Origin of the sequence: Actinomadura sp. NBRC 104425 (genome assembly GCF_030269545.1) — a bacterium.
Taxonomy (GTDB): Bacteria; Actinomycetota; Actinomycetes; order Streptosporangiales; family Streptosporangiaceae; genus Spirillospora; species Spirillospora keratinilytica.
Window position 1 is genome coordinate 110763 of record NZ_BSTN01000004.1, and the last position, 115063, is coordinate 225825.

Below are 115063 nucleotides of genomic sequence, written 5' to 3' on the forward strand. Positions count from 1 at the left end.
ACGATGAAGTGCCGCTTCTGCGACGGGTCGGCCGCGATCCGGTCCCGGTAGAAGGCCGCGATGGCCGCGCGGCCGGTCATCGTCCGGCCCGGCCGCCCGGCCGGCCGGGTGTGCAGCGCGCCGTCCTCGGTGAACAGGGCCGCGACCGCCTCCGGGTCGGGATCGTCGAGCGCCTCGGCGTAGCGGTGCAGATGGTTGCGCGCGGTCTCGCTCTCCTCCAGGCGGCGCACCCGCCGCAGCAGGTCGGCGATCTGGCTCCGGCTCGTCATGGTCGCTCCTCGGTCAGGCCGTGGGGGCGGGTGCGCGCGATCGCTCCGCACCCAGATGATCATGGTTCGCGCAGGTCCGCGGGGTCGGGCCCTTGACCTTCCGTTGACCGACCCTTATGTTCATTATCACAGATTTGGTGATCGGGCGGGATCGGAGCGCAGATGGCGGCGGTGCGGAGCGGGCCACTGGGGCTGTTCGTCGGGGGGCGCCGGGTTCCGGCGCGGGACGGTGGCGCGGTGCAGGTGCGCAATCCCGCCACCGGCGAGCACCTGGGCGCCGCGGCGCTGGCCTCGCCCGCCGACATCGACGACGCGGTCGCCGCCGCGCGCAAGGCGTTCGACGCGGGCGTGTGGGCGGGCACCGACCCGGCCCGGCGCGCCCAGGTGCTGCGCACCGCCGCCGACCTGCTGGAGCGGCGCGCCCCCGAGCTGGCCGCCGGCATCACCGCCGAGCTGGGCTGCCCGATCTGGTTCAGCGAACGCGCGCACGTGCCCAACCCCATCCGGCACCTGCGCTACTACGCCGACCTGGCCGAGACCTTCCGCTACGACGAGCGGCGCACCGACGGCGCCAACGCCAGCATCGTCACCCAGGAGCCGGTCGGGGTGGTCGCCGCGATCACCCCGTGGAACGGTCCGCTCAGCGCTCCGGCCCTCAAGGTCGCCCCGGCGCTGGCGGCCGGCTGCTCGGTGGTGCTCAAGCCGCCGCCCGAGACGCCGCTGACCGTGCACGCCATGGCCGACGCGCTGGCCGAGGCGGGGCTGCCCGAGGGAGTGCTCAGCATCGTGCCCGGCGACCGGGCCGCCGGGGAGCGGCTGGTCGCCCATCCCGGGATCGACAAGATCGCTTTCACCGGCAGCAGCGCCGCCGGCAAGAAGATCATGGCGGTGGCGGCCGAGCGGATCGCCCGCGTCACGCTGGAGCTGGGCGGCAAGTCGGCCGCGATCATCTGCGACGACGCCGACCTGGACGCCGTCGTCCCGGCGCTGCTGCCGATGGCGCTGCTGGTCAACGGCCAGGCGTGCATCGCCCAGACCCGGGTGCTGGTGCCGCGCCGCCGCCGGGACGAGATCGTCGCGGCGCTGGCCGAGGCGCTGCGCGCGCAGCGCCTCGGCGACCCCGCAGATCCCTCCACCACCGTCGGGCCGCTGATCAGCAAGGTGCAGCGCGACCGCGTCGCCGGCTACATCGCGACCGGCCGGGCCGAGGGCGCCCGCGTCGTCGTCGGCGGCGAGCGCGCCGAGCTGCCCGGCGAGCTGGCGCGCGGCTGGTTCGTCCCGCCCACGCTGCTGGACGGCGTCGACAACGGCATGCGCGTCGCCCAGGAGGAGATCTTCGGGCCGGTCCTGGCGGTGATCGAGTACGACGGCGACGACGAGGCCGTGGCGATCGCCAACGACTCGCGCTACGGGCTGTCCGGCTCGGTGTGGACACCGGACGAGGACCGCGCGCTGGCGATCGCCCGGCGCATCCGCACCGGCATGGTCAGCCTCAACGGGCGTCCCCAGGCGTTCGGCACCCCGTTCGGCGGCTACAAGGAGTCGGGCCTGGGCCGGGAGATGGGCCCGGAGGGGTTCCGGTCGTACCTGGAGACCAAGTCCATCGCCGTCGCCCCCTGACCGGGCCTGGACGCCCGCTTTTTCCGCACACCCCTGTGCGACCTCCGCGCGTGACACCCCCGCGCGCGGCAGACCGACCGAGGAGGGTCAATGTCAGGACGGCTGGCCGGGAAGGTCGCGGTCATCACCGGCGGCGCGAGCGGGATCGGCGAGGGCACCGCCCGCCTGTTCCACGCCGAGGGCGCCCGCGTCGTCATCGCCGACGTGCAGGAGGGGCCCGGCGAGGCGCTGGCCGCCGCCCTGGGGGAGGGCGCGGTGTTCGTGCGCACCGACGTCTCCCGCGAGGACGACGTGGCCGCCCTGGTCGACACCGCCGTCGAACGGTTCGGCCGTCTGGACGTGATGTTCAACAACGCCGGGGTGATGGGCGCCCTCGGCCCGATCGACCGCACCCGGATGCCGGACGCCGACCTGACCATCGCCGTCAACCTGCGCGGCGCGCTGTGCGGGATGAAGCACGCCGCGCGGGTGATGAAGCCGCGGCGCAGCGGGGTGATCCTGTCCACCTCCAGCCCCGCCGGGGTGCTCGGCGGCGTCGGCCCGCACGTCTACAGCGCGGTCAAGGCCGGGATCATCGGGCTGTCCAACTCGGTCGCCGCCGAGCTGCGCCGGTTCGGCGTGCGGTGCAACGTGATCGTGCCCGGCGCCGTCGTGTCGGCCATGACCGCCGGTCTGGTGGCCGGGGGCGCCGACGACCTGGGCGGGGCCGAGCGCGCGCTCGGCGAGACGGCGTACATGGACCGGCCGCTGCGTCCCGCCGACGTCGCCGCCGGGGCGCTCTATCTGGCGAGCGACGAGGCGTCCCACGTCACCGGCATCGTGCTGCCGGTCGACGCGGGTATGACCGGCGCCGGAGGCCACTCGCCCTTCGCCGGCGGCCGCTACGAGGAGCCGACCGCGCTGTTCGAAGCCGGCCGACGCGTGCCCGCCGGCGACTGACCGCGGCCGCGGCGGGCGGGGGATGCCGGTCGGTCGCCGGGCGCGGCGCGCACACCTTCCAACAGCAGAACGGAGACCGACATGCTCACGGACAAGCGTGTGCTCGTGACCGGCGCGGGCGCCGGCATGGGACGGGAGATCGCCGTGGAGGCCGCCCGGCAGGGCGCCGCGTTCGTGGCCGTGGCCGACATCGACCTCGCCGCCGCCGAGGAGACCGCCGCCGCCGTCGGCGAGGCCGGCGCGCGGGGCCTGCCGATCCGGGTGGACCTGGCGGACGCGGCGCAGGTCGCGGACATGGTCGAGACGGCCGCCGCGGCGGCGGGCGGCCTGGACACCCTGGTCAACAACGCCGGGGTGATGGACGGCGCGGTCGCCCCCGGCGCCACGTTCGAGACGCTGCCCGAGGACGCCTGGGACAGGGTGTACGCGGTCAACGTCAAGGCCGTGTGGGTGGCGACCAAGGCGGCGGCCCCGCACCTGCGGGCGTCGGGGCGCGGTCCCTCGGTGGTGAACGCCGCGTCCGTCGCGGGGATGACGGGCTACCCGGCCGCGGCCTACACCTCCAGCAAGGGCGCCGTCATCCAGCTCACCCGGGCCGCCGCGATCGCGCTGGCGCCCGAGGTGCGCTGCAACGCCTACTGCCCGGGCTCCATCGAGACGCCGATGAGCCGCGCGCACCTGGCGGCCGCGCCGGACCGGGAGGCCAGGCTGCGGGAGATGACGGGCGCGCACCTGATCCCCCGGTTCGGGCGGCCGGCGGAGGTGGCCAAGGTCGTCTGCTTCCTGGCCTGTGACGACGCCTCGTTCCTCACCGGTGGGATCTTCCCGGTGGACGGCGGCACCACCGCCTGGCGCGGCCTGCGCACCTAGCGTGCGCACGTTCCTCACCTGGCCATATTTCCTTCGATTCATGCGCATAGAACTCTTGACCTGGACGTAATACAGGCGAATCATATTCATCATCTTTTCCCGAGCGACGGAGTGGAACATGGTCGCTAACAGCGGTGGCCGGGGCGTGCGCGCAGTCGCCCTCGCCCTGGGCGCATGCAGCGTCCTCGCACTGTCGGCGTGCGCCGACACCCAAGGCGGCGGGGCCGGTGGCGGTGGAGGCAAGGGCGTTCCCGCGGGGGCCACCATCGAGCAGTACAAGGCGGCCTTCGCCGACGTCGAACCGATCAAGCTGACCACCCAGTCCCCGTCCCCCAAGGGCTCGGTCACCGGCAAGAACGTCGAGGACTACCTCAAGGCCGTCACCGAGTGGTCCGGCGGCAAGATCACCTTCGAGGTGACCTACTCCAACGGCGTCGCCCCGCCCGCCGAGGTGGACGACGCCCTGGTGGACGGCCGGCTGGACATCGGCCAGGTGCTGCCGATCTACGAGCCCTCGGAGTACCCGGCCAACGCGGCGCTGATCCAGGCGAGCTTCGTGTCCAACCAGACGCCGATCGCCGGGACGCTGCAGTCCAACGCCTGGCCCAACGAGGTGGCCTTCAAGACGCCCGAGATCACCGAGGAGTTCGAGAAGAAGGGCATCAAGCTGATGGTGCCCTACTACGACTCGGGCGCCAACGTGATGTTCTGCCGCAAGCCCCGCCGCGACCTGGCCTCGCTCAAGGGCGTGCAGACCGCCTCCGGCGGCCAGGCGCAGAACACCGAGCTGACCGCGCTGGGCGCCGCGCCCGCGTCGGTGCCCTACACCGAGCAGTTCGAGAGCCTGCAGCGCGGCGTGGTCGACTGCACCGTCTCCAGCTTCACCGTCGGGGTGCTCGGCGGGTTCGTCAAGGTCGCGCCGAACGTGACCATCGACCCCGCCGCCGGGTTCGCGCTGGCCCCCGGCGGCATGGCGATCAACCAGCAGACCTGGGACGGGCTGCCGCTGGTCGCCCGCCAGCTGCTGTGGGACCGGCTGGACGTCTTCCTGAGCTCCAACATCGAGGGCAAGATCTGGCCGAACATCGCGCAGGCCGTCTCCGAGGCCAAGGCGGCGGGCGGCTCGGTCGGCCCGTTCTCCGACGACGCCCGCAAGGCCATGACCGCGGCCAACACCCGCATGCTGAACGACCTGCGGACCAAGGCCAAGGTGGACGACCCCGGCGCGTTCGTGACGAACATCCAGTCGGCCGCCGACCGGTGGCTGAAGGAGGCGCAGGCCGTCGGGCCGAAGGAGACCGTGGCCCACGCCGACTTCGATAAGTGGTACAAGTCCGGCAAAGTGGACGTGGATCGCTACATCCAGCAGGTCTACCAGCAGATCTTCCTGCCGCACCGCCCGTCCTGACCGCCCGTTCTGACCGCCCGTTCTGACCGCACGTCTTGGCCGCCGCGCCCCGCCGCGGCGGCCCAACCCACCCCACCTTCGCCATGGAGCCGCCATGAGCGCACCATCCCACCCCGCTGCCGACGGCCGGCCCGAGCACGCGCCGGACGCCGCGTCCCGCAGGTTCCGGCTGGACGTGGCCGTGATCGAGGTGGCGGCCGTGGCCGTGACCTTCGTGATGATGCTGCACATCACGGTCAACGCCCTGCTGCGGTCGTTCGCCGACCGGCCGGTGCCCAACACGCTGGAGATCGTGCAGTACTGGTACCTGCCGGTCGTCGCCTTCCTCGGCTTCGTCGCCGCCCAGCACCGCGGCCAGCACATCGCGGCCGACCTGCTGTTCGAGCGGCTGCCCCAGGCGGGGCGGCGCCCGGTGCTGGCGGTGGTGCTGGCCGCCTGCTGCGCGCTGGCCGCGGGCTTCGCCTGGTACGGCTGGCAGGAGGCCCTGCACGCCTACGAGATCAAGAAGACGGCGGGGGTGAGCGAGGTCCCCGCCTGGCCGACGTACTTTCTGGTCCCGCTCGCCTTCGCCGGGCTGACCGCGCAGTTCGCCGCGGCCGCCGTGCGGGCCGCGCTGCGCCCGGTCACCGGCCCCGCCACCACCGACCCCGACGAGGCGGCCGTCCTGCAGGAGCTGTCGGCCGCCGAGAACAAGGAGGCCCGGTCATGACCGAACCGGCCACGCGCACCGTCGGCGCCCCGGCCGGCGCCGAGGACCCCGGCGGCGACGGCCGGGAAGGCGCCTCGGAGATGCGGTCCTGGATCGTCCTCGTCCTGACCGCGGCGGCCGTGGTGGGCTCCACCGTCGCGCTGTTCCTGCCGCTGGTGCCCGAGGCGATCGGCGCGCTGGCCTGTGCGCTGATGCTCGTGCTGATCTTCCTGCGGATGCCGGTGGCGATCGCGATGACGATCCCGGCGCTGCTCGGCGTGCACGCGCTGCGCGGATGGCCGCTGGTGGAGAGCACCCTGACGACGCTGCCCTACCAGCAGGTGGCGAACTGGACGCTGAGCGTCGTGCCCATGTTCATCCTCATGGGCCTGCTGCTGTGGCGGGCCGGGCTCACCGAGAGCCTGTACTCGGTCGGCCGGATGTGGCTGGGCTGGCTGCCGGGCGGGCTGGCCGTCGGCACCAACCTGGCGGGCGCGGGCCTGGCGTCGGTGAGCGGCTCCTCGGTCGGGACGACCTACGCCCTGGCCCGCATCGGCATCCCCGAGATGCTCAAGGCCGGGTACGACAGGCGGCTGGCGATCGGGTCGGTCGTGGTCGCGGGGCTGCCGGGCCAGCTCATCCCGCCGAGCATCATGCTGGTCATCTACGCCGGGATCGCCGAGGTGCCCATCGGGCCGCAGCTGCTGGCCGGCATCGGCCCGGGCCTGCTGGTCGCGGCCCTGTTCACCGTCATGATCGTGCTGTTCGCGCGGCGCTGGGCGGGGACGGGGGCGGCGGCCGAAGCGGCGGCCCGGGCGGCCTCCGGCGCGGCCTTGGGTGCGGCCTCTGCACCCGCGGCGACCTGGCGGGACAGGTTCGTCGGGCTGGTGAGCATCTGGCCCGTCCCGCTGCTGATCGTGCTGATCGTGGTGGGCATGTTCTCCGGCGTGTTCACCGCCACCGAGGCGGGGGCCGTCGCCGCGCTGGTGTCGCTGCTGGTCACGCTGGTGTGGCGGCGCGGCTCGGGCGCCTGGCGGGCGGTGGCCGACGCCGCGACCGGCACCGTGGCCAGCGTCGGCGCGATCTTCTTCATGCTGATCGGCGTCGAGGCGCTGTCGCGGATGCTGACCCTGACCGGGATCAGCAACGGGTTCGCCGAGCTGGTGGAGGGGCTGAACCTCAACCGGGTGAGCTTCCTGCTGCTGATGACGGTGGTCTACGTCGTGCTCGGCACCTTCATGGAGCCGCTGCCGATGATGGTGCTGACCATCCCCATCCTCATGCCGACGCTCAAGGCGCTGGACATCTCCCTGCTCTGGTACGGGGTGTTCGCGGTGTTCATGGGAGAGCTGGCCGTGGTGACGCCGCCGGTCGGCATCCTGGCCTTCATCATCTACAGCATCACCAAGGACCCGCAGGTCAACCAGGGTCAGAGCATCAGCATGAACGACGTGTTCCGGGCGGTGTGGTGGTTCATGCCGATGGCGATCATCGTCACGCTGGTCCTGATCTTCTTCCCGCAGATCGCGACGTTCATCCCCGGCCTGGCGTCGGGCGAGTGACGAGTTCTCGTCCCGCGGGACCCGAGCGACAACCGAACGACGAAGGAATCCCCCGATGAGCGAGACCAGGCAGCGGACCGGGCCGGACGACGCGCCCGGGGTCCGGACGATGCGCGGCTGCCCCGTCAGCCACACCGAGTACGGCGAGGACTCGGAGCTGTACGGGCACTACGCCCTGCTGGACGCCGAACGCGAGGCCGCCCGGTTCCACTTCAACGACACCCGGCCGCGCGGTTTTTGGATGCTGCAGCGCTATGACGACGTGCTGGAGGGCTTCCAGAACCACGCGGTGTGGACGACACGCGTGCGCAGCGCGCTGAACCCCGAGCCGGGCATCGCGCTGCTGCCGCAGGACCTCAACGGCAAGGAGCACGCCAAGCTGCGGCGCGTCCTCAACCCGTTCTTCTCCCCGGCGGCGGTGCGGCGGATGGAGCCGCTGGCGCACAGCCGCTGCGTCGAACTGGTGGAGGAGGTCCGGCCCAAGGGCGGCTGCGACTTCGTCGCCGAGTTCGCCATCCGCTACCCGACCGACCTGTTCCTGTCCCTGCTGGGCCTTCCGGTCGCCGACGGCGAGTTCTTCCTGCCCTGGTCGGAGACGCTGTTCGCGGGCTTCTTCGGCGGCGACCCCAAGGCGGCCGCCGAGGCCCGCCGCAACATCCTGGAGTACTTCGACCAGGCGGTGAACGAGCGCCGCGCCGCACCCCGCGACCCGGCCGAGGACATGGTGACGCGGCTGGTGCAGGCGCGGATCGACGGCGAGCCGCTGTCCCAGGAGGACATCCTCACCATCTGCATGACGCTGATGCTGGCGGGGCTGGACACCACCCGCAGCGCGCTCGGCTTCATCTTCACCCACCTGGCCCGGCACGAGGAGGACCGGCGGCGGATCATCGCCGAACCCGAGCTGGCGCCCGCCGCGGTCGAGGAGTTCCTGCGCATGTACCCGCTGGTCATCCAGGCGGGCCGCGAGGTGCAGGAGCCGCAGGACTTCCACGGCCTGCCGCTGGAGAAGGGCGACGTCGTCTGGCTGGGCATCGCCTCGGCCAACCGCGACCCCCGCAAGTTCCCCGACCCCGACCGGTTCGTGCTGGGCCGCGAGGGCGTCAACCAGAACCTGGCGTTCGGCGCCGGCCCGCACCGCTGCCTGGGCATGCACCTGGCCCGCCTCGAGCTGGCGGTGGTGCTGCGCGAGTGGCACGCCCGCATCCCCGACTACCGGATCCGGCCGGGCGTGACGCTGACCGAGCGGGGCGGCCAGCTCACCATGCCGACGCTGCCCCTGGAATGGGAGGTCTGAAGGAATGTTCCTGTCGATCGACGCGGACCGGTGCATGGGGCACGGCCGCTGCTACTCGGTGGCCGAGGGGCTGCTGTCCGACGACGACGAGGGCTTCGTCGCCCAGCGCGGGCAGACCATCGAGGTCCCGGACGGGCTGCTGCCGGACGCGCGGGAGGCGGCCAGCGCCTGCCCCGAGCGGGCGATCTCCCTGCGCGAGGCCTCCCGTCCGCTGGGCGGCGCCGGTGCCGATGCTTGAGCACCTGCGCGTCCTGGACCTGACCGACGAGCGCGGCCTGATGTGCGGGCGGCTGCTCGCCGACCTGGGCGCGGACGTGGTGCAGGTCGAACCGCCGGGCGGGTCGCCCGCCCGGCAGGCCCCGCCGGTCGCCGGCGGGCCGGGCCCGTCGCTGTTCTGGGAGGCCTACGCGGCCGGGCGGCGCGGCGTCGTCGCCGACCTGGACACCGAGGAGGGCCGCGCGCTGGTGCACCGCCTGGCGGACGCGGCGGACGTCGTCGTCACCTCGGCCCCGGCGGCGTGGCTGCGGGAGCGGGGCCTGGACCCGCAGACGCTGCGCACCGGCCGGCCCCGGCTGATCGTCACGGCGATCACGGCGTTCGGGCTGTCCGGGCCCAAGGCCGGCTACGCCGACGGCGACCTGGTCGTCTGGGCGGCGGGCGGCCCCCTCGACCCGCACCGCGACGAGGGCCGGCCGCCGCTGCGCATCAGCGCCCCGCAGGCGTTCCTGCAGGCCGGGGCGGACGCCGCGGCGGGCACGCTGCTGGCGGTGCTGGCGCGGGAGGCCACCGGCGAGGGGCAGGTCGTGGACGTCTCGGCGCAGGCGTGCCTGGGCGTGGCGACGCTCGCGCGCGTCCTGGCGCACGCGGTCGGCGACGGCGACCCCGAGTGGCACCGCGAGCCCGCACCGCCCTCCGACCAGAGCGGCAGCGGCGCCGCCACGCCCAACGCCATGAAGAAGTGGCAGGTCAAGGACGGCATGGTCGAGCTGCACCTGTCGATGGGCCCGGCGGCCGGAGCGTTCACCAACAACCTGTTCGCCTGGCTGCGCGACGAGGGCGCGGTGGACGAGCGCATCGCGTCCTGGGACTGGCGCACCCTGCCGCGCCTGCTCGCCGACGGCACGCTCACCCCCGCCGACCTGGACGAGGCCCGCGCCGCCGTCCGCGCCTTCCTCAAGGACCGCACCAAGGCCGAGGTGCTGGACGCGGCGCTGCGCCGCCGCCTGCTCTGCGTGCCGATCTTCGACATGGCCGACGTGGCGAACGCGCCCCACCTGGCGGCCCGCGGCTTCTGGTCCGAGGTGGAGATCGAGGGCCGCAAGGTGCGCATCCCCGGCCGCTTCGCGCAGGTCACCGGCGGCGACGGGCCGCGGGTGCGGCGCCGCGCCCCGCGCGTCGGCGAGCACACCGGCGAGGTGCTGCGCGAATGGCTCCCCGGCGACCGCGCCGACCCTGCCGACCATGCCGACCGCGCCGTCTGCGCCGACCGTGCCGTCTGTACCGACCGTGCCGTCCCGGCGGCCCGCCCGCGGGGCGCACGGGCCCTGGACGGCCTGAAGGTGCTGGACCTGGCGTGGGTGGTCGCCGGGCCGCTCATCGGCCGGGCCCTCGCCGACTTCGGCGCCTGCGTCGTGCGGGCCGAGTCCGGCACGCGCATCGAGACGGCGCGGCTCATGCAGCCGTTCTACGGCGGCGCGCCCGGCCCGGAGAACTCGGCGCTGTTCGGCAACTGCAACGCCGGCAAGCTCGGCCTGACCGTCGACCTCAACAGCGAGGACGGGCGCGCGGTCGTCCGCGACCTGGCGCGCTGGGCCGACGTGGTGGTCGAGTCGTTCTCGCCCGGCCGGATGGCCGCCTGGGGGCTGGACTACGCCGCGCTCGCGGCGGACAACCCGTCCCTGATCATGCTGAGCACCAGCATCGCCGGGCAGAGCGGCCCGCTGGCCAGGCTCGCCGGGTACGGCAACGTCGGCTCGTCGCTGAGCGGGCTGCAGGGCCTGGTCGGCTGGGAGGACCGGCTGCCGCTCGGCCCGTTCGGCCCCTACACCGACTACCTCGGCCCCCGGCTGGCGCTGGCGGCGCTGCTGGCGGCGGTGGAGGACCGCCGCCGCACCGGGCGCGGCCGCCACATCGACGTGGCGCAGATCGAGGCGGGCGTGTTCTTCCTGTCGCCGCAGGTGGCGCGGTACGGGTTCGACGGGACGATCGCGCGGCGCCGGGGCAACCGCGACGAGGTGCTCGTCCCGCACGGCGTCTACCCGTGCCGGCCCGAGGACGGCCGCGACCGGTTCGTGGCGATCGCCGTGCGCACCGACGCCGAGTGGCTCCGCCTGGCCGCCGTCCTCGACCGCCCCGACCTGGCCGGACGCGAGGACCTGGCCACGGCGCCGGGCCGCCGCGAGCACGAGGACATGCTCGACGAGGCGATCGCCGAGTGGACGTCCCGGCACCGCGCCCGGGACGTGGAGCGGCTGCTGCAGGCCGAGGGCGTCCCGGCCCACACGTCCCAGGCGAGCGCGGACTTCGTCGCCGACCCGCAGCTGGCCGCGCGGGGCCACATCGTGGCGCTGCCGCACCGCCTGCACGGCACGGCGTACGTCGAAGGGCCGCGCTACCTGCTGTCGGCGACGCCGGGCGCCGTGCGACGTCCCGCCCCGACGCTGGGGCAGGACAACGAGACCGTCCTGCGGGAGATCCTCGGCTACCCCGAGGCGCGGGTGCGTGAACTGCTGGAGGGAGGCGCGCTCCGTTGAGCGCACAGGCGAGCACGAAGAACAAGGCGGCCGCCGGGCCGGACGACTGGAAGGCCGAGTGGCAGCCCGTCGTCGACGCGGTCGGCCGCGACTTCTCCGACGGGGAGACCGTCTGGGGCGCGGACGCCGTCGAACGCGGCGCGATCCGCCGATATCTGGAGCCGCTGGAGTTCGACTGCGCGCTGCACACCGATCCACAGGTGGCGCGCCGGGCCGGGTTCGCGGACGTCACCATGCCCTACACCGGGCTGATGTCGTGGACGCTCCCGCCGATGTGGCGGCCCGGCGAGACGCTGTTCGACAGCGACGACCGCGACGCCCAGCCGGTGCGCAGCGCCATCAACAACCAGGACATGCCGATCGGCCCGAAGACCACCGGCTTCTTCGGCACCGACATCGAGGTGGACTTCCTGCGCCCGGTGGTGGCGGGCGAGCGCATCGGACGGCGCGGGCGGCGGCTGGTGTCGTGCGTGCCGAAGGAGACCTCGGTGGGGCGGGGCGCCTTCATGACCTGGGAGAGCGAGATCGTCACCACGTTCGGCGAGGTGGTGGCGCGCATCCGCATCGGCACCTACGCCTATGTCCCCAAGAACGACGTTCCCGACAACGACGACCGAAAGGGGTGAGCCGGTGGACACGACGGCCCTGGAAGGGCGCAGGTTCGAGGACGTGACGGTCGGGGAGGAGCTGCCCGGCGCCGACTACCCCCTGACCGTCTACCGGCTGGTGATGGCGGCGGGCGCCAACCGTGACTTCAACTCCATCCACCACAACACCGAGTACGCCCGCAAAACGGGCGCGCCCGAGATGTACGCCAACACCCAGTTCCTGCTGGGCGCGTGGGAACGCTGCGTCCGCGACTGGATGGGCCTGGCCGGGCAGATCCGCGCCATCCGCGGCTTCCGGATGCGGTCGTTCAACGTCGTCGGCGACACCATGCGGGTCCGCGGCGAGGTCAAGGACGCGCGCATCGACGAGGAAGGCCGGGGCGTGGTGGAGATCGCGATCCGCTGCGAGAACTCCGGCGGCGTGACGGTCGGGCCGGGCGTCGTCGAGGTCGTGCTGCCGCGCCGTGGTGAGGAGGACGCATGCGAGGAGGGCGCATGAGCGGGGGACGCACCGCGGTCATCGCGGGCCTCGGGCTGACCGAGTTCGGCCGGATCTACGGGCGCACGCCCGCCGACTTCGCCGTCGAGGCGATCGCGCGCGCCGCCGAGGACGCGGGCCTGGCGCTGGGCGACATCGACGGCCTGCTGGTCAACCCCGGCGTCGGCGGCGACATCGACCTGCGCCTGCAGTCCACGCTGCAGATGCGCAACACCCGACTTCTGGCGACCATCCAGGGGTTCGGGTCGTCGGCCGGGCAGATGGTGCAGTACGCCTCGATGGCCATCGCCGCCGGCATGGCCGACGTGGTGGCCTGCGTCTACGCGGACGCGCCGCTGAAGGAGGGCAAGGGCGCCGGCGCCTCGTACGCCGGGCAGCGGCGGGCGATGCGCGGCGTCGGCGCGCTGCCGGCCGCCGCCGGGCTCAAGGCGGCGCCCGAACGGTACGCGATCGCGGCCCGCCGCCACATGGAGACCTACGGGACGACCAGCGAGCAGTTCGGCGCCGTCGCGGTCGCCGCCCGGCAGTGGGCGTCGATGAACCCGCGCGCGCAGATGCGCGAGCCGATCACGCTGGCCGACCACCAGGCCTCCCGCATGATCGCCGACCCGCTGCGGCTGCTGGACTGCTGCCTGGTCAGCAACGGCGGCGTCGCGGTGATCCTCACCACCGCCGAGCGGGCCGCGGGGCTGCGCAGGCCGCCGGTGCACATCTGGGGCTGGGGGCAGGCGCACCCCGGCTACGTCAACCGGCGCGGCAGCGAGTTCGGCCTGGTCACGGGTGCGGCGCGGTCGGGCGCCGAGGCGCTGAAGATGGCCGGGATCGGCGTCGGCGACATCGACATGTGCCAGATCTACGACTGCTTCACCTACACCACGCTGGTCACGCTGGAGGACTACGGGTTCTGCGCCAAGGGCGAGGGCGGCGCGTTCGTCGCGAGCGGCGCGATCGCGCCCGGCGGGAGCCTGCCGGTCAACACCGGCGGCGGCGAGCTGTCGTCCTTCTACATGTGGGGGATGACGCCGCTGTCGGAGGCGGTCATCCAGGCGCGGGGCGAGGGCGGCGACCGCCAGGTGCCCGCGCACGACCTGATCATGGTGAGCGGCAACGGGGGAGTGCTCGACTTCCACTCGACCCTCATCCTCAGCCCGCACCCCAGGACGTGACGCGATGCCGGACGAGAAGGACGCACTGATGAGCCTGATCCCTGTGGAGCGGGACGAGCACTCGGCCCCGTTCTTCGACGCCGCCGCCGAGGGCACGCTGCTGCTGCGCTACTCGCCCAGCAGCGGCGAATGGTCCGAGCCGGCCGCGGTGGTGTGCTCGGTGACGCAGGCGCGGGACCTGCAGTGGCGGCCCGCCGCGGGCACCGGCGAGCTGGTGTCCTGGACGGTCAAGCCGGGCCGCCGGGGCCCCGACGGCGTCCGCGGGCCCGACCAGGTCATCGGGCTGGTGGAGCTGACCGAGGGGCCGTGGCTGACGCTGCGGCTGGTGGACGCCGAGGGCCTGAAGCTGCGCGCGGGCCTGCCGGTGCGCGTCGAGTTCGTCCGCCCAGAGGGCGGCGAGCCCCTGCCGGTCGGCCGCGTCCACGACTAGAATCTATGAGTATGAATCGTATGAATAGTGGGTCGGTGGGCGTGCACGTGGAGCGCCGCGGGCCGGTCGCCTGGATCCGGATCGACCGGTCCGAGCGGCGCAACGCCTACGACCTGGCCATGGCCCGCACCATGATCGGGGCGTTCGAGGACGCCGCCGACGCCGACGCGGTGGTGCTCACCGGCACCGGCGGGGCGTTCTGCGCGGGCGGGGCGCTCGACCAGCTCGACGACCCCGACCCGGGCCGGCTGCGGGCGCTGTTCACCGCCTCGCTGCGGCTGGTCGACGCCATCCGCGCCTGCCCCCGCCCGGTGATCGCCGCGGTCGACGGGCCCGCCGCCGGAGGCGGCAACGAGCTCGTCGTCGCCTGCGACTTCGCCATCGCCACCCGCCGCTCCACGTTCGGGCAGACCGGGCCCCGGGTGGGCTCGGCCGGGGTGCTGGGCGCCACGAACATGCTCACCGTCCAGATCGGCGAGAAGCGCGCCAAGGAGATGGCGATGCTGTGCCGCCGCTACACCGCCGAGCAGGCCCTCGCCATGGGCCTGATCAACGAGGTCGTCGACGACGACGGGCTGGAGGAGGCGGTGGCGCGCTGGATCGCCGAGATCCGCGCGCTCAGCCCCCGCTACCTGGAGATCGCCAAGATCAGCTCCAACCAGTGGTGGCACCAGTCCGCCGACAACATGAACACGGGCCTGGGCATGCTCGTCCAGGCCATCGGCAGCGAGGACATGCGCGAGGGCGCCCGGGCCTTCCTGGAGCGGCGCGCCCCCGACTTCCGCGGCGCCCGCGCCGCGACCGACGCCGCACGTGAAGGGGGCCGTCCGTGACCTTCCGCTACTACCGCGACATCCACCCCGCCTTCCCGAACCGCGAGGACTGGGCGCTGCCCACCGTCCTGCGGCACCACGCCGAACGGCGGCCCGACGCCGTCTGGCTGGACGCCCCCGAGGAGAACGCCGCCTGGACCTACGCGCAGGTGCTCGCCGAGGCCGAGGCGATCGGCGCGGCGATGCTGGCGAACGGGGCGCAGCCCGGCGACCGGGTCGTGATCTACGCGGCGAACTCCTCCCGGTTCGTGCGCACCTGGCTCGGCACCGCCGTCGCCGGGCTGGCGGAGGTGCCCATCAACACCGCCTACGAGCACGACTTCCTCGCCCACCAGGTGCGCACCGTCCGGGCGCGGCTGGCCGTCGTCGAGGACGTGCACGCCGCACGGTTCACCGCCGTCGCCGAGGCCGCCGCCGACATCCGCAAGTTCTGGGTGATCGACACCGGGCGGCAGGCCGAGGCGATCGAGACGCTGCGCGCCGCGGGCTGGGAGGCCGCCCCCTGGGAGGAGCTGCTCGCCGGCGGCCCCGCCGAACTGCCCGCCGTGAGCCCCCGGGACCTGGCCGCCGTCTTCTTCACCTCCGGCACGACCGGCCCGTCCAAGGGCGTGGCCATGCCGCACACGCAGATGTACTTCTTCGCCCAGGAGTGCGTCGCGCTCACCCGGCTGACCGCGGACGACGCGTGGATGGCGGTCACCCCGCTGTTCCACGGCAACGCCCAGTTCATGGCCGCCTACCCGGCGATGGTCGCGGGCGGCCGCTTCGTGCTGCGCAGCCGGTTCAGCGCCAGCCGGTGGATCGATCAGATCCGCACCGGCGGTGTCACGGTCACCAACTTCATCGGCGTGATGATGGACTTCATCTGGAAGCAGCCGCGCCGCCCCGACGACGCCGACAACCCGCTGCGCTGCGTGTTCGCCGCGCCCACCGCCGCCTCGATCCTCGCCCCGATGAAGGAGCGCTTCGGCATCGAGGCGTTCGTGGAGGTGTTCGGCCTGACCGAGACGTCCGCGCCGATCCTGTCCCCCTACGGGGAGGACCGCCCGGCGGGCGCGGCGGGGCTGGCCGCCGACGAGTGGTTCGACGTGGCGCTGGTGGACCCGGAGACCGACGAGGAGGTCCCGGTCGGGCAGGTCGGCGAGCTGGTCGTCCGGCCGAAGGTGCCGTTCATCTCCAGCAACGGCTACTTCGGCATGCCCGACCGCACCGTCGAGGCGTGGCGCAACCTGTGGTTCCACACCGGCGATGCGCTGCGCCGCGACGAGGACGGCTGGTTCTACTTCGTCGACCGGTTCAAGGACGCGCTGCGCCGGCGCGGCGAGAACATCAGCTCCTACGAGGTCGAGACCGCCGTGCTCAGCCACCCGGCGGTGGCCGAGTGCGCGGTCATCGCGGTGCCCGCCGCGTCCGAGGCGGGCGAGGACGAGGTCATGGCCTACCTGGTCACCCGCGACGAGGTCACCCCCGAGGAGGTCTGGCGGTGGTGCGAGGGCCGCATCCCGGCCTTCGCCGTCCCCCGCTACCTGCGGTTCGTCGACGCGCTGCCCAAGACGCCGTCGCAGCGCGTCCAGAAGGCCAAGCTCCGCGCCGCCGGGATCACCCCCGACACCCACGACCGCACCCCCGACGCCGCCGGCCGGGCGGCGGGCCGCTGAAAGGCACGCGATGCACCCCTACCGATCGGTCCTGTTCGTCCCCGGACACAAACCCGCGTGGGCGCGCAAGGCGCTGGCGTCCGGGGCCGACGCCATCGTGCTCGACCTGGAGGACTCGGTACCGGACGACCTCAAGGCCGAAAGCCGCGACACCGTCCGCGCCGCGCTCGCCGAGCTGCGCGCCGCGGACCCGCGCATCGGGCTGTTCGTCCGGCCCAACGCGCTGGACACCCGGCTGGCCGGGGCCGACCTGGAACGCGTCGTGGGCCCGGAGCTGACCGGCCTGTTCACCCCCAAGATCCGCAACGCCGCCGACGTGCTGCGCTGGGAGGCCCTCATCGACTGGTTCGAGGCGCGCAACGGCGCGTCCGGCCTGGAGATGATCGTCCCGGTGGAGACGGTCGAGGCCATCGACGAGTGCGGCGCGATCGCGGCCGCCTCGCCGCGGGTCGGCGCGATGATCGGCCCGACCTCGCGGCACGCCGACATCGCTCGCGCGGTGGGTTTCCGGTGGTCGCCGGAGGGCAGCGAGTCGCTCTACCTGCGCAGCCGGGTCCTGCTGGCCTGCCGCCGGCACGGCCTGCACGCGCTGACCGGCCTGTGGGAGGACCTGGCCGACCTGGAAGGGCTGCGCGCGTTCGCCGACTACGGCCTGCAGCTGGGCTTCCGCGGGCAGGTCGTCATCCACCCCTCGCACGTGCCCGTCGTCAACGAGGTGTTCACGCCCACCGACGACGAGGTCGCCTACCACGAGGAGCTGGTGGCGGCGGTGGAGCGGGCGGCGAGGGACGGGCACGGCGCGGTCCGCTTCCGGGGCCAGCACATCGACCTGGCCCACGCCGAGAAGGCCCGCCGCTGGCTGGCCCACGCCCGCATGGTCCGCGGCGCCGGCACCTAGGGCGAGGGGTGGCGGGCGGCGGGGGGTGGCGCATAATCGTCCCCATGGGGACGATGCAAGTGACCACTTACTGCCGGATCTGCGAGCCGCTGTGCGGGCTGACCGCCACCGTCCGCGACGGCGAGCTGCTCCGGCTGCGCCCGGATCCCGACCATCCGCTCTCCCGCGGCTTCGCCTGCCCGAAGGGCATCGCGATGGCCGAGGTGCACAACGACCCCGACCGCGTCACCCGGCCGCTGCGGCGCCGCGCCGACGGCGGATTCGACGAGGTGAGCTGGGACGAGGCCCTGTCGGACATCGCCGCCCGGCTCACCCGGATCCGCCGCGAGCACGGCGGCGGCGCGATCGGCTGCTACTTCGGCAACCCGGCGACGTTCTCCTACAGCCACCCGCTGTGGCTCACCGGGTTCATGGGCGCGCTCGGGTCGCCGCACCTGTACTCGGCCGGATCGCAGGACGTCAACAACCGCTTCGCCGCCAGCGCGCTGCTGTACGGGGCGCCGACGCTGGTGCCCATCCCCGACCTCAAACGCACCGACCTGCTGCTGATGATCGGGGCGAACCCGCTGGTGTCGCACGGCAGCGTGCTCAGCGCGCCGCGCATCCGCGACGACCTGGCCGCGATCGTCCGCCGCGGCGGCCGCGTCATCGTCGCCGACCCGCGCCGCACCGAGACCGCCCGCGCCTTCGAGCACCTGCCCGTCCGCCCCGACGGCGACGCCTGGCTGCTGCTGTCGCTGCTGCACGTCATCTTCGCCGAACGCCTCGAGGACGCCGCCGCCTGCGCGCGCCAGGCCACCGGCCTGGCCGAGCTGCGCGCCCTGGCCGCCCGCTTCGCCCCCGAGCGCACCGCCGACCGCAGCGGCGTCCCCGCCGACCGGGTGCGGGCCCTGGCCCGCGACCTGGCCGCGGCCGAACGCGCCGTCGTCTACGGCCGCACCGGCTCCTGCCTGGGCCGGTACGGCACCCTCACCGCGTTCCTGATCGACGCGGTCACCGCCGTCACGGGCAACCTGGACCGCCCCGGCGGGGCGGTCTTCGGCGAGTCGCCCGTCCGCGTGGACGAGATCCTGCGACATTCCGGCCGCGCCTCCTACGGCCGGACCCGCTCGCGCGTCGGCGGCTACCCCGACATCCTCGGCACCTTCCCCGCCGGGGTGATGGCCGAGGAGATCACCGCACCCGGCCCGGGGCGGCTGCGGGCGCTGCTGGTGGCGGCCGGGAACCCGGTGCTGACGGTGCCGGGCAGCGCCGCGCTCGACGCCGCCCTCGACCGGCTCGACCTGCTGGTCTGCATCGACATGTACGTCAACGAGACCGCCCGCAAGGCCGACTACGTGCTGCCCGCCACCACATGGCTGGAACGCGAGGACATCCCGCTGCCGTTCCTGCAGCTGCACCTCACCCCGTACGTGACCTGGACCGAGCCGGTCGTGCCGCCGCGCGGCCAGGCCCGCCAGGAATGGCAGATCTTCGACGAGCTGGCCCGCCGCATGGGGCTCGGCGTGGGCGCCCTGCGGGCGCAGCGCATCGCGCACCGCCTCGGCGTGCGGCCCTCGCCCCGCTTCCTGGTGGACGCGCTGCTGCGCACCGGCCCGTACGGCGACTGGTACGGGCTGCGGCGCGGCGGCCTCAGCCTGAAGCGGCTGCGCGCCCACCCGCACGGCATCGTCCTGGCCGAGCACCACCGCACCGGCAGGCTGCGCCGCCGCATCTGGCACCGGGACAGGCGGGTCCACCTGGCCCCGCCGCAGATCGCCGCCGAGATCGACCGGCTCGCCGCCGACCCCGAGCCGCCGCCGGAATACCCGCTGCGCCTGATCGGCATCCGCGAGCAGCGGTCGCACAACTCCTGGATGCACAACGCGCCCGCGCTGATGCGCGCCAAGGGCGGCACGCGCGGGCAGGTCGCGCGCGTGCACCCCAAGGACGCGGCCGAGCACGGGCTCCAGGACGGCGACCGGTGCCGCATCTCCTCGCCGCACGGCTCGGTGGAGCTGCCGGTGAAGGTCACCGACGAGATGACGCCGGGCACCGTCGCCGTCCCGCACGGCTGGGGTCACCGCGGGGGCTGGCGGGTCGCCAACGCCGCCGGGGGCGTCAACGTCAACCTGCTCGCCTCGCCCGACCCCGCCGACCTGGAGCCCCTGGCGGGCATGGCCCACCTCAACGGCGTGCCGGTGCGGATCGCCCCGGCACGCTGACCGGTCGGCTGACCGGTCAGCTGAACGGCGCGCCCGCGGTCAGCCCTTCAGGGCGGCCGCGACCGCGTCGGCGAGCGCGGTGGTGGGGCGGCCGATGAGGGCGCGCAGGTGGCCGGAGCCGGTGGTCAGGTCGCCGCGGGCGATGCCGGTGTCGCTGTCGGCCAGGGTTTTGGCGTAGGGCTCGGGCACGCCCGCCGCGACCAGCGCCTTGGCGTACTCCTCCTCCGACATGTTGCGGTAGGCGATGTCCCTGCCGGTCTGCCGGGACAGTTCGGCGGCGAGCTCGGCCATGGTGAACGGGGTGTCGCCGCCCAGCTCGTAGGTCTTGCCCGCGTGCCCGTCCCCGGTCAGGACGGCGGCCGCGGCGGCGGCGTAGTCGGCCCGGGTGGCGGCGGCGATCCGGCCGTCCCCGGCGGCGCCGATGAGCGTGCCGCTCTCCAGGGCGGGCGCCAGGTTCTCGGTGTAGTTCTCCAAGTACCAGCCGTTGCGCAGGAACACGTGCGGCAGCCCCGACTCGCGGATGACCGCCTCGGTGGCCTTGTGCTCCTCGGCGAGGACCATCTTGCTGGTGTCGCAGTTGAGGATGCCGGTGTAGGCGATGAGCTCGACGTTCGCGGCGGCGGCGGCCTCCACCACGTTGCGGTGCTGGGGGACGCGCCGGCCGACCTCGCTGCCGGAGACGAGCAGCAGCCGGGTGGTCCCGGCGAGCGCGGCGGCGAGGGTCTTTGGCTCGTCGTAGTCGGCCCGGCGCACCTGGACGCCGCGTTCGGCCAGGTCGGCGGCCTTGTCGGGGGTGCGTACGGCGGCGACGATCCGGTCGGCGGGCACGCCGCGCTCCAGCAGCGCCTCGACGGTCAGCCGGCCGAGCCTGCCGGTGGCTCCGGTGATGGTGATCACAGCGGTTCCTCTCCACGGTGAGTGCGTACTGGCGATCGTGCACTAACTATTCCACAGCACTAACCAGAGGGGAGAGGCGGTGCGGTGCGGCGGCCGCCCGGGCGGTTACCGTTGACACATGACCAGCACGAGCCCGGACGTGACCCGTCCCGCCCCCCGCGCCGAGGCCGACGGCACCGCCGGCAGCACCGCCGGCGACATCACCGACGAGCTGGTCGCGGACGTGTTCGCCCGCGCCTGCCCGTCCCGCCGCACGCTCGAGAACGTCACCGGCAAGTGGGGCGCGCTCGCCCTGGCCGCGCTCGCCGAGGGCAGCCACCGCTTCAACGCGCTGCGCCGCCGCGTCGACGGGGTGAGCGAGAAGATGCTGGCGCAGACCCTGCACGTGCTGGAACGCGACGGCATGGTGGTGCGCGACGTGCGCGCCACCATCCCCCCGCACGTCGAGTACAGCCTGACGCCGCTGGGCGAACGCGTCGCCGCCCGGCTCTGCGACCTGATCCGCCTGGTGGAGGAGGAGATGCCGGCGGTGCTGGCCGCCCGCGCCCGCTACGACCGGGCCCGCGCCGCCGACCGCGCCGCCGACCGGGCCGCCGACCGCGCCGCCGACCGGGGCGCCGACCGCGCCGCCGACCGGGGCGCCGGCTGAGGCGCCGCCGGGCCCGGGCCGGGGCGCCGGCGGGGGCGCGGTGCCGGCCGGAAGGCTTACAGCTGGCATTCAGTTTTGCCCGGTAAGGTGACGGCCGGGTGAGCCGGAAAGCCTGGTCGGCATGGAGTCGGCGCTCGTCAGAAGGGTGTCGGCCCATGTCGGCGATCGTTCCCACCGGCTGCCGTCATGGCCCCCCACCATGCCGTTCCCGGGGCCGCCCATGTCGCATCCGCGCCGCGGGCCGGCCGTATTCCGCGCTCGCCCGACGAACCGGTCCGGACAGGTCAGGAGTGATGCATGCGGATTCTCGTCCTCGGCGGCGACGGGTACCTCGGGTGGCCCACGGCGCTGCACCTTTCGCGGTGCGGACATGACGTCGCGGTCGCCGACAACTTCGCGCGGCGCCAGTACGACTACGAGCTCGGCGTGGAGAGCCTGGTGCCGATCGAGACGCTGCAGACGCGCGTCGCGGCGTGGCGGGAGGTGACCGGTGCGTCCATCGAGGTGTTCATCGGCGACCTCACCGACGCCGACTTCACCTACGACATGCTGCGCACCTTCCGGCCGCACGCCGTGGTGCACTTCGCTGAGCAGCGCGCCGCGCCCTACTCGATGATCGACCGCAAGCACGCGGTCTACACCCAGGTCAACAATGTCGTGGGAACGCTCAACCTGCTGTACGCCATCGCCGAGGTGGACCGCGACATCCACCTGGTCAAGCTCGGCACCATGGGCGAGTACGGCACCCCCAACATCGACATCGAGGAGGGCTGGCTCGACCTGGAGTACAAGGGGCGCAAGGACCGGGTGCTGTACCCCAAGCGCCCCGGCTCCTTCTACCACCTGTCCAAGGTGCACGACAGCCACAACATCGAGTTCACCTGCCGGATCTGGGGCCTGCGCGCCACCGACCTCAACCAGGGCGTGGTGTACGGGCAGCAGACCCCCGAGACGGTGCTCGACGACCGGCTGGCCACCCGCTTCGACTACGACGCGGTGTTCGGCACCGTGCTCAACCGGTTCGTCATCCAGGCCGTGCTCGGGCACCCGCTGACCGTCTACGGCCGCGGCGGGCAGCGCCGCGGCATCATCGACATCCGCGACACCGTCCGCTGTATCGAGCTGGCCTGCGAGAACCCGGCCGAGCGCGGCGAGTTCCGGGTGTTCAACCAGATGACCGAGGCGATGAGCGTCCAGGAGATCGCCGAGACCGTGGTCCGCTGCTTCCCCGGCGACGCGCGCATCGAGCACCTGGACAACCCGCGGGTCGAGCACGAGGACCACTACTACAACGTCACCCACACCCGGCTCCTGGAGCTGGGCCTCACCCCCCATCTGCTGTCCGATACGCTGATCACCTCGCTGTTCGACGTGACCAAGCGGCACGCGCACCGGGTGCGGCCCGAGGCCCTGACGCCCAAGGTGGACTGGCGCCGCCACGCCAGCCCCGTGCAGGAGACATGACCGACCGGGAGCCGTCCATGACCTCACCCGAGGGCGCGTTCGCCCGCGCGACCGGCCGCACCGTGCCGGCCGAGGAGGGCGGCGCCGACAAGCCCCGCTACCGGCGCTACCAGTACGACCTCATCGCCCCGCACTGCGGCCGCAGCGTGCTGGAGGTGGGCGCCGGGCTCGGCGAGTTCGCCGCCCAGTTCACCGGGCTGGACCGGCTGGTCGTCACCGACGTCGACCCGGACGCGGTCACGCTGCTGAAGAACCGCTTCGCCGACCGGGCCGAGGTGGAGGCCCACCAGTTCGACCTGGCGGGGACGCAGGCGCTGGACCGGCCGGTCGACACGGCAGTGGCGATCAACGTGCTTGAGCACTTCGAAGACGACGCGCACGTGCTCGCCGTGCTGGCGCGTTCGGTCGTCCCCGGCGGCACGATCGTGCTCTGGGTGCCCGGCTACCAGAGCCTGTACAGCGAGTTCGACCGCCGCGTCGGGCACTTCCGCCGGTACACGCCCGCGACCCTGCGGGACGCGATCCGGCGGGCCGGGCTGGCGTGCGAGCTGTCGCGGCCGGTGAACCTGCTCGGCGGCGTCGCCTGGTGGGCGGCGATGCGGCTCGGCAGGGTGCAGGGGCCCAAGTCGGGGGCCGTGGGCGTGTACGACCGCGTGGTCGTCCCGGCCACCCGGGTGCTCGACCGGCTGCTGCCGATCCCGTTCGGCCAGTCGGTGCTGGCCGTCGCCCGCGTGCCGGACGCCGGCCCGCGGGCGGAGAAGGCGCGGTGAGGCGATGACCGCCACCGCGCCGGCCCGGCCCGCGGTCCCCGCGGCGCCGGCCCGCGGGCGGAGAAGGCGCGGTGAGGCGATGACCGCCACCGCGCCGGCCCGGCCCGCGGTCCCCGCGGCGCCGGGCCGCCGCCGCTCGTTCGCGCGCGTGTTCACCCGGTACACGATCGGTTCGGTGCTGGCCGCCGTGGCCAGCGAGGCGGTGCTGCTGCTCACCTACGGGCCGGGGCTGCTCGGCCCGCAGGCCGCCTCCGTCGCGGCCTGGGCGGCGGGCGCGGCGCTCAACTACGGGCTCAACCGGTGGTGGGCCTGGGGCCGCCGCGGCCGCGCCGACCCGCTCCGCGAGCTGCTGCCGTACTGGGTGATCGCGCTGACCACCATGGCCCTCAGCGCGTGGGCCACCGGCGCGGCCGACCGGCAGGTCGACCGGCTGGTGGAGGACGAGGCGCTGGGGGCCGCCCTGGTCGGCGGGGTGTTCCTCGCCGTCTACGGGGTGATGTTCGTGGTGAAGTTCGTCCTGTTCCACTACCTGGTGTTCGCCGACGGCGGGCGCCCCGGGCGCCGGCCGCGCGCGGCGCGCCGCTCGCGCCACCAGGTGCCGAACACGACGCGGGAGTAGCGGTACCCGTACACCAGGTTGCCGCCCTTCTTGGTGGTCCCGGCCGTGCGCAGCCGCATCGTCGCCGGGACCTCCTTCACCCGGTACCCCCGGGAGATCACGCCGATCAGCAGCTCGGACGCCTGGTACTGCGGCTGGTTCAGGGTGACGGCCCCGGTGACCTCGGCGCGCATGGCGCGCAGGCCGAAGGAGGTGTCGGTGACGCGCTGCCCGGTCAGCAGGCTCACCACCCAGGCGAACACGTACACGCCCGTGCGCCGCACCCGGTCGTAGGTCTCCTGGCGGCCCAGCCGCCGCGACCCGGTGACGAAGTCGGCCTCGCCGCTCAGCACCGGCGCCAGCACCCGCTCGATGTGCGCCGGGTCGTACTGGCCGTCGGCGTCGGTGGTGACGATGTACTCGGCGCCGCCCTCGCGGGCGATCCGGTACCCCAGGCGCAGCGCGGCGCCCTGCCCCCGGTTCACCGGCACGTCGCAGACCATCGCGCCGTGCTTGCGGGCGACCTGGGCGGTGTCGTCGGTCGAGCCGTCCACCACCACGATCGTCGCGGTCTCGTGCCCGCCCACCGTCGCCGGGATCGCCCCGACGACCTCACCGATGCCGTCCTGTTCGTTGTAGGCGGCGATGACGATGGCCACCGGAGGAAGCCGTGTGCCGTACTCGGCGCGGAACGCCGCCAGCGCCGCCTCGTCGACGTCCTCGACCTTTTCGTTCACCGCGGTCACGACGCCTCCCCCGCGGGGGCGAAGTCGGGCCACACGGTCGCCAGCCCGGAGCGCAGGTCGTGGCGCGGCTCGTAGCCCAGGGCGCGGGCGGCGGAGATGTCCAGCACGACGGCGGGCATCTCCCCGGCCTTGGCCAGCACGTGCTCGACGGGGATCGGCGCGCCGGTGACCTCCCGGGCCGCCTCGATCAGGTCGTTGACGCTCGTCGACCGGCCCGACCCGACCACCAGCGGCCCGGTCAGGCCCTTGCGCCAGGCCAGCAGCACCGCCTGGACGATGTCGTCGACGTGGACGTAGTCGCGCAGCTGGCGGCCGTCGCCGTACACCTGGACGCCCGTCCCGGCCGCGGCGGCGCGCATCAGGCGGGGCACGAAGCTGTCCTTGTGCAGCATCCCCGGGCCGTACACGTTGGCGAACCGCAGTGCGCACGCCCGCATGCCGTACACGCCCGAGTAGGCGCTGAGCAGCATCTCCGCGGCCGCCTTGGTCGCCCCGTAGGGGGTGAGCGGCCGCAGCGGCAGCCGCTCGCTGATCGGCGCGTCGCCCACGTCGCCGGTGACGGCGTTGGTCGAGGCGAACACCACCCGGCGCACCTTCTGCTCGCGTGCCAGTTCCAGCAGCCCGGCGGTGGCGTCGACGTTCAGCCGGTACACCCCGGCCGGGTCCTCGATCGACCGCAGCACCGACGTCGCGGCCGCCAGGTGGACGATGCCGTCCGGCGCGGTGCCGACCGCCCGCTTGCGCACATCGGGGTCGCACAGGTCGCCCACCACCGAGCGGACCGCGGGATCCGGATGGGGCCGCCGGTCGGCCACGATCACCTCCGCCCCGGCATCGAGCAGGGCCGCCACCACGCGGCTGCCGATGAACCCCGCGCCGCCGGTGACCAGCACCCGCGCGCCCTCAAGCTTCGCCTCGTCCGGCGACTCCAACCCCTCCACCGGCGACTTCTCCCTCACCTGCGTTCACTCGCGACGCTCGCGTGCTTGTCTTTGAAGCTCGACCCTAGCCGACCTTGGTCGCAGCTCTGGCCGCTCGACCGCATCGCGGCGTCCCCGGTTCGCCGGGCGGCGCCCCCCTTCGGCATGATGACCGGCGAAAGGAAGGACACCCGGTGACCCACGTGCTGGCGGCGGGCCTGCCGCTGACGATCGGACTGGTCCTGGCCGTGGCCGCCGCGCGCGCGGGGTGGCGGCCGCCGCTGACCGCGGCGCTTGCGGTCGGCGCGCTGCTGCGGCTGGTGCTGCTGGTGGTCGCCGTCCGGGACGGCTGGCAGCCCTACGACCTGGCCGAGGACTTCCGCTCCACCGCCGACACCGTGCTCGACGGCCGCGACCCGCTGGTGCACCTGCGGGAGGGAGGCTGGCACTTCCTGCCCTTCCTGGCCTACGTCCTGGCGGGGCAGCGGGCGCTCGGCGAGCTGCTGGGCGTGCCGTGGGGCGTCGTCGGCCGGGCGGTGCCGATCCTGTGCGACCTGGCGCTGATTCCGCTGGTGGGCAGGCTGGCCGCCGACCCTGGCAAGAGCGGGCTGCGCGCCTTCCAGTACGCCTGCGCCCCGGTGGGCGCGATGGTCAGCGCCATCCACGGCCAGTTCGCGCCGATCACCCTGCTGCTCGGGGTGGCGGCCCTGGTGGTGGCGCGGGACGGCGGCCGGGGGGCGGGCCGCGCGCACGCCGCCGGGATCCTCGTCGGGTTCGCGGTGACCTCGGCGAGCTGGGCGGCCCTGATGCTGCCCGGCGTGCTGCTCGCGCTGCCCGGGGTCCGCAACCGGGTCGTCGCGTTCGTGTGGACGGGCGTGGTGCCGCTGGTGTTCCTGCTGAGCGGCTGCGTGTTCCTGGGCACGCCGGTGGGCGACCTGCCCTCGACGCTCGCCAAGTCGCTGTCCACGCGGCCGGTGGTCGGCGACTGGGGCTGGACGGCGGTCGCGACGGGCGGGCAGCAGATCGTCGATCCGGCGTACGCCCGCCCCGGGCTGCTGATCCTCGCGGCCGGGGTGCTCGCCGCGGCGTGGTGGTGGCGCAGGGCCGACCCGGCCGTGCTCACGGCCGCGCTGCTGCTGGCCTTCCTGATCGCCACGCACCGGTTCGGCACCCAGTACCTGGCCTGGCCGATGCCGTACCTGATCGCCCTGGCCGGCCGCGGCACCTGGCCCGCCGTCGCCGTGTCCGGGCTCTGGGCCGGGTTCGGCTACCTGGTCACCACCCGCCTCGACGCGCCCGCCTGGCGGGACGCCCACGTGTGGTGGTCGCTGTCCTCGCTGGTCGTCATCGCCGTGCTCGTCCGCGCGCTGCCGCCCCGCGACCTCGGCACCCCCGGGAAGTCCGGGAGCAGCGAGCGGAGCGACCCGGCCCGCAGGGCGGCCGCCCAGACGCCCGCGCCGTAGGCCAGGTCGTCCAGCCGGCGGGCCAGCACGAAGCGCACCGGATCGAGGCCGGGGGAGACGCGCAGGTACTCGGCGACGCCGTCGGCGACGGCGGCGACCGCCACGGCGCGCCGGGCGCGGCGCGAGAACAGGCAGGCGGCGAGGCTGAGCGGCCACCAGTGCCGCAGCAGCAGGGCGCTGGTCTGCCCGGCGGTGCCGAGCAGCCCGAACCGGACGAGGTCGGCCGCCAGGCGGCGCGGACGGCCGCTGCCGGAGACGGTGCGCGACAGCCGCGCGAACGCGACGGCCGCCGCACCCGCCGCCACCGGCACCGACCAGCGCCGCTGGGCGAGGACCGCCGCCGCGGCGGCGGCGCTCCACGGGGTCAGCACGGCCGGGGCCACCAGCGCGCCGTGCCGCAGGGCCAGCGGGTGCGCCCCGGTGCCGTAGTAGGCCTTGCGGCGCAGCCAATCGGCCAGCCGGGTGCGGTGGTCGTGCCGGGCGGTGGCGGCGGGCTCGTAGCGCACCTGCCAGCCCCGGGCGGCCAGGCGCCACACCAGGTCGACGTCCTCGGCGACGCGCATGCCGTCGGTGAAGCCCCCGCCGAGGGCGTCGACCCGGGCCACCAGGCACGCGCTGGGCACCCAGCTGACCGCGGAGCGGGGGTGGACCAGCGCGGGCTCCGGGCCCAGGTCGAGGGACGACCGGGCGTCCTCGTAGCGGGAGATCCAGTTCTTTTCGCCCCGGCCGGGCAGCCCCAGGATCCGCGGAGCGGCGGCGGCGACGCGGGGATGGTGGAAATGCCGCAGCAGCGTGGCGAGCGCCTCAGGGGCGACGACCACGTCGGAGTCGACGAACGCCGCGAACGGGGTGCCGACCTTCGCCAGCCCGGCGTTGCGCGCCCCGGCGGGCCCCAGGTTGCGGTGCAGCGCGACCAGTTCGGCGCCGTGCCGGGCCGCCACCCGGGCGACGGCCCGCGGGTCGTCGGAGCAATCGTCCACGACGACGGCGCGGACGCGGCCCGCCAGGCCCGTCAGCAGCCGGTCCAGCGCGGCGGCGCGGTCGCGCACCGGCACGACGACCGTGACCCGCGACAGGTCCACCGGGGGCAGCTCGGCCACCACCGGGTCCGCCGCGCCGACGGCCAGCAGCCGCTCGGCGAGCCGCTGCGACAGCCGGTCGGTCACCTCGACGCGGCGGCCGTGCAGCAGCGCCGCCGCCCGCCGGTTCAGGCGCAGCAGCCGCACGGGCGCGCCGCCCACCAGGGTGCGGCCGCCGTCGTACACGCGGACGCGGCGGCCGAGTTCCACGACGAAGCCGTACGGCGGGCCGGGCGGGGCCGTGGCGCGGCTCATCCCCGGAAACCGCCCTCCGCGCCGATGACGGTGCCGGTCGCGACGCCGCCGGCCCGCGAGCAGCAGAACGCGATCACCTCGGCGATCTCGGCGGGCTCGATCAGCCGCCCGGTCAGCTGGGACGCCGCGAACGACTCCGCGCCGTCCAGCCCGTACAGGGCCGCCGTGGCCGACAGCATCGACGTGCGGGTCGAGCCGGGGGAGACGGCCACGGCGGTCGCACCGGTGCCCGCCAGGTCGGCGGCCAGCCCCCGGACGAGCCCGATCACGGCGTGCTTGGCCATGCCGTAGCCGGACAGGTGGTACAGCCCGCGCGTCCCGGCGGCCGAGGCGACCGCGACGAAGCGGCAGCCGCCGGGGTCGGGGCCGGCCAGCATGCGCGGCACGGTGACGGCGGCGGTGTTCCACACGCCCATGACGTCCACGTCCCACAGCGCCCGCACGTGCGATTCGGGCGTCTCCCACAGCGGCCGCCCCCCGGAGATCACGGCCGCGGCCGCCACGGCGGCGTCGATCCGGCCGAACCGCTCCACGGCCGTCGCCGCGGCGCGGTCCAGGGCGGTGCGGTCGCGGACGTCCGCGACCACCGCGACGACCTGGTCCGGATGCTCGTCGCGCAGGGCGTCCAGCTCGTCCTTGCCCGCGAGCGGGTAGGCCACCCCCGGCAGGTCGCCGGGGACGTCCCCGGCGCAGCAGTCCACGGCGACGACCCGGTAGCCGCGCCCGCACAGGGCCCGGACGGTGGCGGCGCCGATGCCCCGGGCGGCGCCGGTGACCAGCGCGACCCGCTCCTCCTCGGACGCGGGGCTCATCTGCGGCCCGCCCGGATGCGGCGCAGGCGGCCGTCGGCGCCGGGCGCACCGCCGTCGATCAGCGCGCACACCTCCTCGACCATCCGCCGCAGCACCCGCTCGCCCTCGGCGGCGGTGGCGGCGGTCGGGTCGCCGAGCACGCCCGACGGCGACACCGCGGCGACGCCCCCGGCGGCCATCGCGGGCAGCAGCTCGGCGACGGGCGCGGTGTTGCCGGGCGCGGCGCGCGCCATGTCCACCCGGTCGGGGGCCAGGTGCAGCATGAGCGAGGTCTCGGTGAACCCGGCGTGCGCGTCGGCGCCTTCGGCCCGGCACGGCGCCCACGCCACCCGGTGCCCCTCCCGCCGCATCCGCGCGACCGCGTCCGGCAGGCTCGGCAGGTTGCCGCCGTGCGCGTTGACGAACACGGTCCGCCCGCACCACGCCGACAGCGACCGCACCATCTCGACCAGCACCGACCGCAGCGCCTGGTGGCCGATGGAGACCGTCCCGGGGAACGACTGGTGCTCGCCGCTGGCCGCGTAGGCGACCGGCGGCGCGACCAGCACCGGCTCGTCCGGACGGCGCCGCGCCAGCTCGTCGGCCGCGCCCTCGGCCACCGCCGCCGCGATCACCGTGTCGGTGTCCAGCGGCAGATGCGGCCCGTGCTGCTCGAACGACCCCACCGGGACCAGGACGAGCGCCCTTTCGGGCACCTGCGGCCAGGACCGCCGCGCCAGCAGCGTCCGGCCGCTCATCGCCCGTCCGGCCCGGGCGCGGCGCCGAGCGTGCGGGTGAAGCCCTCGGGCACCAGCACGTCGTCGGGCGTCAGGTCGTGGATCGATGAGCGGCCCAGCCCGAGCAGCGCCGAGTCGATGCCGCCGCGCAGGATGTCCAGCACGTTCTCCACCCCGGCCTGACCGGCGGCGGCCAGCCCCCACAGGTACGCGCGGCCGATCATGACGGCGCGGGCGCCCAGCGCCAGCGCCTTCACCACGTCGCCGCCCCGCCGCACGCCGCCGTCCATCAGCACCTCCACCTGGTCGCCGACGGCGGCCGCGATGGACGGCAGCACCCGGATCGGCGCGGGCGTGCCGTCCAGGTTGTTGCCGCCGTGGTTGGACACCGAGATGGCGGTGACCCCGGCGTCGACGGCGCGGCGGGCGTCGTCAACCCGGCAGATGCCCTTGAGCATGAACGGCCCGTCCCACCGCCGTCGCATCCAGGCGATGTCGTCCCAGGTCGGCGGGGGAGTGCGCATCCATTCGCCGTACGCACCGAAGAACGTGGGCGCGGGCTGCCCCGGCTCGGCGAGGTTCGGCACCGTCAGCTCGGGCAGGCGGCGCGACCGGGCGTACCCGGCCAGCCAGGCGGGCCGCGCCAGCGCCTGCGGCGCCAGCCGCGCCATGGCCCTCAGGTCGAGCCGCTCGGGGATCCAGGGGCTGCCCCAGTCCCGGCCGTTGGAGAACGACCAGTCCAGCGTGACGATCAGGCCCGCCGCGCCGGCCTGCCGGGCGCGCTCCATCCGCCGGACCATCCAGTCCCTGGACCCCATCCAGTACATCTGGAAGAAGGTCTGCGAGTTGGCCGCGACGACCTCCTCGATCGGCTTGCTCGCGAACGAGCTGAGCCCCATCGCCGTGCCGCGCGCGGCGGCGGCCCGCGCCACCGCGACCTCGCCGTCGGGGTGCACCGCCTGCACCCCGGTCGGGGAGATGACCACGGGCAGCGAGACCGGCTGCCCCATGACGGTGGTCTGCTGGTCGCGCTTGGCCGACAGGTCCGCGACGTGCGGCGCGAACCCCAACTCGGCGAACGCGGCCATGTTGTCCCGGTACGACGTGCCCCGCTCGGACCCGGCCAGCAGCGCCGAGTACACCGACCGGGGAAGCCTGCGGCGGGCCCGCCGCTGGGCCTCGAGGACCGTCTCGAACCACGCGTCGCCCATGCGCTACCTCTCAGCTGTCTCAGGGGATGTCATCTCGGTGGCCGTGAAACCGGCCAGGGGGCTCTCCTGGCAGGGGGACGCCGGCGGCGCCGCCGGTTCGGGGCGCCTGCCGATCCGCACCGGCACGGGCCCGGGGGAGCGCCGCTTCCGGGGCGCGGTGCGGTGGGAGTGGTCCCGGCCGGGCGCGGGCACCGTCCGCCGCGGATCGGCCAGCGCCGGCTCGCCGTGGCCCTGGACGCACTCGGGGTCGGGCCCGTCCAGCGGCAGGCCCGTGAAGAACTTGGCCGCCATGCACCCGCCCCGGCACGCGTCGTAGAACCGGCAGGACGCGCAGGCACCGCCGTCCTGCGGCGCGCGGAGCCGCGCGAACAGCTCCGAGGTGCGCCACACCCGGGCGAAGCCCCCGTCGGTCAGGACGTTGCCCGCGCGGAAGGCGTCGTGGATGGCGAACGGGCAGGCGTACACGTCGCCGACCGGGTCGATCAGGCACACCACGCGCCCGGCCCCGCACATGTTCAGGCCCGGCAGCTTCCCGCCGAACCCGGCCAGATGGAAGAACGAGTCGCCGGTGAGGACGTTCTCGCCCGCCCGCACCAGCCAGTCGTACAGCTCGCGCTGCTGGGCCGGGGTGGGGTGCAGGTCGTCCCACACGTCGGCGCCCCGGCCGGACGGGCGCAGCCGCGTCAGCCGCAGCGTGGCGCCGTGCTCGTCGGCGATCCGCTTGAACTCGTCCAGCTGCGGCACGTTGTGCCGGGTGACGACGACCGACAGCTTGGCGTCCCGGAACCCGGCCGCGGCCAGGTTGTCCAGCGCGCGCATCGCGGTGTCGAACGACCCCGGCCCGCGCACCCGGTCGTTGACCTCGGCGGTGGCGCCGTCGAGCGACACCTGCACGTCCACGTAGTCAGTGGACGCCAGGTAGCGGGCGCGCGCGGGGTCGATGCGCACGCCGTTGGTGGAGAACTTCACGCCGACGTGGTGGTCGACGGCGTATTCCAGCAGGTGCCAGAAGTCCGGGCGGACGGTCGGCTCGCCGCCGCCGATGTTGACGTAGAACACCTGCATCGCCTGCAGTTCGTCGATGACCGCCTCGCACTTCTCGGTGGTCAGCTCGCGCGGGTCGCGCCTGCCGGACGACGACAGGCAGTGCACGCACGACAGGTTGCAGGCGTAGGTCAGTTCCCAGGTCAGGCAGATCGGCGCGTCCAGCCCGCGTTCGAACGTCTCGATCAGCGAGCCGGAGGCGGAGCCGACCGCGCCGTTCGCCTCGGCCGTCGTGTCGGTCATGGCGCCTCTCCCGTGGTGTCGCGTTGGCGGATCATGTCGGCGTCGGCGAGGCCGCGCAGCGCCCTGGCGTAGGCGCCCCACTGGGCGGCGGGCACGCCCGCCCGCTCCAGCGCGGTCCGGGCGTCGGGCGCGCCGCCCAGGCCCTGGACGACCTCCACGAGCTCCCTGCGCTTGAGGAAGGTCAACCGCCGGTTGCCGAAGTGGTAGGCCAGCGCCCCGAACGGTTCGGGGCGCAGCGCCACCGACGGTGACAGCTCCCATGCCTGGTCGAGGATGTCGGCCACGGTCGGCTCCCCGGTGCGGGCGTCAGTAGACGCCGCACATGCCGTCGATCGAGACCTCCTCGATCAGCGACTCCTCCTCCACCGCCTCGGCCGCCGCGTCGTCGACCTGCGGGGCGGTCTCCTCGACCGACATCATGGGCTCGGGCATGACGCCTCCTCGGCTCGGCTGGACTTGTCATGCACACTAATGGCACTGAGGGTCAAAAAGAAGGGGGCGCAGTGCGGTCAGCAACCCGGCGTCCGAAGGGGCGTCCGCCCGCCACCGATCATGCCGCGATCGAACGGGCGGCGTTCGCGCTCTTCACCGAGCGGGGCTTCGAGGCCACCACCCTGGACGCGATCGCCGAGGCGGCGGGCATCGGGCGGCGCACGCTGCTGCGCTACTACCCGTCCAAGAACGACATCCCGTGGGGGCAGTTCGACGAGAGCCTCGCCGACCTGCGCGCGTCGCTGGCGGCCATGCCGCACGACATCCCCGTCTACGAGGCGGTGCACCGCGCCGTGCTCGCCTTCAACCACGTGGACGAGGCGGCCGTGCCCCAGCACCGGCAGCGCATGACGCTGCTGCTGCGCACGCCCGCCCTGCAGGCCCACTCGGCGCTGAAGTACCGGCAGTGGCGCGAGGTCATCACCTGCTACGTCGCCGGCCGCCTGGGCCTGCCCCCCGACGCCCTGCTGCCGCGTGCCGTGGGGAACGTCACCCTCGCGCTGGCCCTGTCCGCCTACGAGGAGTGGCTGGCGCACGAGGACCGCACGATCGAGGAGTGCCTCGACGAGGCGCTGTCCGGCCTGCGCGCCTACTTCGCCGGCGCGGTCGGCCGGCCCCGCCACGCACGCGCGTGACCGGCGGCCGGACGGCCGCCGGTCACGGTAGAGCGCTGCGGGGGTCGTTGCGCGGTGTCAGTCCTCGTCCTCGAAGGCCTCGACGGCCTCTTCGTAGGCGTCCTCGTAAGCGTCCTCGTAGGCCTGCTCGTAGGCGGCCTGCTGGTAGGCGTCCTGGATCGCCTGCTGCTGCGCCTCGGCCATGGCCTCGGCGAGGGCGTCGCCGCCGTCGTCGCCGTCGCCGTCGTCGTCATCGTCGTCATCGAGCAGTTCGTTGACGACCGCGCCGGCCACGAAACCGGCGGCCGCGCCCGCCGCGACCCCGCCCCAGCCCGGGCCGCCGTGGCCGTGCGACCCGTGGTGGACGTCGTGGTGCACACCGTGATGGACGTCGTGGTGGACGGGGGCGAATCCGCCGTGGCCCCCGTGCAGGTGCCCGGCGACGGCGCGCAGCCAGTTCTCCAGCTCCTGCTCCCAGGCCATGTGCAGCGCCTCGTCGTGCGAGACGTGGAAGCGGCCGAACACGTCGTCGCCCTCGGCGAAGATGGTGCCGCGGCGGTCGGCCTCCAGCACCACCGCCAGCTCGTGCGGGCTCGCCACGAACGTCAGCTCGACCTCGTTGATCTGCCCGCCGTACTGCGGCGGCGCGTAGAACTCGATCTCCTGGTAGAAGGGCAGCTCCTGGTGCACCCCGGCGATGTGGCCCTGCTCGACGTCGGCGCTCTTGAACTGGAAGCCCAGCGCGCCGAACGCGTCGAGCACGCGCTGCTGCGACGGCAGCGGGCCGATCGAGACCGGGTCCAGGTCGCCGGCGTCCCTCGCCCCGGCGATCTCCAGCTCCGTGCGCACGCCCATGGCCATGCCGTGCAGGTGCTGTCCGTACACCTCGGTGAGCGGAAGCTCCCACGGCAGCGGCATCTGGAAGGGGATGGAGTGGTACTGCCCGGCCCCCAGGTGGAAACCGCCGGCGATCGCGCCCCGGTAGAACTCCACGCCCGCGGCGCCCTCGTGGTCGCCGTGCTCGAACTCGACGTTGGTGACCAGGCTCAGCACCACCTGCTGGACGTGCACGTCGTGGTCGCCGCCCTGGATGGTGACCTCCCCGGGCAGGTGCCCGCCCGGACGGCCGTGCGACTCGTGCAGCACCGTCTCCACCGAAGGCCCGCCCACCCCGAAGGCTCCGAGCAGCCGCTTGAAAACCATGGTTCCCCTCATCTGTCGTCGTTGACGGTCGCGGGCCCGCCGGCAACTATCTACGACACTTGTAGCACAAAGGTGGGGGACCAACCACCGATTCCCCGCGGGGGCGCCGCGCGGCCCGGCGCCGGGCCGCGCGGCACGGGCTGCTACCTTGGCTACTACAAAAGTAGTTCGTGGGTCGGCCGTGCCGCTCCGCCCGCTCCGGGGCGGGTTCGCCGTCCCCCCGCGGGGGAGCCGAACAGGTGGACAGTCAGCGCGTGCCCGGGGTGGACGACGCCCTCCCGAACGCCCTCCAAGCGGTGGCCGCGGACGCCTCCGGGCCGGCGCTCCACAGGCCGATGACCGACCTGCGCGCCGGACGCGGCACCGGGCTCCGCCGCGCGCGCCTGACGTTCGCGGCCGGCGACGTGGTCGTGGTCTCGGGCCTGCCCGGCAGCGGGAAGAGCACGCTCATCAGGCGGGTCGTGCCGGCCCGCGACGGGCGGGGCCGCCCGGTGCACACGATCGACGCGCAGGACGTCCGCGAGGCATGGGAGCGATGGCTGCCGTCCTGGCTGCCGTACGCGGTCTACCGTCCGGGCGTCCGCGCCGCGCACTACGCGCGGCTGGGGCGCGCACTGCGGTCCGGAGACAGCGTCGTGGTGCACGACTGCGGCGCCAACGGGTGGGTGCGCCGGTGGGCGGCGCGGTGCACGCGCCGCCGCGGGCGCCGCCTGCACCTGGTGCTGATGGACGTGCCGCCGCGGCAGGCCCTGCACTGGCAGGTGCTGCGCGGACGCACCGTGCCGCCCCGCGCGTTCGCCCGGCACCGCCGTGCGATCAGGCGGCTCGTCGCCGGGGCGGAGGCCGGACGGCTCCCCGGCGGCTGCGCCTCGGTCGTGCTGCTGGACCGCGCGGCCGCCGCCGCGCTGCGCACGATCGCGTTCGGTGGCGCGCAGTGAACGGCGGGCGGACGGCCGGTTACCCTTCCCGGTACGCATTCGACCTTGGAGGTGGACCCGTGGCGAGACGACCGCTGGGGCAGTTGGAGGCCGAGGTGCTGGCCGCTCTTGCCGCCGCCGGCGGTCCGGTCAGCACCGCCGACCTGCGGGCCCGCATCCCCGGGGAGCCGGCCTACACGACCGTCAACACCATCCTGTTCCGCCTGCACGCCAAGCACCTGGTCACCCGGGTGCGGCAGGGGCGGCACTACCTGTACCGGCTGGCGGTGGACGAGTCGCGCCTGGTGGCCGACCGGATGCGCGACCACCTGCGGCACGCCAGCGACCCGTCCAGCGTGCTGAGCCGCTTCGTGCAGAGCCTGACCGCCGAGGAGGCGGACGCGCTGCGCGCCGTCCTGCGGCGGTCCGGCGGCGAGCCCGAGGCCCCGGCGTGATCTGGCCGCTGACGTTCCTGCCCGCGGCGCTGGCGCTGGTGCTCGGCGTCGCGGTGAGCGTGGCGCCGCTGCCGCTGCATCCGGCCTGGTCGGCGCGGGTGCTGGCGGTGGTCGCCGGCGCCAGTGCGGTGGCCGTCGCCGGCACGCTGGTGTTCGTCGGCCTCAACTACGCCGCCACCCTGGCCCCGGGCCTGGCCGACCGGTACCTGCCCGAGTGGGCGCTGTTCGGCGACGACCAGCCGGTGCCCGCCGCCCTCGGCGTCCCGGCGCTGGCGCTCACGGCGCTGACCGCCGCCGTCGCCGTGCGGCTGGCGGTCCGCTGGGCCGCCGAGGTGCGGCACGCCCAGCGCGGCGCCGGCGAGGTGGTGCAGTCGGACGTTCCGCTCGCGCTGGCGGTCCCCGGCCGGGACGGCGGCGTGCTCGTCTCGCGCGGGCTGCTGCGCGTCCTCGACGGCATCGGGCTGCGGGTGGTGTTCGAGCACGAGGCCGCCCACCTGCGGCACCGCCACCACCGCTACCTGGCGGTCGGCGCGCTGGCCGCCGGCACGCTGCCGGTGCTGCGCCGGCTGAACGCCCGCCTGCGCTTCGCGCTGGAGCGCTGGGCCGACGAGGACGCCGCCGAGGCCGTCGGCGACCGTACGCTGGTCGCGCACACCATCGCCCGCGTCGCCCTGGCCCGGGCGGAGGCCGAGGCGTCCTCCTCGCCGCTGCCCGCGTTCACCGACTCGGGCGTCGTCCAGCGCGTGCAGGCGCTGCTGGCCGCCCCGCCCAGCAAGAACACCATCACCGGCCCGGTCCTGCTGACGGGCGTCGGCACCGCCACCGGGCTGCTGGCCTCGGCCGCCTGGCAGCTGGACCGCGCCTTCGGCCTGAGCATCCTGTGACCCGGTGACGCGCGCCGGGCGCGTCAGGGGCGCTGTTCGTCCACCAGCAGGGTCTGCAGGACCTGGCCGAACTCGCCGGAGGCGTCGGCCAGGGAGGCCTGGGCCAGGCCGCTGCCGCGCGGGCTTGCATGGACCCGGGCGTCCATGCAGATCCACTCGCCGACCGGGTCGCGGTGCAGCGCCACGGTGACGTCGGTGTTGATGACCTGCAGTTTGGCGAAGTCGTGCTGGGCGCCCACCCCCGAGGCGCTGTCGGCCAGCACGAGCGCGCGCACGAGCGGCGTGTCGTCCTCTCCGGCGACCAGGGGCACGCGCGCACGCGCCCACGTCCGGCCCGGGCCGCGCCCGGTGAACGAGCCCTCGGTGTAGCGCCACTCCATCGCCGACAGGTAGCCGCCCAGGTGCGCCCCGGGCCAGGCGGCCACGGCCTGGGGCGCGGCGGGCAGCGGGGGAGGGGCCGGCGCGTGGTCGGTCGGCTCGATGTGGTCGGGGGCGGCGACGATCCGCCAGCCGGTGGCGCGGGCGACCGGGCGCTCGTCGTGGAACAGCTCGCCTTCCAGCATGCTGACCCGCCGCCCCGGGCGCACCGTGCGGACGGCCACCCGCAGCGGCGCCACGGGCACCGGGGTGAGGATTTCCACCGTGACCCGCGCGACCCGCGTCCCCGGCACGGGGTCGTGCCGTTCGAAGGCCCGCCCCAGCAGCGCCGAGACCGGGCCGCCGTGCTGCAGGCCGGGCGACCACGGCCCGGCCGTGGCGGCGGTGCCGGCGAAGCGGTCCTCGTCGAGCGGCTCGTAGAACGTCTCGGCCGGCGGCGTGTCCACCTGATCTCCTTCCGATAGGTAGAACGCCATTCTAGCGACCATCCGCCAATTTGCTGCCGGCCGCGGCCGTCACGGGCCCGAGCGCATGCCCGTGCGGACGGCCTCGCGCTGGCCGTACACGCACAGCGCCCAGATCACGAAGACGTCCAGGGCGATCATCACAATCGACCACGTCGGGTAGTACGGCAGGAACAGAAAGTTCGCCACCGCGCTGACCACCGCCATGCCGATGCCGACGATACGGGCCAGCAGCCGGCCGGCCATGATCCCCCAGCCGATCAGCACCAGCAGGACCCCGATCACGATGTGGATCCACCCCCACGCGGTCACGTCCACCGAGAACGCGTAATCGGCGGTGACCACGAAGAACTCGCCCCGGGCGAGCGCGGCGATCCCGGCGATCAGCTGGAAGATCCCCACCGTGATCAGCAGGATGCCCGCGAACAGCACGACCCCGAGGGCCCACCCGAGCCGTCGCTCCGAGGTCGCGGTCGTGTCCGGTTTGTCGGCCATGGCGGCTCTCCTCGCATGTCGTGGAGCGGGGTGAGGCGGCGTCCGGCCGGGGTGTGCCCGGTCACATGAGCCGGACGGCTCTCTTCCCCCGTCGGGCAGCCGTTTCGGAGTCGTCTACCCCCGGTGCGGGGAGTTAGCCGGACGCACGGGCCCGCCGGCGTCGGGGCGGCGCGGCATGCGGTCGCGCGTCCGCCGTTCGAGGGCGATCGGCGTCTCGGTGCTGGTGACGCGCTGACTGCGGTGAATCTCATGATCGGAATCCAGCCGCGCCGCGACCGCGGTGCGGCATGCTAACGCAACGGATCCCAGTGCGGAACGCCGCTGAGGTTCCTATGCTTGCGTCTTTGGGCGCAAAGTCCGATGCGGTGTTGCGTGCGGCGATCGTCGTTTGCTGTTCTCTCACCGACGAGAGGAGTCCGGTCGTGGGCGCGTACACACTGGAAGACCGTTACCTGCGCGAGGACGGCGAGGTCTATCTCACCGGCATCCAGGCCCTGGTGCGGGTCCTGTTCGACCGGGTGCGGCACGACCGGCGCGCGAACGGGAGATCGACGTCGGTGTTCGTCTCCGGCTACGAGGGCTCCCCGCTGGGCGGCTACGACCTGGAACTGGCCAGGCGCGGCCGCCTGCTCGACGAGTACCGCGTGGTGCACCGGCCCGGACTGAACGAGGAACTGGCCGCCACCTCGGTGATGGGCAGCCAGCTCGCCGCCGGGCTCGGCCTGCGCACCGACGGCGTCGCCGGGTTCTGGTACGGCAAGGCGCCCGGACTGGACCGCGCCACCGACGCCCTGCGGCACGCCAACATGGCCGGGGCCGACCCGAACGGCGGCGCGGTGGCGCTGGTCGGCGACGACCCCAACGCCAAGTCCTCCACCATCCCCTCGGCCTCCGAACTCGCCCTGGCCGACCTGGCCATCCCGGTGCTGTTCCCCGCGGACCCGCAGGACATCCTGGACTTCGGCCGACATGCGGTGGAGCTGTCGCGGGCCAGCGGGCTGTGGTCGGCGCTGAAGGTCGTCTCCAACGTCGCCGACGCCGCCGCCACGGTCACGGTGAACGCCGAGTGGACGCCCCCCGCGATGCCCGACGGCGCCTACCGGCACAAGCCCAGCGGCCGCCTGCTCGGCCAGGAGCTCGCCGGCCTGGAACGCGGCCTGCACGAGGTGCGGCTGCCGCTGGCGCTGGAGTACATCCGGGCGAGCGGCCTCAACCGCATCGTCCACCGCGGCGACCGCGACCGGATCGGCATCGTCACGGCCGGGAAGGCCTACCTGGACGTCCGCCAGGCGCTGCGGATCCTCGGGCTGGACGACGCCGCCCTGGCCCGCTCCGGCATCCGCCTGCTCAAGCTCGGCGCGATCTACCCGCTGGAGCCGCAGACCATGCGCGAGTTCGCCGCCGGGCTCGAGGAGATCGTGGTCGTCGAGGAGAAGCGCGCGTTCCTCGAACCCGCGGTGAAGGAGGTGCTCTACGGCCTGCGCGACGCCCCCGAGATCCACGGCAAGGACCTCTTCAGCCCGCTCGGGGAACTGGACCCGGACCTGATCGCCAAGGGGCTGCGCGGGCGGCTGGCCCGCCACGCCGAACTCGCCCCGCCGCCGGCGCGCAGGCGCGAGCGCATCTCTCTTCCGCTGCTCGCCCGCACCCCGTACTTCTGCTCCGGCTGCCCGCACAACTCCTCCACCAGGACCCCGGAGGGGACCATCGTCGGAGCCGGCATCGGATGCCACACCATGGCGCTGTTCATGGACCCCGAGACCGTCGGCGACGTCGTGGGGCTGACCCAGATGGGCGGCGAGGGCACGCAGTGGATCGGCATGGCGCCGTTCGTCGACGCCCGGCACTTCGTGCAGAACATCGGCGACGGCACCTTCACCCACTCCGGCAGCCTCGCCGTCCGCGCGGCCGTCGCCGCCGGCGTGAACATCACCTACAAGCTGCTGTACAACTCGGCCGTCGCGATGACCGGCGGGCAGGACGCGGTCGGCGCGCTGCCCGTGCACAAGGTCGCCGAGCTGCTGCTGCTCGAAGGCGCCGCCAAGGTCGTCATCACCAGCGCCGAGCCGCGCCGGCTGCGGCGCGCCGCGCGCGTCAAGGGCGTCGAGGTGCGCCACCGCAGCGAACTGCGGCGCACCCAGGAGGAGCTCGCCGCCATCCCCGGGGTGACCGTCCTCATCCACGAGCAGGAGTGCGCGGCGGAGAAGCGCCGCAAGCGGCGCCGCGGCAAGGCGCCCACCCCCGCGCGCAGGGTGTTCGTCAACGAGCGCGTCTGCGAGGGCTGCGGCGATTGCGGCGGCAAGTCCAACTGCCTGTCGGTGCAGCCGGTCGCGACCGAGTTCGGCCGCAAGACCGCGATCCACCAGTCGTCGTGCAACCTCGACTACTCCTGCCTCGACGGGGACTGCCCGTCCTTCCTGACCGTGGAGCCGGGCGGACGGCGGCCGCGCCGCACCTTCGCCGAGCTGCCCGCGGACGCCGTGCCAGAACCCGACCGGCGCACCGGCGCAGGCGGCGGCTTCACCGTCCGCATCGCCGGCATCGGCGGCACCGGAGTCGTCACCGTCGCGCAGATCCTGGCCACCGCCGCGTTCCTGGACGGTCGGCACGTGCGCACGCTCGACCAGACCGGGCTCGCCCAGAAGGGCGGCGCCGTCGTGTCCGATGTCAAGGTCACCGCGGCCCCGGTGGAGCAGGCGGCCAAGCTCGCCGCGGGCGAATGCGACCTGTACCTGGCGTGCGACGCGCTGGTCGGCGCCGACCCGGCGCACCTGCGCGCCGCCGACCCGGCCCGGACCACCGCCGTGGTGTCCACCACCGAGGTCCCGACCGGACGCATGATCGCCGACCCGTCCGTGACGTTCCCGGACGCCTCGCGCATCCGCGCCACCCTGGACGCCGCGACCGCCCGCGCGTACTACCTGGACGCCCGCGGCCTGGCCGAGACGCTGTTCGACGACGACCAGTACGCCAACATCCTCCAGCTCGGCGCCGCCTACCAGACCGGCGCGCTCGGCGTCACCGCCGCGAGCATCGAACGGGCCATCGAGCTCAACGGCACCGCCGTCGCCGCCAACCTCCAGGCGTTCCGCCGCGGCCGCCAGGCCGTGGCCGACCCCGACGGCCTGCGCCGGGAACTGGCACCGCAGGAGGCACCGCGGCCGGAACCGGAGAGCGCGCCGAAGGTCCGCTCCCTGGTCGCCGCCGAACCCGGCACCGAACTGGCCCGGATCCTCGATGTGCGCGTCCCCGACCTCGTCGAGTACCAGAACGCCGACTACGCCGCCGAGTACGCCCGGTTCGTCGAGCGCGTGCGCGGCAGGGCCCCGCACGTCGCCGAGGCGGTGGCGCGCAACCTGTACAAGCTCATGGCGTACAAGGACGAGTACGAGGTCGCCCGGTTGAGCCTGGACCCGCGGCTGCGGGCCGAGATCGCCGACCGCTTCGGCGACCGGGCGCGGGTGGCCTACCGCCTGCACCCGCCGATCCTGCGCGCCCTCGGGTTCAAGCGCAAGATCGCTTTCGGTCCGTGGTTCAACGGCGTGTTCCGGGTGCTGCGGGCGATGCGCCGCCTGCGCGGCACCCCGTTCGACCCGTTCGGCCGCACCCGGGTGCGGCGCACCGAGCGCGCGCTCGTCGCCGAGTACCGCCGGGCGATCGAACGCGCCCTCGACGCCGCGCCCGACCACCCGCTGCTGGCCGAGCTCGCCGAGCTGCCGGACATGGTCCGCGGCTACGAGGAGATCAAGCTCGGCAACGTCGCCCGGTACCGGGCCCGGCAGGCCGAGCTGCTGGCCGCCATCGAGTCCGGCGACCGGAGCCCGGCGGGCGCCTCGTCGTCCTGATCCGCAGTCCGGCCCGCCGCGGGGCGCGGCGGGCCGCCGCGCCCCGCGGCGCGCATCAAAGCGGCTCGCCGCGCACCCCGGAACCGCCTTAACGGAAAGGAGACTGCAGCACGACCGAAAAAGCGCGCATAATCTGACCTATACGTGGCCAGGGGTAGGTGGAGTCCGGATGCTCCCCGACCGCGCAACCGGCACGCGACAGGCCGGCACCGGCATCCGCACCGATTCGCGCCGTTTTCTTCGTGCTCGGGGTGGCCGGAACGGTCGCGGATCGGTCTGCGCGGCGTCCGGCGGCGGTCGATACCGCCTTAACATCCGGAAATCGACGCACCCGGTGTGCCGACACGGCGACACATGTGGTACGTGTTCACCTGACCAGTGGCGGTCACTGGTCCATCCTTGTCACAGCGTGTCCGATCGGACGGGCACCGGTCACGCAGTGATCTTGCGTGGCAACATTGGAGCGAGTGCACAGTGGAAAGTGCACAGTCCTCGAAGGGATCCGAACACATGGCAACGCGACCGCACATGGCGAAGCTGGACGATGTCACCAAGTTCGCCGAAGGGCTGTCCAACGACTACCTGATGTGCCGCACCTGGGCGCACGCGTGGGACCCGCGCACCTCCGCGGTGCAGCGCGCCAACGGCCGCATCCACTGGACGGTGGAGTGCTCCACCTGCGGCACCATCCGCACCCGTGTCATGACACCCAGCGGCGGCATCGTCGGTAACCGCTACAGCTACCCCGAGGGCTACCAGTCCGGTGGCATCGGCCGGATCGGGCAGCGCGGCCTGGCCGCCATCCGCATGGAGTCGCTGAAGCGAATCGGTGGCGTCTGATGCAGGAAGTGTTGATCGTCACTTACTGCGACCGCTGCTACCAGGACGATCAGACCAAGAACGACGCCGCGCACACCGTCGAGGTGAGCATCGGCACCGACCAGGCCAGGCTCGACCTGTGCCCGCGCTGCGACGAGGAGCTGCTGGCGCCGCTGCGGGAACTGCTGCGCACCCGCGGCCCCGCGCAGCGGGCACTGGAGAAGGCCGCCGGCAACGGGGCCGAGCAGCGCCCCGCCCGGGTCCGTCCGGACGTCTCGGTGCGCTGCGGGGAGTGCGACACGCAGATCGCGCTGCGCAACCGCGGCAGCCACAGCCGCGCGAGCCACGGCTGCGACCCGCAGGAGATCCAGTGGTACTTCGGTGACGACGTCACCGAGGTGTGGGCCTGCTCCTGCGGCCTGGCGTTCCCCAACGAGCACGGCCGGACGACCCACGCGCACCGCGTCGGTCACCCGCTGCCCGAGGCCACCGGTCCCCAGGCACCGCCCCGCGCCGCCTGACCGCGCCGCTTGACGGGGCGGTGCCGCCGGGCCCCATGCCGACGACGCCGCGTGTCATCGACACCGCCGCGCGTGGCCGCTCACACGCGCGGCGGGACGGACGAACACCGCGGCTCGGCGCCGGGCGCCGGAGCGGACGCCGGTCTCCAGGAACGATGAGCGCAGGGAGCGGCCGCCGGCGGGCCCGCCGGCGGTCACCCGACCGGTGCCGAGGTGCGGGACGACCGCCCGGCGGCCGCTCCCGATGACCAGGCCGAGCGGCCGGAGGGCGCCGCGGCGGTCAGCCGCACCGCGCATCCCCTCCGGTGCCCGCGCCCGCCTCGGGCCGAAACGACGCCGGCCCGGTCGCCCCACCACGTGGTGGTCGGGACGACCGGGCCGGCGTCTGCGTGTCAGGGCCCCTGGGCGCGCGGATCAGTCGGTGCCGGACTCCATGGCGGCGTGGTCGAGCATCTCGTCGTCGGACGGGACCGCGGCCGAGACGTCACCGCGGGAGGCGATCGCCGCGGCGCCGCCCTCGGGCATCGCGCCGATCAGCCCGGTCGAGGCCGCCTGCGCGGCGCCGACCAGCGGCGGCTGCGCGCTGCCGACCATCCCCAGCGCGGCGTACTGCTCCAGCTTGGCGCGCGAGTCGGCGATGTCGAGGTTGCGCATGGTGAGCTGGCCGATGCGGTCGACCGGCCCGAAGGCCGAGTCCTCGGTGCGCTCCATGGACAGCTTGTCGGGGTGGTAGCTGAGCGCCGGCCCGGTGGTGTCGAGGATGGAGTAGTCCTCGCCGCGCCGCAGCCGCAGCGTCACCTCCCCGGTGACCGCCGCCGCCACCCAGCGCTGCAGCGACTCGCGCAGCATCAGCGCCTGCGGGTCCAGCCAGCGGCCCTCGTACAGCAGCCGGCCCAGCCGCCGCCCCTCGTTGTGGTAGATGGCGAGGGTGTCCTCGTTGTGGATCGCGTTGACCAGCCGCTCGTAGGCCGCGTGCAGCAGCGCCATGCCCGGCGCCTCGTAGATGCCGCGGCTCTTGGCCTCGATCACCCGGTTCTCGATCTGATCGGACATGCCCAGGCCGTGCCGGCCGCCGATGGCGTTGGCCTCCAGCACCAGGTCGACGGGGGAGGCGAACTCCTTGCCGTTGATGGTCACCGGCCGGCCCTGCTCGAAGCCGATGGTGACGTCCTCGGTGGGGATCTCCACGTCCGGGTCCCAGAACCGCACGCCCATGATCGGCTCGACGATCTCGATGCCGGCGTCGAGATGCTCCAGCCTCTTGGCCTCGTGGGTGGCGCCCCAGATGTTGGCGTCGGTGGAGTAGGCCTTCTCGGTGCTGTCGCGGTAGGGCAGGTCGTGGGCGAGCAGCCACTGCGACATCTCCGTGCGGCCGCCGAGCTCGCTGACGAAGTCGGCGTCCAGCCACGGCTTGTAGATGCGCAGGGACGGGTTGGCCAGCAGCCCGTACCGGTAGAACCGCTCGATGTCGTTGCCCTTGAAGGTGGAGCCGTCGCCCCAGATCTGCACGTCGTCCTCGAGCATGGCGCGCACCAGCAGGGTGCCCGTCACGGCCCGGCCGAGCGGCGTGGTGTTGAAGTAGGCGCGGCCGCCGGAGCGGATGTGGAACGCTCCGCAGGCCAGCGCCGCCAGGCCCTCCTCGACGAGGGCGGTCCGGCAGTCGACCAGCCGGGCGATCTCGGCGCCGTAGGTGGTGGCGCGCCCGGGCACCGAGGCGATGTCGGGCTCGTCGTACTGGCCGACGTCGGCGGTGTAGGCGCAGGGGATCGCGCCCTTCTCGCGCATCCACGCGACCGCGACCGAGGTGTCGAGGCCACCGGAGAAGGCGATCCCGACACGTTCACCGACAGGCAGGGAAGTGAGCACCTTGGACACGAGTACAAGTATGCATGCCAATGCATGATCATGCAACTCGATCGCATTGCGGAGCGGAGTGTCGGTGGGGGAGTCGGTAATCGGCGGCATGATCGATGAAAGGCGGCAGGACGACCTGCGGCAGTACGTCCGGCTCCTGCTCGCGTTGGGCGAGGAAGACTTCGACGGCATCGTGCAGAACGGCACCGAGTACCTGGACGACGCCCCCGGCGCCGAGGCGCCGGCCCGGCGGCTCGCCGAGGAGGAGTTCGCCGGATACCTGGCCGACCAGCGGACCTGGCCGGAGGTGCTCGAATCCGACCGGCTGCTGCGCGCGTTCCGCGACCTCGACCTCGCGGGGATCGTGGCCAGGGTCGACTTCACCTGCTGCCAGAGCTGCGGGGTCTGCGAGATCGGCGACGAGGTGCCCGACGACGAGCACCACGCCTACCGCGGCTACGTCTTCTGCCACCGGCAGGACATGCACGGCGCCGTGCACGGCGACGGGCTGTACCTCTCCTACGGCGTCTTCACCGACGCCCCCGTGCAGGTGCCCGGCGGCTCGGCCGCCATCGGTGAGGAGGTCGCCGCGGCGCTGCGCCGCCACGGCCTGCAGGTGGACTGGGGCGGGGACCCCGGCAAGCGGATCGGCGTGCCCCTCACCTGGCGTCGCCGCCGCTTCGGCCGGTTCGCCGTCTGGCCGGGCGGCCCCGCGCCCGCCGCCGCCCCCGGGCCCGGCGGCCTGTCCGTCAGCTACTGCGACCACCGGCGGGGCCACCACGAGGACCGGCCCGTGCCGGTGTCACTGGCGGAGGCGCGCACCGTCCTGCACGCCCTGACCCCCTGGGAGAACAACTTCGCCGTCTTCGAGGGCCGGTCGGGCGAGGTCGTGCAGATGCGCTGGAAGAAGGGGCGCCGGCTGTGGCTGGAGAGCCCCGACCCGGCCGCCCGCTGCTCACGCGGACGTCACGTCACCCCTGACGAGGCCGACGACCTGGTGACCGCCCTGGCCCGCGAGGACCGGGTGGCCCTCGACCGCCTGGGCGAGGTGGAGACCGTCCCCTGGGGCTGACCCGCGCCGGACCGCCGGGGGGCGGTGCTCGCTCGTTCCCCCCGGCGGGGTCCCGGTGCCGGTCAGTCGGTCTGGCCCCACAGGTCCGGGCCGAAGACCTCGTAGTGGATGCGCTCGTCGGAGACTCCCGCGGCGAGCAGCTCCCGGCGGATACCGCGCATGAACGCGATGGGGCCGCACATGTAGACGCGGGCCTTGGGCGGCAGGGACAGTCCGTCCAGGTCCATGAGACCGGTGCGGACCTCCTCGTCCGCCGATGAGGCGGCGCCGTCCGGCTCCTCATACCAGGTGATCCGCCGGACGCCGGGCATCGCGCGGGCGGCGCTGGTGATCTGGCCGCGCAGCGCGTGCGTGCCGGGGGAGCGGTCGGCGTGCAGCGCCAGCACGGGCCGGTCGGGGGCGGTGGCCGCCAGGTGGTCGATCATCGCCGCGACGGGGGTGACGCCGATGCCCGCGCTGATCAGCAGCAGCGGGTCGGAGTCGTCGTCCAGCACCAGGTCGCCGAACGGCGGGGACACCTCCAGCAGGTCGCCCTCGGCGACGTTGCGGTGCAGGAAGGTCGACACCGCCCCGTCGGGCGCGCCGTCCTCGCCGCGCACCCGGCGCACGGTGATCTGGATGGCGTCGCCGGTCGGCACCCGTGACAGCGAGTACTGGCGGGGCTGGCGCAGCCCGTCGGGCAGTGTCACGGCGACGCTGACGTACTGGCCGGGACGGTATCCGGGGACGCCCTGCCCGTCGGTGGGCTCCAGGACGAAGGAGAGCACGTCGTCGGTTTCCGGGCGCCGCTCCGCCACCCGCCACGGGCGGAACGCGTCCTCGGGCGTGCAGGACGCCTCGTGGTAGAGCCGCGCCTCCTCGGCGACCAGCAGGGTGGCGAACAGCCAGTACACCTCCGACCAGGCCGCGTGCACCTCGGGCGTCACCGCGGGGCCCAGCACCTCCGCCACCGCCTCCAGCAGGTGGCGGCCGACGATCGTGTACTGGTCGGGGCGCACGCCGAGGGAGGCGTGCTTGTGGGCGATGCGCGACAGCAGCAGCTGGATGGACGCCGGCCCGCCCTCACTGGTAAGCCGTTGCGCGAAGGCCGCCACCGCAAGCGCCAGCGCCTGCCGCTGCTCCCCGTTGGCCTGGTTGCCTTGGTTGAACAGGTGGCGCAGCTCGGGATGCGCGGCGAACATCGCATCGTAGAACGTCGCGGTGATCTGGGTGCCGTGGTCTATGACGGCGGGCAGGGTGGCCCGCACGGTGTCGGCGTGATCGGGCGACAGCATGGGTCTCCTCTCAGCGGTTCAACAGGTAGTCGACGGCGTCGGCGGCGGTGTAGTCGCCGCCGGGTCCGTCGAGCAGGTCGGGGAGGAAGCCGAGGTCCTGCCCGAGCGTCAAAAGCGGCGGCTCGGTGTAGCCGTCCGGGCGGTGCTGGGCCAGACCGATCCCGGCGACGAGCCCGTTGCACAGGCAGCGCCGCCCGGCGGTGTCCTCCGCCGCTCCGCCTTTACGGATGTAGTCGTCGACCGGTTCAGCGGGGCAGCGGAAGCCGACCGCGCCGTTGGCCCTGACGTACGGGGTACGCAGATAGCCCAGATCGCACAGGCGCGGGCGGTCGCGGTAGACCTCCGCTTCCGACAGCGTGCCGGGCAGCTCAGCGACCTTGAACGGGAACCCCGCCGGCGAGGCGTCCGGGTCGTTGCGCACCCGCAGGCCGCCTGTCAGGGCGGCCTGGAGGAGCCGCCGCCGCAGCCGGGGGTCGAGGCCCGACTCCCGGCACAGCGCGAAGATCGTCCCGGCCTGGATCCCGGCGGCGCCGGACGAGCGGGCCGCGGCGGCCGCACCGGGGGCGGCGTGCCCGCCGGCGAGCCAGAACGGCGCACCGAGCGCGGCGATCTTCGCCGGGTCGACGCGGTCCCGCGGCCCGTAGACCGGCTCGCCCGCCTCGTCCAGCCGCAGCCGCCCGCGCGGCGGGGCGCTGTGCCCGCCCGCCACCGGGGACTCCACGACGAACCCGTCGGGGCGGGTCTGCGGGGACCGGTGCAGGTACGCGGCCAGCACGGCGGAGGAGACGATGGCCAGGAACCGCGGCCGGGCCGGCGGCGCCGCCGCCCCGGTCAGCTCCGACGGGGTGAAGGCGATGGTGCGGCCGCGTTCGGCGCCGGCGACGGTGACGGTCAGCTCGCCGGTCCTGCCCGCGGCGAACGCGTCCAGCAGGGCGGGGATCTGCGTGGGGATCCCGGCGCCCATCAGCACGTAGTCCACCCCGGCGAGCATCGCGCCGTAGACCGCGGCCGGGGTGGCGAGCTGGATCTTCTCCAGGTAGTTGATCCCGACGGGACCGCCGTGCCCCTGCCTGGCCAGCCACACCTCGGAGAAGTTGGCCGCGGCGGTCAGCTCGTCGCGGGCCCGGGAGGGGCGCAGGCCGAGCCTCGGCACGGGCCGGAACGGCCGCCCGGGGGCGATGCCGCCGGGGACGAAGTAGCGCCGCAGGATCCGTTCGGCGACCTCGGGGACGGGGAAGGCGCCCAGCGCGCGGCGCAGGTGGCCGCCGGGGTCGCCGAGCTGGAGGCGGCGCGCCAGCAACACGTCCAGGGCCACCCCCGAGACGACCCCGAGCTGACCGGTCCGGGCGACGGCCCGCGCCAGCCGCCACCCGGAGACCCCGGCTCCCATGCCGCCCTGGATCAGGGCCGGGAGAAACGGCTCAGCCACGGCGCACCCGCGCCCGCGCGTCCCCGGAACGGCGGGTCCCGCCGGCGGCGGAGGGGGTCGCAATCGGCAGAGCGATGCCGACGGCGCCGCGCGGCGGCCGTCCGGGGCCGATGGGCATGAAGACTTCCTCCTCGGAGTGCGCCGGCTCCGGCGGCTGTGCACCCCGCCCCGGGCCGGCCTGTGTGCCGGTGCGCCGCCCGCCGGTCTCCGGCGGGCGGCCGAGTCACATCCTGGGTCACCGGCCCGGCGCGGCGGCCGGGACTTTGGTCCCGAAAAGGCAGACCTTTCGGCACACCGGGACGATATGGAACGTGACGTGCGGCACGCCGCGGGTCAGTCGTCGTCGCCGAGTGGCGCGCGCCATACCAGCGACGTTCCGCCGCCGGGACGCGGCCGCGTCCGGAAGGAGCCGCCCAGCCCCTCGGCGCGCTCGGCCATGTTGCGCAGCCCGCTGCGGCGGCCGCCCTCGGGGATGCCCACGCCGTTGTCCTCCACGCGCAGCACCACCTCCTCGTCGCGGACGTCGACCGCCAGGTGCGCCTCGGTGGCCCGGGCGTGCCGGGCGACGTTGGACAGCGCCTCCCGCGCGACGGCCACCAGGTGCTCGCCGATCTCGTCCGGGACGGCGGTGTCCAGCAGGCCGTCCAGCCGGACCGACGGGGCGAAGCCGAGGTTCTCGGTGGCCGCGTCGGCGACCTGGTGCAGGCGGTTGCGCAGGCCCTGGTCGTCGGGCGCGGTCTGCAGGGCGAAGATGGTGGAGCGGATCTGCCGGATGGTGTCGTCCAGGTCGTCCACCGCGCGCTGCACCCGGACCGCCACGTCCCGCCGCTGAGTGATCTTGCTCGCGCTCATCAGCGTCATGGCCGTGGCGAACAGCCGCTGGATCACGGTGTCGTGCAGGTCCCGGGCGATGCGGTCGCGGTCCTCCAGCAGGGCCAGGCGCTCGGCGTCGCGGCGCCGCCCGGCCAGCTCCAGCGCCACCGCCGTCTGGCCGGCGAACGCCTCCAGCAGCCGCTGGACGACGTCGCTGAACGCCGCCGTGCTCGGCGGGTTCACCAGGGCCAGCACGCCGCGCGCCGAGGCGCCCAAACCCAGCGGAACGACCAGCAGCGGACCGGGCTGCGATCCCGCGGCGAGCGCGGCGCCGTGCGGCACGGCCGTGCCGTCCACCACGCGCAGCGACGCGCCGGTGCGGTACACCTCGGCGGCGGCGCCCTCGTCGATCGGCACGCGCAGCCCCCGCGGCGGGTCGCCGTGGGCGCCGTCGGCGGCCTGCAGCACGAACTCGCCTGCGGACTGGTCGGCCAGCCACACCCCGGCCACCGCGGCGTCGGCGATCTGCCGGGCCCGCCGCGCCACCAGCGTCATGGCCTGGTGCGGCTCGGTGCCCGACAGCAGCGCGGTGGAGATCTCCGCCAGGGCCTCCAGCCAGCGCTCCCGGCGCCGCGTCTCGTCGTACAGCCGGGCGTTCTCGATCGCCACCCCGGCCGCGGTGGCCAGCGCGACCACCATGGCCTCGTCGTCCTCGTCGAACTGTGCGCCGCCGGCCTTCTCGGTCAGGTACAGGTTGCCGAAGACCTCGTCGCGGACCCGGATCGGCACGCCCAGGAACGTGCGCATGTGCGGATGGTCCGGCGGGAACCCGTAGGCCTCGGGGTGGGTGGTCAGGTCGGCCAGCCGCAGCGGTCGCGGCTCCTTGATCAGCAGGCCCAGGATGCCGCGCCCGTGCGGCCACTGCCCGATGGCCTCGATCTCCTCCTCGCTCACCCCGACGGCGACGAACCGGGCGAGCCGCTCGCCCTCCCCGCCGATCACGCCGAGTGCACCGTACCGGGCGTCCACCAGCGTGGTGGCGGCCTCGACGATGCGGCGCAGCACCGTCTCCAAATCCAGTTCGCTGCCGATCGACACGACGGCCTCCAGCAGCGCGTGCACCCGGTCGCGGGTGACGCGCGCCGCCTCCAGCCGCACGTGCAGCTCGGCGAGCAGATCGTCCAGCCGCAGCTGCGGCAGCATCAACCTGACGCGTTCGTCGTCGTCCTGAGCCACCGGCCAAGTCCTCACCGTGGGCGCGGGCGATATGAGGGTCCGAAAGAATCGTGGTGCGGCGCCCGTCCGCTGTTCTCCGGGCGTCACCACGAGGTTAAGGGATCCCCTCGGCGACCCCTCCTCGGGGCATGCGGGCTCCGCGTTGGTCCTGTTGATCAGAGGACCTTCGTCCCTGGGGTGCCGGTTCCGCCGCGGCGAGGCTGGGCGTGACAGCAGCATGTGGAGGTCCGCCATGCCCCACCCCTTCGCCACACACGTCGGCATCCGCCGCTTGGTGACGGCGGCGATCGCCGCCCCGTCGGTGCACAACACCCAGCCCTGGCGGTTCCGGTGCGAGGACAAGCGGGTCCTGGAACTGCACGCCGACCCCGGGCGCAGGCTGCCGGTGCTGGACCCGCGCGGACGGCTTCTGCACATCAGCTGCGGGGCGGCGCTGCTCAACCTGCGGCTGGCGATCCGGGTCACCGGGCACCGGCCGCTGGTCCAGCCGATCCCCGACCCGGGGCGGCCCACGCTGCTGGCGGCGGTGCGGGCCGAGCGGGCGCCCGGGCCGTCCCTGACCGACGCGGAGCTGTACGCCGCGATCCCGCTGCGGCACACCAGCCGCCGCCCGTTCTCCAAACGGCCGGTGCCGCAGGAGGTCCGCCGGGAACTGGTGGCCGCCGCCCGGGCCGAGGGGGTCGCGCTGAGCCTGCCGGGACCGCAGGCCACGGCCTACCTGCTCAGCCTGGTCGCCGCCGCGGACCAGGAACTGGCCGCCGACCCCGGCTACCTCGCCGAACTGGCCCGCTGGACCTGCGACGGCGGTCGGACCGACGGCGTCCCCTCGTACACCTTCGGGCCCCGGCCCAGCGGACGCGGCGTGCCCGTGCGCGACTTCGGCCTCGCCCGGCCCGTGTCCGGACGGGAGGTCGACCACTTCGCCGCGCGGCCGCAGCTGGGCGTGCTGATGACCCGCGGCGACGAGCCGGAGGACTGGCTGCGGGCCGGGCAGGCGCTGCAGCGGGTGCTGCTGACCGCCACCCGGCGCGGGGTGTCGGCCTCGCCGATGACGCAGCCGCTGGACATGCTGGACCTGGACCGGGAGCGGGACCTGCAGCGGCGGCCCGGCATGCCGCGCGCGTCCGGCCACATCCAGATGATCATCCGGTTCGGCTACGGGCCGCCGGTGCCGGGTTCGCCCCGCCGTCCCTTCCCCGAGGTCCTCGAACGCGCCTGACCCGGCGGACGAGGGGGCCGCGGGGCTCCGCCCGCGGCCCCCGGTGGAGTCACGGGTTCTGGATGATGGTGAAGGTCGTCGTGGTGTTGCGGATGTCCTCGTCGTTGTCGGTCAGCCGCAGGCCGTTGAACGTGGCCGAGCCGACGGCGGGGCCCTGACCGGGTTCGGGCAGCTCGTTCACCCAGATGCCGAAGCCGGACTTGGCGTCGAACTCGTCACCGCTCTTGCGCGCCCCGGAGATGGAGATGTCGGTGAAGACGGTGTCGGTGATGGGATTGAGCGGCAGGCCCCCGCTGTACTTGGTCTGGAACATGATGCCCGAGTATGTCGGGTCGACGATATCGACGTCGCTGATGCGGATGCCCCGGAACGGGAATTCGCCGGAGAACAGCCACAGCGCGGGGAACGTCTGCTGCCCCCAGAAATGGCCGCCCGCCCGCACCAGCGAGATGTTCTCGAATTCCGTCTGCGGATCGGACTCGAAGCCCAGCGCGGGAATGCCGCCGAACTGCAGCGTGCCGATGGTGATTCCGGAGTAGACGAGGGTGTCGGCGATGTGGATGTCGCGGAAGGTGTTGCCGCCGCCCCCGTACACCGCCAGCCCCGCGGCCCGCCAGGTCAGCAGGGAGGTCAAATTCTCGTAGACGTTTCCGGTCTGCTGCTCGTTGCGGTGGTCGACGGCCGGGAACAGCGCGAAACTGTCGTCGCCGGTGGTGCGGGCCTCGATGTCGCTGACCCTGTTTCCGCTGCTGCCGTTGGTCAGGTTCACCCCGTCCGCCCACATGTTCCGGATCCGCGAGTTCTTGATGACGGAGTCATCGACGTTGGTGCCCCAGAAAAGGCACACCATGTGCTCGGCCCAGATGTCGTCGATGGTCATGTCGGCGACATCGCTGAAATCGAACACCTTGCCCGGTCCGTCGATGCGTGCGGTGTAGTTGCCGAAGAAGGAGAAGCCGGAGAAGGTGGAGCCGTTGGCGGACGCGTCCGCGCGGAATCCCGCGTCGGTGTTCTGCCGGTCCGCCGGGGTGCGGAACCGGGTGAACCACGGCCCCGCGCCGACGATCTTGACGGCCTTGCCGTAGACGTCGAACTTCTGCGCGGTCTCGTAGTCGCCCGGCGGCAGGTACACGCCGACCAGGTTCGCGTCCTGGCGCGCCCGGTCCAGGGCGTTCTGCACATCCTGGTGGGTGAACCCGGCGGGCACCGCGTACTTCGCGGGGTCGGGGTTGGGTTCGGCCGCCACCTGCTCGGTGTTGATGAAGTCGATGGCGTAGCTGGTGGTGTTGGCCGCGTCCTTCTGCAGTTTGATCTTGCTGCCCTTCGGCACGGTGGTGCCGAGCATCAGGTTGGCCTCGTCGTAGATGTGCCGCGGCGGGCCCGCGCTCGGCGAGTCGGTCGGACCGGCGTCGTCGCCGTACACCCACGTGTAGCGGGACGTCAGGTCGATGGCCTTGAGGAAGACGCCGTCGACGTAGACGTTCAGCGTCGCGTCGATGCCGCCGCCGCCCGGGGCGTCCGGGATCGAGTAGCGGACCACCAGCGTGTTGGTGGGCGCCCTGGTGGTGAACTCGACGCTCGCGCCGGTGGTGGTGAGCCGCACCGCCCGCCGTCCGGACGCCTCGCCCGCCAGGTCGCCGACGGTGCGGTTGGGCCCGACCACCGTCGCGCCCCCCGCGAGTGCGCCGTCCTCGGCCTCGTACATGTCGTACGGCACGGCGGCGCCGCGTCCGACGAACAGCGAGCGGGTGGAGGTGTTGTTGGCGCGCTTGGCGGGGACCTCGTTGGCGTCGTCGGCGACCACCGTCCGGACGGTGTACCGGCCGTCGGCCGCCGTCCAGGTGCCCAGGTCGATCGGCGCGGTGGACGCGCCCGCGGCCAGCTCCCCGGTGTAGGAGCCGTTGAGGGTGCGCACCGCTTTACCGGAGGCGTCCAGCACGGTCAGGGTGATGGCGTGCGCGCCGCCCGCGGCGGCCAGCGTGCCGTCGTTGCGCAGCGTCACCGCGAAGGAGACGGTGTCGCCGCCGCGCGGGTTGCCGGGGCTCCAGGTGACCGCGCCGGCAGCCAGGTCGGAGCTGGACACCGGCGCGACGGTGAGCCGGGCGGTGCGGGTGTTGTCGGTCTCGTTGAGCTCGATGTTGTCGTCCGCGGCGTCGGCCGTGGCGGCGACGGTGTACGACCCGGCGTCGCGGGTGCCGGCGGACGCCGTCACCGTGGTGCTCGCCCCGGCCGCCAGCGAGCCGACGGACGCGGACCCGACCTTCTGGCCGTCGATCGCGAAGTCGAGCGTGCCGGGGTCGGCGGCGCCGGTCCCGGCGTTGCGCACGGTGGCCCGCAGGGTGATGTCGTCGGTTTCGGTGGGGGACTGCGGCGTCCAGGAGACGTCGGTGACGGTCAGGTCCGGCGTGGGGCCGGGGACGCCCATGACCTGCAGTTCGGCGACCTGGGCGCCGGGGGCGCCGGTGTTGGCGGTGAACTTCAGCCGCACCTCGGCCGCGTTCGCCGACACCGGGATCGTCACGGTGTTGCCGGTGGACGGGTCGAACGTGTAGGTGGCGGAGGGCTTGATGGTGGTGAACGAGCCGCTGCGGCTGCCGCGTCCCAGCACCTCGAAGGTCTGGGTGCGGGTCGTCCAGGCCGCGTCGGGGTTCAGCTTGACCACGACGGACGTCAGGTCCGCCTTGGCGCCCAGGCTCACGGTGAGCGTGGCCGGGTAGGCGCCCGGGGCGGACTCCCAGTAGGTCGCGGTGCTGTTGTCATTGGCGTTGGCCGCGACGAACGAGTACACGTGCGACGAGGCGGTGACGGGCTTGCCCGCGGCGAGGTTGGTGTCGCCGCCCTGACCCTGCCGCGTCACCACGTTGCTGCTGGGGGAGACGTTGCCCGCCGCGTCCCTGGCCCGCACGTAGTACGACACCGTCGCCGTCACCGGCTGGGTGTCGGTGTAGGTGAGCACGTCGCCCGCCACGCTGCCGCGCAGTGCGTCGTTGGCGTAGATGTCGTAGGCGGTGACGCCCACCGCGTCGGACGAGGCGTTCCACGTCAGCCTGATCTGCCCGGGGGAGGGCTCGGTGAAGGCCAGGCCGGACGGCGCGGTCGGCGGCTGCCGGTCGCCGCCGGCCGGCCCGTACACCTCCAGCTCCGACAGCTGCCCGGCGGGCCAGCCGGTGTTGGCGGTGATGAGGATCCGCACATAGCGGGTGAGCGTGGTGTCGTAGGTCAGTGTCACGGTGTTGCCGGAGGACGGGTCGAAGACCTGCCCCTGGGACCGCACCAGGTCGGTGTAGGCGGTGCCGTCGGTGCTGCCCTGGACCGACAGCGTCTGCGTGCGCCTGCCCCAGTCGGTGACGGGAAGCTTGAGGACGACCTTGTTGGTGTCGACGGAGGCGCCCAGGTCGATCTGGATCCACTGCGGGAAGGCGTTGTTGGCGCTCTCCCAGTAGGTGGCCTGGTCGCCGTCGTTGACGTTGGTGGCGACGTACTCGGCGTTGGAGCTGCTGGCCGACACCGTCTTGCCCGCCGCGAGGTTGGTCTCGGCCGCGGCGGCGGGGGTGACCGGCGGGCCGAGCAGGGTGCCGGACGCGGCCAGGGCCACGGCCAGCAGGAGCCGGGTCAACTTTCGTCTCATCGCTGTTCAGCTCCCTCGGTGTGTGGGGGTGGGCACCAACAGGGGAGGAGCGGGGGTCAGCGCAGCCAGACGGCGGTGTCCGGCGGCAGCAGGCCGCTGTGCAGCGGTTCGCTGGCCAGCAGCACCTCGCCGTCGACCGGCACGGGGGCGGCGCCGAGGTTGACCACGCAGGTCAGGCCGGAGTCGCGGGTGAAGGCGAGCACGTCGTCGCCCATCGGCAGCCAGCGCAGGGTGCCGTCGCCGAGCTCGGCGGCGCGCAGGCGCAGGGCGGCGCGGTAGAGGGACAGCATCGAGGACGGGTCGGCCTGCTGCGCCTCGACCGTCAGGTCCTTCCAGTCGGCGGGCTGCGGAAGCCACGGCGTCCCGGTGCCGAACCCGAACGGCGGCTCGACGCCCGACCACGGCAGCGGCACCCGGCAGCCGTCGCGGCCGCGGTCGGTGTGGCCGGAGCGGTGCCAGATGGGGTCCTGCCGCAGCTCGTCCGGCAGGTCCTCCACCTCGGGCAGGCCCAGCTCCTCGCCCTGGTAGATGTAGACGCTGCCGGGCAGGGCCAGCGACAGCAGGGCGGCGGCGCGGGCGCGGCGCAGGCCGAGCGCCGGGTCGGTCGGCATGCCGTGCTTGCGGTCGGCGTGGTCGAAGGAGGTGTCGGCGCGGCCGTAGCGGGTGACGGTGCGGGTCACGTCGTGGTTCGCCAGCACCCAGGTGGCGGGGGCGCCGACCGGCGCCAGCGTGGCGATGGTGTCGTCGATGACGGCGCGCAGCGCGGCGGCGTCCCAGGGGGCGCCGAGGAAGGGGAAGTTGAAGACGGTGTGCAGCTCGTCCGGGCGCAGGTACCGGGCCAGCCGCTCCTGGTCGGGCAGCCACACCTCCCCGACCAGCATCCGGCCGGGGTAGGTGTCGGCCAGGCGCCGCCACTGCCGGTACACGTCGTGGACGCCGTCGCGGTCGGTGTAGGGGTCCAGGCCGTCGGGTGCGGCGTCGGGGTCCTTGACCAGCACCGCGGCCGAGTCGACGCGGAACCCGTCCACGCCCCGGTCGAACCAGAACCGCAGCACGTCCAAGAACTCGGCGTGCACGTCCGGGTGGGTCCAGTTGAAGTCGGGCTGCTCGGGGGCGAACAGGTGCAGGTACCACTCCCCGTCGGGCACCCGCGTCCAGGCCGGGCCGCCGAAGATCGACTGCCAGTCGTTGGGCGGCGCGTCGCCCTCGCCGCGCCGGAACCAGAACCGGGCGCGTTCGGCGGAGCCCGGCCCGGCGGCCAGGGCCTTGCGGAACCACGCGCTCTGGTCGGAGGTGTGGTTGGGCACCACGTCGAGGATGACCCGGATGCCGAGGGCGTGCGCCTCGCCGATGAAGGCCTCGGCGTCGGCGAGGGTGCCGAAGACCGGTGCGATGCCGCGGTAGTCGGCGACGTCGTAGCCGCCGTCGGCCATCGGCGACAGGTACCAGGGGTTCAGCCAGACGGCGTCGACCCCCAGGTCGGACAGGTAGGGCAGGCGGGAGCGCAGCCCCGCCAGATCGCCCACGCCGTCGCCGTCGCCGTCGGCGAAACTGCGCAGGTAGACCTGGTAGATCACGGCTCCCCGCCACCATGCTTCGGGCATGCTCACGCGCTCCTCGCAACTGTCTCTGGGTGCTGTCTACGTGCTGTCGGGTGGGTGTCCGGTGCCCGGGCCGGGTGCGGACCGCCGGACGGTGGGCAAGGGGCGGGCCGTCAGCCCTTGAGGCCGCCCGCGGTCAGTCCGGCCATGATGTGCCGCTGGAACAGGAAGAACACGACGATGGTCGGGATGCTGGCGATCACCAGTGCCGCGGTCATCGTGGTCTGCGGCATGTTGGCCCGCAGCGAGGCGATGCCCACGCTGATCGTCATCTTCTCCGGGGCCTGCAGGACGAGCAGCGGCCAGGCGAAGTCGCGCCACACGTTGACCACCGTGAAGATCGACACCACGCCGAGGATCGGCCGGGACACCGGCAGCACGATCGACCACAGGGTCCGCAGCGGCGACGCCCCGTCGACCTGCGCGGCCTCCAGCAGCGCCGAGGGGATCGCGTCGAAGAAGCGCTTGAGCAGGAAGATGTTGAACCCGTTGGCGACGGCGGGCAGCCAGATCGCCCACGGCGTGTTCAGCAGATCCAGCCGGACGATCGGCACGTCCTTGACGGTCAGGTAGGCCGGCAGCAGGATCACCGTCGGCGGGATCATCAGCGTGGCCAGCATGCCCAGCAGGACCGCGTTGCCGAACACGGGCCGCAGCTTGGACAGCGCGTAGGCGGCGGCGACGTCGAAGACCAGCGTGAACGCCCAGGCGCCCGCCGCGTACCACAGCGTGTTCAGCAGAAACCGGTCGAGGTTCATCAGCCTCCACGCCTGCCGGTAGCCGTCGAGGGAGAAGCTCGACGGGACGTAGGTGGGCGGGATGCGGGCGAACTCCTCGCCGGACTTCATCGCCCCGGTGACCATCCAGTACAGCGGGAACACGAAGACGGCGGTGAACAGCAGCACCGTCGACACCAGGACCAGCCAGTAGATCCGGCGGCCCCAGCGCGAGCCGAGCTGGTGCGGCGACAGGATCGTCCGCTGGTCGCCGGGCAGCGGCTTGGGGCGGCGCCGCGCGGGGACGTTCTTGCGGCGCGGCGGGGCGGACGCGGCGGGCGGGCGGGTGGCGGTGAGAGGGGGCATCGTGGCGGCCTTCTAGGTGTTGTCGCGCGACAGGCGCAGGTAGGCGGCGGAGAAGACGATCAGGACGAGCATGAGCATCAGCCCGAGGGCGCTGCCCCCGCCGAAGTTCTGGTAGTTGAAGGCGTACTGGTACATCAGGTAGACGACGCTGAGCGTCGCGTCCTCCGGTCCGCCTCCGGTCAGCAGGTACGGCTCGATGAACACCTGCATGGTGGCGATGATCTGCAGCAGCAGCATCACCAGCAGGATCAGCCGGGTCTGCGGGATGGTGACGTGCCAGATCCGGCGGAAGGTGCCGGCGCCGTCCAGCTCGGCGGCCTCGTACAGCTCGCCCGGCACGGTCTGCAGCGCGGCCAGGTAGATCAGCGTGCCGGTGCCCAGGTTCATCCAGGTGGAGACGATCACCAGCGAGATCAGCGCGGTGTCCCGGGAGTCCAGCCAGCTCAGGCCGGGCAGGTGCACCAGTGCCAGCAGCTGGTTGAACAGGCCCGGCCCGGGGTCGTAGAACCACTTGAACAGCAGCACCGACACCGCCGGGGGCAGCATGACCGGCAGGTACACCACGAACCGCAGGTAGCCGCGGGCGTGCCGCAGCTCGTTGAGCACCAGCGCGATCGCGAACGGGACCACGTACCCGCACAGCAGGGCGAGCAGGGTGAACATCGCGGTGTTGCGCCAGGCGGGCCAGAACGCCGGGTCCTGCACCACCGCCCGGATGTTGTCGAGCCCGACCCACTCGGGCGGGTCGACGAAGTTGTTCTTCTGGAAGGCGAGGACGACCTCGCGGGCCATCGGGTACCAGGAGAAGAACGCGAAGCAGATCAGCGCGCCGCTGAGGAAGCCGTAGGCGGTGAGGTTGCGCCGTGCCGCCAGGCCGAGCAGCCGCGGCCGCGTCCGCGCCGGGCCGGGGCGCCTGCTGCGCGAGACGGTCATCGTCTCCCTTTCCGGTGGGGGCCCGGGGGCGCCGGGCGGCGCCCCCGGGAGGGCGTCAGTTGCTGCGGGCCAGCAGGGCGTTGACCTTCTTCTCGGCGTCGGCCAGCAGCTGGTCGATGTTGGCGTCCTTCCTGGTCAGGACGGCCGACATGACCCCGTCGAGGATCGCGTAGATCGCCTGCGCGTTCGGCGGCTCGACCTTGGGCGTGACGGCGGGCGACCCGCTCTCGTACGGGGCGAAGTTGTCCACGGGCACGGTGGCGTACTGCCGCCGCAGCGCGCGCTCCTGCGAGCCGCTGGCGCCCGTGCCCCACAGCAGGTTCTCCGGTACGCCGACCGGGCGGCCGTCGGCCTTGAACCGCCGGTAGTCGAACTGGCCCTGCCCCGGCGTGAGGTTGCGGAAGTCCAGCCACAGCATGGCGGCCTTGATCTGGTCCGGGGTCGCCTTCGGGTTGATCATGTAGGCGTCGCCGCCGAGCAGGGACGCCTTGGCCTCCGGCAGCGTGGTGACGCCGATGTCCTCGATCTTGGCGCCGAAGTTGAGGAAGGTCTCGACGGCCACGTCGGGCGCGCCGACCATCATGCCGAGCTTGCCGCTGCCCATCATGCGCATGAGGTCCTCCCAGCGCAGCAGCTGCTTGGTCCCCATGGACCCGTCGGTCCAGCGCATGTCCTTGAGCGTCTGCAGGACGGCCCGCCCGGCGGGGCCGTTGAATGCGGCCTTCCTGCCGTCGGGCGTGACGACGTCGCCGCCCCGCCCGTAGAGCTCGGCGGTGAAGTGCCAGCCGCCGGTGTTGCCCGCGCTGTACTCGCCGTACCCGACGTACCCGGGGCCCAGCGCGGTGATCTTCTTGGCCGCCTCGCGGACCTCGGCCCAGGTCGTGGGCGGCTTGTCCGGGTCGAGCCCGGCCCGGGCGAACAGCTTGCGGTTGTAGACCAGCCCCATGGTGTAGCCCTTGCGGGGCACGCCGTAGACGCGGCCCTTGCCGTCCTGCAGCGCCTTGACGAACTGCGGGTTGACGTCCTTGAGCCGCTTGAGGGCGCCGATGTAGGGGGTGATGTCGGCGGCCTGCCGGTTCTGGATGATCTTCTGGGCGTCGGTGTAGTAGACGTAGTAGACGTCCTCCATCTGCCCGCCGGCCAGCTTGGCCTGGAACGTCTCCGGGACGATGCAGGGGAAGGCGTCCTTGCTGACGATCGTGATGTTCGGGTACCTGGCCTGGAACGCCTTGACGTCGGCGTCCCAGACGGCCCGCTCGGCCTTGGCCGTCTTCGGGGGCTGACAGCCCACCGTGATCGTCACCTTCGTGTTCGGATCGAGCGGCCCCGCCGACGCGGCGGCCCCGCGGTCGTCCTGCCTGCTGGACTTGGCACCGCACGCGGTGCCGGTGACGGCGAGCGCCGCGGACAGCAGCACCGCCACTGGACGGAGTCTCATCGGGGGTCTCCTCCTCGGGGGATTGCGAGGAAGATACAGAGACCTACATCACAGCGCAAGACCCGAATTTTTTAGCGCAAAAACTCGACAGCATGATCGCAATTGGGATGTGTATCTGGACGACGGAGGCCTGCTCGACGGCGACCGCGTCGTCGGTGGACACCCGCGGGAACGCCGGCTCCGACACGCACGCGTTCCACGCAAGCAAGCGTTCACTTCTTGCGGAAACCTTGTAAGCGAACCGCTCCCCGCGGTGCGGGCGGCTCCGCAGGGGGAGCTGCTCCGGACGGCGCGGGGCGAAGGTCCCACGCGGCGGAGCCGTTAGTCCCTGGCCGCGTTGCGCACTGATCATCTGAGATGTACGGGCCCGTCCTCCGAGTCATGGAGTTGCCGCATGACGTCCATCCCCGCCCTGCCGGCGGAAACGGCCGACAGGCCCGCGACGCGCAAAGGAACCCTTCTGGTCTCCTGGCTGTCGTCGACCGACCACAAGGTGATCGGCTACCTCTACCTGATCACCTCCTTCGCCTTCTTTCTCATCGGCGGCGTCCTGGCCCTGGTCGTCCGCGCCGAGCTGGCGCATCCGGGAAGCCAGTTCCTCTCCAACGAGCAGTACAACCAGGCGTTCACCATGCACGGCCTGATCATGCTGCTGCTCTTCGCGACGCCGTTGTTCACCGGGTTCGCCAACGTGGTGATGCCGCTGCAGATCGGCGCCCCGGACGTGGCCTTTCCGCGGCTGAACATGCTGAGCTACTGGCTGTTCCTGTTCGGCGGGCTGATCGCGGCCGCGTCCTTTCTCACCCCGGGCGGCGCGGCCAGTTTCGGCTGGTACATGTATCCGCCGCTGTCGGACGCCGTGCACAGCCCCGGCATCGGCTCCGACATGGGCATCCTGGGCCTCACGATGGGCGGTTTCGGCACGATCCTTTCGGCCGTCAACTTCATCACCACCATCCTGTGCCTGCGGGCGCCGGGCATGACGATGTTCCGGATGCCGATCTTCACCTGGAACGTGCTGCTGACCAGCGTGCTGGTGCTCGCGATCTTCCCGGTGCTGGCGGCGACGCTGCTGGCGCTGGAGTCCGACCGCAAGTTCGGCTCCCACATCTTCGACCCCGAGACCGGCGGCGTGCTGATCTGGCAGCACCTGTTCTGGTTCTTCGGGCATCCGGAGGTGTACGTGATCGCGCTCCCGTTCTTCGGGATCATCTCCGAGATCATCCCGGTGTTCAGCCGCAAACCCGTCTTCGGCTATGTGGGCATGGTGGCCGCCACCCTGGCGATCGCCGGGCTGTCGATGAGCGTGTGGGCGCACCACATGTTCACCACCGGCCAGGTGCTGCTGCCCTTCTTCTCGTTCATGACGTTCCTGATCGCCGTGCCCACCGGGATCAAGTTCTTCAACTGGATCGGCACGATGTGGCGCGGGAACCTGACCTTCGAGGCGCCGATGCTGTTCGCCGTCGGTTTCCTCGTGACGTTCCTGTTCGGCGGGCTGACCGGGGTGCTGCTGGCCTCCCCGCCCATCGACTTCCACGTCAGCGACTCCTATTTCGTCGTCGCCCACTTCCACTACACGCTGTTCGGCACCGTGGTGTTCGCCATGTTCGCCGGGTTCTATTTCTGGTGGCCGAAGATGACCGGGAAGATGCTGCACGAGGGCTGGGCCAAGGTGCACTTCTGGACCCTGTTCCTCGGCTTCCACGGCACCTTCCTGGTCCAGCACTGGCTCGGCGTCCAGGGCATGCCGCGGCGGTTCGCCGACTACCCCGCCGAGTTCACCACCCTCAACGCCCTGTCCACGGCCGGAGCCTTTCTGCTGGGCGTCTCCACGCTGCCGTTCCTGTGGAACGTCTACCGCACCGCCAGGTCGGCACCGAAGGTCACGGTGGACGACCCGTGGGGCTACGGCGGATCGCTGGAGTGGGCCACCTCCTGCCCGCCCCCACGGCACAACTTCAACGCCATCCCGCGCATCCGGTCCGAGCGGCCGGCGCTCGACCTCCACCATCCGCACGCGGACACCGAGCCGCGCGAACCGCGGAAGCCGCAGGAGCCGCACGAATCGCGCTGAGGGGATCGCGTCGCGGAGCGCTACACGGGGCGGGAGGGCCGGCGGAACCCTGCGGAAGGCGGGTCCTACCCTGCCGATCGGACAGGTGTCCCTGGTGGAGCCGGGCGCCTGGCTTCGGCGCAGAGTGCGCCATACGCGATATCGGTGGGACCCATTCGTGAACGCAAAACTCGACAACGACTTTGCAAGTTGGATGTGTGCCCGGAACCACGGAAGCCGCCGCCCGTGCGGGCGGCGGCTTCCGCGGCGGTCTGTGCGGCGGCTCGGGCGGTGGCGCGGGGCGGTCAGCCGGCGTCGGCGCGCCTCGGCGGCGCGGTCGACCCGCGGACCACCAGCTCGGGCTCGTAGAGCAGCTCCTCGGCGGGCACCGAGCCGCGTTCCATCTGGTTCACCAGCATGGCGACCGCGGCCCTGCCCATCGCCTCGATCGGCTGGCGGACCGTGGTGAGCGGCGGGTGCGTGCAGTTGATGAACGCCGAGTCGTCGAACCCGACCACCGACAGGTCCTCGGGGGCCGACAGCCCGGCCCGGCGCACCGCCCGCACCGCGCCCAGCGCCAGCACGTCGCTCGCGCAGATCACCGCCGTGAATCCGGCCGCGATGATCCGCGTGGTGACCGAGTGCCCGCCCTCCAGCGAGAACATCGCGTGCTGCACCGCCTCGTCGGGCACCTCGCCCGCGATCGCCCGGAACGCCGCCAGCTTGCGCTGCGAGGGGACGTGGTCCTCGGGCCCCAGCAGCAGCGCGATGCGCTCGTGCCCCAGCGAGGTCAGATGCGTGTAGGCCTGCTCGACGGCGACCGCGTCGTCGGTGGACACCCGGGGGAACGCCAGCTCCGGCACGCACGCGTTCACCAGCACCACGGGCAGCCCCAGCTCCATCAGCCGCAGGTAGTGCTCGTGCGGGGAGTCGAGCTCGGCGTAGTGCCCGCCCGCGAACACCATGCCCGACACCTGCTGGTCGACGAGCATGTTGACGTAGTCGGCCTCCGACAGCCCGCCCGCAGTCCGGGTGCACAGCACGGGCGTGAACCCCCGCTGGGCCAGCGCGCCTCCGATCACTTCGGCCAGCGCCGGGAAGATCGGGTTGCCCAGCTCCGGCAGCACCAGGCCCACCAGGCGGGCCCGCTCTCCGCGCAGCTGCGTGGGTCGCTCGTAGCCCAGCACGTCGAGCGCGGTGAGCACCGCCGCCCGGGTGGCCTCCGACACCCCCGGCCGGCCGTTCAGCACCCGGCTGACCGTCGCCTCGCTGACCCCGACCTTCTTCGCGACCTCGGCGAGCCGCCGAGTCCGCGCGGACTCCCCTGACTGACTCATTGCGCAAGCATACGACAGACTCGCGCAAGCGAAGGCGGTTCCTTGCGCAAGCGGACGCAAGCGGTGGGGTGCGGCGGTCGGCCTCGAAAGCGTTTTCCGAGGTGACGGGGCGATCCCGGTTTCACCCGGGTCCGGGCGGGAACCGCCGTAGGGCCGCCGCGGAATGGACCTTGGTCCCTGTCGGGGGCGACGGGCCCAGTGGTGCGCTGAAGTCAGCGGGAAAGCTGTGATCAGGAGCGGCATCATGAACCCTACGCGGCCGTCCGGCACCACCGTGCCGCCGGACCGAAGGCTCGCCCTCGACGTGCGGCAGGCCATCGAGGCGGCGGTGTGGGCGCCGTCGCTGCACAACACCCAGCCGTGGACGTTCGCCCTGCGCGGCGACCGCGTCAGCCTGCGCGCCGACCCGGACCGGCGGCTGGCCGCGGCCGACCCGGACGGCCGCGAGATGCTGATCAGCTGCGGGGCGGCGCTGCTCACCCTGCGGATCGCGCTGCGCGGGCTGGGCTACGCCCCGAAGGTCAGGCTGCTGCCCGACCCCGACCGGCCGCACCTGCTCGCGGACGTGCTCCCCGGCGAGCCGTCCGCCGACCGCGAGGACCCCGACCACCTGGTGGCGCACGTGCGCCGCCGGCACACCCACCGGGGCGGGTTCCGCCCGACCCCGGTGCGGCCCGGCCTGCTGTCGACGCTGCGCTGGGACGCCGAAGCGGAGGGGGCGCGCCTCATCCAGGCCGTCGAGCCGCACACCAAGGGCGCGCTCGCGGCGCTGACGCAGGTCGCCGAGCACGTGCAGCGGCTCGACCCCGCGTGCGCCGCCGAGGCGGCCCGCTGGGCGCCCGCCCCCGGCAACACCCGGCAGGAGGGCGTCCACCACGAGGCGTACCCGCGCCAGGAGCCGCGCACCGAGCCGTACTTCCCCGGCCGCGACTTCGCGCGCGGCTTCGGCTGGGGCGTGCCGCCCGAGGCGGCCTGCCCGGAGGAGGATGGGCGGCAGCCGGTGACCGGGGTGGTGCTGATGCTCGTCACGGCCGGGGACGGGCCGGCCGACTGGCTGCGGGCCGGGCAGGCGCTGCAACGCGTCCTGCTGCGCGCCGCCGGGGACGGGCTGGCCGCCGCCTTCCACACCCAGCCGCTGGAGGTGCCGGAGCTGCGGGCGTTCATCCGGTCCCGCTTCTGCCACGGGCTGCACCCGCAGGTGTTGATGCGGCTCGGCGAGCCCGTCGGCCCGGAACTGGTCACCGTGCGCCGCTCGGTCGACTCCGTCATCGTCGACGAGACCTGAACCGGCCTTCCCGCCGCTGTCACCGCCGCCTGTCCTTGACACCGGCCCACGACCCCCGCGCCGCAACCCCGTGGCGCACCCCCGACCCGAGGAAAGACAACGACGTTGAATGCCTTGGATCTGTCCCGATGGCAGTTCGGGATCACCACCGTCTACCACTTCATCTTCGTGCCGCTGACCATCGGCCTGTCGGCCCTGGTGGCCGGCATGCAGACCGCCTGGCACCGCACGAAGAACCCGCTCTACCTGCGCATGACCAGGTTCTTCGGGAAGCTGTTCCTGATCAACTTCGCGATGGGCGTGGTCACCGGCATCGTGCAGGAGTTCCAGTTCGGCATGAACTGGTCGGACTACTCGCGGTTCGTCGGCGACGTGTTCGGCGCGCCGCTGGCCATGGAGGGACTGCTGGCGTTCTTCCTGGAGTCCACCTTCCTGGGCCTGTGGATCTTCGGTTGGGACCGGCTGCCGCCCCGGCTGCACCTGGCCACCATCTGGTTGGCCTCGATCGGCACCATGCTGTCGGCGTACTTCATCCTGGCCGCCAACTCCTGGATGCAGCACCCGGTCGGCTACCGGATCGACCCCGAGACCGGTCGGGCCGAGCTGACCAGCATCTGGCAGGTGCTCACCAACTCCACCGCGCTGGTGACCTTCCCCCACGTGATCTTCGCGGCGCTGCTCACCGGCGGCCTGTTCGTCGCCGGGGTGGGCGCCTGGCACCTGGCGCGGCGGCGCGAGGTGCCGCTGTTCCGCCGCGCCACGCGCGCCGGCCTGGTGGTCTCGCTGGTCGCGGCCATCGGCGTGACCGTGTCGGGCGACCTGCAGGCGCGCGTGATGACCGAGCAGCAGCCGATGAAGATGGCCGCCGCCGAGGCGCTGTACGAGACCTCCGCGCCCGCCTCCTTCTCCCTGTTCACCATCGGCTCGCTGGACGGCGGCGAGGAGCTGTGGAGCCTGCGCGTGCCGCACGTGCTGTCGTTCATGGCCACCGGCGAGCCGGACGGCACCGTCGAGGGCGTCAACGACGTGCAGCGGGCGTACGAGCAGCGCTACGGGCCCGGCAGCTACACGCCGGTCGTCCCCGTCACCTACTGGACGTTCCGCCTGATGATCGGATTCGGGTTCCTGGCCGGGCTGCTGGCCGTCGCCGGGCTGTGGCTGACCCGGCGCGGACGGCTGCCGAGCGGGCCCTGGTTCCACCGCGCCGCGCTGGCGGGGATCGCGCTGCCCTTCCTGGGCAACACCATGGGCTGGATCTTCACCGAGATGGGCCGCCAGCCATGGGTGGTGATGGGCCTGATGCGCACACGCGACGGCGTCTCGCCCGACGTGTCCACCGGGGAGGTGGTCGCCTCCCTCACGGTGTTCACGGTGCTGTACGCGGTGCTGGCGGTGGTGGCGGTGGCGCTGATGGCCCGCCACGCCCGCAAGGGACCGCCGCCGCAGGACCAGGCGCCCGCCGCCGACGAGCCCGTGCCCGCCTTCTCCTACTGAGCTCGCGCAGCCTGTAGCGAGCCGCACTCCCGGAGACGCTCATGGAACTGACCACCGTCTGGTTCACGCTGATCGCCGTGCTGTGGACCGGCTACTTCGTCCTGGAGGGGTTCGACTTCGGCGTCGGCGTGCTGCTGCCGGTGCTTGCGCCGCGCCGCGGCGCCGCCGACGGCGGCGCCCACGCCGACACCGACCGCCGCGTCATGATCAACAGCATCGGGCCGGTGTGGGACGGCAACGAGGTGTGGCTGCTGGTCGCCGGCGGCGCCACCTTCGCCGCCTTTCCCGAGTGGTACGCCACCCTGTTCAGCGGCTTCTACCTGCCGCTGCTGCTGATCCTGGTCGCGCTGATCGTGCGGGGCGTGGCGTTCGAGTACCGCGGCAAGGGCCCGGCGTCCGGCCCCGAGGCCGAGCGCTGGCGGCGCAACTGGGACCGCGCCGTCTTCTGGGGCTCGCTCGTCCCGGCCTTCCTGTGGGGCGTGGCGTTCGCCAACATCGTCCGCGGCGTCCCGATCGACGCAAACCACCACTTCACCGGAAACCTGCTCACCCTGCTCAACCCGTACGCGCTGCTCGGCGGGCTCACCACGCTGGCGGTGTTCACGCTGCACGGCGCGGTGTTCCTGGCCCTCAAGACCGACGGCGAGGTGCGCTGGCGCGCCCGGGCCCTGCTGACGCGGCTGGCCGCGCCGGTCGCCGTGCTCGCCGCCGCGTTCCTGGCCGTCACCCAGATCATCCAGGGCAAGCCGCTGACGTGGGTCACCGCCGCCGTCGCCGCGGTCGCGCTGCTCGGCGGGATCGCGGCCGGGCTGCGCGGCCGGGAGGGCTGGGCGTTCACCGGCACCGCCGTGGCGATCGCGGCGACGGTCGCGACGCTGTTCGGCGACCTGTGGCCGAACGTCATGCCGTCCACCACCGACACCGCCCACAGCCTCACCGTGCACAACGCCGCCTCGTCCCCGTACACGCTCGAGGTCATGACCTGGGTCGCGGTGGTCTTCACGCCGGTCGTCCTGGGTTACCAGGCGTGGACGTACTGGGTGTTCCGGCGCCGCCTCACCCGGCAGGCCGTCGCCCCCGCCGAGCCGACCCCCGGAGCCGGGGCGGCACCCGGAGCAGAGGCGGCACGGTGAGACCGCCGCTCGACCCGCGCCTGCTGCACCACGCCCGCGCCGCCCGCGCCTTCCTCGTCGGCACGGTGGCGCTGGGCCTGGTCGCGACGGGGCTCGTCCTGGCCCAGGCCGTGCTGCTCGCCCGCATCCTGGCCGGGGCGTTCGACGGGCAGGGCGCCGCGGACCTCACCCCCGCGCTCCTGCTCCTGCTCGCCGTGGCGGCCGGGCGCGCCCTGGCCGCCTACGGCGGGGAGGCGCTGGCCCTGCGCGCGGCCGCCGCGGTCAAGGCGCAGCTGCGGCTGCGGCTGGTGAGCCACGTCCTGCGCAGCGCCCCGGACCCCTCGCGGCAGCCGGGCGAGCTGGCGACGCTGGCCACCCGCGGGCTGGACGCGCTGGACCCCTACTTCGCGCGGTACCTGCCGCAGCTCGTGCTGGCCTTCCTGACGCCGGTCGCCGTGCTCGCCGTGGTGGGCGGTGCCGACCTGCCGTCGGCCGGCGTCATCGCGGCCACCCTGCCGCTGATCCCGGTGTTCATGGTCCTGGTCGGCCTGCACACCCGGGCCCGCACCGAGCGGCAGTGGACGCTGCTGGAACGGCTGGGCGGCCACTTCCTCGACGTGGTGGAGGGGCTGCCGACGCTCAAGGTGTTCGGCCGCGCCAAGGCCCAGGCGGCGGTGATCCGCGAGGTGACCGGTGCGCACCGGCGGGCCACCATGCGCACGCTGCGGGTGGCGTTCCTGTCGGCGCTGGTGCTGGAGCTGCTGTCCACGCTGGCGGTGGCGCTGGTCGCGGTCGAGATCGGGCTGCGCCTGCTGGGCGGCGGCATGCCGTACGAGACGGCGCTGCTGGTGCTGCTGCTGGCCCCCGAGGCGTACCTGCCGCTGCGCAACGTGGGCGCCCAGTTCCACGCCAGCATGGAGGGCGTCACCGCCGCCGGGCGGGTGTTCGAGGTCTTGGAAAGCGGTGTGCCGGAGGACACCGCCGCCGGTGACGCCGCCGGACGGGATGGCGGACAGGACGGCGGGCGCCTGCGCCTGGACCGGGTGACGGTGCGCCATCCCGGACGGGACCGCCCTGCGCTGTCGGAGGTGTCCCTGGAGGTGGCGCCGGGGGAGCGGCTCGTGGTCGTCGGGCCCAGCGGCGCGGGCAAGAGCACCTTGCTCGCCGTGCTGCTGCGCTTCGTCCAGCCCGCCGAAGGGCACACCGGCTTCGAGGACATCCCCGCCGAGCGGTGGCGCGAACGCATCGCCTGGGTGCCGCAGGACCCCTACCTGTTCGCCGGAAGCGTGGCCGACAACATCCGGCTCGGCGACCCCGGCGCGTCCGACCGCGCCGTGCGGCGCGCCGCCCGCCTCGCCGGGGCCGACGAGTTCGTCCGGGACCTCCCCCAGGGGTACGACACCCCGGTCGGCGAACGCGGCGCGCGCCTGTCGAGCGGGCAGCGGCAGCGCATCGCGCTGGCCCGCGCGTTCCTGCGGGACGCGCCGCTGCTGCTGCTCGACGAACCCACCGCCCACCTCGACGGCGAGAGCGCCGAAGGCGTCCGCACCGCCGTCGAACGCCTCATGGAGGGACGCACGGTCGTGCTGGTCACCCACGACCACGCCTGGACCCGGCTCGCCGACCGGGTCGCCGAGATCGACGGCGGACGGCTCACCATCCGCCGCCCGCCGTCGGCGCGGCCGGACGCGCCGCCGGAGACGGCGGCGGTCATGGCGGTGGCGTCATGACCGCCGTGCCGTCGGCCGCGCGCCGCGCCCCGCTGCCGCGCCTGCTGGGCCTCGCCCGGCCGCTGCGCGCACGGCTGCTGGTCGCCGTCCTGGCCGGGGCCGCCACCACCGCGGCCGGGATCGCGCTGCTGGGCGTGTCCGGATTCCTCATCGCCCGCGCCGCCGAACATCCCGGCGTCACCGCGCTCACCATCGCCGTCGTGGCCGTGCGCGCCCTCGGCGTCAGCCGCGGCGTCCTGCGCTACGTCGAGCGGCTGGCCTCGCACGACGTGGCGTTCCGGGTGCTGGGCGACGTCCGCGTGCGGGTCTACCGGGCGCTCGCCCGCATCGCCCCCGCCGGGCTGCGCGAGCTGCGCTCCGGCGACCTGCTCGCCCGGCTGGTCTCCGACGTCGACGACACCCAGGACGTGTTCGTCCGCGGCGTCGTCCCGCCCGCGGCCGCCGCGCTGGCGGGCGGCGCGGCCGTCGCCGCCTGCGCGTTCCTGCTGGCCCCGGCGGCCGGGGCGCTGGCCGCCGGGCTGCTGGTCGCGGGCGTGCTGGTCCCCCTGTGCTCGGTGCTGGTCACCCGCCGCGCCGCGCACCGCGCCGCGGCCGCCAGGGGACGCCTCGCCACGAGCGTCGTCGACGCCCTGTCCGGAGCCCCGGACCTGATCGCCTTCGGCGCCCGGGACCGGGCGATCGCCTCCCTCGCCGCCGCCGACCGCGAGCTCACCCGGCAGACCCGGCGCAACGCGTTCGCGCTGGCGCTCGGCGCCGGGCTCGGCACCGCCGTCACTGGCCTGACCGTGTGGGCGGTGCTGCTGCTGGGCGTGGCGGCCGTCGAGGACGGCGACCTGGGACGGGTCCCGCTGGCCGTGCTCGCCCTCACCGCGCTGGCCGCGTTCGAGGCCGTGGCACCGCTGCCCGCGGCGGCGGCGCGGCTGGCCGAGACCGGCTCGTCCGCCCGCCGGATCATGCGCGTGCTGGACGCCCCCGACCCCGTGCGCGAGCCGTCCCGCCCGCTGCCGCCGCCCGAACCCCCGGTCACCGTGCGGCTGCGCGGAGTCAGCGTCCGGTACGGGCCGGACGAGCCCTGGGCGCTGGACGGCGTCGACCTCGACCTGGAGCCCGGCCGCCGCGTCGCCCTGGTCGGCCCCAGCGGCGCGGGCAAGAGCACCGTCGCGGCGCTGCTGCTGCGCTTCGTCGACGCCCAGCGCGGGCAGGTCACCGTCAACGGCCGCGACCTGGCCGACTACGCCGCCGACGACGTGCGCCGGGTGATCGGCGGCTGCCCGCAGCACCCGCACGTCTTCGACAGCACCCTGCGGGAGAACCTGCGGCTGGCGCGCCCCGGCGCGAGCGACGACGAGCTCGCCGCGGCCGCCGACGCCGCCCGCCTGCTGCCGTGGATCCACTCCCTTCCCCAGGGCTGGGACACCCCGGTCGGCGTGCACGGCGCCCGCCTGTCCGGCGGCGAACGGCAGCGGCTGGCCCTGGCCCGCGCGCTGCTGGCCGACCCGGCGCTGCTGGTGCTCGACGAACCGACCGCCCACCTGGACCCGGCGGCCCGCGCGGCCCTGACCGCCGACCTGCTGCGCGTCACCCGCGGCCGGACCACCCTGCTGATCACTCACGACCTGGCCGGCCTGGACGCCGTGGACGAGATCGCCGTGCTCGACCGCGGGCGGATCGTGCAGCGCGGCACGCACCGCGACCTGCTGCGCAGCGACGGCCTCTACCGCCGCCTGTGGGCCCGCGGCGGCGCGGAAGGTCAGGCCTCCCCGCCGCCGTCCTTTTGATCGCCGTCTTGGGCGGCGGGCGCGTCGTCGTCCGGGTGGGAGCGCCGCGTGGCCTGGTGGACGCGCACGGCCAGGACCGCCCGCGCGAACCGCGCCGCCGTCTCGCCGTCCAGGACGTCGGGCACGCCGTCCAGTCCGATCAGGCCGCCGGGCAGCGCGAGCACCGCGCCCGCCTCGCCGGGCCCGCCGAACCGGACCCCCTGGTCGTCGCCGAGGTCCTCCACCGAGGGCAGGTCCAGCGCCGACCGCAGGGTGTCCTGCAGGGCGCGCAGGGCGGCGGCGTCCCGGTCGGCGCGGTCGACGGCGGCGTCCACGCGCTGCTCGGCGCGGTCGGCGCGGGCCTGCGCGTCGTCGAGGCGGGCGATGGCGTCGTCGGCGAGCTGCTCGGCGCGGTCGGCGCGCGCGGCCTGCTCGGCGGCGCGGGCTGCGGCGGCGTCCAGCTCGACGGTCAGCCGCTGGATGTCGCTGTGCGCGGCGGCCAGCTCGGCCCGCAGATCCCGTTCGGTCTTGGCGGCCGCCTCGAGCCGGGCGAACGCGTCGTCGGCCTCGGCGCGCGCCTCCTCCAGCTCGGTGCGCGCCATGGCCAGCGCGCTCTGCTCGGTGGCCAGCTGCGCCAGCAGGTCGTCGCGTTCGCTCTCGAGCTGGGCGCGGGCCTGCCGCTCGGTGTTCCACGCCGCCTCGGCGCGTTTGCGCAGCCCCTCGGCGTGCGCGGCCTCGTTCGCGGCGGCGGCCCGGGCCTGCTGCGCGGCGCCGGCCTCCTTCCACGCGTTGGCCTCGCTGTTCTGGGCGGCGGTGACGCTCGCCTTCGCGGCCGCCATGCCCGCGCGCAGCTCCTCGATCGCGTCGGCGGCCTCCTGCCGGGCCGCCTCGGCGCGGGCCTCGGCCAGCTCGGCGCGGTCGTCGGCCTCGGCGGCCGCCCGCCGGGCGCTGCGCGCCTCGGCCAGCGCCTCCTCGGCCCGGCCGATGACACCGCGCACCTCGTCGTCCAGCCGATCGCCCAGCACGGCGGCGGTGTCGGCGAGCTGGGTCACCAGCGCCGCCAGCCGGTCGACGTCCTGGGCCAGCGCCCGGACCGGCGCGGCCTCGTCGTCGCGGGCCGCCGCCTCCCCGGTGTAGGCGACGCGGTGGGCGTCGCCGCAGAACAGGGCGTCCGGGCCCGCCCCGGCCGGCACCGGCCGTCCGCAGTACACGCAGTGCCGGCCTGCGCGCTCCTCGGGGATCACGCCCGCCGGGGCCGCCTCCGGGGGCAGGTCGTCCTCGTCGACCAGTCCCGCGGCCGGCGGCCTGATGGGCGCCGTCGGTTCCACGTCGCTGGAAGGATGCCCATCCCGGCCGTCTTGATCTCCGTTCACGGGATGCATCCTAGTAAGACCCGCGGTGTCCGTGTTGCCCGAAGCGCGGGTCGCCTCAGGCCGCGTCGGCGAGCAGTCCGTGCGGGTCGAGGACGTACTTGCGCGCGGCGCCCCGGTCGAACTCCTGGTACCCCTCGGGCGCCCGGTCCAGCGGTATCACCGTCGCGTTGACGTTCTCGGCGATCGACACGCGGTCGTGCAGGATCGCCGTCATCAGCCGGCGGTGGTAGCGCATCACCGGGCACTGGCCGGTGGCGAAGGACAGCGACTTGGCCCAGCCCAGCCCCAGCCGGATGGACAGCGACCCGACCTTGGCGGCCTCGTCGGACGCCCCCGGGTCGCCGGTGACGTACAGGCCGGGAATGCCCACGGCGCCGCCCGCCCGGACGATCTCCATCAGCGTGTTCAGCACGGCCGCCGGGCGCTCCGCCTGCGCCTCGGCGCCGTGCCCGCGCGCCTCGAACCCGACCGCGTCGACACCGCAGTCGACCTCCGGCGCCCCCAGGATCTGCTCGATCCGGTCCCGCGGATCGCCGCGCGAGACGTCCACCGTCTCGCAGCCGAAGCGGCGCGCCTGGGCGAGCCGCTCCTCGTTCAGGTCGCCGACGATGACCGCGGCGGCGCCCAGCAGCAGGGCGGACGTGGCCGCGGCCAGCCCGACCGGCCCGGCGCCGGCGATGTAGACCGTCGAACCGGTGGTGACGCCGGCGGTGACGCAGCCGTGGTAGCCGGTCGGGAAGATGTCCGCCAGCATCGCCAGGTCCAGGATCTTCTCCATGGCCTGGTCCCGGTCGGGGAACTTCAGCAGGTTCCAGTCGGCGTAGGGGACCAGCACGTACTCGGCCTGGCCGCCGACCCACCCGCCCATGTCGACGTACCCGTACGCCGACCCGGGCTGGTCGGGGTTGACGTGGAGGCAGATCCCCGTCTTGCCCTCCTTGCAGTTGCGGCACCTGCCGCAGGAGATGTTGAAGGGCACCGAGCACAGGTCGCCGACCTTGATGAACTCGACGTCCGGCCCGGTCTCGACGACCTCGCCGGTGATCTCGTGGCCGAGCACCAGCCCCGCCGGCGCGGTGGTGCGGCCGCGCACCATGTGCTGGTCGCTGCCGCAGACGTTGGTCGCGACGCACTTGACGATCGCCCCGTGCGGCGTCTTGCGGCCCACGTTGGCCGGATTGACGCCGGGCCCGTCCTTCAGCTCGAACGTCGGGTACTCGGTGGCGTGCACTTCCACCTGCCCCGGCTTGACGTACACGACGCCCTTGTTGCCTGGCATGGCCGTACCCCGATTCTCTCCGCCGCCGGAGGCTTCCGGCGTCCGGCCGGTCGAGACCCGGCGGCTCTCATGCCGTCGCCACGACCCCTACCCCCTGTGCGCCTGCCAACCGCGCGTCCCCGTTCCGGCTGCGCGGCCTGCGGGGGCGGGGGTGCGCGCCCTGACGGTGAACAGGCACACGAGCACCAGGGCGGCCGAGAAGAGCAGGACGGCGACGCGCGCCGCCTCGTACTGGGAGGGGGCGGTGCCGATGCCCGGCAGGAGCACGACGCTGAGCACCGCGCCGCGCACCACCAGAGCCTCGTCGAAACGCGTGAGCGGCAGCAGGGCCAGCAGCGGCAGGAAGGCCGCGTCGTACCAGGGGTACTGGACGGGCGACATCACCACGCAGGCGATCGCGAACGCGATCAGCGGACGCACGTCCAGCGGCCGGTCCCGCCCGGCGGCGGGGGAGGTGTCGCGGTGCAGCCGCCACCAGAGCACGGCGGCGGTCGCCAGGGTGCCCAGCAGGATCGTCGCGCTGTAGACGGTGGAACGATCCCGCAGCGGCTCGGGGATCGGCAGGAACAGGTCGCTGTCGTGGGCCATCCGCTGGGTCAGCGACGCGATCGCCGTGCGCCCGGCGGCGAGGTAGCCGATCGCGACGGTGGCGGCGGCGCCGAGCGCGCCGGCCGCGAGCGTCCGGGGCCGCCGCAGGCACGCCGCCGCCAGCCCGAGCACCGGGAACAGGAACGTCACCTTGGCGGCGACCGCGGCTCCGGCCAGGGCGCCCGCGGCCAGGCCGTGCACCAGCTCGGCCCTGCCGGTGCGCGCCCGCCTGGCGAGCAGGAAGACGGCGCCGGTCAGCAGCGCCACCGCCAGCACGTCGACGTGGCCGCTGGCGACCATCCAGAACAGCGCCAGCGGATTGGCCGTCCACAGCACCGCCGCCCGGACGCGGGCGGTCGGCTCGGGGCCGCTGAGCCGGTCGATCATCACCGCGGTCGCCAGGAACGCCATGAGGTGGATGACCTTCAGCCAGAAGACGATCCAGCCCATGGACGCGCCGCCGAGATGGGCGGCCAGGGCGTGCGCGGCGGTGGCGACCGGCCCGTACACCGTCGGCTGCTTCGCCCATGCCCGGGGCCGCAGCAGCCCCACCGGGTCGCCGGTGTGATGCAGCTCGTTCGGCGTCATCACATACGGGTCGAGCCCGAGGTCGGTGATGCGGCCGTAGACGGCGTAGTTGAGGATGTCGATGGAACCGGACGGCGGCAGCAGGGCGAACAGGACCGCGGTGAGCGCTCCCGCCGGCAGCAGCACCCGGGGGCGGATGCCGTTCCATCCCCGCCGCAGCGCCCACAGCACCAGCACGACGCCGAGCCCGGCGCAGACGGCGGCGCCGCGGCTCACCGCGGTGACCGTGCTGCGGGACGGCTCGGCCGCCCAGTGCAGGAACGGGCCGTCGGGACCCCAGCGCGCCACCAGCCCGGACGGCCCCGCCGCCATGCCTGCGGCGAACACCGCCGCGCCGACCCCGAGGAGGCCGAGCCCCAGCACCCCGGTGACCCGGCCGCGGCGTCCGCCCGCAGCCGACGTCGTATCGCGGTCACCTGCCCGTCCATTCAAAATCAGCACCTGCGGAACCTTATGCGAACCTCGGGGGTGTTGCGGGGAGTTCACGAAGATATAAGGCCGCCGTTGGCGGGTTGTGCCGCGGCCGTCCGCCGCCGGTGCGTTCCCTCCTGACCTGGGGGTATGGGACCCGGACAGGCGAAACCGGGAACCCGGGAGGGCACCATGGCCAAGGGCGACAGGCTGCGCAAGGGCGACCGGGTCTCCTGGCGCAGCCACGGCGGCGAGGCCCGCGGCGAGGTCGAGCGCGAGATCACCGAACGGACCGAGGCGGCCGGCCGGACGGTCGCGGCGTCGCCGGACGAGCCGCAGTACGAGGTCCGCAGCGACAAGTCCGGTGGCAGGGCCGTGCACAAGCCCGGTGTGCTGGAGAAGGAGGACTGAGACCGTGCCGGGCGAGGACGACGAGCAGATCGCGAGCCTGTTCCACGAACTGGTCAACCTCACCCCCGCCGAGCTGGAACGCTGGCTCGATACCGAGGAGTCCAAGGCGGCCGGGCAGCATCCGGGAGGCGGCGAGTCCACGGGCCACGAGTCGGGCCGCCGGATCGTCGCGCTGCTGCGGACCAACGCCCGCGACCTGTCCGCCGACGACTACGCGCACATGCGCAAGGTCGTCGGCTACATCCGCCGGCACCTGGCGCAGCGCCCCGACGCCGACGTCCGCGACACCCGCTGGCGGCACTCTTTGATGAACTGGGGGCACGACCCGCTCAAGACCTGACCGGACGGGCGCCGCCGTCACGGCCGCCAGGCGAGGACGGGCGCCATGGCGCGCACGGCCGCCGCACCGGGCGCGAGCCGCGCGCCCAGGTCCCGCGCCGCCGCGGCCGGCGGCCACTTCGCCAGGGTCAGCGCCGCCATCCGCGCGGAGCGGCGCGCTATGCGCCGGGTGCGGGGTCTGCGCAGCCGGTCGTAGCGGACCAGCGCGGACTCGATGTCGGCGGCCTGGTCGAGGCAGGCGGCCAGCACGACGGCGTCCTCCAGGGCCTGGCAGGCGCCCTGCCCCAGGTTCGGCGCCATCGCGTGGGCCGCGTCGCCGAGCAGGGCGACCCGGCCCTTGGCGTAGCCGGGCAGCGGCGGCAGGGCGTAGACGTCGTGCCGCAGCACGCCGTCCGCCGGCACGGCGTCGAGCAACCGCGGGATGGGGTCGGGCCACTGCGCGAACCGGCGCCGCAGTTCCGCGGCCTCCCCGTCCGGGGCGGCCCCGCCCGGCGGCACCGTCGCTGCGGCGAAGCAGTAGGTCCTGCCGCCCGTCATCGCGGTGAAGCCGAACAGTTCGCCGCGTCCCCACGTCTCGCCGCCGCCTGCGACCGGCTCGGGCAGCGGCGGTGCGATCATCCGCCAGGCGGTGAACCCCGCGTACCGGGGCGCCCGGGCATCCGGCCAGTGCAGGCGGCGCACGGAGCTGCGCAGGCCGTCTGCGCCGACCACCAGGTCGGCCCGCAGCTCACCGGCCCCGTGCTCGACCACCACCGTGTCACCGTCGGCGCCTATCCCGGTCACGGCGGTGGACGGCAGCAGCGCCTCCCGCGGCAGCGCGTCCGCCAGGACGTCCACCAGGTCGGCGCGGTGCACCATCAGCACGGGGAACCCGTACCGGCGTTCGAGCTCGGTGTTGTCGACCCGCGACAGCCAGCGCCCCGACCGGTCGCGCACGCCTCCAACGCTCTCGACCGCCCCGATGCCGCGGACCCGGCCCGCCAGGTCGAGCGCCGCCAGGGCCCGCAGCGCGTTGGGCCACAGGCTGATCCCGGCGCCGATCTCGGTGAACTCCGCCGCCCGCTCGCAGACCCGCACCTGCCAGCCGCGGCGGCTCAGGGCCACCGCCGCCGCAAGTCCGCCGATTCCGCCCCCGACGACAACCGCCCTGCGCGCCATCTCTCACCTCACCGGAGCCGACGCCGCCGTGCTCCGCGCGGCGGACACCCCGCGGACGGCTTCCATTCTCGCGGGGCAGCGGCCCGCGCCGCCCGCGGCCCCCGCGTCAGCTCTCCCCGGTGCCCCTGCCAGGCGCCGACCTGCCGCAACGCGACGGCCCCCGTAGCGGGGGCCGTCACGACGACGCGGCCGACGACGAGGCCGACGACAAGGCCGACGACGAGGTCTTCGCCGTCGGAGTCGAAGACATGCGGGGCGGACAGCGCGCACTGGTCGGAGCCATCACCGGGAATGTGCCGGCCGGGGACGCCCGGCTGACCGCGCGGGACCTGCGGCGCCGCTGCTACCGGTGGTCGTCCCAGCGGTGCGGGTCGGCCTCCAGCGCCGCGCGGTCCCAGCCGCCCAGGTCGGCGGCCGCCGCGTAGGTCGTCTCCAGGAACTCGGTCAGCGCCCCGTCCGGGTCCGCCGCCGTGGCCACCGCCTCGTACGGAAGCAGGAACTGGCCGTTCTCCCGGCTGTAGAACGCCGCGTCCGGGCCGACGGGGCGGTCGGCGAAACCGTCCGGCTCGGGATAGGCGTAGGCGTAGAACGCGCCCTCCTCGGCTCCGCCGGGCCAGAAACCGCAGCTGGACAGCTCGTGCGAATAGCCCTCCACCATCACCCAGTCCGGGCAGTTCGGGACGCCGCCGGGGTGCCGCGGGGCCCGCCGCCCGGAGAACCTGGTGCAGGCCAGGTCGAGCGCGCCCCAGAACACGTGCACCGGGCTGACCTTGCCGATGAACCGGGACCGGAACCGGCTGATCACCCGGTGGGCCTGCAGCAGCTGTCGCCAGAACAGCTGCGCCGCGTGCGGGTCGTAGGAGGCGTGCCGCTCGTCCTCGGCGAACGGGATGGCCGGCTCCACCTCGTTCGGCCGGGCCCGGATGCGCGTCGGCACGCCCAGCTCGTCCAAGCTCCGCATGACCTCGGTGTAGAACCGGGCCACCGGCTTGGGTTCCAGCGCCACCTGCCGGTCGCCTCCGTCGCTGGTGCGGACGTGCAGCCGGTGGGCCAGGAAGTCGAACTCGATGTCGAAGGCGCCGTGGCCGCAGGGGACGGCCGAGGTGCTCAGTCCCCGCGGTGTCACGTACAGGGGGGCCTGCCACCAGTGGTTGACCATCGGCGCGTGGGCCAGCCGGATCTTGCCGACGATCTGCGTCCACATGTGCAGGGTGTCCCGCGTTTCGGACCAGTCCGCCACCCTCAGCCGCGGCCACCCCGCGCTCGGTTGGGTCACAGCGTCACCCCGTTCTTCCACCGGAAGGCGGCGCGGGGGACGGCTCCTCCGCACGCTCGTCCCCCGCGCCGTCCGGTCAGCAGATGTCCGACGACCCCGGGCTCAGGATCGGAATGTTCACCGAGATCAGGTCGCTGAGCACCTTGTTGCACTTGATGCCGCCGTGCCCGCCGTGCCCCGAGGCGACCGCCGCCGTGGCCGTGCTCGCCGGCCCGGCCATGGTCATCGCCGTCATCGCCGCCGTCAGGACGATCCGAGCGCAACGTGTCATGTTCGGTCCTTTCCTTCGTGTATCTCACCAACTTCGATGAGTAGCTACTTGATAACACAGAGTATTCGATCATGGTCGGGCTGGTCGGCTACCGATGTGCTCGGGGGGATACGCGCCCAAGCGTCCGCTCGGGAGGACGCGATGGATGCCGATGCGCCTACAGGGACGGTGTGCAAGGGGTGCGGCGACGGCGGAGTGCCGCCCGGCCGTGGGGCGGGCACGGTGCGGCTGTTGCCATTGTGATGTAGACGGCTGCCCGCCTGGCTATAAGACTGTCTCGCTCACGCCATAGGCGGGCCGCTGCGCCCCGTCGCCGACGGTGAAGGTCTGGAGGGGCGCTACCCTCCGTGTTCACGCACAAAGGCAGGCGTGTAGTTTACTGTAAGCATGCCGTCTCTTGACTAGACTTGCTTCATTCGTTGTCTCGAAACGTTCGTGTTCATGAAGGCAGGTTCGGTGCCATGACCGCATCCCAGACCCCGACCACCGCCGAGGAGCTGCGCGGTGCCGGTCTGCGGGTGACGGCCGCCCGCGTCGCGCTGCTGGAGACCGTCCGGGACGGCGACCACCTCGGTGTCGAGGCGATCGCCTCCGGGGTGCGCGAGCGCGTAGGCCACATCTCCCTTCAAGCCGTGTACGAGGCCCTGCACGCGCTCACCGCGGCCGGGCTGGTACGCCGCATCGAACCGGCCGGCAGCCCCGCCCGCTTCGAAGGTCGCGTGGGCGACAACCACCACCACCTGGTGTGCCGCAAATGCGGCGCGGTCAAGGACGTCGACTGCGTCGTGGGGCATCCGCCCTGCCTGGACCCGGTGGACGACGCCGGATACCTGGTCGACGAGGCCGACGTCACGTTCTGGGGGCTGTGCCCGCGGTGCCGTTCCGAGGCCGGGAACGGCTGACCCCGCGGGCGCCCGTCTCACGTCTGCGACACCGGTCGGCGTCCGCGCCGAAAAGCGGACGTCCAGGCCGGCCCGTGCGGACCGGCCTGGACGTCAGGGGCTGACGGCTAGCGGGCGAGGTCGAACCGGTCCAGGTTCATCACCTTGTCCCACGCCTTGACGAAGTCGCGCACGAACTTCTCCTTGGCGTCGTCGCTGGCGTAGACCTCCGCCACCGCGCGCAGCTCCGCGTTGGCCCCGAAGACCAGGTCGACGCGGCTGCCGGTCCACTTGACCTCGCCGGTGGAGGCGTCCACGCCCTCGAACGTGTCGGAGTCCTCGGACGTCGGCCGCCACGTCGTGCCCAGGTCGAGCAGGTTCACGAAGAAGTCGTTGGTCAGCTTCCCGGGCGTGTCGGTGAAGACGCCGAGCTGCGAGCGCTTGTAGTTCGCGCCCAGCACCCGCAGGCCGCCGATCAGCACGGTCATCTCCGGCGCGCTCAGGGTCAGCAGGTTCGCCCTGTCGATCAGCAGGTACTCGGCCGGCAGCCGGTGGCCCTTGCCGAGGTAGTTGCGGAAGCCGTCCGCGGTCGGCTCCAGCGGGGCGAACGACTCGGCGTCCGTCTGCTCCTGCGAGGCGTCCATCCGGCCCGGGGTGAACGGCACCTCGATGTCGAAGCCGGCGTCCTTGGCGGCCTTCTCGACCGCGGCGCACCCGCCCAGCACGATCAGGTCGGCGAGCGAGATCTTCTTGCCGCCGGTCTGGGCCGAGTTGAACGACTCCTGGACGCCCTCCAGGGTGCGCAGCACCTTGGCCAGCTCGTCGGGCTCGTTGACCTCCCAGTTGCGCTGCGGTTCCAGGCGGATGCGGCCGCCGTTGGCGCCGCCCCGCTTGTCACTGCCGCGGAACGACGAGGCCGCCGCCCACGCGGTGGCGACCAGCTGGGAGACCGACAGGCCCGAGGCGAGGACCTGCTGCTTGAGCGCGGCGATGTCCTGCGCGTCGACCAGCTCGTGGTCCACCTCCGGAATGGGGTCCTGCCACAGCAGCGTCTCCGACGGCACCTCCGGGCCGAGGTAGCGCGTGACGGGGCCCATGTCGCGGTGGGTCAGCTTGAACCACGCCCGGGCGAAGGCGTCGGCGAACTCGTCGGGGTTCTCCTTGAAGCGCCGCGAGATCGGCTCGTAGATCGGGTCGTAGCGCAGCGCGAGGTCGGTCGTCAGCATCGTCGGGGCGTGCTTCTTCGACGGGTCGTGGGGGTCGGGGACGGTCCCGGCGCCGCCGCCGTCCTTCGGCCTCCACTGGTACGCCCCGGCCGGGCTCTTGAACAGCTCCCACTCGTAGCCGAACAGGGTCTCGAAGAAGCTGTTGTCCCACTTGGTCGGGGTGGGCGTCCAGATGCCCTCCAGCCCGCTGGTGATCGTGTCGTTGCCCTTGCCGGTGCCGTAGCCGTTCTTCCAGCCCAGGCCCTGCTGCTCCAGGGGCGCGGCCTCGGGCTCGGGCCCGACGTGCTTGTCGGCGGGCGCCGCGCCGTGCGTCTTGCCGAAGGTGTGCCCGCCGGCGATCAGGGCGACCGTCTCCTCATCGTTCATCGCCATGCGGCGGAACGTCTCGCGGATGTCCCGGGCCGCGGCGAGCGGGTCCGGGTTGCCGTTCGGCCCCTCCGGGTTGACGTAGATGAGGCCCATCTGCACCGCGCCCAGGGGCTTTTCGAGCTCGCGGTCACTGCTGTAGCGCTCGTCGCCGAGCCAGGTGGTCTCGGGGCCCCAGTAGACGTCCTCCTCCGGCTCCCAGGCGTCCACGCGGCCGCCGGCGAAGCCGAACGTCTTCAGACCCATCGACTCCAGCGCGACGTTGCCGGCCAGGATCAGCAGGTCGGCCCACGACAGGCTCTTGCCGTACTTCTTCTTCACCGGCCACAGCAGCCGGCGCGCCTTGTCGAGGTTGGCGTTGTCCGGCCAGCTGTTGAGGGGCGCGAAGCGCTGCTGCCCGGACCCGGCGCCGCCGCGGCCGTCGTCGATGCGGTAGGTGCCCGCGCTGTGCCACGCCATCCGGATGATGAACGGACCGTAGTGGCCGAAGTCGGCCGGCCACCAGTCCTGCGAGGTCGTCAGCACATCCGCGATGTCCCGCTTGACCGCGGCCAGGTCGAGGCTCTCGAACGCCTTGGCGTAGTCGAAGTCCTCGCCGAGGGGGTTGGCCACGGCGGGGTTCTTGGCAAGGATCTTCAGGTTGAGCCGGTTGGGCCACCAGTTGCGGTTGCCGCCGCCCTGCGTGGGGTGGGGGAGGCGCTCGTGCGCCACCGGGCACCCGCCTTCGCCCTCGTTCACCTCGGCGAGTACGGCGTCGTTGTTCTCGGCCATGCGATTCCTTCCACAAGCTCAGCGGGGGTGGGTTCAGGAACTGCGGGTGGTGGAGCAGTCGGGGCACAGGCCCCAGTAGATGACCTCGGCCTCGTCGATCGCGAAGCCGCGGTCGTCGGATGCGGTCAGGCACGGCGCCTCACCGACGGCGCAGTCGACGTCGGCGATCGCCCCGCATGACCGGCACACGAGGTGGTGGTGGTTGTCGCCGGTCCGCGACTCGTACCGCGCCACGGAACCGGACGGCTGGATGCGCCGCACCAGACCCGCCGCCGTCAACGCGTGCAGCGAGTCGTAGACGGCCTGGTGGGACACCTTCGGGAGATTTCTGCGCACGGCGGCGATGATCGTGTCCGTGTCGGCGTGCGGATGCGCGTGCACCGCGCTCAGCACCGCCAACCGGGGGCGGGTCACGCGCAACGCGGCCCCGCGCAGCATCTCCCGGAAGTCGAGGGGTGCGACCACGCCCCAGAGATTGGCCTATTTTCTGGAATCAGTCAAGAACTTGTCTCTACCAAGATCACGTCCTAGAGTGCCGCACGACAGGACCGTGCTTTCCCGGCGCGACCCCCTCCCCTGTCACTGGGCTGACCTGCCAAAACGGCAGTTCGGCCGCGCCTGCAGGCCGCCGCCCGGACTCCAGGTCCGCCAAGCCGGGAGTCCGGGCCGGTGTCCCGCGGCGGGGTGCCCGCACATCGAAGGGGGGCGGCCGCCGGATTCCGGCACCGCGGTCACTGGAAGGGGACAAGTCGCCGGACTTCCACCGCGCGCGCATGCCGCACGGCGCCTGACACCGGGGGTCCAGCGGTGGCAGGCACCGCCGAGCGGTTCGATGCGCGCGCGGTGGAGACGGCGCGACCAGCCGGTGACACCGCCCCGCCTGCCCGCGCCGGTGTCACCGACCGGACGCACCGAAGAGCCCCGCCGGCGCAGGACGCCGCAGCCCGATGACATCGCCGGCCACCATGCGGCGAGACCCGCCCGCCACGGCCACGGAACGTCATCAGGCCACGGACCGACCGTACAGGGGCTGCCACTCCCGCCGCCCCACCGCCGGACTCCCGCACCCGCCACCGGCCGCCCCGCACCTCACGGCGAATCGGGCACGCATCCCCCGGCGGGGCGATGGTGCGTTCCGGCCGTCTGGAGCGGGACGGAGGGTGCGGGGGCGTGCGCAGGAGCCCTCAGGAGCGGCAGCGCCATCCGGCAGGATGGCCGCGAGCAGATCTCCGGTTCGGCCGCGTCCAGGCCCGTCAACTCCCGCGCAGCAGATCCGCCAGGATGGCGAAGACCACGACGACGAGGGTGTACGCCAGAAGGGCGACGACGGCTTCCGCCGTCATACCGAGCGCGAGGAAGGTGCCGCCGAGCGGCAGGCACACCAGCCCGGGCAGCACCGCGCCCACGAGTGCGGGAAAGCGCGCCCGCAGGCGGACCCCGCCGGGCGTGTTCAGGATCGCGACATAAGTCATCACGATCAGGAGCAGTATCGGCAGCAGAAGGACGCCCAAGGCTCTACCCGCCCCCGTGTGCTCTGCGCCGCAAGATCACGATGGCGAACACGCCGACCGCCAGGAGGAGCGCCTCAACGGTGATCAGGCCGTCGTAGTCGGGCGAGTTGTTCACCGCGAAGACAGTGATGGCCACGCCGACGAGCAGCTGGAGCAGCGTCCCGGCGAGGAACACGCCCATGGGCAGCGGTCGGGGAGAGCCCGGCGGCACGGCGTTCGTGCGGTCCGCGAGCCGTGCGGTGGCGGGTACAGGCACGGCGGGCGGTTGCGCCCCGTGCGCAGGCGCCCCGAACGGCGGTGCGGGCGGCCCGACCGCGGCGGCGGGCGGACGGTAGGTGGAGGGCGGAGGCACGTGCGGCCGCGGCGCGGGCGCCTCGCCGAGCAGTTCGGCCAGCACCTGCGACATCGTCGGCCGCCGCTCGGGCACCTTGTCCAGGCAGGCCGCCAGCAGGTCGCGCCGGTGCGGCGGCATCGCCGACAGGTCCGGGGCGGCGTTCAGGATGCGGTTGAAGACGGCCGGGATGGCGTCGGAGCCGAACACGGGGGCGCCGGTCGCGGCGAAGGTCAGCGTGACCGCCCACGAGAACACGTCGGACGGCGGCCCGACCTCCTGCCCCGCCACCTGCTCGGGCGACATGTACGCGGGGGTGCCGACGATCCCGCTGGACAGGGTGGTGGTGGAGGTCACCGCACGGGCGATCCCGAAGTCGATGACCCGAGGCCCGTCGGTGGCCAGCAGGACATTGGACGGCTTGAAGTCGCGGTGCACGATGCCCGCCCGGTGGATGCCGTTCAGCGCGGCGGCCGTGCCGATGGCCAGCCGTTCCAGGCTGCCGTGGTCGCGCGGCCCGGCGCGGCGGACCAGGTCGCTGAGCGACTCTCCCTCGACGTACTCGCTGACGATGTAGGGGCGGTCGTCTTCGACGCCGGCCGCGAGGACCCGGGCCGTGCAGTACGGCTCGACCCGGCGCGCGATGGAGCTCTCCCGCAGGAACAGATGGCGGGCGCGGTCGTCCCCGGCCAGCCGGGCGTGCAGCACCTTGACCGCCACCCGCGTCCCCGCGGTGTCCTCTCCCAGATAGACCGCGCCCTGTCCGCCCTCGCCGAGCAGCGCCAGCAGCCGGTACGGGCCGACCGTCCGTGGATCACCCGCTCGCAGCTCCACAGGATTGACCACTCGCCCGATCATAGGTAGCGCCGGGGACGAAGTCCCACCCCCTTCGCGATAACGATTCGGCCGGTCGGATCGGCGCCCGGGTCGCGCACTTCCCGACCGGCCGAAGAATTCTTCCCAACGGCCCGCGGACCGCAGCGGATGATACGGGATGTGCAGGCCGGACAGGGGCCGCGAATTCGAGTCGTCCGCGATCATCTCGCTCGCTTCCGGCCGCCGCGGACCGCTCGCCCGGCGCGTCGAACTCCTGTGGTCGGAAAATCCGAATGATGGCAGGCCGAGCGGAATTGCCCCGGTCGTCCGGCGGGCACCGAGACTCGGGTGCCGGCTTCCTGCACTCGCTGCTCACCGCCACCTCGGCATGCGCCGTGGCGGGCGACGGGCGTTCGGCGCCCGTGACGGTCGCCGGCACCGACGTCGCGAACCTGACGCCGCCCGGGGTGCTGGGCCGCGGGCTGTCGTTCGCGCACCGGGGACATCGCCTACCCCCGGCCGTGGCGCGAAAGACGCGTGCGGCGGCCGCCTGCGGCAGGCTGTCTCCGCATCCGGTCATGATCTTGGCGGCAGGGGTTGACGACCGCATCTCTCATTCCGCAGAGTCATTGTTCATGTACTGTTGGTGAGCGAATGGTGGCCGTCTGGTCGCCTGGCTCATCGGGGGGACGCTATGAGCCGTGTGACCGGGTTGCCGTCCGCCATGCCTCCGGCGGCGGGCCGCTTCTACCGCCAGGGGTGGTGGCGGTGCGAGAGCTTCACCGACGATCTGCACGCCCGTGCCCGTCAGACGCCCGCCGCGGTCGCCTACGTGAACGTGCGGGTGCTGCGGGGCGCCACCGAAACGGCGGCGGTCACCTTCGGCGAGCTGGCCGACCGGGTGGAGCGGCTGGCGGCGGTGCTGCGGCGCCTGGGCGTGCGGCCCGGTGATCTGGTGGCGCTCCGGACGCCCAACCAGTGGGAGGCCGCGGCGCTGTGGCTGGCGTGCGGCCGCGTCGGGGCGGTGACCATGTCGCTGTCGCCCTGGGCGGGCCCCCGGGAGGCGGAGATCGCCTTCACCGGCATCCCGATCCGCCTGCAGGTCACCGGGGACGCGTCCGCGCCGGCCGCCGCGGGCCTCGCCCCCCGCACGGTCCACCTGCGGGAACTGCTGGACAGCGCGCGGTCCGCCGAACCGCCGGCCATCGCGCAGCGGCCGCAGGCGTCGCCCGACGCCCCGCGGCACGTCGCGCTCACATCGGGCACGACCGGCCGCCCCAAAGCGGTGGTGCACTCCTGCAACACCCTGTACGCGTCGCTGCGTGCGGCCGCCGGGTTCCTGCCGCCTCGACCGGTCCTGACCAGCGCCGCGGGGATGACCCATGCGTCGGGACTGAAATACCTGGCGTTGATGCCGCTGGTCACCGGGGGACGGGCGGTGCTGCTCGCCGCCGATGACCTCCACGGCCCCGACCAGTGGCTCGACCTCGTGCCCCACCACGGGGTGAGCTGCCTGGTGGGTCTTCCGGCCCTCCTGGGGCGGATGGCCGCCGCCCAGCGCCGACGCGAACGCGACCTGTCCGGCCTGCGGCGCGTCGTCAGCCTCGGCGCGCCCCTCCCCTCCCCGACGGCGGCCGGCATACGCGCCCAGCTGTGCACCGGCCTGGTCAACGTGTTCGGGATGACCGAAGGCGGCCCCCTGTGCGCGACCGCTCCGGACGACCCGTCCGAGCCCGCCGAACCGGGCCTGGGCCGGCCCGTCGGAGGCACACAGGTCGAGATCCGTCGCGCGGACGCCTCCGGAGCGGGCGGCCTGAACGTGCGCGGCCCGAGCGTGTGCCTCGGCGTCCTCGATGTCCGGTCCGGCCGGGCGGCGTGGACCCCGGACCGCGACGACGGCTGGTACGACACCGGCGACCTGGTGCGAAGCGACGAGCACGGGCGGCTGCACTACGTGTCGCGCGCCTGCGACCGGGTCGGCTGGGGCCCCATGATCCCGACCGCCGAGATCGAGAGCGTGCTGCTCGGCCACCCCGCCGTCGCCGACGTCGCCGTGATCGGGGTGCCCGACCGGCAGGGGCACGAGGCCGCCTGCGCCGTCGTCGTCCCGCGCAGCGCCCGGCCCACCCTCGACGAGCTGTGCGCGTTCCTGCGCCGGCGGCGCATGGGCGACAAGGACCTGCCCGCCCGCCTGGCCGTCGTCCCGGCGCTGCCCCGCACCGCGCTGGGAAAGATCAGCAAGGCGGAGCTCCGCCGCCAGGTCATCGACGGCGCCCTGCCGACCGAAGGGTACGACGCGCTCCGGCACCGCCTGGAATGACCCGGCGCACGGCGGCACAACCCCCCACGGATCGATCACACATGGCTGTCCACCGGGACGGCGGGCAGCATTGCGGGGGATAGGTGGACACGACGACCCAGAACCAGGAACGACCGGCGCACCGGCTGCGGCTCCTCGACGACGTGCCGCCACCGGCACCGCCGCCGCCGATACCGCCCGGATGGCGGACGGGACCGCCCGACTTCGTCGGGGTCGGCACGATGAAATCCGGCACGACATGGTGGTGGTCGGTGCTGACCACCCATCCCGCGATCGCCTCACCGCGCGCCGCACAGGCGGCCGACACCGACCCCCGAGCGCTGCACGGAGCGAAAGAGGTGCACTTCTTCGACCACTACGGCCGCGTCGAAGAAGTGGACCCGGCGGAATACCACCGCTACTTCCCCCGCCCGCCCGGTGCGATCGCCGGGGAGTGGACACCCCGGTACATGTACGACTTCTGGACGCCGCCGATGCTGCGAGCGGCCGCTCCGCAGGCCCGGCTGCTGGTGCTGCTGCGTGATCCGCTGGCGCGCCTGGCGTCGGCCCTGGGATTCCACCGGGCCCTGGAACCCGGACATTCACCCGCGGCCGTCATGGAACACCAGTTCCACAGGGCCCTCTACTGGCAGCAGCTGCGGATGCTGATGAACAGCTTCGACCGCGACCAGATCCTGGTCCTGCAGTACGAACGGTGCGTCGCCGAACCGGAACGCCAGGCCCGGCGCACCTTCGAATTCATCGGCATCGACCCGGACATGTGGCGTCCGGTCCGCCCCTTCGACCGGCAGGTGGGGCGGTCGTCCCCGAAACCCGTCGTCGACGAGGCCACCCGCGCGGCCTTCTGCCAGGCCATCGCGCCGGACATCGGCCGCCTGCTGCGCGAGTTCCCCGACATCGACCCCGCGCTGTGGCCGAGCGTCGACCCGTCGTCGCCCGGATTCGGCGCGGAGGCCCACGACGTCCCGGCCGCACCCGACGGCTGAACCCGCCGACCCCGAGAACCGTACGTCATCGCCAGGCCCGCGGCGGCCCGGCGTCGTCACAGGAGTTCGGAATGCTGGAGATCATCGGGGCCGGTTTCGGCCGGACCGGCAGCTATTCGCTGAAAGAGGCGCTGACGCGCCTGGGATACGGCCCCTGCCACCATATGACGTCACTGGGGGAGGATGCGGAACTGCTGCGGCGGTGGGAAGCCGTGGTGGACGGGAAGCCGATCCCGTGGGACGAGGTGCTCGCCGGTTACCGGGCCGCACTGGACTGGCCGGTCTGCGCGTACTGGAGGGAACTCGTCGCGGCCTATCCGCACGCGAAGGTCATCCTGACCGTGCGCCCTCCGGATTGCTGGTATGCCAGCATGTCCCGGACCCTTTACCGGTCATCCCGTCCGGCGCCGCCGACCCCCGAGGGATTGCTGATGCGGCTGGAGGATCTGCTGGACTCCGGCCTGCGGCGGCGCCGGCGGATATCGCGTGAGGTGATCTGGAAAGGGACGTTCGGCGGCCGGTTCGCCGACCGCGAGCACGCGATCGAGGTGTTCGACCGGCACAACGCCGAAGTGCGGGCCCACGTTCCCGCCGACCGGCTCCTCGTCTTCGACACGGCGCAAGGCTGGGAGCCGCTCTGCGATTTCCTGGGCGTTCCGGTGCCTGCCGAGGATTTCCCCCACCTCAACCGGGCCGCGGCCTTCCAGGACGGCCTGGCCCGGCGCCGCCGGCGGATTCTGACCGGACGGGCCATGGTCGGGGCCCACGGGGACGCCGTTCGCTGACCGCCCCGTTATCCGCGGGCGTTCAGATGTTCTCGCGGTGCCTGCGCAGAATCCGCGGATGGTGGCCTTCGGCGAGGATCTCAAGACGCCTGGGCCAGCGGTAGGGGGCCGACATGCGTCCGGGCCCCCGGAAGTACAACACGGTGCAGCCCGCCTTGCCCTGATGGGGGTTGAAGCCGCCCCCGTCCGCGGCCAGCCCGGCACATTCCGCGACGGTATCCCAGACCAGGCCGAGGACGCGTTCGTCGGGCTCGGCGACGCGGAAACCCAGGTGCGTCTGATGGTGGCGGGAACGCTCGTCCTCGGCGATGCGGACACCGGCCGCAGCGGAATACGACGGCAGCAGGAACAGTTCCATGGACCGATCCGCCGACGTCTTCACGTGCGTTATCACGACCGGCAGACGCTCTCGCGGAACCCTGTAACGCTTCGCCAGATGACTGCGGACCACCGTGCTGGGAACGGTCGGCGCCGCCGTCAGCCCGCGCTGCTCCAGTTCCGCCAATGCCGTGTCGATGCGTCCGGGAAAGACCAGCAGGGCCCCATGGTCGAACCGAGTGTGCCGGGCGAGTGATTCCGCCGCGTCGCCGTGCGCGGCCGGCGGCAGAACGGCCCGCAGCGCGCTTTCCGTCGTATGGGCGGCGATGAACCCTCCCATCGCCTCCAGGCGCCCCCAGTCAGCGGGGGCCAGACCGTCCATCTCCTGCCGGGACGGCGCCAGAGCCGTGCACGGAGCCGGGACATCGTCCACCACGACGGCACCTGGGCGCGACGGCCGCGGACCGGCGGCCGCCGCTCGTCCGTACCGGTCTGCGGTGTCACTGTGGAATTCGCCCGTTATGCACATGGCGTCGGCGCGTTCGGTCACCTTCGACAAGGTACTCGAAGAATGACGCCGCGTAGTTAATCGGTTTCTCATCATGAGGACACCCAATAACGCCACGCCCCTGGGGTTGGCGTTACCGTGAACGCTCCGCGCCGCCGGCCACGGCCCCATCCTCACGTGGGCCAGGCGCGGGGCAGGGTGTCCAGGCCGAGGACACGGCCGGCATCTGGGGCGATGACGGAGACCGCCCGGCTGAAGTGGGACGCGGCGTCCTGGTGGGCGGCGGCGATGTCCTCGTACCCGGTCAGCACCCAGAACCCGTGCCCGGCCCCGCTGCGGAACGCCGGGCACCGCTCACGCAGCCCGTCCGGCATCACGCAGGCGGGTGCCCGCCGAACGGGCGCGCCGAACGGGTCGAAGTCGATCCGGGGATGACTCATCGGCGCTCTCCTCTGCGCCGCCGTGTCCGCCGCTCGACAGCGCCCGGCGCGGGCCTCGGCGGCGCGGGTGACGAATCACCCGGGGGACTTGCACCGAAACGGTCCTCGTGACCGTATCCTCCCTAACGGTGCGTGACTAGACACGATCGTCCGACAGTTCGCCCCGAATGCTTGAAGGAGCCACGCATGCCTGTGCCTTCCGGGAGGTCCGCCACGTCCGCCACCGAGACCCTGCTGAGCGCAGCGTACGACCGGATCCTGCGCCGCAACCCCGGCGAACCGGAGTTCCACCAGGCGGTGAAGGAGGTCCTGGAGACCCTCGCGCCGGTGCTGGAACGGCGTCCGGAGCTGATCGACGCCAAGATCATCGAGCGGATCACCGAGCCGGAACGCCAGATCATCTTCCGGGTGCCGTGGCAGGACGACAAGGGCGAGATCCATGTCAACCGCGGCTTCCGGGTCGAGTTCAACAGCGCGCTCGGCCCCTACAAGGGCGGGCTGCGGTTCCACCCGACGGTCAACCTCGGCGTCATCAAGTTCCTCGGCTTCGAGCAGATCTTCAAGAACGCGCTCACCGGGCTGAACATCGGCGGCGGCAAGGGCGGCAGCGACTTCGACCCGCACGGCCGCTCGGACGACGAGGTGATGCGGTTCTGCCAGTCGTTCATGACCGAGCTGCACCGCCACCTCGGCGAGCACACCGACGTCCCGGCCGGTGACATCGGCGTCGGCGCCCGCGAGATCGGTTACCTGTACGGGCAGTACCGGCGGCTGGTCAACCGCTGGGAAGCCGGCGTCCTCACCGGCAAGGGCATCGGCTGGGGCGGCTCGGCGGGCCGTCCCGAGGCCACCGGGTACGGCAGCGTGCTGTTCACCGCCGAGATGCTCAAGCTGCGCGGCGAGGACCTTGAAGGCCAGCAGGTCGTGGTGTCGGGCTCCGGCAACGTCTCGATCTACACGGTGGAGAAGGCGCAGGCGATGGGCGCCAACGTCGTCACCGTCTCCGACTCCGACGGCTACGTCGTCGACGAGAAGGGCATCGACCTCGCCCTGCTCAAGGAGGTCAAGCTGGTCCGGCGGGGCCGGGTCGGCGACTACGCCGAGCTGCGCGGCCCGTCCGCCCGCTACGTGCCGGGCGGCAAGGTGTGGGAGGTGCCCGCCGACATCGCCTTCCCATCGGCCACCGAGAACGAGCTGGACGCCGACGACGCGGCCACCCTCATCCGCAACGGCGTCAAGGCCGTCTCGGAGGGCGCGAACATGCCGACCACGCCGGACGCGGTGCGCCTGTTTCAGCAGGCGGGCGTGGCGTTCGGGCCCGGAAAGGCCGCCAACGCGGGCGGCGTCGCGGTCAGCGGGCTGGAGATGGCGCAGAATGCGGCCCGCGAGAGCTGGACGTTCGACAGGGTCGAGGCCGAGCTGACCCGCATCATGAAGGCCATCCACGACAAGTGCCGCGAGACCGCCGAGCGGTACGGCTCCCCGGGCGACTACGTCAAGGGCGCTAACATCGCGGGCTTCGAACGCGTCTGCGACGCCATCCTCGCCCAGGGGCTCATCTGACCGGACCGACCAGGGCGGCGCTGCTCACGGCGCCCGCCGGGGCGTCCCGAACGGGCGGTCATCCGCCCGCTGACCGCCCCGGCGCGGCGGCGCCGCCCACCACCGGCGGCCGTGCCGGATAGGGCACGGCCGTCCGCCCTGTAGACTCACCTGTCGGCGAAGGGGAGTAGTCCTGCGACATCGCTGGTCGACATACTGGACATCCCAGGATGTCCCGGCCAGCGAGCCACCGCGTGACACGTGGGGCGGACGAGACCTTCGGCAAGGCATGACAAGCCCGTACCACCGTGCGGGCCGTACCGTCGTGCCGGGCCGAGTGGTTCGTCCGTCGCCTCCCAGGGGCGTCGCCGAAGTGCGCGGCCCGGCCCCAAGGGAAGGCGCCCCCTGAGCATGACATTCGATCCCCTGGCGTTCATCACCGCCTTCGGACTCATCTTTCTCGCCGAACTCCCCGACAAGACGATGTTCGCCTCGCTGGCCATGGGCACCCGCATGCGCCCGCTGCACGTCTGGTTCGGCACCTCCACCGCGTTCATCGTGCACGTCGCCATCGCGGTGGGCGCCGGAAGCCTCCTCGGCCTGCTGCCGACCATGGCCGTCAAGCTCGTCTCGGCGGCGCTGTTCGCGTTCGGCGCCGTCGCGCTGCTCCGCTCCGATGACGGTGCCGAGGACGACGACCGCGCGGGCGGCAGGATCACCCGTTTCTGGCCCGCCTACGCCACCGCCTTCACGGCCGTCTTCGTCAGCGAATGGGGCGACCTGACGCAGATCACCACCGCCAACCTCGCCTCCACCAACCCGTGGCTGCCCACCGCGATCGGCTCGGCCGCCGCCCTGATGTCGGTGTCGGCCCTGGCGCTGCTCGCGGGCCGGTTCATCGCCGCGAAGGTCCCGCTGAAGACCGTCCAGCGCATCGGCGGCCTGTGCATGGCGGGCCTGGCGGTCTGGACCCTCGTCGAGGCGTTCGGCTGACCCCCGGGACGCGTCCCCTCATCCCTGCGCCTGCGGTCCGGGGCCGGACACGCCGCGAGCCGGACGGGGAGCGGCCAGGCGGGTCGGCAGCAGCCGTCCCCGGACGACCACCTCGCCCGCGCCCTCCCACCGGGAAGCCTCGTCCGGCCCGGCGGCGTCCAGCGCGGTCCCGGACGCCAGCACCCGGCCCGGGGTCTTCTTGGCCAGCTCGGTGAGCCGCGCGGCCTCGTTCACCGGGTCGCCGATGACGGTGTACTCGAACCGCTTCTCCGCGCCGATGTGCCCGGCCACGGCGGGCCCGGCCGACACGCCGACGGCCGCCGTGACCTGCGGCACCTCGGCGGCCAGCCGACCCGCCAGCTCGCGCGCGGCGGCCAGGGCGCGCCCGGTCGCGTCCGGCAGGTCCAGCGGCGCACCGAAGACCGCCAGCGCCGCGTCCCCCTCGAACTTGTTGATCCAGCCGCCGTGCCGGTTGACGACCTCGACGACCACCGCGAAGAACTCGTTGAGCAGCGCGACGACCTCCCCGGGCGGGCGGGTCGCCGCCAGCCGGGTGGACCCGACCAGGTCCACGAAGAGCACCGCCACGTCGCGGACCTCCCCGCCCAGCGTCACACCGCGCTCCAGGGCCAGCCGCGCCACGTCCTCGCCGACCTGCCAGCCGAACAGGTCCCGCAGCCGCCGGCGCTCGCGCAGCCCGGCCACCATCTGGTTGAACCCGGCCTGCAGCCGCCCGATCTCGCTGCCGTCGTAGACGGGCACCTCGGTCAGCAGGTCCTCCCGCTCCACCTTGGCCATCGCCAGCCGGACCGAACCGATCGGGTCGGACATCGCGCGGGCCGCCAGGTAGGTGACGGCGAGGCCGACGGCCAGCGCGGTACCGCCCAGCGCGAGCATCGTCCAGCCGAGCTGGCGGTTCGACACGTCCGCGACGGTCAGCGACGCCACGCTGACGAACACGATCCCCAGCACCGGCACCGCCGTGCCCAGGCCCCAGGCGAGCACCGACCGGGTGACGACCCCTGGCACGCGCGACCCGGCCGGGACGCGGGTGGTCAGCGCGAGCGCGGCCGCCGGCCGGAACAGCCGCTCGGACACCAGATAAACGATCATGCAGGTGGCCAGCCCGCCGAGCAGCACGGTCAGGCCGAGCTTGAGCGCCATGAGCGGCGAGAACACCAGGTTGACCCCCGCCCACCCGACGGCCGCGACGCCCCACAGCACCCCGTGCACCTTCATGAGCAGCAGCGGCGCGCGCAGCACCAGCCGCTGCTCGGCCTCGGTGAGCGGCCGGTCGGTGCGGAACAGCCGCCGCATCGGCCGGAACACCCGCAGCCCCACGACCACGCCCACGGCGATCGCGGTGGTGGTGTAACCGAAGAACAGGGCGACGTTGGCGCGCTGGAGCGCCTGGTGGCCGCGGACCTCCACGGGGTCCGGCAGCACGACCGTCGCCAGCACGAGCACCACCAGCGAGCCCACCGCGTTCGCCAGCACCGCGCTGACGCTCACCAACCGCCGGATCCGCCGCTCGACGACAACGCGCGGCGCGTGCGGCGGCCCATCGATGAACCGCGCCAGCCTTTGCCCTATCTGCTCCATACGCCGGGACTGTACGCATGTGCCCCCGGCCACCACGCTCCGGTACCGCCGAATACCATCCCCGTCCTCATCGCATGTGGAAGACACAGGACCGGGCCCGTGGGCGAACCGAGAGGAGAACACCACACGGCCATGGCGGCACCAGTCGGTAGCGACCGGCAGCCCGCCGCCGCGAGAGGCTCGGACTGCCGGACTGCCGGGCCGCCGCAGTCGAGCAGGGCGAGAGCGGACCGGCCGGCCGTGTGGCGCGACGGCCAGGGGCCGCCGCGCCACTGTGCGGTTCGCGTGTGCCGAGGTCGGCCGCGCTGCGGAAGGCTTCCGGGCGCCCGGTCGCGTGCAGCCGCCGGGGGAGGAGATGACCCGGTCGTCCGGATCACGCCGCACCGGAGAAAGAAGGAGATAACGGAGCGGCAGCCATGACACCCGACGGCTCAGCGCCGATGCGGCGACGCCGACCGGGAACACGCCTCCATGGCCAGATGACGCTGACTCCGCCGTCGGGAGAACCGTCCACTGAAGGACACCCTGGCCGGTGGCTGATCACGGATGTCCGCGGGAAGGCGCGTGCGGCCGGAGAACGCGCGTCCTGCATCCCCGAGCCACCGGGGCCATGCGGGCACGCCCTGCCGGTGGTGGACGCCGAGAAACCGTCACGGCTGTGGCCCCACGGATTCATGACGTCCACGCTTCCGATGTGCCTGGCGCTGATGCGGCGGCAGCGGGCGGGGATGCATCCGCATGGTCAGGTGACGCTGTCTCCGCCGTCGGGAGAATCCTCCGCTGAGGAGACCCCGGCGCACCCTGGGCGGTGGCCGAATCAAGGATGTCGGCGGGGATGTGCGTGCGGCCGGAGGCGGTCGCCGGCCGTTCGGCTCTCAGGGCGCGGGGGAGAGGCGGACGGGAAGGGCGGACAGCCGCCAGGCGCCGGGCATGGGTATGCGCTCCAGGTCCTCCGGAGGGACCGCCAGGCACAGGTCCGGATAGCGGTCAAAGAGCGCGCCGAAGGCGACCTCGGCCTCCTGACGGGCGAGGGCCGCACCGAGGCAGTAGTGCAGGCCGTGGCCGAAACCGAGGTGGGTCTCCCGCCGGCCGTCCGGCTGCCTGGTGATGTCGAGCCGGTGCGGGTCGTCGAAGCGGCGTGGGTCGAAGTTGGCCGAGACGAGGCTGGCCATCACCGGCGACCCCTTGCGCAGCTTCCTGCCGCCGATCTCGACGTCCTCGGCGGCGTACCGGAACCGGGCGCCCTGGACCGGCCCGCACCAGCGCATCAGCTCGTGCACGGCGCGCGGCAGCAGCGCGGCCGGGTCGCTGCGCAGCAGTTCCAGCTGGTCGGGATGGGTGAGCAGCGCCACCGTGCCGTTGCCGATCAGGTGGGCGGTGGTCTCGTGCCCGGCCAGCACGATGGTCAGCACCATGGTGATCAGCTCGAACTCGCTGAGCACGGCGCCGTCCTCGTCGTGGACGCCGATCAGCGCGGTCAGCAGGTCGTCGGCGGGCTCCTCCCGGCGGCGTGCGACGAGCTCCCCGACATGGTCGACGATGCCGCGGATCGCCGCGGTGAAGTGCCGTGTCTCGTGCGATCTCATCAGTGCGCGGCTCCACCCGAGCCACCGCCCGCGATCCTCCTCGGGGATGCCGACCAGCTCGCAGATCACCGTGATCGGCAGCGGATAGGCGAAGTGTTCGAGGAGATCGACCGTCCCGTCCCGCGGGGACACCGCCTCGGGGAGCCGCTCGAGCAGCTCCCCGGTGATCTCCCTGACGCGGGGCAGCAGCGCGGCGACGCGGCGCGCGGTGAACGCGCGCGAGACGAGCCGGCGGAGCCTGAGGTGCTCGTCGCCGTCGGCGTCCAGCACGCTCCGCAGCAGGTACGGCGCGTACTCGTCGTCGATGCCCATCTTCCGGAAGATCTCCGTGCGCTGGTCCTGGATCCGCATGCCGGGCACGTTGCCCGGATTGTTGACGAACCTGCGGTCGCTCAGCACCAGCCGGACGTCCTCGTAGCGCGTGACGATCCACAGGGACGACCCCCGGTCGCCGTAGACGACCTGCGCCATCGGAGACCGCTCGCGCAGCCGCGAGTAGCCGTGGAACGGATCGCGCAGCAGTTCGGGATCCATCAGGTCGACGGTGACGGGGCCAGTCATCCCGATCCCTCCGCAAAGGCCGGAATATGTGGGGACATTGCGAGCTTTCCTTTCCCGCGGTGCGGGGAAGTCCCAGAAGATTGCAGCACCGATCGATCCGGCCGGCAAGTCGGCCTCGATTGTCCGTTCTGTCGATATTGTCGCATATCAACTATCTCTCGATAGTGATCTACGATCTTTTGACCTTTTCTTGGATGCATCGAGAGCAACTTCTTGCTTGACTCTAGTGCGGCGGCAAGATTGCCAGACATAGCCTTTTCCTGTTCGTTGACAGTGCGAATCAAGTCCGCGGTGCCCGGCTCCGGAAGCCGCGGAGTCGGAGCCGCCCGACGAGGGGAAGCTGAATGGGACGACTCAAGGGCACCGGGCCGAAACCGCCGAGCGACCTGACCACTCACCGGGCCATCGAAACGGTCCGCCAGATCCAGCATCTGATGCTGCTGTGCTCGCTGCTGCCGCCGGACGGCAAAATGCAGGAAGTGCTCCGGCTCGCTCTCTCGCTCCACGAGGAACCGCTGCTGGCGCGGGTCACGCCGGTGACGGACCTGCACCCCCAGGCCACCAAGGAATGGCTCGAATCCTTCTGGATTCGGGACGGAATCTCCGCCGAGGAAGAGGAGCTGATCGCCTGGCAGAACGACAAACCCAACATGGACGCCGCCATAGCCGAGATCAAGAATGCCGAACGGCAGCTCGGCATTCGGCTGGCGACTGAACTGGTCGAGTAGCCCGGCAGGGTTCACCACAGCAAAGGAGAAAGGCTGATGTCACCGAGCACCGTACTGCGCCACGCCGCCGCGGACGCCGAGGTCCGCGCCGAGGTCCTGGCGACCCCCGAGGCGTTCGGGGTGTCCGCCGGCGCCGTCCCCGCGTCCGTGGAGCCGCTGGACGAGGAGACCCTCGGCTTCTGGACCGAGGGCGTGGCCGCCGTCGAGGTCTACGCCTGCGCCACGAGCTGCAGCGCGGGTCCGTTCACGATCGTCTGCGACGGCGGCACCAAGTAGCCCCGCCGAAGTGACGACCAGCCGGTGGGCCGACATCGGTCGGCCCGCCGGCCCGTACGGACCGACAGAGCGAGGAACCCCGGAGTGACCCCACTCTTCCCCCTGGACATCGCGGCCCGCGCCGCGAACCTCTCCGAGCAGGCCCAGGTCGTCTCCGAACTCGGCCCGGCCGACGGCGCCCCGCCGCTGACGGAGTTCGACCGGTGGCGGATCGACCGGCTGGCGGACCGGCTGGCCGCGCGCTTCCACAAGGAGAGCACGCGGCGGCCGGGAGCGGCGCGGTACACCCGAGACTCGCTGACCGGGCTTCTGACCGAGTACCGCCGGCACGAGCTGGCGCTCACCGGCCGCGACGACGACCTCGGCCGCATCCTCCCCGAGCTGCAGCGTGAATGGCTGCCGACGTACGAGGCGGCGCTGCGGGGGCTGGAGCGGGCCGGCGACCGGGCGACGGAAGAGAGCTGGCGGGGGTTCGACACCTACTACGGGCGGCTCGCCATCGCCTGCGAGCCGTTCCTGACAGAGCTGGGCCGGCGGCTGGGCGGGGCGCTGGCGGAGGAACCCGGCCGTCCGGCCCTCGTCATCGAGCCCCAGATCGTCGACGACTTCCAGGCCCACCTGCTCGGCCGCTTCGAACTGGCGCTGGCCTGGGCGGTGGAGGCCGACGCCAAGGCCTACTGCGCCGTGCACGGCATCGACCCGGAACAGGCGCCCCAAGAGGACTACCTGGCCTACCTCGACAAGACGTTCGCCGACACCGCCTCCTACCACCGCTTCTTCCTGGAGTTCCCGGTCCTCGGACGGTGGCTGGCCCACGTCACCGAACTGCTCGCCGCACACGGCCGAGACATGATCGCCCGGCTGCGCGCCGACGCCGAAGCCGTGGCCGAGGCGTTCTTCGGGCAGCCGATCACCAGGGTGCGCACCGTGCGCCTGGGCCGCTCCGACATGCACGCCGGCGCCCGCAGCGTGGCCATCGTGGACGTCACCCTGGCGGACGGCGCCGAAGAGTCGTTCGTCTACAAGCCGCGCTGCGTCCGAGGCGAGGCCGCGCTGCAGAAACTGCTGGCCCGGCTGCGCGACGAGGACGTCCTCGGCTACGCGCCCCGCGCGGTGCTGCCCAGGGACGGATACGGCTACGAGGCGCTGATCCCGTCCGGACGCAACCGGGTCGACACGCGCGAGCAGGCCGAGCACGTGTACGCCGAGCTCGGCGGCTATCTGGCGATCTTCTACATCCTCGGCGGGGGCGACCTGCACTTCGAGAACGTCCTGGTCGCCGACGGCCACGCGTTCATCTGCGACTGCGAGACCGTGCTCGGCGCCCCGCCCAAGGGGCAGCCCCGGCCGTCCGGCACGCTGATGGACTCGGTGTTCAAGACCGGTCTGATCGAATGGCCCACCGCGGCGGAGGACGACACGGGCATCCGGCTCAGCGGCTACTCCGGCGGCGCCTCCTACCAGCTGCCGATGCCGGTGCCGCAGGTCAACGACCGCCGGATCTCCTTTGCGGCGGCCGTGACGCACCGCACGGGCGTGCGGGTCGAGCCCGGAGCACCCAACCGCGTCTTCATCGGCGACGAACTGACCCGCGCCGAGGACTTCACCGACGCGATCAGGGCCGGCTTCGACCGCGTGTACCGGTGGTTCCAGGACGACCCCGACCGCGCCATCGAATGCGTGACCGGCCTGTTCGCCGGAACACGCGTGCGCTTCATCAACTGGAGCACGCAGGTCTACGCGCAGCTTCTGGTGGCCTCGCGGCATCCCAAGTGCCTGATGGAACCGCTGGAGGTCGACCTGCTCGTCAACACGGTGCGCACCTTCCCGCGCAACTGGGACGCCGACGGCGTGCTGCCGCCCTGGGAGCTGGCGTCGATGTGGCGGCTGGACGTGCCGATGTTCACCGTGGACGCGGGCGGCGACCGGCTCGTCCACGACCACCGCGACGAGATCGCGGCCACGCTGGAGACGACCCCGCTCGACCATGCCGCCGCGCGGATCCGGCGGCTGTCGGAACGCAACCGGGCCCAGCAGGACCAGTACATCGCCGCGGGCCTGTCCGGCGGCGACGTCACCAGCCCCGACTTCGCCGCCACCTGCGTCGAGCAGGCGAGCGCCCTCGGGCTGCGGCTGTGCCGGATGCTGCGCGAGCCCGGCCGCGCGCCCTGGACCTCCTACATCATCACCGGCGACGGCAAGACCGAAATCGACATCGAAGGCGACCTGTACACCGGATCGGCCGGAATCGCGTTCTTCCTGGCCCACCTCAACGAGGCGGACCCGCGTCCGGAGTTCCGCCATGCCGCCGAGCGCGCCCTCGCCCACGCCCTCGACACCGGCGACCGCAGCCGCATCGGCGCCTTCGCCGGGCTCGGCGGGTTGATCTACCTCCTCACGCACCTGCACCACCTGTGGAACGACCGCGCGCTGCTCGACCGCGCCGTCCAACTCGCCGACGAGACCGCCGGGCTGATCGAGCAGGACCGCCACTTCGACGTCTTCCACGGCGTGGCCGGGCTCATCCCGGTGCTGCTCGCGCTGGCCGACGCCACCGGAGGACACGGCCTGGACCACGCGCACCGATGCGCCGCGCACCTGCTGCGCCATGCGCAGGCCGACGGCGACACCCTGTCCTGGCCCAGCCCCGAGCCGGACACCGTGGTCGCCAACCTGACCGGCCTGTCGCACGGCGCCGGCGGCATCGGCTGGGCGCTGATCATGCTGGGGTGCCGGGACGACCGCGCCGGCTACATCGACGCCGGTCGGCGCGCCTTCGCCTACGAGGCCCGCCATTTCGACCATGACGAACAGGACTGGTACGACCTGCGGCGCATCGCGGGCGGCCGGTTCCGCAACGGGCGCCACTACGCCAACGCCTGGTGCAACGGCGCCGCCGGCATCGGCATGACCCGCATCCATAGCTGGGCCCTGCTCGGCAAGGACGACGACACCATGCTCCACGAGGCCCGCCAGGCGCTCACCGCCACGATGCGCGGCTTCCCGCGCCTGATGAACGACTCGCTCTGCCACGGCCGATCGGGCAACGCCGAGCTGTTCCTGCGTTTCGCCGAGCTGAACGACGAGCCCGCCTTCCGGATGGAGGCCAACGTCCAGGCCCAGACGCAGTGGCGGAACCTGGAGGACGCGCGACCGGGCCCGGAGTCGGGATTCTTCCCCGGCCTGATGCTGGGCCTGGCGGGCTTCGGAATGCACTTTTTGCGGCTGGCCCGGCCCGAGAGCACCCCGTCGGTCCTGCTGCTCGACCCGCCGAACCGGCCCATCCCAGCCAAGGAGTGAACACGATGTCCGTTGAGTCCTGCACCCGGTTCCTGCGCCTCACCGTGGAGGACCCGCAGGTCCGGCAGCAGATGAAGGCGTTGACCGGGGCCGCGGAGGTGATCCGGCTCGCCCGTGCCGGCGGCTACGACTTCACCGTCGGCGACCTCATGGTGGCGTCCACCCAGGCCGCCCAGGCGGAGGCGCACAACGCCGCGGAGGCGTCGAAGGCCGAGGAGGCGCAGAAGGCCGGGGAGCCCGCCCCGGCCGCGGAACGCGCGAAACCGGCGGCGGGCGAGGTCTACCACCACGAGTACGACTTGAGCGAGCTCCCCGGTTTCGGCCCGGTCATCGACGAACTGCCGCGGCTCAAGATCATGCCGCCTACGGTCGACCTGACCCGTTTCCACGCGTCGTTCCGCGAGGAGGACCTGCAGTCGACCTCGCTCGCGCCGTCCAGCCCCGAGTACCGGGCCTGGCGCGACCGGGCCGCCGCCGAGCCCACCGGGGATGTCAGGCGCGACTTCCACCTGATCAACCTTGACGACCACGTCGCCCACCCCGGCTACGACGACTATCTGGCGGCCAAGACCCGCGTCGTGGCCGCGCTGGAGAAGGTCTTCGGCGACGAAGTCCGGTTCTCCGGCAGCATGTGGTACCCGCCGTCCTCCTACCGGCTCTGGCACACCAACGAGGACCAGCCGGGCTGGCGCATGTACATCGTCGACTTCGACGGCGACTTCGCCGACCCGGAGCACACGTCCTTCTTCCGCTACCAGAACCCCGCCACCGGCGAGCTGGTCACCCTGCGGGAACGTCCCCGGATGGCGCGGTTCTTCAAGATCGAGCAGGAGCCGGACCGGTTGCTGTGGCACTGCATCGTCAACCCGACCGAGCGTCACCGGTGGAGCTTCGGGTTCGTCGTGCCGGAGCACTGGGCCGAGCGCCTGGCGGAACACTCGTGAGCCTGCGGCCGGGCCCGGCGCCGGCGTCCCTGCGAACCGGGGCCACCGTCCCGGCGATCAGGGCGGTCGGCCTGCGCAAGCAGTACGCGGACGTCACCGCGGTCGACGGAATCGATCTGACCGTGGCCCCGGGCGAGAGCTTCGGGTTCCTCGGCCCCAACGGCGCGGGCAAGACGACGACGATCGCGATGCTGTGCACGCTGTCCGCGCCCACGTCGGGCCTGGTCGAGATCGCCGGACACGACACCCGGACCGACCCCGCCGGCGCCCGGCGCAGCCTCGGCCTGGTCTTCCAGGAGACCACCCTGGACGGCGACCTCACCGCAGCCGAGAACCTGCGCTTCCACGCCGACCTGTACGACGTTCCCGTCGCCGAGGTGCCCACCCGCATCGAGGAGACCCTGGCCCTGGTCGGGCTGACCGACCACCGCGACCGGCTGGTGCGCACCTACTCCGGCGGCATGCGGCGGCGGCTGGAGATCGCCCGCGCTCTGCTGCACCGTCCCCAGGTCCTCTTCCTGGACGAGCCCACCATCGGCCTGGACCCGCAGGCGCGCGCCCAGGTCTGGCGGTACCTGCGGCAGGTCTGCCGCAGCGAGCGGGTCACGCTCTTTTTGACCACGCACTACTTGGACGAGGCCGACCAGTGCGACCGCATCGCGATCATCGACGGCGGCCGCATCGTCGCCGAGGACAGCCCGGACGAACTGAAATCGGTCCTCGGCGCCGACCGGATCGACCTGCGCACCGCCGACGACGCGGCCGCGGCGCGGCTGCTGCGCGACCGCCTCGGCCTGGCCGCGACCAGCGGGCCGCGCGGCCTGTCGCTGCGCGCCACCGACAGCACGCGGGTCCTGCGGCAGGTCTTCACCGAACTGGACATCCTCGTCTATGAGGCGAAGGTCGTCCCGCCCAGCCTCGATGACGTGTTCCTCCACCACACCGGGCACCGCATCCGCGACGACGCCCCGGCCGAACCCGACAGCCCACCCACCGACCCCGGGCATCTCGCCGAAGAACCGCCGTCCGTCACGCCGCCGTCGGCCGCGCCCGCTCCCGGTGGCCTGCGCGCCGAACTGCGCGCCCTGCGCATGATCTGGCGCCGCGAGCTGCTGCACTTCGCCCGCGACCGCACCGGAACCGCCGTCTCGCTGCTGCAGCCGCTGCTCTTCCTGTTCGTCTTCGGAGCCGGCGTGGCCGGTCTCCTGCCGTCATCCGGCGGGCCCGCCTACCAGCTGTTCCTGTTCTCCGGCATCCTGGTCATGGCGGCCCAGGGCCCGGCCGTCGCCGTCGGCTCCTCGGTGCTGTGGGAACGCCAGAACGGCTTTCTCCGCGAGATGCTCGTCAGCCCGGTCCGGCGCAGCACGCTGCTGATGGGCAAATGCCTGGGCGGGACCACCGTCGCCACCTGCCAGGCGGCGCTCCTCCTCACCGCCGCCACCCCGATCGGCATTCCCTTCGACATCGGCCTGTACGCACTGCTCCTGGTCGAGCTTGCGCTGACCACACTTGCCATGACCGCCTTCGGAGTGCTGGCGGCCACCCTGGTCGGCAAGCCGCAGACCTTCGGAACCGCACTCACCGTGCTCATGGCGCCGCTGCTCTTCCTGTCCGGCGCGATGTTCCCGCTCGCCGCCATGCCCGCCTGGATGGCGACGCTCGCACTGATCAACCCGCTCAGCTATGCGGTCGACGGCATGCGCCGCACCGTCGCGGCCTATCTGCCGGACCCCCCGGCTCCGCTGTTCCAGCAGCTGACCTGGGGCCACTGGCATCCCCCGCTCCTCGCCGAATGGGGACTCATCACCGTCGGCGCCCTCCTCGGCCTGCTCCTGGCCGCCCGCCGCTTCTCCCGCCCCACCTGAGAAAAACCACTGGGTCGAAAAGTTCGCGGCGTCGAGGGACGGACCATCCCCGCGTGCGCGGGGCTGACGCCGTACTCGACGCGCTCACCGACGCCGACGTGGGACCATCCCTGCGTGCGCGGGGCCGACGTGGAGTTGGCGACGGTGGCGAGCTGGTTATGGGACCATCCCCCGCATGCGCGGGGCCGACGCCTGCATCGGCGCGAAAAACGCCTCCTGTGCGGACCATCCCAGCGTGCGCGGGGCCGACCGGTAGCGGGCCGCGATCGAGCAGTGAACACCCACCTCCCGCCCCGCAAGGGCTGGGCGGGCGACAACGGCCTGATACGCGCCCAGGCGGCATCGAGCAGCTCATGAATGAGGCACCACAGCGCATCATCGAACCCACGGCAAGATCGACCGCAGCAGGACACCCACGTTCCACCGGACGCGTCCCAGGCGATGTCTGGTAGAACTCGGCATTATGTGGGGGAGCGTCGGCCGGGTCGTCAGCTGCGAGTCTGCGGCTTCGCCGCCGTCATGTGCGAGGGGGCCGGGGTGGCGGCCGCTCTGCCGACGCCGCAACGTGGTCGGGATCGCCATGGTCACCCACTGGCTGCGGGCCCATGTGAGATGGGGCGAGGGGAACGTGCCCTGCTGTTGCCCCGGGGGCGCGGGGCTTTCAGGGACGCTGTGTCAGTTGCTCTTAAGGTAGGCGTAGCACTCCACCTCGGCGCGGTTGTAGGTCAGGCCGCGCTGCACGAAATCGCGCACGCAGGCCCGCTGGTGGGCGCTGAGGTTGAGCTTGCCGCACACGGTCACGCTCGAATACGTACGGCAGTTGAGTGCGGAGTTCCAGGCGCCGATCCTGTAGGTCTTCCGGACCTCAGCGCGGCAGTTCTGCCGCGCGGTCTCACTCCCGGCGTATCGGCACTGGTTGATGAGCGTCCGATACTGCTCTCGGCTGACGGGCTCCTTGCCGGCGTTCGCGAGGGCGGCACCGCCGCCCGCGAAGGCCGTCGCTGCGAGCACGACAGCAGAGATGATCCACTTCACTGCGTCTCCTTCCGGTTACCGGGTCGTGCCGGTATGCACTGCCCACTCTCCGCCAGCCAAACCCTGCCGACTCGGTATTTTGCCGACGAAACGTGCATACAGGACCTCTGTCCCCAAGGGGCGCCAAGCTCTCAGCAACCCCAATGAGCACCACATGCCCCGGACGCCGGCAACGCCCCCCACCGCGTCGGTGAGCCGCGTCATCCCGTCCATCAGTCTGGTCATTTCCAGCCGCTTCAGGGGGACGGCTGGAAGTGTGCGCGGCACCCAACGACACGGAAGTGCGCTGCGGGGTGCGAACCACCGGCCTTCGCCCTCGACGCCAGCGCCCTGCTGTGCTGTTGACTTCCTCCCCTGCCTGGAGGCGGGGGATTCCGACCGTCTCCGGTCGGTCTTCCTGCTTCACAGCCGGTCGCCTCGCCCCGAGAAGACTCCCGATGAGGTCTTACACCAGCTCCACAGGCGTTTCAGCTCTCCGCCAGCCCGGCGGCGAGCACATTCGTGGCCGCGTTCACGTCGCGGTCGTTGACCGCGCCGTCCGGGGTCAGTACCGGGACCCAGGCCTCATCCGTGTCCGCCATGCGATTCTCGTCCAGCTTCAAAGCGTGGGGTTCTTCGGTATGGCCGTCACATGCCCAGAAGGTGATGCCTTCCACGCCGTCCCGAAAGCGGTCGCGCTCCTGCGCAGACCAAGAACGATGCCAAGCTCCGGCGCCGCGAAAGTGCCGCTCGAACAGCGTTCGCAGAGAATCCAGGGCATCGGGACCGAACACAGGCACCAGATAGCCCTCGACCTGGCCCTGCCGACAGGCCGTACCGCCGTACTGCTGTTGGTAGATGACGCCGGTCGGTGCTTCCACGACCACGTACAGCCAGCCGTCGGCCATGCCGTCGGGGTCCAGCAAGACGTACCTGCGGAGATTCAAGACACAGTGTCTTCCGCAGATGGGACCGCCTCGGCGGGCGTCGCCCTTTCCCGCAGGTGCTTGCGCACTTTCCGTACCGCGAGCATGACGACGCCCCCGAATGCGTCTTCGTCCACGTTGCGGTGCTTGATCCTGGTGAGGATGACCCGGACGGGCGGGGTTCCGAGCTCGATGCGGAAGACCTCGTCCACGGCGTCCACGTATGCCTGCCTCCCATCGACCCGGCTCACGAACTCGTAGTTCTTCGCCGGTTCGAAGTCGACGGTGATCTCGGAGAAGTAGGAGTCGCCGCGAACGTACGTGCCCGATTTCCGAGCGTGCACGCCGCGCACCGGCTCCGCCAGTTCGAACTGCACCCTGTGGTGCAGTTCACGCACCGTGCAATGGGCGGCCGCGGCGAAGCCTTGCTCGCTGCTGTCGAGCGTGTGGTGGACGAAGCGGGTGAGGACCACCCGGATCGCGGCCTCTCCCAGGTCCGCCCGCATGGCGTCGGCGAAGGCGTCTTTGAAGCGGCGGTCGTCCTCAGCGTGCAGGCGCAGGATGTCCGCCCAGTGCCCGTCATCGGTCAGTCCCGGCGACCTCTCGGGGATCTGCGCAGGCGCGTTGTCGACGAACTCGTAGGTCTCGGCGGGTTCGAAATCCACGCCGACGACCGCGAACGTGCTGAAGCCGCAGCCTCCGTTCTTGACGTTTCTGAAACCCACGTCGCGAACCGGTCGTCTCAGCATGGGGCCGAGCCTGGCGAAGTGTGAACCACGTTGTCAAAACGATTTCGCTGTGCGGACCACCATGCCGTGGAGTGCGGCATCAGCCGCCTCGAGTGCCACCGGGGCATGGCCACTCGCTACGACGAGCTCGCCGTCCGCTACCGGGCCGTCCTGGAGAGCACCACCATCAGCGAATGGTCCACCCACTTCGAAACACGACCCAGGCGGAACTCTCGCGGGGCGGGCGTGGCACTGCCTGGTGTGGCACCAGCGGCCTGCGACGTGTCGCGAATCTCGGTGATACCCCGGCAGGTACGCGAGCTCGCCGTCCCGGCCACTGGAGAAATGCCGCACCGTCTGCACTGCGCTCGCATTCGATGGGGACGGGTAAGCACAGTGGCCGGTCGGCGGCCTCACTGGCGCGAACGGTCACGCGGAGCCTTCGGCGGTGTCCTCCTGGGAGGACGGCTGGGCACCGACGTCCGCGCGAAGAGCGGCGATCAACCACTCGAAGCAGGGCACGACCGGCGGCTGCGGCTGCCGGCCGTTGATGATCGCAAGAAGCTGCCAGTACCGCTCCACCCGGGCGTCGGTGAACGTTTCGAGTTGCTCCAGCATTGTGGCCCGGTGTGCGGCCGGGGTGTCCGGCGGGATGATGCGGTCCAGAACCGCCTTTCCCTGGGTCGAGTCAGGCGGCGTCCCCTCGGCCAGTGCCCGTCCCGCGTGCTCCACGACCGCCCGGTAGTCGACAGCGAGCTCCAGCTCGTCGGCTTCCGCCCCGGCGGTCGCCATGGCACGAACCCGGTTGCGGAAGTCGTCGTCCGCGACGAGCTCCCCGAGTTTGATCCACGCGTCGACCTGTTCGGGCGCAGGGTCATCGGGCAGTTCCGCGGGCAGCTGCCGTATGCTCCGCGCGATGCGCATCGCGGGTGTGTCGGGATCGACGCCCTCGATGACGCTCTGGACGAAATCGTCGATGATCTGTTGCCGCTCCTGTGCGGACAGACGGGCCAGTTTGTGCATGAGCATGGTCTCCTCGATCGTGGTCGCCCGTTGGGCGATCGTGCTGAGCACCGCGCGACGCTGCCGCAGGATCCGGATCTCCGCGTCCAGTGCGGCGACCTGGGTGGCCGCCACCTCCGCAACGGTGACGGCCCGGGTCAGCAGCGCGCGCACCGTGTCCAGTCCGAGGCCCAGTTCCCGCAGTGTCAGGACGAGTTCGAGCCGGGCCACCGCCTCCGCGTCGTACAGGCGGTATCCCGCGGCGGACCTGCCCGCGGGCGGCACCAGCCCGGCATCCGACCAGAACCGGACCGTGCGCACCGACGCGCCGCACCGAGCCGCCAGCTGCCCGATTGTGAACAGTTCCGCGCTCGTGCTCATGGGGACGACTATGCACCTTCCAGTCGCTGGAACCTCAAATCGCATCGCCGAGGCGACGTTCACCTTGCCTGGCAACCGAGGGAACATCGCCTGCCGCGGATTGCGATCTGGTCCGGAGGGGATGAGGACCAGGCACAGCCCCCACGCCGCAGGGGCCCGGCCATCACCGGGAGGCGATTGGACGCGTCCAGGTTTGGGCGGTGAAGGCGTGGCCTGGCGACTCATTGCAGAGCTGTCCCCGCCCGCCACCCGCCTTCGCGCCCGACACCCACGCCCGCGCCGACACCGCCCATACACGCCCGTGCGCGACCGGCACCCGGCTGGCCGTTTCGGATGGACCGGTGTCACCGCGTCCGCCGTGGTCTGTGACGTTCACCCGTCGCGGTGTCTGTGACCGTCACGGATTCCGGTGCCGGGCCGTGTGGTCGTTCCTTGTCGGCTGGCTTAACGCCGGGCTGTGCCCGAGCACTGCTGCCGCCGTGCACCCGGCACCGTGCCGCGTCGGCGTTGCCCAAGTCGCCTCGCGTGCGACCAGCGGCATCGTCGCTATGGAAGACGGATGGCGTTGCGCATCTGCTGCGGTTGGTGACACGCATCGTCCGCGGCGTCTGCAGGTCGCGGGTTTCGTTACGGGGCCGCGGTGTCGGGGGTCTGCGATGCCGGCGGTCGCGGCTTGGGGACGGCTGGTATCCGGCTTCGGTTCCGGCGAGCGTTACGGCCGGGGGCGGCGGACGGCCGTCGCAGCCGCGTCGGCGTACCCGCGGACCGGCGATGGCGCCTGGGGACGGCGACAGGGGCGTTTTGGGCAGCGGATCCGCTGGGGTCGCGACGAGAACGCTGTGAAGTCCGTCGAGGTGCTGTTGAGGGGCGTCCGCCGGGGGCGCGGCACAAGGCGTGCACGGACCGGGTGTGTTCAGGTCACTGCGGCAGGCGGCCGACTCCGGTTCGGTGGTTCGGGTGTCCTCTCGGCCCGTGTGACGGCGGAACGAAAATCGAATTGAAGGGGCGGCTGTGCGATCTCGATAATGGCGGCGGCTGTGCAGCGGAACGTCTTTCACTTCGTTGCCGGCCCCCTGGTTGCTGTTGTTCGACTCGGTCGTGTGCGCTGCAATGGCAAGCAATAAAAACTAAATCGGTCGGTTTAGCCGGCTTTTCGGGTAATGGATGATGACGTCGTACGGGTTTCGCCGGGGTTGCATGGCCGCATCCGGTCTGACCATAGGACGGGTTGCCAAGATTGATTAGCATCAACCCTGGTCATGGGACGGTGGTGAAAGCGTTCAGCCCGCTGCAACCCAGGCCGCGGAGAAGGAGGGTGTCACGTCCTTGGCTGAGTGATGGCGCGGCATGTAATCCTCGGTGTCATCGCCTGCCCTCGGCGGGATGCTCTCCGGCGTGCTGACCGCTGATCAGCACCGATCAGCGGATTCGTCTTGTTGAGAACACAGATATTCGCCGTTTCGGCAAACGGAATGTTCAAGTAGTCGATCTCAGATCACCCGGCGTCCGTTCCGTTGCCGACAGGTGTTGTTTCAGATGCTAAGGAGCGCCACTTGCAATTCGTAACCGAACAAGCCGATCTCTATCCCGCCGAGCAGGGGCCGGCCGGTTCGCCGCCGGTCGGGGAACTCGCTGTGGATCTCGGCGCGCCGCTCCCGGCGGGAGGCGATGACGGTCTGCGTGCCGGGCTCCGGCAGATCACCGGGCACCGGCCGGAAGGTGCCGAGAAGGGGGCGGCCGACCAGGCCGTGAAGGCCGCCGCGGAGGGCGGCAAGGGCGCCGCCGGAAGCGTCGGCTCCTTCGTTCCGATCAGGTTAGGCCGCAGGACGTCCCCGGCTCGGGTCATCGGTGCCCGGACCGTCGGGGCCGGGCCTTTCGGGGCGGCTCGCGGCATGGAGGTGTGGCGTTGCTCCTCTCGCTGATTCGGCGGCGGATCATCCTGCTCAAAGGCCTGGCCGTATCGGCCGCGCCGCTGCTGGCGGCCGGTCCGGGAGTGTTCCTGGCCGTCGGTGCGGCGTCGGCCTCGACGGCCGCGCCCGACGCCCCACCTGAGATCACGGTGGGCGTCCATCGGCCCGGCACCGCGCCCGGCCTGCTGTTCGTGGGACCGCAGGATCCCATGGTGATCACGGCGCGCGGACCCCTGATCGTCGATGACCGCGGGCGGCCGGTGTGGTTCCGCCGGATTCCCGACGGATACTTCAGCAGCGACTTCCGCGTGCAGACCTACCGGGGCCGGCAGGTGCTGACCTGGTGGGAGGGCGTCCAGACCGTTCCCGGGGCCGGCATCACCAGCGGAGCCGGTTACATCGCCGACTCGCACTACCGCATCATCGCGAAGGTGCCGGCCCTCGACATGCACGAATTCCGCCTGACCCCGCGCGGAACGGCGCTGGTCATCACGTACCGCGAGGTGCCGTACGACCTGTCGCCGGTCGGCGGCGCCAAGGACGGCGTGGTGTTCGACAGCATCGTCCAGGAGATCGACGTGCAGACCGGTGAGGTGCTGCTGCGCTGGAGCAGCCTCGACCATGTTCCGCTGACCGAAAGCCAGCTGAAGCCGGCGCCGGGCCCCAATCCGTTCGACTACTTCCACGTCAACTCGATCGACATCGACACCGATGGCGACCTGCTGGTCTCCAGCCTGAACACCAGCACCGTCTACAAGATCGACCGCAGCACCGGCCGGATCGTGTGGCGGCTCGGCGGCCGCTCCAGCACATTCGCGCTGGCGGACGGCGCGAGTTTCAGCCGACAGCACGACGCCCGGGCGGTGGGCGGCGACACGATCCGGCTCTTCGACAACCAGGGGCAGCACGGCCTGTCCCGCGTGATGTGGATCAAACTGGACCGGAAACGGCGCCTGGCCACCCTGGTGCGGCAGATCGTCCACCCGCAGCCGAAGGCGGCCGCGACGATGGGCGGCGCCGCTGGGCTGCCCAACGGGAACACTGTCGTCTCCTGGGGCAGCGCCGGCGGCTTCTCCGAGTTCTCCAGGACCGGCGAGCTGCTGCTGGACGCCACGTTCGCCGACGGTTTCAGCACCTACCGGGCGTACCGGTTCCCGTGGCACGGACGTCCCCTGACACCGCCCACCGTGTCGCTGACCGGCTCGACCGCCCGCGTGGTCTGGAACGGCGCCACCGGTGTCGTCCGCTGGCGGATTCTCGCCGGGCCGTCGCGAACCGCTCTGCGACCGGTCGCCCACATGGCCTGGAACGGGTTCGACACCGCCGCCGAGCTGCCGTCCGTGGCCGTGTCCGGTGCGCGGTTCGTCAAGGCAGAGGCCCTCGACGCACGCGGCCGCGTGATCGGCGCGTCGGCCGTGACCCCGGTCCGGGCCGCCGGGCTGTGAGGAGGACGCCGTGTCGCTGACAAGGATCGTCGACATCTCCTTCTGCGCACCGCCGTTGGTGAGCACCGAGGAGTTCGCCAAGCTGTTCGCCGCCGACACCGGCGGTGACGACATCGCCCGGGTGGTGCGCAACTCGGCCATCGACACCAAGGCAATGGCGGTGAACCCCTTCGTTGAGGACCCGCGATGGTGGCCGACCCGCGCACGAATGGACCGCGGCCTGCTGGAGGCCCGCGCCCTCGCCGCGGAGACCGTCTCGCTGGCGCTCGGCCGCGCCGGCCTGCGACCGGACGAGATCGGGTTCCTGGCCACGGTGACCACGACCACCCACTCCGCGCCGGGGCTGGACGCCCTCGCACCCGCCTTGGGGATGCGCGACGACACCGCGACGCTGTCGCTGGGGCCCATGGGGTGCTACGCGGCGCTGCCCGCCCTGTCGGCGTGCCGCGACTGGGTCGAGATCCACAGCAGGCCCGCGGTGCTGCTGGCCGTCGACCTGTTCTCCCCGCACCTGCAGCCGCCCCCTTACGACAAGGAGAAGGCCGTCTGCCTCACCCTGTTCGGCGACGGCGCGGCCGCCGTGGTGCTGATCCCGGACGGGGACCGCGCGCACGGCATGGAGATCGTCGACACCCGGCAGCTCACCGTGCCGGCCCATGCCGACGACCTCCAGGTCCACGTCGGGGACCTGGGGATGTACATCCGGCTCGCGCCCACGATGCCGGAGGTCGTCGCCGCGGCGGTGCGCGGGCCCGTCGACGCGTTGCTCGCGCGGCATCGTCTCGACGGCGCCGACATCGCCTGGTGGGCGGTGCATCCGGGCGGCCGCCGCATCATCGACCGGGTCGGCGAGGTGTGCGATCTGCCCGAGACGTCGTTGGCGGCGTCCCGCGCGGCCATGCGGGACTACGGCAACACCGCCGCCCCCGCCGTCCTCGGGGTCCTGGAGCGCCTGCAGAAGGGCAGGCCGCTCCGGCGCGGGGAATACGGCGTCGCCATGGCCTTCGGCCCCGGAGCCACGATCTGCGTCATGCTGCTCCGCGGCGCCTGAGGACACCCGGCGCAAGGCCCGGTGGCGCGCGTCCCGTACCCGGACCGGGCCGGGACGGGCGGACGGCGCCGGGCAAGGCGCCGCATCCGCCGAACCAGACTTCAGGGAGTCACCATGCTGGAAGTGATCGGCGTCGGATTCGGACGCACCGGAACACTGTCCCTCAAGGTCGCACTGGAACGGCTCGGGTTCGGCCCGTGCCACCACATGCTGGCCCTGTTCGACGATCCCGGCCAGATCGCGCTGTGGAAGCGTGCCGCCCGGGGAGAGGCGGTGGACTGGACGGAGATCTACCGGAACTACCGGTCGACCGTCGACTGGCCGGGCGCGCGGTTCTGGCGGGAGATCGCCGACGCGTTCCCCGCCGCGAAGGTCGTCCTCACCACCCGTGACCCCGACAGCTGGTACGACAGCGCGTTCCGGAGCATCTACGAGGCGGCCATGGCGCCGCTCCCGGAGTCCGGGGTGGACCCCGCGTTCGCCGCGTTGCGCGAGATGTCCCACGAGGTGGTGTGGGAGGGGGTGTTCGGCGGCCGTTTCGCCGACAGGGACCACGCCATCCGCATGTTCACCGAGCACAACGAGGCGGTGCGGCGCGCGCTGCCCGCCGAACGGCTGCTGGTCTTCCAGGCGGGCCAGGGTTGGGAGCCGCTGTGCGGCTTCCTGGGCGTCGAGGTTCCCGACGAGCCGTTCCCACGCTGCAACAACCGGGAGGAGTTCGCCGAGTTCATCGAGGCCCGCCGTGCGGGCGGTGCGGGCGTCGCCCGGCGGTCCCCGTGACACCGCATCACCCGCCGGCCTGACGCGGTCGGCACGCAGCGCGGCCCGTATCCAGCCACCCCGTGGTTTCGAGTGCGACTGCGGCGGCAGCCGGGTCGTCCGCCGCCGGCGATGGGTTCGTGGGGTCGCCGCCGCCATCTGCGAAGCGGACCGGGGTGGCGGCCGCACGCCCATCTCCGATGCGGCCGCCCTGCCGGCGCTGCAACGTGGTCGGGCGCTGTATCGATCGGCTCAAGTGACGGTCGGTATCGCCACCCGCTGTGCCGTATCTGTGGGTTGCCGCACTGCGCGGTGGGCCACGGCTTCGGTCGGCGCCGCGGGCCGGCCGCGGCGGCGCGGCGCGGGGCCGTTCGCGGAGACGTTCGGAAGGCGGTGACCCCGGCGGCGGGGCCGCAGGGGTCACCGTGCGAGGGGTGGACTCACCGATGCCGGGTCAGCCGCATCCGGCGGTCACGGTTGCGTGAAGACGTAGGTGACGCTGACGGTCACGTTGCTCACGCAGAACAGGCCCGATCCCGTGACGGGCCGGTCGGTGAACGTGACGGTGGCCGGGGGAGCGGATCCGGTGTAGGGGCCGCTCAGGTTGCCGGTGTAGGTACAGCCGAGAGCGGACATCTTGAAGCCGTTGATCTCGGTGGTGCCGCTGGTGAAGCTTCCGCTCCAGGGGAAGCCGGTGGGCGTGACCGTGACACCGCATCCGGTGGCGGTGGCCCCCGTGACGGAGAACGCGCCGGTGTCGGTCATGGTGCCGGTCAGGGTGGAGCCGCTGCAGGTGGCGACGGTGGTGCCGCCCACCTTGACCACCAGGCTGTTGGCGTTGGCCGTGGCGGTGAAGGGGCCGTTCGTCCAGTTGTCGGCCCAGGCGGGGGTGGCCGTCAACGCGACGGCGGCGGCGGAGGCCGCGGTGAGCGCGGCAAGCTTGGTTGCGCGGGACATGCGTCTTTCTTTCTGCAGTGGGCGCGTGAAACACCCGGGGTGGGATGTCGGTCGAGCCGACGGATGTTCGGTTTCGCCCATGTCGCTGGGCGGTGTCGGGCCCCGCGTGCCTCGGGACCGTTCTGTGTCGGGGACGGTTGTCGCGGTCGAGGTCTTCGTGTCCTGGCAGTCTCCCTCCGTTCGCAGCGGTGTGGATCCGAATCGAACGTAAGCGCGCTCGGAGAACCCGGCAATACACAAGCGCTAGCTTGGTATGGCCGGATTGTGACGTCTCTCACATTGCCGAAACTGGTCTGCTCGATGGCGTCCGCGTCCCGACGCCAGGAACAGGGGAGACGCGGTGAACCGCCCCAGTGGGCTTGCCCGCCCTGCCTGCCGGACTCGGGAAGCGCCGCGGCCGTCGGCCGTCGGCCGTCCGGGCGACTTCGCCCGCGCCGGCCGTAAGTGACGGCAGGAACGCCCCATTGTCGCCTGCCGATGCTCCTCCGCCGGCCGCCGGCCGCCGCGCCGCCGGCGACTGATGCCCGCCCGTCC

Annotated in this window: 97 protein-coding genes (1 of these 97 running past the window's edge); 53 read left to right on the plus strand and 44 right to left on the minus strand. The window is 72.9% G+C overall.

From position 1 onward, the window contains the following. A protein-coding gene (locus QSK22_RS08365; RefSeq protein ID WP_285493435.1) for a nuclear transport factor 2 family protein crosses the window boundary here: on the minus strand, nt 1-269 show its 5' portion. The gene continues 208 nt to the left of window position 1, outside the view; only the first 269 of its 477 coding nucleotides appear in the window; the start codon lies at nt 267-269; the stop codon falls past the left edge of the window. A 162-nt stretch (nt 270-431) separates the two neighbouring features. Here QSK22_RS08365 and QSK22_RS08370 point away from each other — a divergent pair, with 162 nt between their 5' ends. From QSK22_RS08370 to QSK22_RS08450, 17 genes are all read left to right on the plus strand, one after another. Further along, nucleotides 432-1889 carry an aldehyde dehydrogenase gene (locus tag QSK22_RS08370; protein ID WP_502872289.1) on the plus strand — a complete coding sequence of 486 codons (1458 nt, stop codon included), beginning with the start codon at nt 432-434 and terminating at the stop codon, nt 1887-1889. A gap of 90 nt (nt 1890-1979) precedes the next feature. Then, nucleotides 1980-2828, plus strand: coding sequence for an SDR family oxidoreductase (locus tag QSK22_RS08375; protein ID WP_285493437.1), 849 nt, complete (start codon nt 1980-1982; stop codon nt 2826-2828). An 81-nt stretch (nt 2829-2909) separates the two neighbouring features. Continuing rightward, nucleotides 2910-3698, plus strand: coding sequence for an SDR family NAD(P)-dependent oxidoreductase (locus QSK22_RS08380; RefSeq protein ID WP_285493438.1), 789 nt, complete (start codon nt 2910-2912; stop codon nt 3696-3698). A 118-nt stretch (nt 3699-3816) separates the two neighbouring features. Next, nucleotides 3817-5106 (plus strand): TRAP transporter substrate-binding protein DctP, encoded by a 1290-nt coding sequence (gene dctP / locus QSK22_RS08385; RefSeq protein ID WP_285493439.1) that lies wholly within the window; start codon nt 3817-3819, stop codon nt 5104-5106. Nucleotides 5107-5200: 94 nt separating this feature from the next. Further along, on the plus strand, nt 5201-5815 hold the full coding sequence (locus QSK22_RS08390; RefSeq protein WP_285493440.1) for a TRAP transporter small permease: 615 nt from the start codon (nt 5201-5203) through the stop codon (nt 5813-5815). Continuing rightward, nucleotides 5812-7356 (plus strand): TRAP transporter large permease, encoded by a 1545-nt coding sequence (locus tag QSK22_RS08395; RefSeq protein ID WP_285493441.1) that lies wholly within the window; start codon nt 5812-5814, stop codon nt 7354-7356. The genes QSK22_RS08390 and QSK22_RS08395 overlap by 4 nt, the downstream gene beginning before the upstream one ends. A 55-nt stretch (nt 7357-7411) precedes the next feature. Continuing rightward, nucleotides 7412-8653, plus strand: coding sequence for a cytochrome P450 (locus tag QSK22_RS08400; protein WP_285493442.1), 1242 nt, complete (start codon nt 7412-7414; stop codon nt 8651-8653). A gap of 4 nt (nt 8654-8657) precedes the next feature. Continuing rightward, nucleotides 8658-8891, plus strand: a complete 234-nt coding sequence (locus QSK22_RS08405) for a ferredoxin (RefSeq protein WP_285493443.1) — start codon at nt 8658-8660, stop codon at nt 8889-8891. Next, nucleotides 8884-11406 (plus strand): CaiB/BaiF CoA-transferase family protein, encoded by a 2523-nt coding sequence (locus tag QSK22_RS08410; protein WP_285493710.1) that lies wholly within the window; start codon nt 8884-8886, stop codon nt 11404-11406. Before QSK22_RS08405 ends, QSK22_RS08410 begins: the two co-directional genes overlap by 8 nt. Beyond that, entirely contained in the window at nt 11403-12032 is a 630-nt protein-coding gene (locus QSK22_RS08415; protein WP_285493444.1) for an FAS1-like dehydratase domain-containing protein, read from the plus strand. Before QSK22_RS08410 ends, QSK22_RS08415 begins: the two co-directional genes overlap by 4 nt. 4 nt (nt 12033-12036) lie before the next feature. After that, nucleotides 12037-12513, plus strand: coding sequence for a hotdog family protein (locus tag QSK22_RS08420; protein WP_285493445.1), 477 nt, complete (start codon nt 12037-12039; stop codon nt 12511-12513). After that, nucleotides 12510-13679: a thiolase family protein gene (locus QSK22_RS08425; RefSeq protein ID WP_285493446.1), complete on the plus strand. Its 1170-nt coding sequence runs from the start codon at nt 12510-12512 to the stop codon at nt 13677-13679. The genes QSK22_RS08420 and QSK22_RS08425 overlap by 4 nt, the downstream gene beginning before the upstream one ends. A gap of 28 nt (nt 13680-13707) precedes the next feature. Continuing rightward, complete coding sequence (locus QSK22_RS08430) at nt 13708-14109, plus strand: Zn-ribbon domain-containing OB-fold protein (protein WP_285493447.1); 402 nt, start codon at nt 13708-13710, stop codon at nt 14107-14109. Nucleotides 14110-14129: 20 nt separating this feature from the next. Beyond that, the gene (locus QSK22_RS08435; protein WP_285493448.1) at nt 14130-14942 is read left to right on the plus strand and encodes an enoyl-CoA hydratase/isomerase family protein; all 813 of its coding nucleotides are present in this window, start codon (nt 14130-14132) and stop codon (nt 14940-14942) included. Then, nucleotides 14939-16600, plus strand: a complete 1662-nt coding sequence (locus QSK22_RS08440) for an AMP-binding protein (RefSeq protein WP_285493449.1) — start codon at nt 14939-14941, stop codon at nt 16598-16600. The genes QSK22_RS08435 and QSK22_RS08440 overlap by 4 nt, the downstream gene beginning before the upstream one ends. 10 nt (nt 16601-16610) lie before the next feature. Continuing rightward, the gene (locus QSK22_RS08445) at nt 16611-17498 is read left to right on the plus strand and encodes an HpcH/HpaI aldolase/citrate lyase family protein (protein WP_285493450.1); all 888 of its coding nucleotides are present in this window, start codon (nt 16611-16613) and stop codon (nt 17496-17498) included. 44 nt (nt 17499-17542) lie between these two features. Beyond that, complete coding sequence (locus tag QSK22_RS08450) at nt 17543-19702, plus strand: molybdopterin-containing oxidoreductase family protein (protein ID WP_285493451.1); 2160 nt, start codon at nt 17543-17545, stop codon at nt 19700-19702. A gap of 39 nt (nt 19703-19741) precedes the next feature. On the opposite strand, the gene QSK22_RS08455 is transcribed toward QSK22_RS08450, so the two are convergent. Then, nucleotides 19742-20599, minus strand: coding sequence for an SDR family oxidoreductase (locus tag QSK22_RS08455; RefSeq protein ID WP_285493452.1), 858 nt, complete (start codon nt 20597-20599; stop codon nt 19742-19744). A 118-nt stretch (nt 20600-20717) separates the two neighbouring features. Between QSK22_RS08455 and QSK22_RS08460 the strand changes: the two genes are divergently transcribed. From QSK22_RS08460 to QSK22_RS08475, 4 genes are all read left to right on the plus strand, one after another. After that, nucleotides 20718-21248, plus strand: coding sequence for a winged helix-turn-helix transcriptional regulator (locus QSK22_RS08460; RefSeq protein ID WP_285493453.1), 531 nt, complete (start codon nt 20718-20720; stop codon nt 21246-21248). A 297-nt stretch (nt 21249-21545) separates the two neighbouring features. Further along, nucleotides 21546-22712: an NAD-dependent epimerase/dehydratase family protein gene (locus tag QSK22_RS08465; RefSeq protein ID WP_285493454.1), complete on the plus strand. Its 1167-nt coding sequence runs from the start codon at nt 21546-21548 to the stop codon at nt 22710-22712. After that, nucleotides 22709-23482, plus strand: a complete 774-nt coding sequence (locus QSK22_RS08470) for a class I SAM-dependent methyltransferase (RefSeq protein WP_285493455.1) — start codon at nt 22709-22711, stop codon at nt 23480-23482. The genes QSK22_RS08465 and QSK22_RS08470 overlap by 4 nt, the downstream gene beginning before the upstream one ends. A 79-nt stretch (nt 23483-23561) precedes the next feature. Next, nucleotides 23562-24101, plus strand: a complete 540-nt coding sequence (locus QSK22_RS08475) for a GtrA family protein (protein WP_285493456.1) — start codon at nt 23562-23564, stop codon at nt 24099-24101. Here the strand turns inward: QSK22_RS08475 and QSK22_RS08480 are convergent. The 9 genes from QSK22_RS08480 to mftA form a co-directional block, all read right to left on the minus strand. Then, on the minus strand, nt 24008-24826 hold the full coding sequence (locus tag QSK22_RS08480; protein ID WP_285493457.1) for a glycosyltransferase family 2 protein: 819 nt from the start codon (nt 24824-24826) through the stop codon (nt 24008-24010). The genes QSK22_RS08475 and QSK22_RS08480 overlap by 94 nt on opposite strands. After that, entirely contained in the window at nt 24823-25785 is a 963-nt protein-coding gene (locus QSK22_RS08485) for an NAD-dependent epimerase/dehydratase family protein (protein ID WP_285493458.1), read from the minus strand. Before QSK22_RS08485 ends, QSK22_RS08480 begins: the two co-directional genes overlap by 4 nt. A gap of 1228 nt (nt 25786-27013) precedes the next feature. Further along, complete coding sequence (mftF, locus tag QSK22_RS08490) at nt 27014-28543, minus strand: mycofactocin biosynthesis glycosyltransferase MftF (RefSeq protein WP_285493459.1); 1530 nt, start codon at nt 28541-28543, stop codon at nt 27014-27016. Continuing rightward, complete coding sequence (locus QSK22_RS08495; protein WP_285493460.1) at nt 28540-29355, minus strand: mycofactocin-coupled SDR family oxidoreductase; 816 nt, start codon at nt 29353-29355, stop codon at nt 28540-28542. Before QSK22_RS08495 ends, mftF begins: the two co-directional genes overlap by 4 nt. Then, nucleotides 29352-30092: a mycofactocin biosynthesis peptidyl-dipeptidase MftE gene (gene mftE, locus QSK22_RS08500; protein ID WP_285493461.1), complete on the minus strand. Its 741-nt coding sequence runs from the start codon at nt 30090-30092 to the stop codon at nt 29352-29354. Before mftE ends, QSK22_RS08495 begins: the two co-directional genes overlap by 4 nt. Further along, nucleotides 30089-31282, minus strand: coding sequence for a pre-mycofactocin synthase MftD (mftD, locus tag QSK22_RS08505; protein WP_285493462.1), 1194 nt, complete (start codon nt 31280-31282; stop codon nt 30089-30091). The genes mftE and mftD overlap by 4 nt, the downstream gene beginning before the upstream one ends. Before the next feature lie 3 nt (nt 31283-31285). Further along, on the minus strand, nt 31286-32569 hold the full coding sequence (gene mftC / locus QSK22_RS08510; RefSeq protein WP_285493463.1) for a mycofactocin radical SAM maturase: 1284 nt from the start codon (nt 32567-32569) through the stop codon (nt 31286-31288). Further along, a complete protein-coding gene (mftB, locus tag QSK22_RS08515) occupies nt 32566-32853 on the minus strand; it encodes a mycofactocin biosynthesis chaperone MftB (protein WP_285493464.1) in 288 nt (95 codons plus the stop codon). The genes mftC and mftB overlap by 4 nt, the downstream gene beginning before the upstream one ends. Nucleotides 32854-32875: 22 nt before the next feature. Then, entirely contained in the window at nt 32876-33001 is a 126-nt protein-coding gene (gene mftA / locus QSK22_RS08520; protein WP_285493465.1) for a mycofactocin precursor MftA, read from the minus strand. A 71-nt stretch (nt 33002-33072) separates the two neighbouring features. On the opposite strand from mftA, the gene mftR reads away from it, so the two are divergent. Next, the gene (gene mftR / locus QSK22_RS08525; RefSeq protein ID WP_285493466.1) at nt 33073-33696 is read left to right on the plus strand and encodes a mycofactocin system transcriptional regulator MftR; all 624 of its coding nucleotides are present in this window, start codon (nt 33073-33075) and stop codon (nt 33694-33696) included. Between the two features lie 57 nt (nt 33697-33753). On the opposite strand, the gene QSK22_RS08530 is transcribed toward mftR, so the two are convergent. Further along, the gene (locus QSK22_RS08530; RefSeq protein ID WP_285493467.1) at nt 33754-34878 is read right to left on the minus strand and encodes a sporulation protein; all 1125 of its coding nucleotides are present in this window, start codon (nt 34876-34878) and stop codon (nt 33754-33756) included. 239 nt (nt 34879-35117) lie between these two features. Between QSK22_RS08530 and QSK22_RS08535 the strand changes: the two genes are divergently transcribed. From QSK22_RS08535 to QSK22_RS08545, 3 genes are read left to right on the plus strand one after another with little or no spacing between them, the layout of a single operon-like run. Further along, complete coding sequence (locus QSK22_RS08535) at nt 35118-35816, plus strand: AAA family ATPase (protein WP_285493468.1); 699 nt, start codon at nt 35118-35120, stop codon at nt 35814-35816. 59 nt (nt 35817-35875) lie between these two features. Next, on the plus strand, nt 35876-36250 hold the full coding sequence (locus QSK22_RS08540) for a BlaI/MecI/CopY family transcriptional regulator (protein ID WP_285493469.1): 375 nt from the start codon (nt 35876-35878) through the stop codon (nt 36248-36250). Continuing rightward, a complete protein-coding gene (locus QSK22_RS08545) occupies nt 36247-37134 on the plus strand; it encodes a M56 family metallopeptidase (RefSeq protein ID WP_285493470.1) in 888 nt (295 codons plus the stop codon). Before QSK22_RS08540 ends, QSK22_RS08545 begins: the two co-directional genes overlap by 4 nt. A 23-nt stretch (nt 37135-37157) precedes the next feature. Here QSK22_RS08545 and QSK22_RS08550 read toward each other — a convergent pair whose 3' ends face one another. Together QSK22_RS08550 and QSK22_RS08555 are read right to left on the minus strand one after the other, a co-directional pair. Continuing rightward, nucleotides 37158-37958 carry a thioesterase family protein gene (locus QSK22_RS08550; protein ID WP_285493472.1) on the minus strand — a complete coding sequence of 267 codons (801 nt, stop codon included), beginning with the start codon at nt 37956-37958 and terminating at the stop codon, nt 37158-37160. A gap of 69 nt (nt 37959-38027) precedes the next feature. Then, nucleotides 38028-38471, minus strand: a complete 444-nt coding sequence (locus tag QSK22_RS08555; RefSeq protein ID WP_285493473.1) for a DUF7144 family membrane protein — start codon at nt 38469-38471, stop codon at nt 38028-38030. A gap of 332 nt (nt 38472-38803) precedes the next feature. On the opposite strand from QSK22_RS08555, the gene QSK22_RS08560 reads away from it, so the two are divergent. From QSK22_RS08560 to QSK22_RS08570, 3 genes are all read left to right on the plus strand, one after another. Further along, entirely contained in the window at nt 38804-42316 is a 3513-nt protein-coding gene (locus QSK22_RS08560) for an indolepyruvate ferredoxin oxidoreductase family protein (protein WP_285493474.1), read from the plus strand. A 510-nt stretch (nt 42317-42826) separates the two neighbouring features. After that, the gene (locus QSK22_RS08565; protein ID WP_285493475.1) at nt 42827-43156 is read left to right on the plus strand and encodes a hypothetical protein; all 330 of its coding nucleotides are present in this window, start codon (nt 42827-42829) and stop codon (nt 43154-43156) included. Next, entirely contained in the window at nt 43156-43656 is a 501-nt protein-coding gene (locus tag QSK22_RS08570) for a hypothetical protein (protein ID WP_285493476.1), read from the plus strand. The genes QSK22_RS08565 and QSK22_RS08570 overlap by 1 nt, the downstream gene beginning before the upstream one ends. Nucleotides 43657-44070: 414 nt before the next feature. On the opposite strand, the gene argG is transcribed toward QSK22_RS08570, so the two are convergent. Beyond that, complete coding sequence (gene argG / locus QSK22_RS08575; protein WP_285493477.1) at nt 44071-45531, minus strand: argininosuccinate synthase; 1461 nt, start codon at nt 45529-45531, stop codon at nt 44071-44073. A gap of 88 nt (nt 45532-45619) precedes the next feature. Here argG and QSK22_RS08580 point away from each other — a divergent pair, with 88 nt between their 5' ends. Continuing rightward, nucleotides 45620-46582, plus strand: a complete 963-nt coding sequence (locus QSK22_RS08580) for a DUF6891 domain-containing protein (protein ID WP_285493478.1) — start codon at nt 45620-45622, stop codon at nt 46580-46582. 62 nt (nt 46583-46644) lie between these two features. Here QSK22_RS08580 and QSK22_RS08585 read toward each other — a convergent pair whose 3' ends face one another. The 3 genes from QSK22_RS08585 to QSK22_RS08595 all read right to left on the minus strand — a co-directional run bounded on the left by QSK22_RS08585 (nt 46645) and on the right by QSK22_RS08595 (nt 51301). Further along, on the minus strand, nt 46645-47856 hold the full coding sequence (locus tag QSK22_RS08585) for a globin domain-containing protein (protein WP_285493480.1): 1212 nt from the start codon (nt 47854-47856) through the stop codon (nt 46645-46647). 10 nt (nt 47857-47866) lie between these two features. Next, nucleotides 47867-49285: a beta/alpha barrel domain-containing protein gene (locus QSK22_RS08590; protein ID WP_285493481.1), complete on the minus strand. Its 1419-nt coding sequence runs from the start codon at nt 49283-49285 to the stop codon at nt 47867-47869. Nucleotides 49286-49618: 333 nt separating this feature from the next. Continuing rightward, a complete protein-coding gene (locus tag QSK22_RS08595) occupies nt 49619-51301 on the minus strand; it encodes a GAF domain-containing sensor histidine kinase (RefSeq protein ID WP_285493712.1) in 1683 nt (560 codons plus the stop codon). 265 nt (nt 51302-51566) lie between these two features. Here QSK22_RS08595 and QSK22_RS08600 point away from each other — a divergent pair, with 265 nt between their 5' ends. Beyond that, a complete protein-coding gene (locus QSK22_RS08600; RefSeq protein WP_285493482.1) occupies nt 51567-52553 on the plus strand; it encodes an Acg family FMN-binding oxidoreductase in 987 nt (328 codons plus the stop codon). A 49-nt stretch (nt 52554-52602) separates the two neighbouring features. On the opposite strand, the gene QSK22_RS08605 is transcribed toward QSK22_RS08600, so the two are convergent. From QSK22_RS08605 to QSK22_RS08625, 5 genes are all read right to left on the minus strand, one after another. Further along, nucleotides 52603-56181 (minus strand): discoidin domain-containing protein, encoded by a 3579-nt coding sequence (locus QSK22_RS08605; RefSeq protein WP_285493483.1) that lies wholly within the window; start codon nt 56179-56181, stop codon nt 52603-52605. 56 nt (nt 56182-56237) lie between these two features. Continuing rightward, nucleotides 56238-57785 carry a glycoside hydrolase family 13 protein gene (locus QSK22_RS08610; protein ID WP_285493714.1) on the minus strand — a complete coding sequence of 516 codons (1548 nt, stop codon included), beginning with the start codon at nt 57783-57785 and terminating at the stop codon, nt 56238-56240. A 110-nt stretch (nt 57786-57895) separates the two neighbouring features. Next, nucleotides 57896-58864 carry a carbohydrate ABC transporter permease gene (locus tag QSK22_RS08615; RefSeq protein ID WP_285493484.1) on the minus strand — a complete coding sequence of 323 codons (969 nt, stop codon included), beginning with the start codon at nt 58862-58864 and terminating at the stop codon, nt 57896-57898. 12 nt (nt 58865-58876) lie between these two features. Beyond that, nucleotides 58877-59797, minus strand: coding sequence for a carbohydrate ABC transporter permease (locus tag QSK22_RS08620; protein ID WP_285493485.1), 921 nt, complete (start codon nt 59795-59797; stop codon nt 58877-58879). A 55-nt stretch (nt 59798-59852) separates the two neighbouring features. Further along, a complete protein-coding gene (locus QSK22_RS08625; protein ID WP_285493486.1) occupies nt 59853-61235 on the minus strand; it encodes an ABC transporter substrate-binding protein in 1383 nt (460 codons plus the stop codon). Between the two features lie 394 nt (nt 61236-61629). On the opposite strand from QSK22_RS08625, the gene ctaD reads away from it, so the two are divergent. Further along, nucleotides 61630-63312 (plus strand): aa3-type cytochrome oxidase subunit I, encoded by a 1683-nt coding sequence (gene ctaD / locus QSK22_RS08630; RefSeq protein WP_285493487.1) that lies wholly within the window; start codon nt 61630-61632, stop codon nt 63310-63312. A 284-nt stretch (nt 63313-63596) separates the two neighbouring features. On the opposite strand, the gene QSK22_RS08635 is transcribed toward ctaD, so the two are convergent. After that, a complete protein-coding gene (locus QSK22_RS08635; protein WP_285493488.1) occupies nt 63597-64628 on the minus strand; it encodes a LacI family DNA-binding transcriptional regulator in 1032 nt (343 codons plus the stop codon). A 244-nt stretch (nt 64629-64872) separates the two neighbouring features. On the opposite strand from QSK22_RS08635, the gene QSK22_RS08640 reads away from it, so the two are divergent. The 5 genes from QSK22_RS08640 to cydC all read left to right on the plus strand — a co-directional run bounded on the left by QSK22_RS08640 (nt 64873) and on the right by cydC (nt 72027). Continuing rightward, complete coding sequence (locus tag QSK22_RS08640) at nt 64873-65913, plus strand: Acg family FMN-binding oxidoreductase (protein WP_285493489.1); 1041 nt, start codon at nt 64873-64875, stop codon at nt 65911-65913. A gap of 105 nt (nt 65914-66018) precedes the next feature. Then, entirely contained in the window at nt 66019-67407 is a 1389-nt protein-coding gene (locus QSK22_RS08645) for a cytochrome ubiquinol oxidase subunit I (RefSeq protein WP_285493490.1), read from the plus strand. 41 nt (nt 67408-67448) lie between these two features. After that, nucleotides 67449-68540 (plus strand): cytochrome d ubiquinol oxidase subunit II, encoded by a 1092-nt coding sequence (cydB, locus tag QSK22_RS08650; RefSeq protein WP_285493491.1) that lies wholly within the window; start codon nt 67449-67451, stop codon nt 68538-68540. Continuing rightward, nucleotides 68537-70249 (plus strand): thiol reductant ABC exporter subunit CydD, encoded by a 1713-nt coding sequence (gene cydD, locus QSK22_RS08655; protein ID WP_285493492.1) that lies wholly within the window; start codon nt 68537-68539, stop codon nt 70247-70249. The genes cydB and cydD overlap by 4 nt, the downstream gene beginning before the upstream one ends. Beyond that, on the plus strand, nt 70246-72027 hold the full coding sequence (gene cydC / locus QSK22_RS08660) for a thiol reductant ABC exporter subunit CydC (RefSeq protein WP_285493493.1): 1782 nt from the start codon (nt 70246-70248) through the stop codon (nt 72025-72027). Before cydD ends, cydC begins: the two co-directional genes overlap by 4 nt. Here cydC and QSK22_RS08665 read toward each other — a convergent pair. From QSK22_RS08665 to QSK22_RS08675, 3 genes are all read right to left on the minus strand, one after another. Next, a complete protein-coding gene (locus QSK22_RS08665; RefSeq protein WP_285493494.1) occupies nt 72000-73379 on the minus strand; it encodes a coiled-coil domain-containing protein in 1380 nt (459 codons plus the stop codon). The genes cydC and QSK22_RS08665 overlap by 28 nt on opposite strands. A gap of 55 nt (nt 73380-73434) precedes the next feature. Then, nucleotides 73435-74658, minus strand: a complete 1224-nt coding sequence (gene fdhA / locus QSK22_RS08670) for a formaldehyde dehydrogenase, glutathione-independent (protein ID WP_285493495.1) — start codon at nt 74656-74658, stop codon at nt 73435-73437. A gap of 87 nt (nt 74659-74745) precedes the next feature. Continuing rightward, nucleotides 74746-76275, minus strand: a complete 1530-nt coding sequence (locus tag QSK22_RS08675) for an MptA/MptB family glycosyltransferase (RefSeq protein WP_285493496.1) — start codon at nt 76273-76275, stop codon at nt 74746-74748. Nucleotides 76276-76437: 162 nt separating this feature from the next. Between QSK22_RS08675 and QSK22_RS08680 the strand changes: the two genes are divergently transcribed. Both QSK22_RS08680 and QSK22_RS08685 read left to right on the plus strand, forming a co-directional pair. Beyond that, a complete protein-coding gene (locus QSK22_RS08680; RefSeq protein WP_285493497.1) occupies nt 76438-76656 on the plus strand; it encodes a hypervirulence associated TUDOR domain-containing protein in 219 nt (72 codons plus the stop codon). 4 nt (nt 76657-76660) lie between these two features. After that, nucleotides 76661-76996 (plus strand): DUF3140 domain-containing protein, encoded by a 336-nt coding sequence (locus QSK22_RS08685; RefSeq protein ID WP_285493498.1) that lies wholly within the window; start codon nt 76661-76663, stop codon nt 76994-76996. Nucleotides 76997-77013: 17 nt separating this feature from the next. Here QSK22_RS08685 and QSK22_RS08690 read toward each other — a convergent pair whose 3' ends face one another. Further along, on the minus strand, nt 77014-78153 hold the full coding sequence (locus QSK22_RS08690) for an FAD-dependent monooxygenase (RefSeq protein WP_285493499.1): 1140 nt from the start codon (nt 78151-78153) through the stop codon (nt 77014-77016). A gap of 119 nt (nt 78154-78272) precedes the next feature. Here QSK22_RS08690 and QSK22_RS08695 point away from each other — a divergent pair, with 119 nt between their 5' ends. Further along, a complete protein-coding gene (locus QSK22_RS08695; protein ID WP_285493500.1) occupies nt 78273-78578 on the plus strand; it encodes a hypothetical protein in 306 nt (101 codons plus the stop codon). Here the strand turns inward: QSK22_RS08695 and QSK22_RS08700 are convergent. Continuing rightward, nucleotides 78497-79429 carry a DUF5996 family protein gene (locus QSK22_RS08700; protein ID WP_285493501.1) on the minus strand — a complete coding sequence of 311 codons (933 nt, stop codon included), beginning with the start codon at nt 79427-79429 and terminating at the stop codon, nt 78497-78499. The two genes, QSK22_RS08695 and QSK22_RS08700, sit on opposite strands and share 82 nt — an antisense overlap. Before the next feature lie 76 nt (nt 79430-79505). Continuing rightward, on the minus strand, nt 79506-79700 hold the full coding sequence (locus QSK22_RS08705) for a hypothetical protein (protein WP_285493502.1): 195 nt from the start codon (nt 79698-79700) through the stop codon (nt 79506-79508). Nucleotides 79701-80161: 461 nt separating this feature from the next. Between QSK22_RS08705 and QSK22_RS08710 the strand changes: the two genes are divergently transcribed. Beyond that, on the plus strand, nt 80162-80602 hold the full coding sequence (locus QSK22_RS08710) for a Fur family transcriptional regulator (RefSeq protein ID WP_285493503.1): 441 nt from the start codon (nt 80162-80164) through the stop codon (nt 80600-80602). A 107-nt stretch (nt 80603-80709) separates the two neighbouring features. Here the strand turns inward: QSK22_RS08710 and katG are convergent, their stop codons facing one another. From katG to QSK22_RS08730, 4 genes are all read right to left on the minus strand, one after another. Next, nucleotides 80710-82944, minus strand: a complete 2235-nt coding sequence (gene katG, locus QSK22_RS08715; protein WP_285493504.1) for a catalase/peroxidase HPI — start codon at nt 82942-82944, stop codon at nt 80710-80712. Nucleotides 82945-82977: 33 nt separating this feature from the next. Beyond that, nucleotides 82978-83382: a Fur family transcriptional regulator gene (locus QSK22_RS08720; RefSeq protein ID WP_285493716.1), complete on the minus strand. Its 405-nt coding sequence runs from the start codon at nt 83380-83382 to the stop codon at nt 82978-82980. An 815-nt stretch (nt 83383-84197) separates the two neighbouring features. Continuing rightward, nucleotides 84198-84455 (minus strand): hypothetical protein, encoded by a 258-nt coding sequence (locus tag QSK22_RS08725; protein ID WP_285493505.1) that lies wholly within the window; start codon nt 84453-84455, stop codon nt 84198-84200. Nucleotides 84456-84459: 4 nt separating this feature from the next. Beyond that, nucleotides 84460-85632, minus strand: coding sequence for a serine/threonine-protein kinase (locus QSK22_RS08730; protein ID WP_285493506.1), 1173 nt, complete (start codon nt 85630-85632; stop codon nt 84460-84462). Nucleotides 85633-86296: 664 nt separating this feature from the next. Here QSK22_RS08730 and QSK22_RS08735 point away from each other — a divergent pair. The 3 genes from QSK22_RS08735 (at nt 86297) to QSK22_RS08745 (ending at nt 89693) form a co-directional block, all read left to right on the plus strand. Beyond that, nucleotides 86297-87922, plus strand: a complete 1626-nt coding sequence (locus tag QSK22_RS08735) for an AMP-binding protein (RefSeq protein ID WP_285493507.1) — start codon at nt 86297-86299, stop codon at nt 87920-87922. Nucleotides 87923-88005: 83 nt separating this feature from the next. Next, a complete protein-coding gene (locus QSK22_RS08740; RefSeq protein WP_285493508.1) occupies nt 88006-88908 on the plus strand; it encodes a sulfotransferase domain-containing protein in 903 nt (300 codons plus the stop codon). A 71-nt stretch (nt 88909-88979) separates the two neighbouring features. Then, nucleotides 88980-89693 carry a sulfotransferase family protein gene (locus QSK22_RS08745; protein WP_285493509.1) on the plus strand — a complete coding sequence of 238 codons (714 nt, stop codon included), beginning with the start codon at nt 88980-88982 and terminating at the stop codon, nt 89691-89693. Between the two features lie 22 nt (nt 89694-89715). On the opposite strand, the gene QSK22_RS08750 is transcribed toward QSK22_RS08745, so the two are convergent. Next, nucleotides 89716-90561 (minus strand): hypothetical protein, encoded by an 846-nt coding sequence (locus tag QSK22_RS08750; RefSeq protein ID WP_285493510.1) that lies wholly within the window; start codon nt 90559-90561, stop codon nt 89716-89718. A 131-nt stretch (nt 90562-90692) separates the two neighbouring features. After that, the gene (locus QSK22_RS08755) at nt 90693-90959 is read right to left on the minus strand and encodes a hypothetical protein (RefSeq protein WP_285493511.1); all 267 of its coding nucleotides are present in this window, start codon (nt 90957-90959) and stop codon (nt 90693-90695) included. A gap of 186 nt (nt 90960-91145) precedes the next feature. Here QSK22_RS08755 and gdhA point away from each other — a divergent pair, with 186 nt between their 5' ends. Beyond that, nucleotides 91146-92522, plus strand: coding sequence for an NADP-specific glutamate dehydrogenase (gdhA, locus tag QSK22_RS08760; RefSeq protein WP_285493512.1), 1377 nt, complete (start codon nt 91146-91148; stop codon nt 92520-92522). Between the two features lie 390 nt (nt 92523-92912). After that, the gene (locus QSK22_RS08765) at nt 92913-93494 is read left to right on the plus strand and encodes a TMEM165/GDT1 family protein (RefSeq protein WP_285493513.1); all 582 of its coding nucleotides are present in this window, start codon (nt 92913-92915) and stop codon (nt 93492-93494) included. A gap of 18 nt (nt 93495-93512) precedes the next feature. Here the strand turns inward: QSK22_RS08765 and QSK22_RS08770 are convergent, their stop codons facing one another. Then, nucleotides 93513-95096: an adenylate/guanylate cyclase domain-containing protein gene (locus tag QSK22_RS08770; RefSeq protein ID WP_285493514.1), complete on the minus strand. Its 1584-nt coding sequence runs from the start codon at nt 95094-95096 to the stop codon at nt 93513-93515. A gap of 875 nt (nt 95097-95971) precedes the next feature. Continuing rightward, nucleotides 95972-97243, minus strand: a complete 1272-nt coding sequence (locus tag QSK22_RS08775; protein WP_285493515.1) for a cytochrome P450 family protein — start codon at nt 97241-97243, stop codon at nt 95972-95974. 344 nt (nt 97244-97587) lie between these two features. On the opposite strand from QSK22_RS08775, the gene QSK22_RS08780 reads away from it, so the two are divergent. The 5 genes from QSK22_RS08780 (at nt 97588) to QSK22_RS33710 (ending at nt 104356) form a co-directional block, all read left to right on the plus strand. After that, nucleotides 97588-97971, plus strand: a complete 384-nt coding sequence (locus tag QSK22_RS08780) for a DurN family substrate-assisted peptide maturase (protein WP_285493516.1) — start codon at nt 97588-97590, stop codon at nt 97969-97971. A gap of 36 nt (nt 97972-98007) precedes the next feature. Beyond that, entirely contained in the window at nt 98008-98247 is a 240-nt protein-coding gene (locus tag QSK22_RS08785) for a cinnamycin family lantibiotic (RefSeq protein ID WP_285493517.1), read from the plus strand. Nucleotides 98248-98331: 84 nt separating this feature from the next. Continuing rightward, complete coding sequence (locus QSK22_RS08790) at nt 98332-101547, plus strand: type 2 lanthipeptide synthetase LanM family protein (protein ID WP_285493518.1); 3216 nt, start codon at nt 98332-98334, stop codon at nt 101545-101547. A gap of 5 nt (nt 101548-101552) precedes the next feature. After that, nucleotides 101553-102491 carry a Nif11-like leader peptide family natural product precursor gene (locus tag QSK22_RS08795; RefSeq protein ID WP_285493519.1) on the plus strand — a complete coding sequence of 313 codons (939 nt, stop codon included), beginning with the start codon at nt 101553-101555 and terminating at the stop codon, nt 102489-102491. Beyond that, nucleotides 102488-104356, plus strand: coding sequence for an ATP-binding cassette domain-containing protein (locus QSK22_RS33710; RefSeq protein ID WP_352231424.1), 1869 nt, complete (start codon nt 102488-102490; stop codon nt 104354-104356). The genes QSK22_RS08795 and QSK22_RS33710 overlap by 4 nt, the downstream gene beginning before the upstream one ends. 675 nt (nt 104357-105031) lie before the next feature. Here the strand turns inward: QSK22_RS33710 and QSK22_RS08810 are convergent. The 5 genes from QSK22_RS08810 to QSK22_RS08830 form a co-directional block, all read right to left on the minus strand. After that, a complete protein-coding gene (locus QSK22_RS08810) occupies nt 105032-105391 on the minus strand; it encodes a hypothetical protein (RefSeq protein WP_285493520.1) in 360 nt (119 codons plus the stop codon). A gap of 467 nt (nt 105392-105858) precedes the next feature. Then, entirely contained in the window at nt 105859-106296 is a 438-nt protein-coding gene (locus tag QSK22_RS08815) for a DUF6210 family protein (protein WP_285493521.1), read from the minus strand. 17 nt (nt 106297-106313) lie between these two features. Then, entirely contained in the window at nt 106314-107021 is a 708-nt protein-coding gene (locus QSK22_RS08820; RefSeq protein ID WP_285493522.1) for a hypothetical protein, read from the minus strand. A 432-nt stretch (nt 107022-107453) separates the two neighbouring features. Continuing rightward, nucleotides 107454-108452: a helix-turn-helix domain-containing protein gene (locus QSK22_RS08825; protein WP_285493719.1), complete on the minus strand. Its 999-nt coding sequence runs from the start codon at nt 108450-108452 to the stop codon at nt 107454-107456. A gap of 1487 nt (nt 108453-109939) precedes the next feature. Further along, nucleotides 109940-110116: a hypothetical protein gene (locus QSK22_RS08830; protein WP_285493523.1), complete on the minus strand. Its 177-nt coding sequence runs from the start codon at nt 110114-110116 to the stop codon at nt 109940-109942. Nucleotides 110117-110313: 197 nt separating this feature from the next. Here QSK22_RS08830 and QSK22_RS08835 point away from each other — a divergent pair, with 197 nt between their 5' ends. From QSK22_RS08835 to QSK22_RS08845, 3 genes are all read left to right on the plus strand, one after another. Then, a complete protein-coding gene (locus QSK22_RS08835; protein ID WP_285493525.1) occupies nt 110314-111762 on the plus strand; it encodes an arylsulfotransferase family protein in 1449 nt (482 codons plus the stop codon). A gap of 10 nt (nt 111763-111772) precedes the next feature. Then, entirely contained in the window at nt 111773-112813 is a 1041-nt protein-coding gene (locus QSK22_RS08840) for a type III polyketide synthase (protein WP_285493526.1), read from the plus strand. 114 nt (nt 112814-112927) lie between these two features. Further along, nucleotides 112928-113593 (plus strand): sulfotransferase family protein, encoded by a 666-nt coding sequence (locus tag QSK22_RS08845; protein ID WP_285493527.1) that lies wholly within the window; start codon nt 112928-112930, stop codon nt 113591-113593. Nucleotides 113594-114043: 450 nt separating this feature from the next. Here the strand turns inward: QSK22_RS08845 and QSK22_RS08850 are convergent, their stop codons facing one another. Beyond that, a complete protein-coding gene (locus QSK22_RS08850) occupies nt 114044-114529 on the minus strand; it encodes a hypothetical protein (protein ID WP_285493528.1) in 486 nt (161 codons plus the stop codon). Between the last annotated feature and the right edge of the window lie 534 nt (nt 114530-115063).

Bases quoted from the DNA above. Each gene is read 5' to 3' on its own strand.
- QSK22_RS08765 (WP_285493513.1), top strand. From the start codon at position 92,913: ATGACATTCGATCCCCTGGCGTTCATCACCGCCTTCGGACTCATCTTT.
- QSK22_RS08745 (WP_285493509.1), top strand. From the start codon at position 88,980: ATGCTGGAGATCATCGGGGCCGGTTTCGGCCGGACCGGCAGCTATTCG.
- QSK22_RS08825 (WP_285493719.1), bottom strand. From the start codon at position 108,452: ATGCGATTTGAGGTTCCAGCGACTGGAAGGTGCATAGTCGTCCCCATG.
- QSK22_RS08720 (WP_285493716.1), bottom strand. From the start codon at position 83,382: ATGCTGCGCGGGGCCGCGTTGCGCGTGACCCGCCCCCGGTTGGCGGTG.
- QSK22_RS08530 (WP_285493467.1), bottom strand. From the start codon at position 34,878: ATGGTTTTCAAGCGGCTGCTCGGAGCCTTCGGGGTGGGCGGGCCTTCG.
- QSK22_RS08785 (WP_285493517.1), top strand. From the start codon at position 98,008: ATGTCACCGAGCACCGTACTGCGCCACGCCGCCGCGGACGCCGAGGTC.
- QSK22_RS08580 (WP_285493478.1), top strand. From the start codon at position 45,620: ATGATCGATGAAAGGCGGCAGGACGACCTGCGGCAGTACGTCCGGCTC.
- ctaD (WP_285493487.1), top strand. From the start codon at position 61,630: ATGACGTCCATCCCCGCCCTGCCGGCGGAAACGGCCGACAGGCCCGCG.
- QSK22_RS08445 (WP_285493450.1), top strand. From the start codon at position 16,611: ATGCACCCCTACCGATCGGTCCTGTTCGTCCCCGGACACAAACCCGCG.
- QSK22_RS08565 (WP_285493475.1), top strand. From the start codon at position 42,827: ATGGCAACGCGACCGCACATGGCGAAGCTGGACGATGTCACCAAGTTC.
- QSK22_RS08380 (WP_285493438.1), top strand. From the start codon at position 2,910: ATGCTCACGGACAAGCGTGTGCTCGTGACCGGCGCGGGCGCCGGCATG.
- QSK22_RS08605 (WP_285493483.1), bottom strand. From the start codon at position 56,181: ATGAGACGAAAGTTGACCCGGCTCCTGCTGGCCGTGGCCCTGGCCGCG.
- QSK22_RS08635 (WP_285493488.1), bottom strand. From the start codon at position 64,628: ATGAGTCAGTCAGGGGAGTCCGCGCGGACTCGGCGGCTCGCCGAGGTC.
- mftA (WP_285493465.1), bottom strand. From the start codon at position 33,001: ATGCCCGAGCCCATGATGTCGGTCGAGGAGACCGCCCCGCAGGTCGAC.
- QSK22_RS08390 (WP_285493440.1), top strand. From the start codon at position 5,201: ATGAGCGCACCATCCCACCCCGCTGCCGACGGCCGGCCCGAGCACGCG.
- QSK22_RS08555 (WP_285493473.1), bottom strand. From the start codon at position 38,471: ATGGCCGACAAACCGGACACGACCGCGACCTCGGAGCGACGGCTCGGG.
- QSK22_RS08690 (WP_285493499.1), bottom strand. From the start codon at position 78,153: ATGGCGCGCAGGGCGGTTGTCGTCGGGGGCGGAATCGGCGGACTTGCG.
- QSK22_RS08775 (WP_285493515.1), bottom strand. From the start codon at position 97,243: ATGACTGGCCCCGTCACCGTCGACCTGATGGATCCCGAACTGCTGCGC.
- dctP (WP_285493439.1), top strand. From the start codon at position 3,817: ATGGTCGCTAACAGCGGTGGCCGGGGCGTGCGCGCAGTCGCCCTCGCC.
- mftF (WP_285493459.1), bottom strand. From the start codon at position 28,543: ATGAGCCGCGCCACGGCCCCGCCCGGCCCGCCGTACGGCTTCGTCGTG.
- QSK22_RS08495 (WP_285493460.1), bottom strand. From the start codon at position 29,355: ATGAGCCCCGCGTCCGAGGAGGAGCGGGTCGCGCTGGTCACCGGCGCC.
- QSK22_RS08625 (WP_285493486.1), bottom strand. From the start codon at position 61,235: ATGAGACTCCGTCCAGTGGCGGTGCTGCTGTCCGCGGCGCTCGCCGTC.
- QSK22_RS08680 (WP_285493497.1), top strand. From the start codon at position 76,438: ATGGCCAAGGGCGACAGGCTGCGCAAGGGCGACCGGGTCTCCTGGCGC.
- QSK22_RS08475 (WP_285493456.1), top strand. From the start codon at position 23,562: ATGACCGCCACCGCGCCGGCCCGGCCCGCGGTCCCCGCGGCGCCGGGC.
- QSK22_RS08615 (WP_285493484.1), bottom strand. From the start codon at position 58,864: ATGCCCCCTCTCACCGCCACCCGCCCGCCCGCCGCGTCCGCCCCGCCG.
- QSK22_RS08400 (WP_285493442.1), top strand. From the start codon at position 7,412: ATGAGCGAGACCAGGCAGCGGACCGGGCCGGACGACGCGCCCGGGGTC.
- cydB (WP_285493491.1), top strand. From the start codon at position 67,449: ATGGAACTGACCACCGTCTGGTTCACGCTGATCGCCGTGCTGTGGACC.
- QSK22_RS08435 (WP_285493448.1), top strand. From the start codon at position 14,130: ATGAATAGTGGGTCGGTGGGCGTGCACGTGGAGCGCCGCGGGCCGGTC.
- QSK22_RS08405 (WP_285493443.1), top strand. From the start codon at position 8,658: ATGTTCCTGTCGATCGACGCGGACCGGTGCATGGGGCACGGCCGCTGC.
- mftC (WP_285493463.1), bottom strand. From the start codon at position 32,569: ATGACCGACACGACGGCCGAGGCGAACGGCGCGGTCGGCTCCGCCTCC.
- fdhA (WP_285493495.1), bottom strand. From the start codon at position 74,658: ATGCCAGGCAACAAGGGCGTCGTGTACGTCAAGCCGGGGCAGGTGGAA.
- QSK22_RS08705 (WP_285493502.1), bottom strand. From the start codon at position 79,700: ATGACACGTTGCGCTCGGATCGTCCTGACGGCGGCGATGACGGCGATG.
- mftD (WP_285493462.1), bottom strand. From the start codon at position 31,282: ATGGGCGACGCGTGGTTCGAGACGGTCCTCGAGGCCCAGCGGCGGGCC.
- QSK22_RS08425 (WP_285493446.1), top strand. From the start codon at position 12,510: ATGAGCGGGGGACGCACCGCGGTCATCGCGGGCCTCGGGCTGACCGAG.
- QSK22_RS08770 (WP_285493514.1), bottom strand. From the start codon at position 95,096: ATGGAGCAGATAGGGCAAAGGCTGGCGCGGTTCATCGATGGGCCGCCG.
- QSK22_RS08755 (WP_285493511.1), bottom strand. From the start codon at position 90,959: ATGAGTCATCCCCGGATCGACTTCGACCCGTTCGGCGCGCCCGTTCGG.
- QSK22_RS08735 (WP_285493507.1), top strand. From the start codon at position 86,297: ATGAGCCGTGTGACCGGGTTGCCGTCCGCCATGCCTCCGGCGGCGGGC.
- QSK22_RS08570 (WP_285493476.1), top strand. From the start codon at position 43,156: ATGCAGGAAGTGTTGATCGTCACTTACTGCGACCGCTGCTACCAGGAC.
- gdhA (WP_285493512.1), top strand. From the start codon at position 91,146: ATGCCTGTGCCTTCCGGGAGGTCCGCCACGTCCGCCACCGAGACCCTG.
- katG (WP_285493504.1), bottom strand. From the start codon at position 82,944: ATGGCCGAGAACAACGACGCCGTACTCGCCGAGGTGAACGAGGGCGAA.
- QSK22_RS08795 (WP_285493519.1), top strand. From the start codon at position 101,553: ATGTCCGTTGAGTCCTGCACCCGGTTCCTGCGCCTCACCGTGGAGGAC.
- QSK22_RS08375 (WP_285493437.1), top strand. From the start codon at position 1,980: ATGTCAGGACGGCTGGCCGGGAAGGTCGCGGTCATCACCGGCGGCGCG.
- QSK22_RS08600 (WP_285493482.1), top strand. From the start codon at position 51,567: ATGCCCCACCCCTTCGCCACACACGTCGGCATCCGCCGCTTGGTGACG.
- QSK22_RS08560 (WP_285493474.1), top strand. From the start codon at position 38,804: ATGCTTGCGTCTTTGGGCGCAAAGTCCGATGCGGTGTTGCGTGCGGCG.
- QSK22_RS08610 (WP_285493714.1), bottom strand. From the start codon at position 57,785: ATGCCCGAAGCATGGTGGCGGGGAGCCGTGATCTACCAGGTCTACCTG.
- QSK22_RS08470 (WP_285493455.1), top strand. From the start codon at position 22,709: ATGACCGACCGGGAGCCGTCCATGACCTCACCCGAGGGCGCGTTCGCC.
- QSK22_RS08595 (WP_285493712.1), bottom strand. From the start codon at position 51,301: ATGCTGCCGCAGCTGCGGCTGGACGATCTGCTCGCCGAGCTGCACGTG.
- QSK22_RS08710 (WP_285493503.1), top strand. From the start codon at position 80,162: ATGACCGCATCCCAGACCCCGACCACCGCCGAGGAGCTGCGCGGTGCC.
- QSK22_RS08410 (WP_285493710.1), top strand. From the start codon at position 8,884: ATGCTTGAGCACCTGCGCGTCCTGGACCTGACCGACGAGCGCGGCCTG.
- QSK22_RS08780 (WP_285493516.1), top strand. From the start codon at position 97,588: ATGGGACGACTCAAGGGCACCGGGCCGAAACCGCCGAGCGACCTGACC.
- QSK22_RS08450 (WP_285493451.1), top strand. From the start codon at position 17,543: ATGGGGACGATGCAAGTGACCACTTACTGCCGGATCTGCGAGCCGCTG.
- QSK22_RS08465 (WP_285493454.1), top strand. From the start codon at position 21,546: ATGCGGATTCTCGTCCTCGGCGGCGACGGGTACCTCGGGTGGCCCACG.
- mftE (WP_285493461.1), bottom strand. From the start codon at position 30,092: ATGAGCGGCCGGACGCTGCTGGCGCGGCGGTCCTGGCCGCAGGTGCCC.
- QSK22_RS08620 (WP_285493485.1), bottom strand. From the start codon at position 59,797: ATGACCGTCTCGCGCAGCAGGCGCCCCGGCCCGGCGCGGACGCGGCCG.
- cydC (WP_285493493.1), top strand. From the start codon at position 70,246: ATGACCGCCGTGCCGTCGGCCGCGCGCCGCGCCCCGCTGCCGCGCCTG.
- QSK22_RS08460 (WP_285493453.1), top strand. From the start codon at position 20,718: ATGACCAGCACGAGCCCGGACGTGACCCGTCCCGCCCCCCGCGCCGAG.
- QSK22_RS08395 (WP_285493441.1), top strand. From the start codon at position 5,812: ATGACCGAACCGGCCACGCGCACCGTCGGCGCCCCGGCCGGCGCCGAG.
- QSK22_RS08850 (WP_285493528.1), bottom strand. From the start codon at position 114,529: ATGTCCCGCGCAACCAAGCTTGCCGCGCTCACCGCGGCCTCCGCCGCC.
- QSK22_RS08845 (WP_285493527.1), top strand. From the start codon at position 112,928: ATGCTGGAAGTGATCGGCGTCGGATTCGGACGCACCGGAACACTGTCC.
- QSK22_RS08640 (WP_285493489.1), top strand. From the start codon at position 64,873: ATGAACCCTACGCGGCCGTCCGGCACCACCGTGCCGCCGGACCGAAGG.
- QSK22_RS08430 (WP_285493447.1), top strand. From the start codon at position 13,708: ATGAGCCTGATCCCTGTGGAGCGGGACGAGCACTCGGCCCCGTTCTTC.
- QSK22_RS08370 (WP_502872289.1), top strand. From the start codon at position 432: ATGGCGGCGGTGCGGAGCGGGCCACTGGGGCTGTTCGTCGGGGGGCGC.
- QSK22_RS08585 (WP_285493480.1), bottom strand. From the start codon at position 47,856: ATGCTGTCGCCCGATCACGCCGACACCGTGCGGGCCACCCTGCCCGCC.